Origin of the sequence: Neorhizobium huautlense, assembly GCF_030811685.1 — a bacterium.
GTDB lineage: Bacteria > Pseudomonadota > Alphaproteobacteria > Rhizobiales > Rhizobiaceae > Neorhizobium > Neorhizobium huautlense_A.
In genome coordinates, this window is record NZ_JAUSRF010000005.1 from 171,804 (window position 1) to 287,146 (window position 115,343).

Here is a 115,343-nt window from a genome sequence, read left to right on the forward strand (position 1 = left end):
CTCGCGCCGGAATATGGTGAGTTCTTTTTCTATCTCGCGGTGATCGTCATCGTCACCCTGTTCCCACGCGGTCTGGGAGGGCGGTTCAAGTCATGACGGTTTTGATGAATAGCACTCTTCCCACACGCCGCCGGTCCCTCGGAACGCTGATCGGCATCGCCGTCATCATCGCGGCTAGCGTCATCGGTTATTTCCTGTTCCCCAACAATCTGGCGCTGCTCACCCGCATCGTCGCCACCATGCTGCTCGTGCTCTCGATCGATCTCGTTACCGGTTATTGCGGCGTCGCCACGCTCGGCCATGCGGCGCTGTTTGGGGCAGGGGCCTATGGTGCCGGCATCGTCTCGGCCCATTTCGGTATCACCGAACCGCTGACCATGACGCTGATCGGCGCTGTCGCCGGTGCCTTGGCCGGTCTCGTCTCCGGCCTCGTGATTTTGCGCGCGCACGGCCTGCCGCAACTGGTTCTCTCCATCGCTGTCGTCCATCTCTTTCACGAGGTCGCCAACAAGGCATCGAGCTGGACCGGCGGCAGTGATGGTCTCTCCGGCATCACCACGGATGCGCTGCTCGGCCTGTTCGAATTCGATCTCTGGGGCCGCACGGCCTATGTCTACGGCATCGTCCTGCTGCTGATCGTTTTCGTTCTCCTGCGCATCCTCGTGCAGTCACCCTTCGGCATGCTGGCGCGTGGCGTGCGGGAAGATCCGGTGCGTGTCGCCGCCATGGGCGCGTCGGTGCATTCGGTAATGTTGCGCATGTATGTCATATCAGGCGCGGTGGCCGGCATCGGCGGCGCACTCAATGCCATCTCCACGCAAGTCGTCGGTCTCGACAGCCTGTCGTTTACGCTCTCGGCGGAGGCCCTTGTCATGCTGGTGCTCGGCGGCACCGGTTCGCTTTATGGTGCCATGGTCGGCACCGTCTCGTTCATGTGGTTCGAGGATGTCGTCTCCGCCGCCAATCCGTTCCACTGGCTCACCATCGTAGGCGCGCTTTTGATCGTCGTCGTGCTGTTTGCGCCGAAGGGGCTTTACGGATCAGCCGCCGCCTTCCTGTCGCGTCGTCGCGGAGGTGGGAAATGAGCCTGTTCGAAGTCAAAAATCTCCGAAAAAATTTTGGTGGTCTCGCCGTCACCAATGACGTGTCGCTGTCGCTCGCTCCCGGTGATCGGCTCGCGCTGATCGGCCCCAATGGCGCTGGAAAAACCACCTTCGTCAATCTCGTCACCGGCCATCTCAAGCCGGATGGCGGGTCGATCACGCTGGCCGGAGAAGACATTACCGGCGTCAAGGCGATGCAGCGTGTGCAACGCGGTCTTGTCCGTTCGTTTCAGGTCACGCGTCTTTTTGCCGACATGACGCCGCAGGAACATGTGGCGCTCGCCATCCTGCAGCGCGATGGAAAATCGACGCGCATGTTTGGCCGTCATGATGCCATGCGCCAGGTCGTTGAAGAGGTCGGCGACATCCTCAACCTGCTGGGCTTGAGTGAACTCGCGCATCTGAAAGTGCGCGAGATCGCCTATGGCCAGCAGCGCCTCCTCGAAATTGCGCTTGCCATGGCACTGCGCCCGAAAGTGCTGCTGCTAGACGAGCCGGCCGCTGGCGTGCCGCAGGCGGAAACCGCCCGCATCGAGCGCGCGCTCGACATGCTGCCGCCCGATCTCGCCGTGCTGATGATCGAACACGACATGGATCTGGTTTTCCGTTTCGCCAAACGGGTCATGGTGCTCGCCGCCGGCACCGTCATTTTCGATGGTTCGCCGCAGGATGTCACACAGGATGTAGCCGTGCGCGAAGCTTATCTGGGGAGTTATGCCAATGCCGGCAGCGCCGCTTGAGGTGACAAAACTGTCGGCCGGTTACGGTCCGACGCGGGTGATCGAGGATATCTCGTTTTCCGTGCCTGCCGGCGAACGCCTCGCCGTGCTTGGCCGAAACGGCATGGGCAAGACCAGCCTGTTCGCCACTATCGCCGGCCAGACGCGGCGGTATGGCGGCGAAATCCGTCTTGGCGGCCAGGATATCGCCGCCCAGCCGAGCGCTACACGTGCTTTGTCCGGTCTTGGATATGTGCCGCAGACGCGCGATGTTTTTCCGAGCCTGACGGTGGAGGAAAACCTTTTTGTCGGCCTGAAAAGCCGGCCGAAATCGGCGATCGAGGAAGCGTACACAATGTTTCCGCGGTTGAAAGAGCGGCGCTCCAATCTCGGCAGCCAGCTGTCGGGTGGCGAACAGCAGATGTTGTCGACTGCCCGTACCATTCTCGGCCAGCCGAGCGTACTTCTGCTCGATGAACCGCTGGAAGGATTGGCGCCTGTTATCTGCGAGGAGTTGATGGCCGCTTTTTCGCTTCTGGCGCAATCGGGCGAAACCACAATCCTGCTGGTTGAACAACGCATACAGAGTGCGCTGGAATTTGCCGATTGGGTGATGATCATGGAGCGCGGCCGCATCGCATGGACCGGCACGCCACAGGCACTTTCGGCCGATCAGGAAACGGTCGATCGGCTGCTCGGTGTTGGCGGCCTGCATTGAACGGTTGATTTCGACCCCAACCAGCGGCTGATTGCCTGCCTGCATCATACATGATAGTCGTGCTCATCTTTTGAGGCGTTTGCCCCGCCGCGTTTATAAACGGGTATCGAGTGAGCTATATCCCATCCATGACTGCCTATACGGAAGGCATCACGCCGACAGCGCCGGTGAAATGGCGCTGCCTTGATGGCGCTGTGGGTGTTTTCTGGCAGGCAAGCTGCAAGGTTGGCGCCAAGGGGTATTACGTTTCGCCCGATCCGAGGGTGATGATTTTCTTCAACGACATTTCCGCGCAGTTCCGCATGTCGAACCACGGAGAAGGCGCGGGCCGGGATTTGCGGCGCATGGCCCGTGCGATCTACGTGCCGGCCGGTGTGCCCATGTGGACATCCGCCTGCGCCGACCATCGTTTTTCGCATGTGGATGTGCATATCCATCGTGATCGTCTTTTGAAATTCCTGGCACCATCACTTGGCACGTCGGCCGCCAAGACGGCATTGACGAGACCTGTCGAGACGCAGGATGTCGGTGCAATCGAAGCATTGGCCAGTCTGCTGGTGGCGGAGGTGGAAAACCCCAGCAAACATCCGGTCTATGCGGAAAGCCTGGTCGGCAGTCTCGTCACGGGGCTTCTGGATATCCCGGTCGATGAAGAGGACGGCTGGAACTACAAGCTTTCGCAGGCGCAGATGGGCAAGCTTGTCGCGCGGGCGCAGATGGAAGGCGGGCTGAAGCTGACGGTTGCGGAAATGGCGACGACGGTCGGCCTGTCCGAAAGCTGGTTCAACAAGGTGTTCAAGAACACGACCGGCCAGACGCCGCTGCAATGGCAGCTCGGCCGCCGCGTCGAACTGGCGCAGCGGATCATGCTGGAAAGCGACATGACGGTCACGGATATCGCGGCAAAACTCGGTTTTACCGATCAGGCCCATCTGACGAAGACGTTTCGGCAGGTCGTTGGCGATACGCCGGCAGCGTGGCGGCGGATGCAGAAGGCGCGGTAGGTCGCTGCGACTTTAATCCGATCTCAAAGAAAACCCCGCCCGGAGATGTCCGGGCGGGGTTTTGTTGTTTTTACCAGCTCTGGCGCAGCGTCGCCATGATGGTGCGGCCGGCATTGTAGAACTTGATGCCGGCAGCGTCGTCACGTTGGGCGATATGCTTTTCGTCAAACAGGTTGCTGACGTTCAGCTGGAATGTCGTGTTCGGCTGAACCTTGTAGGTGAAGGCAGCATCGAACAGGATCGATTCCTCGCCGTAGGTGGTGTTCTCGATGTTGGTGAAATATTCACCCATATAACGCGCGCCGAGGCCGAATGTCATGTCGCCACGTGCGCCATCACCTGGCAGCGTATAGGTGCCCCAGACCGAAGCCACATGCTCAGGCACGCGCATCAGGCGGTTGCCGTCAGTGCTGCCACCGGGCTCGTCGATCTTGGAATCGATGTAGCTGTAGGACGCGATCAGGTTGATGTTATCCGTAACTTCAGCCTTGGCTTCAAGCTCGATACCACGATTGCGTACCTTCTCTACAGTATCAGGCAGGTAGGTGACGTAGTCGTAGGTGCCGACGTTTTTCTTGGTCAGATCGTAGAATGACGCCGTAAACAGCGCGGGCAGGGCATCCGGTTTGTATTTGAAGCCGAATTCGTACTGTTTGCCGGTGGTGGGTTCGGCGCCGGTCGCTGGCGGCGCAACCGATTCACCGTAGCTGGCAAAGGCCGCCAGCTCCGGTGTGATCTTGTAGCTGACGCCGATGCGCTTTGTGAACTCGCTGTAGTCGCCCTGCGCTGACGAGCCTGGCAACGACGGCGCCTGGGACGTGTCGCTCAGATCCAGCCAATCGTTACGCAGGCCAAGGCTCACGGTCAGCCGATCAGAGAATGTCAGTTCCTGCTGAAGGTAGATTGCCTTGGTTTTTTGATCACTTGTCTGAAGTGACTTCAGCAGGGACGGATCAGGGCCACCAGAATAAACCGGGTTGGTCCAATCAATCGGAGGAACGGGATAGAACGGATAGGGATCCCATGGATTTTCCGGAGAAAGGTACAGGGTGTAGTTATCCGACTTGTAGCTATTGTATTCGACGCCTACCAGGGTGCGACTATCGACCGTGTCGAAGTTCGCTTCGTAGGTCAGGTTGGCGTCAACCACGAACTGTTCGACGGACTGGTCGCTGCCGTAAAAATACCGGCTGGCTTCCGTCGAGCCGGGAGTCGTCCGCAGCAGATATGCACTGGCGGCATCGATGAACGACTTGCTGTAACGCGCCTTGGAACCGAAGCTCAGACCGTTGCCGAAGTCATGGTCGAACATCAGGCTGTAGCTGTTGCGGTTGACGTTGTTGTGATAATAATCCGGTTCGCCGAAAAATGAGGATCGGTCGAAATCACCTTCCAGCGGATAACCGCCGCTGCCGGGAACGCCCTTCTTGTCCAGATGGTCGTAGACGAAGGTCAGGCTGGTTGCGTCGGTTGGGCGCCAGGTCAGGCCACCCATGAAGAAGTTTTCATCGTCGCGCGAAAAGTCATATTCCGCATCGGCGCGCTGCAGCTTGCCGGTCAGGCGATAGGAAAGCGTGTCGTCCTGCGTGATGTTGTCGCCGAAATCGAAGCCGACTTCCTTATGGGCGTAGGAGCCGCCAGTTGTATACACTTCGCCGAAACGCTCACTTTTGGGCGTTTTCGTCACATAATTTACCGAGCCGCCCGGTTCAGCCACGCCAAAACCTGCGGAACTGACGCCCTTGAGAACCTCCAGGCGCTCAAATGCGTATGGCTCTTCTTTGATGCCCCCGAATGTCCGGCCAATAGCAAGTCCGTCACGATAGGTGTAGGGCGTGAAGCCGCGAATATCGAAATAGTCGAAGCGGTCGTCTGTTCCGTAAAAATCGGTAATGACGCCGGCCGTATATTGTACGACCTGTTCGACGCTGGTCGCGCCGCGTTCCTGAATTTCCTTGGCGGTCACGACGGACACGGAAGCGGGGGTCGTCAGCACTTCGGTTGCGAGCTTGCCTGCTCCCGTCGTGCGGTTGGCCACGATCGTCTTCGAATCGTCATCGCCGCCATTGCCCTCTACTGTGATGGTCTGGAGAACCGTTGCTGCACCGGACGCCGGCTCCTGGGCCACCACGAGACCGGGCGCCAGTGCGATGATTGCCGTGCAGCTCAGAAGAACCGCGTTCGCTCGACGTGTGAAGGAGCGTTTCTTGGTTCTGCCGGTTCTCTTGCTATCCATTTTCCAGGTTCCACAGGTTAGAAAAATACGAAGGCTGTTGGCGTGGGCGCCGTGTCCTTATGCGGAGGCGTCACTGATAACGCTGATGTGATAGCCCCCGAAAGCCTACTAACCTGACCTCGCTTGTCAGGTATTGTAGCTTTCCGACAATTTGTAGAAAACCGCAGAATTTTGCAGGCGCTTTTGCCGCAAGCACTGGGATTCATTGAAACTGTGGCACAGTTGCACAGGAGGCGAGCGGGGTGCCGACGATTTTGACAGGGTGAACGCGCTGATCGCGACATGCGCGAATTTCACACGTGCATCGGTTCTTCTCACCCGTTATGCCGAAAGCAATGATCAGGAAAAATCGGGAATATGCCATGCCGGATGCGTCCTTGCCCCTTCTTGTCGCCATCGTCCTTCGCAGTGATGTCTCGGCGGAGCCGCTCTTCGATTCCGTCATCGTAATGCTCAAGCGACAGGGCGTGCGGGTGGGTGGTTACATCCAGCGGGAATATCCGGCACCGGCCGGGCATGATGCCGAAGTGGTCGCGGAAAATATCGAAACCGGCGAGACCTTTGCGATCATGCAGCCGCGCGGTGGCGCGGGTTCCGGCTGTCGTCTCGACCCCGGCGTGCTGGCGGATGTGGCCGGGCGTGCACTCGCCCGGCTGGATGGCGATATCGACCTTCTCGTGCTCAACCGTTTCGGCCGCACGGAAACCGAGGGCAGCGGCCTGCGGGTCGTTTACGAAAAGGCCATCGCGCTCGGCCTGCCGGTTCTCACCTCCGTCAAGCCGGAGCATGTCGAAGGCTGGAACGCCTATACCGGCGAGATGTCCACCCTTCTGCCTTTCGATGAGGATGCCGTTCTCGACTGGTGCCGGTCGGTCCTCGGACTTGAGATGAGCGCCTGACCGGTTTCAATCCGGCGCGTCGATAACCGGCGCGAATGTCGTGGCATTGAACACTTCCAGTCGCGGCTCGCTTTTCGGAAACGCAAGAATGGTCAGGCTTGCCGGTCCGACCGGAATGATGCGCGCCGGCGGCAGCCCGAGCGCGCCATCGAGTGCTGCACGAATGACGCCGCCATGGCAGACCATCAGCACCGTTTCGGCTTCAGCGCTGATCGCCTTGTCCAGAGCGCTCGTCACGCGGGCGCGAAAATCGGCCCAGATCTCGCCGTTTTCCGGCGCAAACGTGCCGGCCCGCCAGCCGGCATAGGCACCGGGCGCATCCTCAATCAGCTGTGCGATTTCCATGCCGGTCCAGGCGCCGACATTCTGTTCGCGCAGCAGCGGTTCGCGCACCGCATCCTCGTGTCCGAGAAGAGCAGCGGTATTTGCCGCGCGCTTGAGGTCCGATGTCAGGACGAGACCGGGGTTGAAGCTGGCAACCATGGGCGCTAGCGCCCGCGCCTGTTGCGTGCCGCGCTCCGAAAGCTCGATATCGGCCTGTCCCTGCAGGCGGCGGATGGCGTTCCATTCGCTTTCGCCATGGCGAACCAGAAGAATACGTTTCATGAAATGCGTGTTCCCTGTTTATCAAAAATTGCCGCCGGAGCCGCTGGCAGACGGAAGTGCAGTTTACCCGAAGGACGCGCCACGTGATCGGAGACGGCGGTGATGCGGATACCATTGACGATGCCGGTCACAAGAAACCGCCCGGCCATCGGCACCACTTCGGCCAGAACGGCATCGAAGGTGCGCAGACCTTCCTCGTCGGCCAGCGTGATCTGTTCGGCCCGCACCATGGCGTGGCCGCTGTGATCCCGCAGCAGCGGGTCGGGCATGGTGCCGAACCACATGCCGTTTTCGATCGGGATCAGGTTGGCGGCAGGCGTGCCGACGAAACCGGCGACGAAGGCCGAGGCCGGTTCGGCCAGCAGTCGGTCGGGCGCATCGAACTGTTCGATACGACCGTTGTTCATCACTGCCACATGCGTCGCCATCGTCATCGCCTCCACCTGATCGTGGGTCACGTAGACGGCGGTGGCCCCCGTGGCGGCGTGAACTTTCAGCAGTTCGAAGCGCATTTCCACGCGCAACGTGGCATCGAGGTTGGAGAGGGGCTCGTCGAACAACATCACCTTCGGGCGCGGTGCGATCATGCGGGCCAGCGCCACGCGCTGCTGCTGGCCGCCGGAAATTTCGCCGGGATAACGGTTGGCGAGCCTTTCGATGCCGAGCATTTCCATGGCTTCGAGAACGCGGGCGCGCCGTGCTTCTGTCGGCAGTTTCGCTACCTTCAGCGGCCATTCGATATTGCCGGCCACCGTCATATGCGGCCATAGCGCATAGGACTGGAACACCAGACCGGCATTGCGGTCTGCGGGCGGCAGCGAAAGGCCGACCTCGCCATCGGCGACCAGCGTGTCGCCGAACTGCATTTTGCCGGATGTCGGCTGGTCGAGACCGGCCAGCATGCGCAGCATCGTGCTCTTGCCGCAGCCGGAAGGGCCAAGCAGGACCAGAAACGAACCTTCCGGCACGGAAAAGCTGACATCGGAAACGGCATTGGAATTGCCGAAGGATTTTGTGATCTTGTCGAGGGAAATCACGGGTTTTGCCTCAGGTAAAGGACTGGCGACGGCGGCCGCGCAGAAGCGTGGCGGCACCGGTGGCCAGCATGGAAATGATCAGGATAACCAGTGTCACCGCATTGGCGAATTGATGGAACCCGTCGGATGCATAGGAATAGGACAGCACGGCCAGAAGCGGCGAGGTTGGCGTGTAGAGAAGAATGGTGATCGCCAGATCGCCGATGACATTGACGAAGGTGATCAGCAGACCGGCCGCCAGACCACGCGCCGCCAGCGGCAGCGTGATAGCGCCGAGCCTGCGGAAGAAGCCGGCGCCGGTCATGCGGGCGGCCTCGTCGATATCGCCTGAAATCTGCGAGACTGTGGCGCGGCCCGTCTGCACGGCGAAGGGCAGCATGGCGGCGGTGAGGGCGAGCGCCAGCAGCAGCTTGGTACCGTAAAGGGCAGGCAGCGGGCCGATCGGCGCGCCGTAAAGCGCGATATAGGCGGCGGCAAAGGCGATACCCGGCAGCAGCATCGGCAGAAAGCTGAGTTGCGAAACGAGGTTGCTCATGATCGGCACTTTTTGCCGCGTCAGGGCCACGGCGATCAGGATGCCGATGATGTTGGCGGCGAGCGCTACCGATGCGCCGAGGATCAGCGTTGTCGTCAGCGCCGAAAGCAGCTGCGGGTTGTGAAAGATGCCGGGTTGGCCGCGCGCGAAGGCGGGGTTGCTGTCGCCGATCCAGTAATGCAGCGTCCAATCGGAAAAGAGTGCGAGCGAGGAGGGAGCAAGGCTTGCCGCGACAAGCAGCAGGATAGGCAGGATGGTGGTGAGAATGCAGATCACCCATGCTGCCATGGTCAGTGGCAGGCGTGCATTGCCAAGCGCAAACCGGCGCGGTTTGGCGCCCTTGCCGCCGATCGTCGCAAAGCTGCGACGGCCGGAAAGCATGCGGTTACCGAGGCCGAGAAAAATCGCGGAAATGCCGATCAGCAGAATGGCGAGAACATAACCGCGCTCCGTCTGGCCGATCTCGATCATGCCGAACAGGCGGGTGGAAAGCGTTTGCATCCTGACCGGCAGGCCGAGCAGGGCAGGGGCTGCGAAATTGGAAACGGCACCGGCAAAGGCGAGCGATCCGCCGGCGATGATGGCGGGCGTGACCACGGGTAGCACGATGCCGAACAGGATGCGTTTGCGCGAGGCACCGGTCATTTGTGCGGCTTCGACGAGGTCACCGTTGACGGTGGCAAGGGCTGCGGCAATGACGGTGAAGGCCAGCGCATAATAATGGGCGATCAGCACGACGATGGTCGGCGTCATGCCCCAGGAGAGCCAGTCGGGCACGGCAAAACCAAGGCCTTCCAGCAGGCCACCGCCACCGCCGACGCGACCGTTGCGGAAGACCGTACCCCAGGCAAGTGCTGTGGCAAAACTCGGGATCATGAAGGGTAACGTTGCCATGAAGGCGATGGCCGGTCGGCCGGGGATATCGGTCATCACCACCAGCCAGGCGAGAAAGCCTCCGAGCAGCACGCAGCCGGCAGCCACGCCGAGCCCGATGATCATGGTGTTGATGGTCGGGCGAACGAACAGGTTGTTCGACAGGCGGCTTGCCAGCACATCGCCCCAGGCGGCGGAGGACGGGTAAAGCGTCTGCACGAGAATGGTGGCAAGCGGTGCGGCGACCAGTGCGAAGAGCACCAGCGCCATGGCAAGCGTCAGCCCGCGTTTGTTGAGTGCTGAACCGATCGGCCCGAGCAGGGTGGTCATGTGGTACTCCAAAAAAATGTCGGGGCGGTGTTTGGGGCGGCCCCTCACCCCGCCTCCGCTTCGCTCGGCGCGCCCTCTCCCCGCGAGCGGGGCGAGGGTGAGCGGTGAGCTTGCGGTACATTCCTTCTCCCCGTCTTTACGGGGAGAAGGTGGCGGCAGCCGGATGAGGGGCTGCGCCAAGGCTGGTAGGTGGCTGAACCGAGCTCAACCACCGTTACATTTCTCACTGCAGCGCGAGAATGAAATCCGCCACTTCGGCACGGATCTTGGCCGTTTCTTCCGGTGCCATCTGCCAGCCCTTGAAGTGGCTAAGCGGAATGGCGTCCTTGTGCGGCTTGATGTCGGAACGGGTGGCCCAGTCGCCGGCCACGTAGAAGGGCTTGAAACCGTCGCCGCCGGTTTCCGTCTCGTCACCCATCATGAAATCGACGGCGAGGCGGGCGGCGGCGGGGTTGGCCGGCTTCGGGTTCAGCGCCAGCAGCGCCGGGAAAACGATGCCGTTGGAAGGCGCAACGTCGTTGGCCACCTGCAGTGCCCAGCCTTCATCCTCGTTGTCGCGGCGGTCGGAATAGCTGGTGAAACCGATCGGCGGCTTTTCCTGGCCCTTGGCGCCGATCGCCTTGTTCACGTCGTCGGTCGAGCCGACCAGAACGAGGTCATTGGCGAACAGGTCGGTGATGAACTGCTGGCCGGCGTTGTCATTGCCGTCGGTGAGTTCGATCTTCTTGCCGAACGCGGCTTCGTAAGCCGTGGCCATTTCGTCGGATTGCAAAACGATTTCGGTCATCAGGTCGAGGTAATCGCCGCGCTGCAGCGGATCGACCATGATCACGCGGCCCTTCCATTCCGGCCTGGTCAGGTCCCAGAGGTTCTTGACCGGCGAACCGTTCGGATGCGCCTCCTCGTTATACATCAGCACCTTGGTGGAAAGCCGCTGGGCCAGAAGCGGCGACTTGAACTGATCTGCAAGATCACCGGCAACACGCGGCGGCACATAAGGCGTCACCAGCTTGTTGGCGAAAAGCTCGGTCAAAACCACCGGCGCATCGGAAATGTAGATCACGTCGGCGCCCGGAAGACCTGCCTGCGCCTCGCTCTTGATGCGGGCGATCTGCTCGGTCGAAGAAATGTCGAAAGTGACCATGTCGATACCCGGGTAAGCGGCCTCAAAGGCCTTTTCGACCCGGCCGATACGGCTGGTGAAGGCGTAGACCGTGACCTTGCCTTCCTGCTTGGCCTGCGGCAGCAGGTCGGCGGCAGACTTGGTGTCGAGTGCTTTCGTATCGATGGTTTGCGCGAAGGCGGCGGTGGTCATCAGAAATGCAGCGGTTGCAGTCAGGATGCGGCGCATGGCGTGGCTCCGTTGTTGGGTTCGGAGTGCCGTGTAATGTATTCTTGCTACAGTTTTGTGACGTGCAAGTTTTCTTGCAAATCAGCTTTCGAATTTTGCAATCAGGTCGCCCAGCCGGTCGAGCGTGGCCAGTGCATCCGGGCCTCTGCGTTCCGCAAGCGCGAGAATGATGGCGTTACAGATCGCCATCGGCACGGTCAGCGTCTGAAAGCTGTCCGGCATGCCGGCGCGCGGAGCGGAAAGCAGCACATCGGGGCTCGGCGTCAGCGACGGGCCGATCGTGCCGGAAATCACCACCGTTTTCGCCCTGGTCTCTGCTGCCACCTGCATCAGCCGCTCATAATCCGGCGGCTGGCGACGGAAGGCGAAGAGGAGAAGGGCGTCGTCAGCCGAGAGTGTCAGCATCTGTTCGGCCAGATCGCGCGGGCTGCCGGAAAGCGGATGGCTGTCGATACCCAGCCGCCGCAACCGGCGTTCCATCAACACGGACAGAACCTCGGCATTGCCGTGGCCATAAATGAACACGCGACGGCAATCGAGTTTTTCCGCGGCTTCGAGAATACGGGCATCGGAAATGTGATCGGTCATCGCCGTCAGCGCCGCCATTTCGCTGGCCACCAGAAGCGGCAGAAAGCCTTGCGCGCGGGCATCGTTCAGCGTTGCGGAAATGCGCTCGGCCGGATCGGCCACCTTCAGGAATTCGCGGCGCAATTCGTCGCGAAATTCGCCATAGGATGAAAAACCCAGCTTGCGGGCAAGGCGCGAGGTCGTGGCCTCATGCACGCCCAGCCGCGCGGCAAATTCGCTGGATGTGCCGATCGCCACTTCGCGTGGCGCCCGCATCAGTTCGGAAATCAGCTTCTGCTCGGTCGATGTCAGGCTGCCTGCGACAGCCTGCACGCGCTCGACCAGTGTTTTTTGAACACGCTCTTTCGCCATTTCGCCATGCCCGCCATTGATCCGACGACCGGGCTAGCCCGGCACGCTTGCAAAATCAACGGCAAGCGCGATCGGCAGCTTACTGATGCACGACGATCCGGGCGTGATAGGGCACGCGGGTGTAGAGATCGATGACATCCTGGTTGATCAGGCGAACGCAGCCCGAAGAGGTTGCCTTGCCGATCGACTGCCATTCCGGCGAACCATGCAGGCGGTAGAGCGTGTCCTGATTGTTCTGGAAAATATAAAGCGCGCGGGCGCCGAGCGGGTTCTTGACGCCCGGATCCATGCCGCCGTTTTCGACGGAGAAACGCTTGAGGCTCGGCTGGCGGGCGATCATCTCGTCCGGCACCTTCCAGCGCGGCCAGGGCTGGCGCCAGTGAATGATGCCTTCGCCCTGCCAGGCAAAACCATCTCGGCCGATGCCGACACCATAACGCATGGCGGTGCCACCCGGCTCTACGACGTAGAGAAAACGCTCCGGCGTGTTGACGACGACGGTGCCGGGCTTTTCTCCGGTCGGGTCGATCACGCGCTGGCGATAATACTTTGGATCGATCTGCTGGTAGGGAATGGCCGGGATCAGATGGCCGCCATCGGACACCGCAGCATAACGCTCCTGCAATTCGGCTTCGGTTGCGGGAACGATCGGGCGGCGCACCTGTTCTGGAACGGGAACGTTTTTCGGGCCTGTGTTGGTGGCGCAGCCTGCAAGGGTTGCCGTCATGGCGACAGAGCCGATGACGAAGGCGCGCCGCGACAATTGAAGTTCGCTGGTCATGGAGGGTATGGAATCTCTCGGGCAAATTGATGAACCGTTCTTAACCGGCGCTTTGCTGCGAACAAGCCGGCGGCCATCACATTGGCGGCATTTCCACATCGGTGCTGAAAAGCTCGGCAAATATGCCACGCTCGCGGCAATCGCGACAAAAAGCCTGTGTGAGGCCTGCCTGTATTACGGCCAAGCAGTGGCAACCGGCGTAAAGCCGGTATATCTCAAACATTCCCGGCCTGAAGAGATGAAATCAATGGAAAACGATATGACGAACGAACACGACGAGCCCGAGATGGAACGTTCCGAACTGGCGGGCGAGTTCACCGAGGACGACGTGACCGTTCTCGTGGATATCTATCGTCCGGCCGGCACCCAGAATGACTGGACGATGGAAGTCATCACCGAAGAAGACGACCTCACCACCTGGGAAGAACCTTTTGCCACCGATCGCGAGGCATTCGAGGAGTTTCTGGCCACAGTGGAGCGCGATGGTATTCGTTCCTTTTTCGGCGGCGAGGATCCCGAGCCGGCGGTCCACTGATGAAGAAGCTGGAAGACCTGATCCATTCGGCGAAAACCGTACATGACCGTTATGCCAGCGGCCGTATGGATCGCGAGATCGTTCGCCAATGGGCGATAGGGCTGGGCGGTTATCCCGAGCCGCATGCCGCGGCAGTGGCCGAGGCGATCGCTTGGTTCAAGCCTTTGCGTGAGGGTGCCGATCCGGTAGAGGAAAAAATCGTCGATCTGGCGCGGTTGCAGGCGATCTACAGCGCCTGAATGCGACAAGGCCTCTCCCGGCGGAGAGGCCTTGTTCGTTGGCGCAAGCTCAAGCCGTCTTGATCGCCGCCACGCCATCCAGTTCGGCCATCACCGCGTCCGACAGTTCCACATCGGTCACCGCGAGATTTTCCCGTAGATGCGCCACCGACGATGTGCCGGGGATCAGCAGAATGTTCGGCGAACGCTTCAACAGCCATGCCAGCGCCACCTGCATCGGCGTAAATGCAAGCCGTGCTGCCACGTCCGAGAGTGTCGAAGATTGTAGCGGGCTGAAGCCTCCGAGCGGGAAGAACGGCACATAGGCAATGCCGTCACGGGCGAGGTCGTCGATCAGCGTGTCGTCATCGCGATGCGCCAGATTGTACATGTTCTGCACGCAGACGATGTCGGCGATACGGCGGCCTTCGGCCAACTGCGTCGGCGTGATGTTGCTCAGCCCGATATGGCGCACCAGTCCCTTGCGCTGCAATTCGGCCAGCGCCGTCAGCGGTGCCTCCAGCGAGCCTTCCGCCGGACCATGCACGCCGAACATCAGACGCAGGTTGACGACATCGATGACATCGAGGCCAAGGTTCTTGAGGTTGTCATGCACCGCCTGTTCCAGTTCTGCAGCCGAAAAGGCCGGCAGCCAGGATGCGTCTTCGCCACGGCGTGCGCCGATCTTGGTGACGATGACAAGATCGTCGCTATAGGGATGCAACGCTTCCCTGATCAGCTTGTTGGTCACATGCGGACCATAAAAATCGCTGGTGTCGATATGGTTCACACCACTTTCGATCACTGCCCTCAGCACGGCAATCGCGGCGTCATGATCTTTTGGCGGGCCAAAAACGCCTTTGCCGGCAAGCTGCATCGCACCATAACCGAGGCGCTTGACCGTGCGGTTACCAAGTTTGAACGTGCCTGCCTTGTCGATATTGGCCATGATCAGTCTCCTTCGCTTGTGATGACAACGAAGATAGACCCTGTCGGTTCGCGCGATAACTGGGTATAATCGGCACGAGTTGTGCGGAATTTCGAACAGTGAGCGCGCATGAAAACCGATCTCGGAGACCTCAACGCATTCGTGGCGGTTTTCGCGACGCTGCTCGCAGCAGTGCCTATAGCGCATCGGGTTTGAGCGAGGCGGTACGGCGGCTGGAAGCGCAACTGGGCGTGCGGCTCCTGAACCGAACCACCCGCAGCGTGGTGCCGACCGAAGCGGGCAGGGGGCTGTTGGAGCGCCTCGGCCCGGCGCTATCGGAAGTGGAAGCCGCGCTCGATGTCGTCAACGGTTATCGCGACACGCCGGCCGGGGTGCTGCGCATCAATGTTCCGGTTAGCGCCACAAGACTGGTTCTGCCTTCCATCGTTCCGGGTTTTCTGGCTGCCTATCCCGATATCACGCTTGAAATTGTCAGCGATGACAGTTTTGTCGATATCATCGCGGCCGGCTGTGATGCCGGTATCCGTTACGACGAGCGGCTGGAGCAGGACATGATCGCCGTGCCGATCGGTCCGCGCGTGCAGCGTTTTGTTGCTGCCGCATCCCCCGCCTATCTGGATCATCACGGCCGGCCGCAGCATCCGCGCGATCTGCTCGATCACGCCTGCATGCGCGGGCGTTTTGCCAGCGGGGCGATGATGGGCCCGTGGGAGTTCGAACAGGGCGAGGAGATTGTCCGCGTTGATCCCACTGGTCCGTTGATTGTCCAGCCCGGTGCAGCGATCGAACTGGCAATCGAGGCGGCGATTGCCGGCAGTGGTATCATTTACATATTCGACGGCTGGCTAAAGCCGCATCTCGACAGCGGTGCGCTGGAGGAAGTGCTGGAGCCGTGGAGCCAGCGGTTTCCCGGCCCCTTTCTTTATTATTCGGGCCGACGCCTGGTGCCGGCGCCGCTGCGGGCCTTCATCGATTTCGTCAAGGCGCAGGCGGTTCGGCCTGCGCCCTGAAAACCGTCAGATCGCCTTTGGCATCGCCACACCAAGCCGTTCCGCATGGGGTTCGATCGAGGCGATGATCGTCGGGTAGAGTGCGACGCCATCGGCAAGCGCCGTCCTCTTGCGACCGAGTGCGGCTTCGCCGGGCAGGCGCACGCGGTTGATGCCGGGGCGCGGCGGGTTGGCATGGCAGGCATCGGCCAGCCAGCCGGTCTGGCGCAGAAATGCATCGCGACCGCCAAAGGCTTCCGGATCCCATACCTGCACGGTCACGGCGGCATTGGTGCCTTTCGGCGCATCGGCGCGGCCATAACCGGCGAGCCCCTGCGTGATCGCCTCCACCTGCAGCGCCATGCCATAACCCTTCTGGCCATGGTCCAAGCCGCCGGTCGGCAGCAGTGAGCCGCCTGCATCCAGCACTTTCGGATCCCGCGAGGGATTGCCTTCCGCATCCATCAGCCAGTCGTGTTCGTATTGCCGGCCTTCGCGGATCATCCGCTGCGCCATGTTGACGGTGGTGATCGAGGCGGAAATGTCGATCAGCATCGGTCCTTCCGGCGTCGGGATGCCGTAAGCGACCGGGTTCGGAGTATAAAGCCCCTTCAAGCCGCCGAAAGGCGCGACCTGCCCGCCGGAAGGCGAGGAGGATGCGACCGACACCATCATGCCCTTCGAAGTCGCCAGTTCCAGATAGGCGGCCAGCGCACCGATATGGTGACTGTTGGCGATGACGACGGTGGCGGTGCCGAATTTTGTCGCCCGCTCGGTGGCCAGTTTTACGGCTTCCGAGGTCAGCCATGCGCCGGGCAGGCGGTTGCCCTGCCAGCATACGGCCGGCCCCTTGTCGCTGACCACGTCATAGGTGCCGGTCTTTGTCACCACGCCATCGGCAATGCCCTGCAGATACCAGCCGGCAAGCGCGAGGCCGTGGGTGGAATGCCCCATCAGGTCGGCTTCGACCAGATAGGTGGCAACGGCTTCCGCCTTGTCGGCCTCAAGTCCGGCTTTGGAAAACAGCGCGCGGGCAAGCGCCAAAAGATCGCCGGCGGCGTAACGTGGTTCGGTCATCGCTCATAAACCTCCTTGTTGAGCACGCGGGCAGGACGGTTGCCGGCAATGAAATCCTGGATGTCGCTGATCACCATCAGGCCGACATTTTCAAACGCTTCGAGACTGTCGGCGCCGCTATGCGGGGTGAAAACCACGCTAGGCAGCTTGAACAGCGGATGCGAGACATCTGGCGGCTCGGTGACGAAGGCATCGATGCCGGCGCCCTTCAGCCTGCCGGCATCGATGGCGGCGGCGAGGGCATCATTGTCGACCACTTCGCCGCGCGCGAGATTGAGCAGGCAAGCGGAAGGTTTCATCAGTGCCAGTTTTTCCGCATTGATGAGGGCCGAGTTGCCGGCGCCGCCGAAGACATGCAGCGAAACATAGTCAGAGCGTGCCAGCAATGCGTCGAGATCGAGAAGCTCGATCCCGTGTTCGACCATGAAGGCGCGGTCGGGGTAGAGGTCCGAGGCGACCACGCTCATGCCGAGGCCGATCGCCTTTTTCGCCAAAAGCTTGCCGATATTGCCAAGCCCGACAATGCCGAGAGTCTTGCCGGAGATTTCCACGCCGGGGCGCCGATCCCAGCCGCCGGACACGACGCTCATGTGGCCCTGCGGAATGTTGCGGGCGAGCGAAAACATCAGGCCAACCGCCAGTTCAGCCACTGCATTGGCATTGGCGGCCGGTGTGTTGGTGACCGGCAGGCCACGCGCGGTGCAGGCGGCAATATCGACGCTGTCGGTGCCGACGCCGTGTTTCAGCACGGCCCGCAGTTTTGGCGCGTTGGCGATGCTATCTGATGTCACCGAAATCAGGCCGGCAACGAGAAAATCGGCGCGTTCGATGTGGTTCGAAAGTCCGCCATCCGGCAGGCTCGTGTCTGTGCAGCGGATGATTTCCCAGCCGGTTTCTTCCAGCATTTGCGGCAGGCGACCATGGCGACCGAAGCCCGGCGAGGTGGTGGCGACGACAATGCTCATGCGCCGGCCCGCCGATGGCGAGGCGTGGTCGAAAACGGATTGCTGATAGTCATGTCTCTCCCGATCGTCTGTTCTCCGGGCCGCCTGGATGGGCCCGAATTCACGCCGCGGGAAATGTCATGATAATGAGCATGGCCTGTGCCGGAGGCATTCACTCCAATCTTCTCCCGCGTCGCCATCGCGAGACTCCTCCCCGCAAATGACTGCCCTTAAGACATTGCGCGGGGAGGCTAAGTTGTCAATTATTTAGTGAGAAAAAGTTTCGATCGCTGTGATCGCTCCAGGATATTGCCATGAATAGCCGTGAATATGGCGGATTATGTGGTTTTTGAAGGTTGTTTTCAGTTGTCTTGAATGAACAATTTCGTCTTAGAAAAATTACAACTGTTCGAAATTCACTCCGTCGCCTTCGGTTCATAGAAGGCGCGCGCATCCGCCGCCATCGCCTGCCGCGACGGGATTCGGGTGTAGAACATGTGCCCGCCACGATAGACCTTGAGAGACGCGCGGCCATTGGCCAGTTCCGGCGGCATGTGGTCGATCACGTAGCGACTGACACCATAAGGCGTCAGCGCATCGCTATAACCATGCGCGATCATCAGCCGGAAGGACGGGATGACCGACAGGAGATCGCGCAGGTCGGTGGAAGCGCTGGCCAGCGCCCTCGCATCGCCGCCGCGATTGCCGTTCCATTCCCAGCGACGGTTCACATCGGTGTTCAAAAGCGAATAGGTCATCTCCGTCTTGAAGCCGAGATCGTTGCGGGCGTATGCCGCAAAGGCCGAGCCATAGGCGCGCGTATAACCGTCGAGGATCGGATCGTCGTTCTGGCTATAGGGCGCTTCGGGATAGGCATCCGGTACAGCGTAGGACGCATCATAGGGACTCACCACCTTACCCGCGCCGGCCATCTGCTTGGCATAGATATCGCCGAGAAAACCGCGAGTTCTTGCAATCGCATCCTTTGGCATGCCGGTCATGCCGGCCAGCCGGCTGTAAAGCCCGTCCGCCGCGTTTCCGCCGGGGCGCGGCCCGGCAAGAGAGGTGAGGTAGGTGCCCATGGCAAAACTTTCCGCCTCCTTCATGCCGCCCGGCGTGAACGTGCCGCGTCGTTCCATCTCTGCAGCCGCCAGCGAAGGCAGTTGCAACGCGGCGCTCAGCGGATCATCGGAATTGCCGAGAAAACGGCCTTCCAGAAACGGTGACAGCATGACGATGCCGGAGACCAGCATGCTCTGGCTATCCTTCAGCGCCGCGGCCACTTTCGCCGCGCGAAAACCGCCATAACTTTCGCCCAGCAGATATTTTGGCGCATCCAGACGGTCGTTGCGTTGGGTATAAAGCGCGATTGCCTTGGCAAGGCTTTCGGCATCCTGCCGCACCTTGTAGAAATTGCCGGCCGCCTCGTCGCTTGCCGCCCGGCTCCAGCCGGTGCCGACGGGGTCGATCAGCACGAGATCGCTAAAGGCGAGCCAGCTGTCGGGATTGTCCTTCAGTACCGGGGTTGTGCCATTGTCGCCCGTCTCACCGAATTCCAGCACTTTTGGGCCGACCAGCCCCATATGCAGATAGGCCGAAGCCGCGCCCGGCCCGCCATTAAACGCAAAGGTCAGCGGGCGGCCCGGTTTACGGTCCTTGGCCACATAGGCGGTATAGAAGATTTTTGCCGTGCGGTTGCCATCCTGGCCGATCAGATCCAGCGTGCCGGCCGTTGCCGTATAGGGCAGGTCGGTATCGCCGGTCTTCAGCACATGGTCCGTGCTGCTATCAGCCGGGATCAGGCTGAAAATGCCGGGCGATGCGCGCTCGTTTTCCTGAGCGCTTTCCGCTTCTCCATGGCCCGGCGGTGGTTCCTGAGACCATGCGGGTGTCGAAAACACCAGCAGCATGGCGGTGGCGCAGGCGGACAAACGAAGGGCAAGGCGATCGGACACAGGTATTCTCCAGCTTTTCCTGTCGGGCATCACCAATGTAGGTCGCCAGGCGCTCAGGGAAACTCAACTTGGCTTGATTGCCGCGTCATGAAGCATGGTCAAAAGCGCATTGAAAGCCTGAGGGCGCGGGTATAGTCATCGATAAAAGACGGGCAAATTTGAGAGGCGGACCATGTATCTGACACAAGCGGAATTCGAAGACCTGCGCGACTTTCGCCACCGCCTGCACCGCCAGCCCGAACTTTCCGGCGAGGAAATCGAAACCGCAAAACTGATCGTCGAAGCGCTATCGGCAACAAAGCCGGACGAGATCGTCACCGGCATCGGTGGCCACGGTGTCGCTGCCGTTTATGCCGGTCAGGAAACCGGTCCGACCGTGCTCGTCCGCTGCGAACTCGATGCGCTGCCGATCGAGGAACTGACCGATTTGCCCTACACGTCGGAGATCGTCGGAAAGGGCCATCTCTGCGGCCATGACGGCCATATGACGACGCTTGTCGCCGTCGCTCGCGCCCTTGGACGCCAGCGTCCGCAAAAGGGCCGGGTCGTGCTGATGTTCCAGCCAGCCGAGGAAAACGGCGCCGGTGCCGCCGCTGTCATCGCTGACCCCAAATTCGCTGCGCTCAAGCCGGATTTTTCCTTCTCGCTGCACAACATGCCGGGCCGTCCGCTCGGCCACGTGGCGCTGATGGCCGGTCACGTCAATTGCGCTTCGCGCGGCATGCGCATCGAACTCACCGGCAAGACGGCGCATGCCTCCATGCCGGAAGACGGCACCTCGCCGGCGCCGGCGGCGGCAAGGCTGATCGCTGAACTGCCCGGCCTCGGTGCCAACCGCAGCACCCATGTCGATGCCGATTTTTCGCTGGTCACGCTCACCCACGCCCGTATCGGCGAACCCGCCTTCGGCATCGCGCCGGGTCATGCGGAGATCTGGGTGACTTTGCGCACGCTGCATGACTCGCGCATGGCGGCGCTTGTGGCGCAAGCGGAAGAGTTCGCTGAAAGTGTTGCGCTGCCGGCCGGTCTCCACCTCGGCATCACCTATCACGACGTTTTTCACCACTGCGAAAACGACGAGACGGCAGTGGCCCATCTGAAGGCCGCGATGGATGCCGAAGGTGTGACCTATGACGATGGCGACGGCTTTGTGCCGATGAAGGGGTCGGAGGATTTCGGGTTATTCGGACACGTCTCGAAATCGGCAATGTTTTTTCTCGGCGCCGGCGAAAATCATCCCCGTCTGCACAATCCGGATTACGATTTTCCCGACGAGTTGATCGATACCGGTTCGCGCGTTTTCTTGCGCACCATTCGCGACCTGCTGGGGTGATGTGGAGCAGCGGCATATATAAAATTCCTATATGTTTGCCTCTCCACCCCACTCGATTTCCTATCGGCCCCAGGCCATATATGCTTGTCGAAACAGCATTTTTCACGCGTCCATGAACACAGACGCGTCCCCGGAGACTTTTGATGGCCCTCGATGACGGCGACCGACGCCCGTCCCCGGAAGCGCTGCTGGAACGCGCGGAGAGGCAAGGTCGTGGTCGCCTGAAAATCTTTCTGGGTGCCGCTCCGGGCGTCGGCAAGACCTATGAAATGCTGATGTCCGGCCGCGGCCGACAGGCGGATGGCGTCGATGTGGTGATCGGTGTCGTTGAGACCCATGGCCGGCAGGACACCATGGCGCTGCTCGAAGGTTTTGAAATCATCCCGCGACGGGTCATCGATTATCGCGGCCAGACGCTGGATGAGATGGACCTCGATGCCGTGCTGGCCCGCCGTCCCTCCTTGGTTCTGGTCGATGAACTGGCCCATACCAACGCGCCGGAAAGCCGGCATCCGAAACGGTATCTCGACGTGCTGGAACTTTTGTCGCACGGCATCGATGTTTATACCACGCTGAATGTCCAGCATATCGAAAGCCTCAACGATGTCGTGGCGCAGATCACCCGCATCCGCGTGCGCGAAACCGTGCCGGATTCGGTGATCGACCGTGCCGACGATATCGAGATCATCGACATCACGCCCGACGACCTGATCAAGCGGCTGCATGACGGCAAGGTTTATATGCCGAAGACGGCCAAACGGGCCACGGAGAACTATTTTTCCCCCGGCAATCTGACGGCCCTGCGTGAACTGGCGCTGCGCCGCACCGCTGAACGGGTGGACGACCAGTTGCTCAACCACATGCGGGCGCATGCCATTTCCGGCCCCTGGGCGGCGGGCGAGCGTGTTCTGGTCTGCCTCGATCACGGCGGCGATGGCCCGGGACTGGTGCGGTATGCGCGCCGTCAGGCGGATCGGTTGCGCGCGCCTTGGGCGGCTTTTCATCTGGAGACGCCACGCGATGCCATGCGCAGCGAGGCGGAAAAAAGCCGTTTGGCGACGACGATGCGGCTTGCCGAACAACTGGGCGCCGAAACCATTACGCTGCCGGGTTCGCGGGTGGCTGCGGAAATCATCGCCTATGCCGGCGCCAACAACTTTACCCATATCGTCATCGGCCGTTCGGGAAAATCGCGGCTGATGGAGTTGTGGCAGGGTTCCGTCACGCAGGACCTTGTTCGTTATGCCGGTGATATCAGCCTGCATGTCATTTCCGGGCAGCAGGCTCATGCGACGGCAGCTGGTGTGCGCACCGCCGCGCCGCCAAAACCGTTTCGCTGGTTACCCTATCTCGGTAGCACGGCATTTGTGGCACTGGCGGTGGGTGTCGGTACGCTGCTGGACAAGATACTGGCGGTGCAGAATCTGGCACTGGTCTTCCTGATGGCGGTGCTGGTGGCGGCCGTTCAGGGTGGTTTGACGGCGGGTGTCTATGCTTCGGTTCTCGCGGCGCTTTGCTTCAACTTCTTCTTTCTCGAGCCGCGTTACAATTTCACCGTCCGCGATCCCGAAAGTGTTGTCGCGCTGGTGTTTTTTCTCGGCGTGGCGCTGGTCGCCAGCAATCTCGCGGCTGCCGTGCAACGGCAGGCTCGCGCGGCGCGACAGAGGGCCAAGACGACGGAAGACCTCTATCTGTTTTCCCGAAAACTGGCGGGCACCGGCACGCTGGATGATGTGTTGTGGGCCACCGCTTTCCAGATTGCTTCGATGCTGAAGGTGCGCGTCGTCATCCTCCTGCCGGAAGCGGGAGAGATCGCCGTCAAGGCCGGGTATCCACCGGATGATACGCTGGTGGATGCCGATATCGCCGCTGCTAAATGGGCTTGGGAACACAATCGCCCGGCCGGGCGCGCAGCCGATACCTTGCCGGGGGCAAAACGGCTTTATCTTCCGCTCAGCACCGGCCGAGGTGCGGTTGGCGTGATCGGGCTGGATAATGATCGGCAAGGGCCGCTTCTGACACCGGAACAGCAACGCCTGTTCGATGCATTGGCGGATCAGGCGGCTCTGGCAATCGAGCGCGTGCAGCTTGTCTCGGATGTCGATCGCGCGCGTCTCGCCGCTGAAACCGATCGTTTGCGCGGTGCGCTTCTGAGTTCCATCTCGCATGACCTGAAAACACCACTCGCTTCGATCATGGGCTCGGCCGGCACGCTCAAGGATTTTCACGAAAATCTCGATGACGCGGCGCGGCTGGAGCTGCTGTCGACGGTCATCGATGAATCCGAACGTCTCAGCCGCTTCATTGCCAATCTGCTGGATATGACGCGCCTCGGCTCCGGCACGATGGAGCCGAATTACGCCCTGCATTTTGCCGGAGACATCGTTGGGACGGCACTCAGTCGCGCCACCAAGATCACGGCGGGGCATGTGATGCGGGTGTCCATCCCGCAGGATCTACCGATGGTCAAGGTCGATGCGGTACTGCTCGAACAGGTCCTGTTCAACCTGATCGACAATGCCGCCAAATATGCGCCGGAAAACACTGCCATCGAAATTCGCGGTTGGGCGGATGGCGATAGTATAAGGCTTGCCGTGATCGATGAAGGTTCGGGCATTCCCGCCGACGATCTGGAACGTATCTTCGATAGCTTTTACCGCGTGCGCAAAGGCGATTTTGTGCGGGCCGGCACCGGCCTCGGCTTGTCCATCTGCCGTGGTTTTGTCGAGGCCATGGGCGGTCGCATCAAGGCCGCCAATCGCACGGATCGCACCGGCGCCATCTTTACCGTCAGCCTGCCGATTGCCGTGCAGCAGCCGATTTCACAGGAGATCAAGTGATGCAGTCGACCGTGCGCATCCTCATCGTCGATGACGAGCCGCCGATCCGCAAGTTGTTGCGCGTTGGCCTGTCCACGCAGGATTACGCGATCAGCGAAGCCATGAATGCCAAGGTGGCGATCGAACTCGCCAAAACCGACAAGCCGGACCTGATCCTGCTCGATCTCGGCCTGCCGGATATGTCGGGCCATGATCTGCTGGCAAGATGGCGAGGCGAGGGGCTGGATCTGCCGATCGTCATCCTGTCCAGCCGCACCGATGAGGCCGGCATCGTCAAGGCGCTGGAACTGGGTGCGGATGATTACATCACCAAACCTTTCGGCATGAACGAGCTTGTCGCCCGCATTCGTGTCGCGCTGCGCCACCGGCTGCAGAGCCAAGGCGAAAAGCCGGTTTTCCAGACTGGCGAGTTGATGGTCGATCTGGTCAAGCGCATCGTCAAGGTTGGCGGCAACGAAGTAAAACTGTCACCGAAGGAATACGACATTCTGCGCGTGTTGGTGCAGCATGCGGGCAAGGTACTGACCCATCGTTTCCTGCTGGAACATGTCTGGGGTGAGCCGACCGATGTGCAATATCTGCGCGTTTATGTGCGTCAGTTGCGCCAAAAGATCGAAGAGACGCCGGATCAGCCACGTTACATCCTGACCGAAACCGGTGTCGGTTATCGCCTTCAGGAAGGGCTTTAAAGTCCGGCCTCACGTAGTACGACGGTAACGACCCGCCGCCACACGCTGGCCGCAAAACTTTCGCCTGCCGCATCCAGCACCATCACGCCCTGAAGCGAACGTCCGGGCAGTTCGCTTTCGCCCAGCACGGCGGCCGTCACGCCATATTCGGCGGTCACGGGTGCGAGCGTCTGTCGCCGCCCGCCGCTTGGCGGATGCACGGCAATCGCGCCGCCGAAATGCGAGGTCAGCTGCGGAATATCGATTTCGCGGGCGCCGGATTGCGCCAGTGCCGTCAGCGAAATCGGCATGCGTGGTTCGCTCACGTCGTCGGGCACGAACCAGCCGCCAGCGGCCTGCGCCAGCCGTCGTCCTTCATTGCCGCCCACATAACCACGCACCACCGTGCCGGCGCTGGAGGAGAGAAAGGCCAACTGGTCGGCACGCGATACCCATTGGCCTTCGTGAATATCCGGGTTGAGGTCGTTGATGCGGCCGTCGAAAGGCGCGCGCACGGTCAGTTGTCCCTGCCGTTCGTCCAGTCCCTTGGCGCGGGCGGAAAGTCCGCCGAGTTCGCTTTCGAGCACGCTGCGGGCCGCCAGATCCTCCGCATTGGCGCCCACTCGCGCCAGCCGGCGCTGGGCAAGCTTGATCTCTTCGGCGACGATGCGCATTTCCTGTTTCACCGCCGGCGCGTCGATCACGAACAGGATGTCGCCGGCCTTCACCGACTGGCCCTTGGTGACGGCAATGGTTTCCACCCGGCCCGGCTCCTGCGGATAAAGCCGCACGAATTCACGCGGCAGCACCATGGCAGGCGCGCTCACCTGGCGCGAAAGCGGCAGGAAGGCGAGAAGGATCAGGCAGGCAAAGATGCCGAAACTGACATAGGTTCTCCGGCTGGCGAGGATATCGTTACGCATGGACCACCATTCTTTCATTTCCATCCACACGGGGCGGATGAGAAAAAAGCCGATTTCGACGGCAAACAGCATGATACCCACGATCTTGACCGCGAAATGGTACACGAGCAGGGCAATGCCGAGATAGAGCACGATCCGGTAGATGGCGGTCGCCACCGCATAGACCGTCAGGATCGCATCGAGCCGCCGTGGAAAGGCTTCCGGGGCAGCATAGTTGATGCCGAACAGGAATTCGCGCAGGCGCCAGCGCATGTGGCGGAACGCCCGGGGTTGCAGATTTTCGACGCCCAGAAGGTCGGCGAACATGTAATAACCGTCGAACCGCATGAACGGGTTGAGGTTGACGATCAGGCTCATGATCCAGCCGGTGGCGGCCAGCACGAAAACGGCGCTGCGCAATACGCCATCCGGCAGAAACGCCCACAGCAGCAACGCAAAGGAAGCGACTGCCAGTTCCACCATGATGCCGGCGGAATCGATACGGATGCGGGAACGTCGGGATGTCAGTTTCCAGGCGTCGCTGACATCGGTGTAAAGCAGCGGCACCATGACCATGAAGGCAATGCCGATGGTCGGCACACGGCAGCCATGGCGATGCGCCACATAGGCATGGCCGAGCTCGTGCAGGCATTTGATGAAGACGATCGAGACGAGAGAAACGGCCGCCCCTTCCAGTGAAAAGACGTAGGGGAAAGTGCCGATGAAATCTTCCCATTGCCGCGACACGAGATAGATGCCGATTGCCGCTGCAATCAGCGCCACGATGGCAAAACCGCGGCTGAACAGCACCGACACCCATGGCCATGTGGCGCGGATGAAAGGGTCGGGGCGCACCAGCGGGACCTTGAAGAACAGGTAGTTGTGGATCGCCCGCATGAACAGCGAATGTTTCTTGTTGGCGCGCTCATGCAGGCTGCGCCACGTGCTGGTGGCGGGCTGTGACAGCAGCATGTTCTGTTCCAGCATGCGGATGATGGAAACAATGTCTTCGCCGGTCAGCGTGTTGCCGAAACGGGTATCGACCGCCTTGATCAGGTTGGACACGGTACGCGCCGCATTCCAGAGCGACAGAATCTGGAACATTTCATAGGTGATGCGGAAAAACTTGTTGCGCAGCGGATCGAGCACGACCCATGTCGGCGCGCCGGAATAACTGACGCCGCCCTTGCTGATCTGCAGGTCCTCGCGGATCGGCGGCAGCGGGATCTCTTTCGGCGCGGCAGGGCCGCCCATGCCCTGTCCGCCGGCCAGTTTTTGCACGCCGGCGGGAAGCGACAGGGTTTGCGCCGCCCCCGTCATAACCCGAACTTCTGCCGCATCAGCGCGATCGGCTTGCGGAACAGGTAATAGCCCAGGAACACGCGGTCACCATAGATCTGCGCCGTGCCGCGAATGCCGAGCCGCATGCCCTGTGGCGGCTCTTCAAGCTCGGCATAGATGCGATAGGCCAGCTTGTCGCCCTCGACCATACGCGCCTCGAAGGAGGCGGAAACGACCGTCGCCTTTGCCGGGCGCAATGGATCGGAATCGAGAAAGGCGCGCACGCTTGCACCCGGCGCCACCGCGATTGCATCCGCCACCGGCACATCGATGCGCAACTGCATGCGCGAAGGGTCGGCCACTTCCATGATGCGCTCACCGGTCGTCACGGGCCGGCCGATCCAGTCGCGCTTGTCGGTATAGATCGCCACGCCATCCGCCGGGGAGCGGATATCGGAGCGTTCCAGCATGTCGCGGGCATAATCGCGTTTGGCGGAGGCGACGGCCAGCTCTGAGCGGGTCACGGCCAGTTCGGCGCGCAGGCGCGGGTCGGAAACCGCGCCTTGCGTCACCTGCATCAGCTTGGCTTGCGCCACCCGCACATCCTGCTCGGCAATAGCCAGTTCGTTGCGCAGCACGACGTCGGACATCTGCACCAGCCGCTCGCCCTTCGCCACCCTCTGGTCGGGATTGACGAGAATGGCGTCGATCACGCCGTCCAGCGGTGCGGCAATCACCGCCGGCCCGATGGGAGACACGGCCGCCGGCGCCAGCACGGTCATCGGCACCGGCACGAAGGCCAGCGCAATCGTGGCGATCGCGGCTGCGGCCAGAAGCGGCTTGATCTTCAGCCGGCGTCGCAGTTTTCGCTCGCCCGTCAGCGCTGCCCAGGCATGCGCATAGGTATCGGCCAGACGCCTCGAAATCAGCGTGTCGATCTCGCTCCACGTCGTTTCGCGCGCCAGAAGCATGCCGCCGAACACCTTTCCGTCGCGCAAGGCAAATTGCTGCCAGTTCATGAAGCGGTAGGGAAAACTCTTGTGTTCCGTATCGTCGGGCGGGCAATGCGCCGGCAGGGTGAAGGCGTTGGGGGATTTGAGGCCCTTGTGCTTCTGCAGGTCGGCGATGACCGCTTCCACCCAGCGGATACGCGGTGCATTGCGGTCCACCGCACCGATCGAACTTGCCGCCCGCACCGTGTAGACGTCGGAACGGCCCTGCAGCACAAAGACCTGGCGGCAGCGGGTCAGGCGCATGGTTTCGTTGGCAATCAGGAATGCCAGTTCACCCACCGTTTCCGCCTGCCGTGCTTCCGCCTCGACCTTCAGAAGCAGGTCCATCGCCTTCGCGTTGGCATCTGCTGCCGGCTGTGCCTGTCCCTTCGCATTTGCATTGCCCGCCGGGCGCGGCGGTGGTCCGGCGCGCTGCGGCAGGGGCTGGGCGGCGCCAAGCTGTTGGGGAGGGGGTTGATCAGGATTGGGGGTGATCTTGAATTCCATGGCCGTCACTCGCTCGCCGGCACGTCTTCGAACGTGGTTGCGCCGCTCATGCCGGGCAACACGCCGTCCGCGCCGTTCCAGAAACGTCCGGTCACCTTCACCGTCTGGCTGACGGGATCGACCACGGCGGCAATGCGCACGATTTCCGCGCCAAGGCTTTTTCCCGTCTCATCGATGCGGATGGTGAAGCGGCTGCGGGGTTTCAGCCAGCGCAGCCAGTCGGACGGCAGCAGGATCTCGATTTCGAGATCCGATTGCGAAACGATCTGCATCATCGGCTGGTTCGGTTCGGGGATTTCATGCGCATGCGCGCGCATCACCGCAATACGCCCGTCATAGGGCGCGCGGATCGTGCAGCGCGACATTTTCGAGCGAAACCCTTCAAGCTCGGCGGCGGCCTGATCGGTTTTGGCGCGCGACAGTTCCACCTCGAAATTGCCGACTGCACGCGATTTCGCCAGCCGCTCGTTGTTTTCGAGCGTGATTTTTTCGGCGCGCAACATCGCCTCGGCGGATTTCACCTGTGCGGCCAGATCACCGCATTCGAATTCGACGAGAACATCGCCCTTGGCAAAACTCTGGCCCTCGCGAAACGGCAGCGAGCGGATCGGAAAAGTCATGTCGGAAGCGATCATCGCTTCGTTGACCGGTTTGACGATACCGCGCAGGGTCTCGTTGCCGGCCTGAGCCCACGCACTGCCGGCACTGGTCAGAGAACCGAAAAGGCAAACGGCCAAGGCATGTCGCGCAAAAGTGTGCGGCGGTTTTGCGATAACGACATGCGAAAAAAAAGACCTAAAGCGTGACAAGCGAATCCGAAGGATCGCGGCGCGCTTTAGGATCGCGCCGCAGAAATGCGGGCGCGATCCCTTGTTCGAAAATGTCGTTCGATCGGTCATGATCGACCTCTTCACGCGTTACTGAGCACTCGCCAATTCGGGCTTCACGTAGATCACCGCCGCGCCGCCGGCCTCGTTCCACAGCGCCTTCATGCGCGTGGAAATCTCGGCAACGCTTTCCTTGGTCGTCAGACCGCGCGGAAATGGATCGACGCCGAGCGAGGCATAGACATTGGCATAGGCATTCTGCATGTCGGCATAGGCCATATCGAGCTTGGCGTCGGCCACCAGCGCGTTCATCTCCTCGCGGATAAGGATCTGTTCGCTGGTCTTCTGCGCATTCGTTTCTGCCCGCACCTGGGTGAGAATGCGGTGTGAGACGTTGGAAAGGGCTGCCGCCGTCGAATAGGATTTGTTGAGATGGGCAAATCGGGCGCGGCTGATATGAACCTGCGTCATGACGGCCATGGCGACTGACAAGGCACGTGCATCCAGCACTTCCTTTTCCGCCTCGATCTTCCTGTTCGTCGCCGGCAGGGCAAACAGCTTCATCGCGTTGAAGCTCACCTTCGCGCCCCAGGAGGCCCAGTTGGGATCGGTGATGAAGTCGTTGCTGTCGTAGTTCTTGCCGGCATAAACACTGAAGCCCGGCAGAATATCGAGAAGGGCTGCATTGACCTCCTGGTCGTTGATGCGCATGCGGTAGGCGACTTCGCGCATTTCCGGACGGTTCGATGCGGCGATGCGGTACATTTCCGACAGATCGTTGGGCACGCTCAGTTTCGGCCTGCTGCGTTTGGGCAGCGACAGCGTGAATTCAGTGCCGGGGGTGACGTTCATCAGCGCTGCCAGCTGGCTCTTGGCGACCCTCAGTTCGCCCTCGAGCTGCTCCACTTCGCGCTTCACTTCGATCAATTCGCGCTCATAGGTCAGCGCCACCAGCGGAGATGCTTCGCCGCTACCGGAAAGGCCGCGGGTTTCGCGCAGTGCCCTTGCGACACGTCCTTCGAGCGCGCGCATGCGGCCGACGAGGCGCTGGTAGCTCGCTGCCCGCCAATAAGCGGTGCGCACGTCCTCGATCACCTTGTTGACGATGCGGCGTTTCATCTCTTCCTGGATCAGCGCCTGATCCGCTGCCTGCTTGGCGCGGACATAGGAAAGGCCGAAATCGAGAATGTTCCAGGAGAAGGTCAGGTCGGCGGTGCGCACATTCGGGTCGCGGGTGGACGGTGTCGAAGGATCGCCCTCGTCACGTCCGGCATAACCGGCGCCGGTCACCAGTTTCGGCAGTGCGGCGTAGCTCACGAGGTCGGCTTCACGGAGCTTCAACGAAGCCTCCATGATTTCCACCTTCGTATCCAGGTTGTATTTCAGCGCCCGCGCCATGGCTTCGTAAAGATCGATCGAACCGGTGATGGGTTCCTGATTGGCCGTCGCCCGCACCAGCTTGTCATTGGCGAAGGAAACATTGGCCTCGGCCTTTAGCGGTTCGGTTTTCACCGAGCATCCAACTGCAATCAAACTGACCGGCAGGATCCATAAATAGGGAAATTTCACCGTTACACCTCAATTACGACCCGCAAAAATACCCGTCGCCGAAAGCCGACAGGCGCCGCGGGCGTCATCGCGCATGACAGGTCAACCTAGACGCGGCCATCCGTGAACAGCGAAAACCCAGGGCTGATTTAAGATTTACGAATATGATTAATAAGACGCTAACATATTAGCGCTTATGAACGTGTAGGCATCAAAAAACCTCCCGTGAAGGATGAGGAAGTGTGAATGGTGTTTTTCGTGATGTGCCGGAAAAATACGGGTTTTCCAAAACATCATGTATTGCTAAAATTGATAGTAGCTGTTTGTAATTTGGTAAACAACTGAATCCTAATATTCGGTTCCGGTTAATGCGATCGCTGATGCCAGGCGGGGCGAAAACCCCGCCGGCGCAAAGCCTGGGCGTTATGTCCGGGCCATTCATGCGCGGGAAGGTAAGCCATGAACGAGCATTTCACTCGCCCGAAAAAGCCTCTTTCGAAGAAAAAGGCGAAACCACAGAAGGCGAGAGGACAGGACCGCCTCGGTTCCATGCTGATGGAGCTCGAGCAGCGCATTGCGTTCGATGCCGCCGGTGCAGCAACGGTCGAACATGCTCAGGAAAAGGATCAATCCGCAACGCATGACACCGCCGCTAAGACGGTTTCCGACACGCGCGACAGCGACGCGCTTACGCGCGCGCTGGCGGCCGCGGCCGAAGGCGCGCATGCGGATGTACAACCCACGACTGAAGCCGCCGCCTCCGATGCCGGCCGGCAGGTCGTCGTGGTCGATAGCTCGGTGCCGAACTACGAATCACTTCTGGCGGGCATCGAAGGCGATTTCGACGTCGTCGTTCTGGAAAAGGGACGCGATGGTGTCGAACAGCTGGCCGAAGCGTTGCGCGGCCTCGACAATGTCCAGTCAATCCACATCATTTCCCACGGTGACGAAGGGCGCCTCTATCTCGGCACGGCGACGCTGACGGTCGAATCGATGGCCGACGAATATGCCGACGAGCTGCAGAGCCTGCGCTCCTCGCTGAGGGACGACGCCGATATCCTCATCTACGGCTGCGATTTTGCCCGTGGCGAGCTGGGCGAAAGTGCTGCCCGGATGATGAGCTACCAGACCGGCGCAGATATCGCCGCGTCGGACGATACGACCGGTGCCACGACCAAAGGCGGCGACTGGACGCTGGAATATCGGTATGGCGAGGTGACCACCAAGTCGATCATCTCCGCCGATGCGCAGGAACATTACGCCGAACTGCTCAATGTGCAGGCTTCGGTCGGCAGCGGTGCCGTGCTCGTTTCCTCGGAGCGCACGATCTACAGCGTCGATCTGGCTACCGGCAAGGCGACGGCGATTACGGTCGTACCCGCCACAGTCGGCGGCATAACCATGTCAGACACCATCAATTCGCTCGCCGTCGATCAGGCGAACGGCCTGATTTATTATACCGATTCCGCATCTGTGAACACCAACAGGGCGTTGTTCGCCTACGACTTCATCAACAACAACCATATCCTCATCGACAACGATCTGGGCAGCAACGGCGCCCTCACCAATGTCGTCATCGGCACGCGCGGCGTCGGCAGCGGTGCGGCGGCCTTCAATGCCGGATCGCTCTTCCTCGGGGTCGAGTCAGGTGCCGGCGATGCGCAGATCTGGCGCCTGACATTTTCGGCCGACGGCAGGACGCTGGCCGGGGTTTCGACTTTCGGCTCCAACCTTGCCAGCACCGACTGGGGCGATTTCGCCATCGATACCGCCAACGGCAACCTGCTCAGCATCACCGGCACGGGCATCACGCGTTTCAACCTGACCACCGGCGCTGCGGTCGCCGGCACGTTCACAAACCCGGGCGGTACCCAGGGCGCCACGGATGCGGCCGGCAATTCCTATGTCGTCGGTACACTGACCACCGGCGGCACGCCGATCATCCAGCGTTTCAACCCGACGACGGGCGCAACAATCGGCTCGGCGCTGACGATCACCACCAATGGCACGACGGCGCTGGCAACCGCGGTCAGCGATGCCGCTACCTGGACGCCACCGACCGCGTCCATCGGCGATATCGTGTTCGATGACAACAACGGTAACGGTACGTTTGATGCCGGCGTCGATGGCGGCATCTCCGGTGTCACGGTGCAACTGGTCGATGACGTCAACAACAATGGTGTCGCCGATGCCGGCGAGCGTGTGATCGCGACCGACACGACCAACATCAATGGCGCCTATCTGTTCACCGGTGTCTTGCCGGGCCAGTATGTCGTGCGTGTCACCGATACCAATGGTGCACTCGGCACCGCGCCGGCCACGACCGCAACGACCCGTACCGTGTCGATCGGTGCCATTGGCGCATCGGTGTTGAGCGCCGATTTCGGTTATAACGCCGTTGGCCCTACCATCGACCTCAACTCAGGCACGGTAACGCAGGAAATCGTCGGCAATGGCGCCAATCCCGGCGGAAGCGGCTGGACTGTTTCCGGCACGGGCAGCATCGTGAACGGCGGTTTTGCCTGGACGAATTCCGCGGCAACCGGCACCATCACGCAGACCGGCCTGTCCGGCTGGAACGACGGGCTTGCCCCTTCCGGCGCGACACAGCTGACGTTCGACGTCGGCTGGAGCAACAATGCGACTATCCTTGGCGTATCGACGGATAACACGACACCAGCCACGCTCGAAATTTCCATCGGCGGGGTTGTCTATGCGCGCGTTTCCACGGGCGTCGTGGGTGGCAACCCGAACACTGCGACAATCACCTACCTGAACGGTGCGAGTGGTTCGCCGACGACCGTCGCTGCTTCCGCCGTCAACACCGCCGCCTGGACCCGTACGGCCGTGACGATCAACCTGCCGTCCACGGTCAGCGCCTCGGGCCCGCTGGTGTTCAGCTACAATTCCACCGGTGGCCTTCTGGGCCTTGCGCCGAGCACGGACGACATTTTCGTCGATAATGTCAGCGCGCTGACCAATGTCGATGCTGTTGCCGGCAACAATTACGCGGCCACCTATACCGAAAATGGTGCAGCCGTGAACATCGCGGCTGTTGCCGCCAGCGTGCGCGATCTCGACAGCGCCAACATGCGCTCGGCAACGATCGTTCTGACCAATGCCCAAGCCGGAGACCTGCTGGCGTTGGGCAGTCTGCCCTCCGGCATCACCGGCAGCATCGACAATTCGGTTGCCGGCCAGATCACCATCAACCTGACGGGCAACGCCACCAAGGCCGCTTATGCGACGGCGATCCGCAACATCACCTTCTCCAATTCCGGCGATACGCCGGCGACGACGGACCGGATCATCAACGTTTCGGTCAATGATGGCGCGATTTCGTCGCCGCTTGCAACCGCCACGATCAGCGTCATCGCCGTCAACGACGATCCGGTAAATACCCTGCCGGCCGGCGGCTGGACGACCAATGAAGATACCAATGTCACGCTGACCGGCCTGTCGATCGCCGATCCGGATGCCGGCACCGGTGCGATGACGGTCACGCTCTCGGTCGGCACGGGCACGCTTCTGGCTACCAGTAGCGGCGGGGTTACTGTCACCGGTTCGGGCAGCTCCATCACGCTGACCGGCACGCTCACCGCCATCAACGCCTATCTCGCCGGCTCGTCCGCGCCGGTCTATGTGCCCGTTGCCGATGCGAACGGTGCAGTCACTCTGACCATGGTCACCAATGATGGCGGCAATACCGGCATCGGCGGCGTCAAGACCGATACCGACACCCGCACGATCACCATCAATCCCGTCAACGACGCCCCGATCCTCGATCTCGACAGCACGGTTGCCGGCACGGGTTTTGCCACATCCTACACGGAAAATGCAGCCGGCGTTGCCATCACCTCGGCTGCCGGCACATCGGTCATCGATGTCGACAATACCAACATGGCTTCGGCGACCGTGGTCATTACCAACGGTCAGGCGGGTGACATCCTTGCCATGGCATCGACCTTGCCCGGCAATATCACCGTTTCCTATAACGCCGCCACCTTCACGCTGACGCTGACCGGTTCCGACACCAAGGCCAATTACCAGAGCTATCTGGCGCAGGTGCGTTATTCCAGCACGTCGGACAATCCGACCAATGGCGGCACCGCCACCAGCCGTTCGATCAATGTCACCGTCAGCGACGGCGCGCTCAATTCCAACACGGCCGTCGCCACTGTTGCCGTCACGGCCGTCAACGATGCACCGGTCAACACCATTCCTGTCGGCTGGACCACGAACGAGGATACCAGCGTCGCGCTGACCGGCCTTGCCGTCACCGATCTCGATGCCGCATCCGGCACCATCACCGTGCGCCTGTCGGTCCCGACGGGCGTGCTGACTGCCACGGCCGGCGGCAGCGTCGGGGTCACCGGTTCGGGCACCGGCATCCTCACGCTCACCGGCACGCTTGCCAATATCAACGCCTATCTCGCCAGCGCCTCGGCGCCGGTTTACGTGCCGGTGGCCGATGCGAACGGAGCGGTGACCCTGACCATGACCACCAATGACGGTGGCAATACCGGCGGCGGCGCACTGACCGATACCGACACCGCAACCATCACCATCACCCCCGTCAATGACGCGCCGACGCTTGATCTCAGCGCCGGCGGTTCGGGCACGGGCTATTCCACCAGTTATACGGAAAACGGCACGGGCGTCGCGATTGCCGCCTCTGACGTCGTTATCGCCGATGTCGATAACGGCACCATGGCGTCGCTCCGGGTGCAGATCACCAATGGGCAGGCGGGCGACCTTCTTTCCGTCGCAGGCTCGCTGCCTCCGGGCATCACCATCCAGAGCTACGATTCCGCCACCTTCACGCTGACCCTGTCCGGTTCCGCCAGCATCAGTGCCTATCAGACGGCGCTGCAGCAGATCCGGTATTTGTCCAGCTCGGAAAATCCATCGACGGTTACCCGCAATATCAGCGTGACCGTCAATGACGGCGGGCTGAATTCCAACACTGCGATTGCATCCGTCAACGTCATTGCCGTCAACGACGCGCCGGTCAACACCGTGCCGGGGGCGCAGTCGATCCCCGAAGACACCATGACGGCGATATCAGGCGTGCAGGTCGGCGATGTCGACAGCACCAATGTCACTGTCACGCTCACCGTCAACAACGGTATTCTGTCGCCCACCGTGACCAATTCCGGCACGGTCACCGGCGTCGGTACCTCCACCGTTACTGTTTCCGGCACATTGGCGCAGGTGAATGCCGTTCTCGCCTCGCTGCGGTATCAGGGCAATGCCGATTTCAACGGCTCCGACACGCTGACGATCGTTACCTCGGATGGTGCGCTCACCGATACCGACACGGTGGCGATCACCGTGACACCGGTGGCGGACGCCACCAATGACACGATCGCGGCGACGGAAGATACGCCCGTTTCCTTCAACGTTCTGACCGGCACCGGCGGCGCCACCGCCGATACCTTTGCCAATCCCGGCCGGTTCGTCAGCGCCATTACCCAGCCGCCGGCGGGCCAGGGCACCGTCACCTTCAATGCCGACGGCACGATCACCTATACGCCGACTGCCAATTTCAACGGCCAGACGACCTTCACCTACACGGTCAATTCCGGCGGCGTGCTGGAAACCGCGACCGTCACCATCAACGTCGCTGCCGTCAACGATGCGCCGGTCAATACGTTGCCGGGCGCCGGCTGGACGACCAACGAGGATGTCGCAGTCGCGCTGAGCGGCCTTTCCGTCACCGATGTCGATGCCGGTACCGGCACGATGACGATCACGCTGTCGGTCGGCAGCGGCACGATCACTGCTGCCAATGCGGGTGGTGTCACGGTTGCCAATTCCGGCACCTCCACCATCACGCTCACCGGCACGCTTGCCAGCCTCAATGCCTATCTCGCCTCGGCTTCGGTGCCGCTTTACAATCCTGCCGCCAATGCCAACGGTTCCGTCACCCTGACGATGACCACCAATGATGGCGGCAATACCGGGTCCGGCGGTCCGCTCACCGATATCGATACGCGCACGATCACCATCGCCGCCGTCAACGATGCGCCGGTCAATACCCTGCCGCCGACCTTCACGGTGCCGGAGGATACCGCCCTCAGCCTCGCCGGCCTCGTGATCAGCGATGTGGATGCGGCAAGCGGCACGATGACGGTCGTTCTTTCCGTCAATTCCGGCCTGCTTTCGGCGACTGCAGGCGGCAGTGTCACCGTCAATGGTTCGGGCACCGCCACGCTGACGCTGACCGGCACGCTCACCAATATCAATGCCTATCTCGCGAGCGCCGCGACACGCCCGGTCTTCACGCCTACCGCCGATTTCAACGGCAATGTCACGCTGACCATGACCACCAGCGACGGCGGCAATACCGGCTCCGGTGGTACGCTGACGGATGTCGATACCTCGATCATCACGGTTACCCCGGTCAATGACGCACCGGTTCTCGATCTCGATGCGTCCGGTGCCGGCACCGGTTATTCCACCAGCTATACGGAAAAGGGTGCGGGCGTTTCCGTCGTCGATACCGACGTGTCGATCATCGATATCGACAATGCCAACATGTCCGGTGCGGTGATCACCATCACCAATGCGGTGGCCGGCGACGTCCTTTTCGTTAATGGCACGCTGCCATCCGGCATCACGGCCAGCTACGATCCTGCCAATTCCCGCCTGACCTTGTCCGGTTCCGCCAGCAAGGCGGATTACCAGACGGCATTGCAGCAGGTTCTTTATCGCTCGACTTCCAGCGATCCCGGCTCCACGCCGCGCAGCATTTCCGTGACCGTCAGTGACGGTGCGCTCAATTCCAATATCGCCGTCACCACGGTTACGGTCATCCCCGTCAACGATGCGCCGGTCAACGGCCTGCCTGCGACCTTCAGCGTCAACGAAGACACGCAGCTGACGCTGTCCGGCATCACGCTCGCCGATCCCGATGCCGGCACGGGCACGATGACCGTCACCTTCGCGGTCAATTCCGGCACCTTGTCGGCGACCGGGGCCAATGGCGTCACGGTCTCCGGCACGGGCACGGCCTCGATCACGCTAACCGGCACGCTTGCCAATATCAACGCCTTCCTCGGCTCGGCGGCTGCGCCAAAATACAATCCGGTTGCCGATTTCAACGGTTCCGTCACACTGTCCATGACCAGCAGCGACGGCAGCCTGACGGATGTCGATACCAGCACGATCACCGTCGTGCCGGTCGCCGATATCGTCAACGATACGGCCACGACTGCGGAAGACACGGCGGTCGCCATCAATGTTTCCGCCAACGACACGTTCTCGAACGCCAACCGCACCATCACCGCCGTCAACGGCACAGCCATTGCCGTCAATGGCTCCGTCGCCGTCCCGAACGGTACGGTTCGCCTCAATGCCAACGGCACGCTGACCTTCACGCCGGCCGCCGATTACAATGGCCCCGCGAGCTTCACCTATACGGTCTCCTCCGGTGGCGTTTCGGAAACCGGCACGGTCAATGTCACGGTCACCCCGGTCAATGACGCTCCGGTCAACACCGTGCCAGGCAGCCAGACCACGGCCGAAGATACATCGCTTGCCGTCAGCGGCATTTCTGTCACCGATATCGATGGCGACACCCTGACCACGACGGTCAGCGTCACCCGCGGCACGATCACGGTCACCGGAGCTTCGGGCGCCACGATCGGCAACAACAACAGTGGCACCGTCACGATCAGCGGCAGCGCTAGCGCCGTCAACGCGGTGCTCGCCAGCCTGCGCTACAATCCGAACGCCGATTACAACGGCTCCGACACGATCACCGTCGTCACCACGGATGGCACTGCCAGCGATACCGATACGATCGGCATCACCATCACGCCGGTGGCCGATATCGTTGCCGATACGGTGACGACGCTGGAAGATACGCCGATCACCTTCAACGCCATTACCGGTGTGGGTGGCGGCTCGGCCGACAATTTCGAAGGCACCCCGGTCCTCACCAGCGTCACCCAGCCGCCGGCAGGCCAGGGCACAGTCACCTTCAATGCCAATGGCACGATCACCTACACGCCGGCACAGGATTTCAACGGCCAGACGACTTTCACCTACACCGTCACCTCGGGCGGTGTCACGGAAACCGCAACGATCAACGTGAATGTCACGCCGGTCAACGATGCGCCGGTCAACACCGTGCCGGGCAGCCAGACCATGACGGAAGACGGCACGCTGGTCTTCTCGTCGGGCGCGGGCAATGCCATCACCGTCGGCGATGTTGATGACAGCAACCTGACGGTCACCATCACTGCCGCCAACGGCACGTTCTCGCTGTCCGGTATTGGGGGCCTGACCTTCACCACTGGTAACGGCACATCGAATACCACGATGACCTTCTCCGGCTCGAAGGCGGCGATCAATGCCGCCCTTGCCGGCGCAAGTTATGCGCCGACCGCCGATTATTACGGCACCGCCGGCGGCATCACCATTTCCACCACCGACGGCAAGGTCGGCTCGCCCACCGTTTCCAGTATCGCCGTCACGGTCACCGGCGTCGCCGATATTGTCGATGACACCGCCTCCACGGCCGAAAACACGGCAGTGGCGATTTCCGTCCTCGCCAATGACAGTTTTGAAAATGCCGGCCGTACCATCACCGCTGTTGGCGGCGTGGCCATCACTGCCGGTGGCGCGCCGGTTACCGTTGCCAATGGTCAGGTTCAGCTGACCGCCGGCGGGCAGCTCATCTTCACGCCGAACAATGCCTATGCCGGCGTCACCTCGTTCAGCTATACGGTCACGTCGGGTGGTGCCACCGAAACGGCGAATGTCACGGTCGCGGTTGCTGCCGTCAACAAGCCGCCGGTCAACACGCTGCCGCCAACCTTCACCACGCTGGAAGACAATGCGCTTTCGCTCGTCGGCCTGTCGATCACCGATCCGGATGCCGGTAGCGGCAATGTCACCGTCACGCTTTCGGTCGGTTCCGGCATACTCACCGCGACCACGGCCAACGGCGTCACGGTCGATGGCAGCGCCACCGGCACGATCACGCTGACCGGCAGCCTGTCGGCCATCAATGCCTATCTGAACAGCGCCACCAATCGCCCAAGCTTCACGCCCGCAGCAAACTCGGTTGCCGGCGTGACGCTCACGATGACCACCAATGATAACGGCAATACCGGCGGTCCGGCGCTGACCGATATCGATACCGCGACCATCAGCATCACGCCGGTCAACGACGCACCTTCCGGCGCCGACAAGACCGTGACGATTGCGGAAGACGGCAGCTACACGTTCGCGGTCGCCGATTTCGGATTTTCCGATCCGAACGACAATCCGGCGAATGCGCTTTCCGGCGTGGTCATCACCACCCTTCCTGGCAATGGCACGCTGACGCTGGGCGGCAATGCCGTCACCGCTGGCCAGTTCATCGCCGCCGGCAGTCTCGGCAATCTCGTCTTCACGCCGGCCGCCAATGCCAACGGCACGGCGCTTGCCGCCTTCACCTTCCAGGTGCGCGACAATGGCGGCACTGCAAACGGCGGCATCGATACCGATCAGTCGCCGAACACGATCACCTTCAACGTCACGGCGGTCAATGACGCACCGGTCAACAACCTGCCGGGCAGTTTTGTCACCGATGAGGATACGTCCTTCGCGCTGACCGGCATTTCCGTCACCGATGTCGATGCCGGCGCCAATCCGATCACGGTGACGCTCAGTGTCAATTCGGGTACACTGTCGGCAACGGCTGCGGGCGGCGTTAGCGTGTCCGGCACCGGCACTGCCTCGATCACGCTTACAGGCACGGTCAACCAGATCAACGCCTATCTGGCGTCGGCCAACCGCCCGCTGTTTGCACCGGCGCTCAATGCCAATGGCAGCGTCACGCTGACCATGGTCACCAATGATGGCGGCAATACCGGTGCCGGCGGCGCGCTTTCGGATACGGACACCTCGGTCATCACGGTCAACCCGGTCAATGACGCGCCGGTCGGCGCACCGGGCAGCTACACGATCAACGAGGATACCGTCCTCAACGGCACGTTGCCGGTCGCAACCGATGTCGATGGCGATACGCTGACCTATTCCGCCGGTGGCACCGCACCCGCCCATGGCACGCTCGTTGTCAATTCCAACGGCACCTTCACCTACACGCCGGCCGCCAATTACAACGGTTCCGACACATTCACCTACCGTGTCAGCGACGGCAAGGTTTCGGTCGAATACACGGTCACGGTCGGCATCACGCCGGTCAACGATGCGCCGGTCGCTGCCAATGATGCGGCAAGCATTCTTGCGACCGGTACCGCCTCCATCAACGTTCTCGCCAACGATACCGATGTCGATGGTGATGTGCTGTCCGTCGTGCAGGTCAACGGTTCGGCGGGTGGCGTCGGCCTTGCGGTCGCCGGCAGCGGCGGCGGCACGTTCACGATCGGCGCAAACGGTCAGGCGGTCTTCAATCCGGGTGCTGCCTTTGTCGATCTCGCAGCCGGCCAGACCCGCACCTCCTCGGTCACCTACCAGGTGTCGGACGGCAAGGGCGGCACGTCCTTTGCGACCTTCACCGTCACTGTCACCGGTGTCAACGATGCGCCGGTCTCCACGCCGATCGCCAACCAGTCCGGTGCCGATGCGCAGTCGGTCTACCTCAATGTCGCGGGCAATTTCTCCGATCCCGATAGCGGCGATACGCTGACCTTCAGCCAGACGGGCCTGCCGTTCGGCCTTTCCATCAGCACGGCCGGCGTCATCACCGGCACGATCGATCGTAGCGCCAGCGTCGGAAGTCCCTATTCGGTGACCGTGACCGCCACCGATGGCGGCGGCGCGCAGGTTAGCCGCACCTTCACCTGGACCATCACCAACCCGGCGCCTTCAGCTATCGACGACACGGCGGCGACCACCGAAAACGCCAATGTTTCCGGCAATGTCATCACCAATGACAGCGATCCGGATGGTGATCCGATCGTGGTTTCGGCCGTCGGCGGTTCGGCTGCGGGCATCGGGGCAGCAGTGACCGGCTCGAATGGCGGCACTTTCACCATCGGCGCCAATGGCGCTTATGTCTTCAACCCCGGCACCGCCTTCGATAATCTGGCCGCCGGCCAGACCCGCACCACATCCGTCACTTACACGATCTCGGACGGGCAGGGCGGCACGGCGACGGCGACGCTGACCGTCACGGTCACCGGCACCAATGATGCACCGGTCGCCGTCAACGACACGTTCACCACCAACGAAGACCAGCCGATCACCTTCGACGTTCGCAGCAATGACAGCGATGTCGACGGCGGCACGCTTTCGGTCACGCAGATCAACGGCATCAACATCACGGCCGGCAACAGCGTCACCGTCACCAACGGCTCTGTCACGCTCAATGCCAACGGCACGTTGACCTTCACCCCGAATGCCAATGCCAATGGCGGGGTCAGCTTCACGTACACTCTGTCCGACGGGCAGGGCGCCACGGCTACGGCCACCGTCAACGGCACGATTATTCCGGTTCAGGATCCGCCGGTCGCGGCCGACGACACGTTCACGACGGCGGAGGATACGCCCGCCACCTTCGATGTGCGCCTCAACGACAGCGATCCGGACAACGACCCGCTCACCGTCACGCAGATCAATGGCAGCGCCATCTCGGTCGGTGGCAGTGTCACCGTCACCGGCGGCCGCGTCACGCTGAATGCCAATGGCACGCTCACGTTTACGCCGAGCCTGAACTATAACGGCAACCCGTCCTTCACCTACACGATCTCGGACGGCAACGGGAACACCGCGACGGCCACCGTCAACGGCACGGTCACGCCGGTTCAGGATCCGCCGGTCGCCGTCAACGACACGTTCACGACGGCGGAAGACACCGCCGTCACCTTCGATGTGCGCCTCAACGACAGCGACCCGGACAGTGATCCGCTCACCGTGACGCAGATCAACGGCACCAACATAACGGCCGGCAACAGCATCGCGATAACGGGCGGCACCGTTACCCTCAACGCCAACGGCACGCTGACCTTTACGCCTGCCGCCAACTATTTCGGCAGCCCGTCCTTCAATTACACCCTGTCCGACGGGCAGGGGAACACGGCGACCGCTACCGTCAACGGCACGGTGACGCCGGTCAACGATGCGCCTGTCGCCGGCAATGACACGTTCTCGACGGCGGAAGACAATGCGGTCGATATTTCCGTCCTCACCAATGACAGCGATATCGATGGCGACACGTTGACGATCAGCCAGGTCAATGGCAGCGCTATCGCGGTCGGTTCGTCGGTATTCGTCAGCAATGGCAGCGTTCGCCTCAATGCCAATGGCACGCTGACCTTCACGCCGGCTGCCAACTATAACGGCCCAATTTCGTTCAACTATACGGTTTCGGACGGCAATGGCGGATCGGCAACCGCGACGGTTTCCGGTAACGTTACCCCGGTCAATGATGCGCCCACCGTCGTCAACGACAGCTTCACGACCAATGAAGACACGGCGATCACCTTCGATCCCCGCGCCAATGACAGCGACGTCGATGGTGATGCCATTTCGATCACCGCCATCAATGGCACGGCAATCGCCGTCAACGGTTCGGTCGCTGTCACCGGAGGCAGCGTCACGCTCGATGCCGATGGTCGCCTGACCTTCACGCCGAATGCCAATTTTAACGGTGCCGTGAGCTTTACCTACACGGTCTCCGACGGTCTGCTGAGCACGACTGGCACCATCAACGGCACGATCACGCCGGTCAACGATGCGCCCGTTTCCTCCGATGTCACCGTTGGCGTCAATGAAGATGCCGTGCTGTCCGGCAATCTTCCGGCCGCAACCGATGTCGATACCGGTGATGTCGTTACCTATGCCGTGGGCAGCACGTCACCCGCCCATGGGTCCGTCGTCATCAATGCGGATGGTACCTACACCTATACGCCGTATCCCAATTTCAACGGCCGTGACGCGTTCACCTTCATCGTCAGCGATGGCAAGGGCGGTACCAACGAATATACCGTCACCATCAATGTCGCGCCGGTCAACGATGATCCGACAGCCGGCACATTGCCCAACCGTGCCTCCGCCGACAGCGCCAGCATCAATCTCAATCTCTCCGGCTTCTTCAGCGATGTGGATGGCGATACGCTGACCTATAGCCAGACCGGTCTGCCGTCCGGCCTCTCCATCAGCGCGGCCGGTGTCATCACCGGCACGATCGACCGTCAGGCCAGCATCGGCGGACCGGACGGCAATGGCGTCTACACCGTGACCGTCACCGCAAATGATGGCAATGGCGGCACCGTTACCCGCAGCTTCACCTATACCGTCACCAACCCGGCGCCGATCGCCGTCGGCGACAGCTTTACCACGCCGGAAGACACGCCTTACACGATCAACGTTCTTGCCAATGACAGCGATCCCGATGGCGATCCGCTGGTCGTTACCAGCGCCTCCGCCGTCAACGGCACGGTCACGATCGGCGCGAACGGCCAGATCACCTACCGGCCCAACAGCAATTTCAACGGCACCGACACGATCGTCTACACGATCTCCGACGGCAATGGCGGCACCGCGACCGCAACCGTGGCGGTCACCGTCACGCCGGTAAACGATGATCCGGTCGGTGGCACCATCCCCGACCGCACCCGCAATGACGGCGATGCCGACACGCTCGACGTGCGCGGTTTCTTCAGCGATCCCGATGGCGACACGCTGACCTATACCGTGTCAGGCCTGCCGGATGGTCTCACATTCAATGGAACGAGCATTACGGGAACCATTGCCAGCGGCGCGTCGGGTCCGACCGGGGAAAAGGTCTTCACTGTTACCGTTACCGCCAATGACGGCAAGGGTGGCGTGACACCGGTCACATTCCGCTACACCGTGCTCAATCTGCCGCCCGTGGCTGGCGATGATACCGTCAACACGACAGAAGACACGCCGGTCGATATTCTCGTTCTTGCCAACGATAACGATCCCGATCGCGATACGCTGTCGATCGTCCGTGTCGACAACAGGGACCTGACGCTCAACACGCCTCTCGCCATCGCCCACGGCACGGTCACGCTTCTGGTGGGACAGGACGGTAAGCCCTTCCTGCGCTTCACGCCGAATGCCAATTACAACGGCGCGGAAAGCTTTACCTATACGATCGATGACGGCAATGGCGGGGTGGCCACCGCCACCGTCCGCATCAATATCGCCGCCGTGCCGGATGCGCCGGTCGTGGTCAAGGACCTGCCCGACATCGTCCGCGCCGATGGCCAGACGCTGGCACTTGATACCGGCGATTTCTTCACCGATCCGGATGGCGACGATCTCAACTTCACCGTGACGGGCCTGCCCGCCGGGCTGAATTTCGATGCGGCCACCGGTACCATTCTCGGCGCGATCGACAAGAACGCCAGCAAGTTCAATGGCGGCGTCTATACGATCGTCATCACCGCGCATGACGGCCCGAATGGTACGGGCAACAGCATTTCCCAGGACTTTATCCTGACGGTCACCAATCCGGGTCCGACAGCCGTCAATGATGCGATCACCGTTGCGGAAGATACCACGATCAGCTTCAATCCGGTCAACGGTGACGGTATCACCGGTATTGGTACTACCGCCGGCATCGACATCGACCCGGATGGCGATCCGCTGACGATCACCGCGGTATCGGCCGGGCATGGCACGGTCACCATCGGCCCCGATGGGGTGACCCTGACCTATACGCCGAATGCGAATTACAACGGCGTGGATACGATCGTCTACACGATCGATGACGGCAATGGCGGCGTATCGACCGCCACCGTTCGCGTCACCATCACCGCGGTCAACGATGCGCCGGTGGCGACGCCGATCCCGGATCGTACCGATGGCGATACCCAGCCGGTGGATTTCAGTGTCGCGCCCTATTTCAGCGATATCGATTCACCGACGCTGACCTTCCAGGTCACCAACCTGCCACCCGGCCTCAACCTGGATCCGGCGACGGGCCGCATTACCGGCACCCTGACCAACACGGCTTCCAACGGCGGACCATATCAGGTCACCATCACGGCGCTGGATGGCGCGGGCGGTGTCACCAGCCAGACCATCACCTGGAACGTCACCGACCAGCCACCCTATGCCGTCAATGACGTACTGCCCGGCACTGTGCTCGAAGGTGGTACGGGGAGCGGCAACTGGATCGGCAATGATGTGGATGATGATCCGATCTTCCTGTCGCAGGTCAACGGATCTGCCGCCAATATCGGCGTTGCCGTCGCCGGCTCGCAGGGCGGTTCCTTTACCGTGAATGCGGACGGAACCTATTCCTTCTCAGCCGGCAGTGATTTCACGGATCTCGGCGCGGGCCAGACCCGCACGACGGTCATCCATTACACGATCAGGGATGCCGATGGTTCCTCCAGCACGGCGACGATTGCCGTCACCGTCACCGGCGTCAACACAGCGCCGACGCAGCCGGTCACGCTGCCATCCGTCACCATGGCGGAAAGCCAGACCGTTTCGGGCACCCAGCTGGCCTATGGTTCGTTCTTCATCGACCCCGATCTCGGCGACACGCTGACCTTCTCCGCCACAGGCCTGCCTCCCGGCCTGACAATGCGGCCCGACGGCACCATTGTCGGCACGATCGACAACGATGCGGCCGGCCCCAGCGGCAGCGCGACCTATACCGTTACCGTCGTGGCGAACGACCGCACGAACGGCGGCCTTTCCACCAGCCAGACATTCCAGTTCACCGTCACGAACCCGGCGCCGATTGCCGTCAATGACAGCATCAGCACGCCGGAAGACACGCCGATCGACAGCATCGACGTTCTCGACAACGACAGCGATCCGGATGGCGACACGATCTCGCTCGATCCGGATTTCGACCCGATTGCCGCCAACGGCACGGTCACCGTCAATCCGGACGGAACGCTGCGCTACGTGCCCAACCTCGATTTCAACGGTACCGATACGATCGTCTACCGCATCACCGATGGTCAGGGCGGTTATTCCACCGGCATCGTCACGGTCAATGTCAACGCCAGCAACGATCCGCCGATCACCTCGCCGATCGCCGACATGCAGCGCAACGACTACGAGCTGATCAGCTTCGATACGTCGTCGCATTTTGTCGATCCCGAAGGTGATACGCTGACCTATACGATCGACGGCCTGCCGCCGGGCCTGACCTATGATGCCACGACGGGTGTCATCTCCGGCCGCATCGCCAGCGATGCCTCGGGCCCGATGGGCAGCCGCAGTTATGTGGTGTCGGTCACGGCAACCGATCCCTTCGATCAGGCGAGCACGATCCAGTTCGTCTACATCATCAACAACGTCGCGCCCGATGCGCGCGATGATGTCGCCACGACCAATGAGGACACGCCGGTCGATATCGACATCCTTGCCAATGACGTGGATCTCGACAACGATGCCCGCACCGTCATCTTCGTCAACGGCGTCAATCTCACGCTGAACGGTCCGGCCGTCGGCACGACCAATGGCTCCGTGCAACTTGTGCTGAATGCGGGCGGCGAAGCCGTGTTGCGCTTCACGCCGGCCACGAATTTCCACGGCACGGAATCCTTCACCTATTCGATCAGCGACGGCAATGGCGGCAGCGATACGGCCAGCGTTACCGTCACCGTCAACCCGGTCAATGATGCGCCCACCGCCTCGCCGGTGCCGAACCAGACACAGGCGGACGGTTCAAATTTCAGCCTCGATGTTTCCAGCTATTTCAATGATGTGGATGGCGACGACCTCGACTACGTCGTGTCCAACCTGCCGCCCGGCCTCACCTACGATGCCGAAACCGGCATCATCAGCGGCCGCCTTGCCGCCAACGCGTCGGTAGGCAGCCCCTACACCGTCACGATCACCGCCTATGATCGTCTCGGCCAGCCGGGCGGGCCCGGTCTGCCCGCGTCGACCAGCTTCCGTTTCACGGTCACCAATCCGCCGCCGGTCGCCGTCGATGACAGCTATACGACCGCCGAAGACACGCCGATCACCTTCAATCCGGTGACCGACACTGACGGTGCCGACAGCGACCCGGACGGTGATCCGCTGACGCTGGTTTCGATCGACGGCCAGGCAATCGCGCCGAACGGCAGTGTGACCGTCTCCAACGGCGTGATCGCCATGGATGCGTTGGGCAACCTCACCTTCACGCCCGCCGCCAATTTCTACGGCAATGTCGCGATTTCCTATCGCATCAGCGATGGCAATGGCGGTTTTGACGATGGCCTGATCTCTATCGCCGTTACCCCGGTCAACGATCCGGCCATCATCGATCTCAACGGCGCCGGCGCCGGTGTCGACCGTACCGTCGATTTCGTCGAGGGCGGTCCGGCCGTTGCAATCGCGACGCCGGATGCTTCTGTCTTCGATGTCGAAGGCAGCATCGTCTCCATGGATATCGTTTTCGGTGGCTTCACCGGAAACGGCGTTCTCGAGGTCACCCATCTGAACGGCGTCGTCGATATTGCCTATGGCACGGCTTCGAGCGGTACGCTTGCCTTTGGCGGTACGACTTTCCGCTACACCTATAGCGGCAACAATCTGCATATCGAAAATGCCGCCGGTCCCGATGTCATCGTGCCGGATGCGGATCTCAGCGCCTTCCTGCGCGCCATCAGTTATGAGAACCGAAGTGACAATCCTGCGCCCGGCGTGCGCACGCTGTCCTTCACGGTCACCGATACGCTCGGTGCGGTGTCGGCGGCGGCCGTCACCAGCATCAATGTCATCCCTGTCAACGATGCGCCCATTGCCGTCGATGACACCGGCACGACCACGGAAAACGCCGTGCTCAATGGTGGCTCTGTGCTTGCCAATGACAGCGATCCGGAAGGCCAGTCCTTCACGATCGTTCGTGTCGGTACGGCGGGTGCGGTCGGCGCACCGGTCGCAGGCAGCACCGGCGGCAGCTTCGTCTTCAATGCCGATGGTACCTACACGTTCAATCCGGGAACGTCCTTCGACGATCTGCAGGTCGGCGAAAGCCGTACCACGTCGGTCACCTACACGATCCGTGATCCGGACGGTGCCGAATCCACCGCCACGCTCACCATCACCGTCACCGGTGAAAACGATGCGCCGACCGGAGGCACCTCGACCATCCCGGTCACCGAGGATACGGTGGCGACCGGCACGCTGACCGCCTTCGATGCCGATGGCGATACGCTCAGCTTCGCGGTTGCCACGCAGCCGTCACGCGGCACGGTCACCATCAGCCCGAACGGCGCCTATACCTACACGCCGGCCGCCAATTACAACGGTCCGGACAGCTTTACCTATACGGTCAACGATGGCCGCACGACGGTGACCTTCACCGTGGCCGTCAATGTGGTTGCCGTGCCGGATGCGCCGGTCGCCACACCGATCCCGCCGCAATCCTATAACGATAGCGATCCGGTCTCGATCAATGTCTCCGGTTATTTCTCCGATCCGGATGGCGACACGCTTACCTTTACCGAGAGTGGCCTGCCTGACGGACTTTCCATCAATGCGCAGGGCCTGATTACCGGCACGCTTGCCAGCGACGCATCGGTCACCGGTCCCTACACGATCACCATCACCGCGCGTGATCCGGCCGGCAATACGGTTGCCCAGAACTTTACGCTTGCCGTCGCCAACCCGGCTCCGATCGCGCATGACGATCTGGTGCAGACCGGCGAAAACCAGACCAGTATCGGGTCGGTCTTCGACGATAACGGCGCCGGTGAGGATATCGACCCGGATGGCGATGACTTCACCGTTTCGGCCGTCAACGGCGTTGCAGGTGGTGTAGGTACGGTTGTCACCGGTTCGGCCGGCGGCACGTTCCTCATCGATGCAAACGGCGATTACAGGTTCGAGCCGGGCACGGCCTTCGATGCCCTGCGCGCAGGCGAAACCCGCGCCACATCCGTCACCTACACGATATCGGACGGGCAGGGCGGTTTCTCGACCGCCACGCTCACTGTCATCGTCACCGGCACCAATGACGCGCCGATCGGCTCCAACGGCACCGGCACGGTCGCCGAGGATGGCGTTCTGACTGCGCCGCTGCCGGCCGTCACCGATGCCGAAGGCGATACGCTGAGCTATGCCGTCGGCACGGCCCCGGCAAACGGTGCGGTGGTCATCCGCCAGAACGGCACCTATACCTATACGCCGAACCCGGATTTCAACGGCACCGATACATTCACCTATACGGTCGGCGACGGCACCGACACGGTGACCTATACGATGACGATCACCGTCACGGCGGTCAACGACGCGCCGGTCATGCAGGATGTCTCTGTCTCCACCAATGAGGACACGACCTATAGCGGCCAGATTATCGCCGTCGATGTCGATAATGTCGCCAATACACTGGTTTATGGCCCCTATGCGCCGCCGGCGCATGGCACCGTCACCGTCAATCCGAACGGCACCTATACCTATACGCCGGCGCTGAATTACTACGGCACCGACAGTTTCCAGGTCATCGTCACCGATCCGGGTGGCCTGACCGATATCGCGACCGTCACCATCACCGTCAATCCGGTGAATGACGCACCCGTGGCGGTCAACGACAATGCCAGCACCACGCAGGGCACTGCCATCACCGGCAATGTCATCGTCGGCAGCGACAGCGATCCGGATGGCGATGCCATTCTCGTCACCGCCGTCAATGGTGCGGCCTCGGTCGGCGTGCCGGTGACCGGCAGCAATGGCGGCACCTTCATCATCGGCGCGGATGGCGCCTATTCGTTCGATCCGGGCACGGCCTTCAACGATCTTCAGGCCGGCCAAACCCGCAACACCACCATCACCTACCAGATCTCCGATCCGGGTGGCCTGACCGCGACCGCCGTGCTGACGGTCACCGTTTCCGGCGCCAATGATGCGCCGGTCGGCGGCCCGCTTCCGGACCAGACATGGAGCGACGGCCAGGCGATCACCTATCCGGTGGCGGCAAACTTCTCCGACCCCGATGGCGATACGCTGACCTTCTCCGCGGATGGCCTGCCCAGCGGCCTCGACATCGATCCCGACACCGGCGAGATTTCCGGCACGATCGATCGTTCGGCTTCCGGCGCCACCGGGCGCTTGGACTACACCGTGACCGTCACGGCCAGTGACGGCAATGGCGGCACCGTTTCGCAAAGCTTTGTGCTGACGGTCACCAACCCGGCCCCGACTGCCGTTGCGGACAATTTCACCGTCGCCGAAGGCGGCGTTCTCGGCGGCAATGTGCTGACGGGTGGCGGCAATGGCCCCGATACGGACCCGGACGGCGACGATCTGGCGGTTTCGCTGGTCAGCCAGCCGGCGCACGGCACGCTGACGCTCAATGCCGACGGGACCTTCACCTATGTGCCGACCGCCTTCTTCAATGGCACCGACACATTCGTCTACCAGATCGATGACGGCAATGGCGGCATCTCCTCGGCCACCGTCACGATTACCGTCACGCCGGTCAATGATGCGCCTGTTGCGGCCGATGATACGTTTGCCATCGATGAGGACGGCTCCGTTACCATCAACGTTCTCGCCAATGACAGTGATATCGATCGCGATACGCTTTTCGTCAGCCAGATCAACGGGCAGGCGATTTCGCTCGGCAATCCGGTCACGGTCATCGGCGGTACCGTCTCGCTCAATGCCAATGGCACGATTACCTTCACGGCAGCAGCGAATTACAACGGTTCGCCTTCGTTCACCTATACCGTGTCCGATGGCACGCTGACCGATGAGGCAACCGTCAGCGGCCTTGTCCGTCCGATCAACGATGCACCGGTCAACACGCTGCCGGCCAACTATTCGATGCTGGAAGACGGCACGCTGACGCTGGCCAACATTTCCGTCACCGATGTCGATGCCGGCAATGGTGCGATCCGGGTCACGCTCAATGTCAGCGGCGGCACGCTGTCGGCCTTCTCCGGCGGCAATGTCAATGTCACCGGTGGCGGCACGGGCACGATCGTGCTCACCGGCACGCTCGCCAATATCAATGCCTATCTCGGCAGCGCCGTGGCACCCGTTTTCCGGCCGATCGAAAACAGCAGCGCCGCCGTCACGCTCACCATGACCACCAGCGATGGCGGCAATACGGGTGCGGGCGGCGAATTGACCGCCACCAGCCAGTCGACCATCTTCATCCAGCCGGTCAATGATGTCCCGGTCGCGGAAGATCAGTCGATCACGACGGCAGAGGATACGCCGGTTTCCGGCACCATCGCCGCCAGCGATGCCGATGGCGACCCGCTGACCTTCACTGTCTCCACACAGCCGCAACACGGCACCGTCTCGATCGACAATGCCGGCCGTTACGTCTACACGCCAGCGCTCGATTATAACGGTAGCGACAGTTTCCGGGTAGAGATCAGCGACGGGCAGGGCGGTGTTCGCACCGTTACGGTCTCCGTCGCCATCTCGCCGGTCAACGATGCGCCGACGGCAGCCGATGCCGCCTTCTCGATGGATGAGGATGGCGGTCCGGTGACCGGTTCGCTGCCGATTGCGACAGACCGTGAAGGCACGCCGGTTACCTATGCTGTCGGAAGCCAGCCAGGCAACGGCACCGTGTCGATCACGCCAACGGGCGGTTACACCTATACGCCGCGCGCCGATTTCAACGGCACCGACACCTTCACCTATACGGTCAGCGACGGCCAGGCAAGCTCCAGCTACACGGTCACCGTGACCGTGCGTCCGGTCAATGATGCGCCTGTTGCCGTGGATGTCGAAGTCACGACACCCAGAAACCAGACCGTCGGCGGGCAGCTGACGGCAGTCGATGTCGACAATGATCCGCTCACCTTCGCGCTCGGCGCGCAGGCGTCGAATGGTGTCGCCACCGTCGATGCGGCCGGCAACTATACCTACACGCCGGATGCTGATTATTTCGGTGAGGACACTTTCACCTATACGGTGTTCGATGGAACGGTGACGATCACCCGCACCGTCACCATCGATGTCGGTTCCAACAACGCGCCGCCGGTGGCCGGCAATTATAACTTCACCATCAACGAGGATACGACCCTGACCGGTCAGGTCGAAGCGACCGATCCGGATGCCGGTGACACGCCGCGTTTCTCGGTAGCGACAGGCCCGACACACGGCACCGTCACCATGGATATCGACGGCAATTTCATCTATACGCCGACTGGCAATTATTTCGGAACCGATCAGTTCACCTTCCGCGTCTCCGACGGGCAGACGAGCATCATCCGCACCGTCTCGATCACCATCGATCCTGTCAATGACGCACCGGTCGGCTCCAACGCCACGATCTCCGTCACCGAGGATGTGACGACCACCGGCACGCTGCCGCGCGCCACCGATCCTGAAGGTTCGGCCGTCACCTATGCGCTCGGCTCGATCGTGCCGGACAATGGCCAGGTGACGATTGCGCCGAACGGCACCTATACCTACGTGCCCAACCCGGATTTCTACGGTCAGGACACGTTCACCTATACCGTCAGGGATGCCGACGGTGCGTTCAATACCTACACGGTCACGGTCAATGTACTGGGCGTCAACGACGCGCCGCGTGCCGGAAACTGGGCGGACAGCACGCCGGAAGACACGCCCAAGACCGGGCAACTGCCCGAAGCGGAAGACCCTGATGGTGATGACCCGGATATTACCTATGCCGTTGGAACCGGGCCGGCACATGGTACGGTCACGATCACCTCGACCGGCCAATATACCTACACGCCGGCCGCCAACTTCTACGGCACGGACAGCTTCACCTATACGGTGAGTGACGGTCAGGCGTCGAACACCTACACCGTCACGATGAATGTCACGCCGGTCAATGACGCGCCCGTCGGCTCCGACACCGCCATCACCGTCACGGAAGACACGCCCTATACCAACCGGCTGCCGGTCGCGACCGATCCGGAAGGTTCGGCCGTCTCCTATGGTCTGGGGACTGCTCCCGCCAACGGTACGGTCACGATCAATATCGACGGCACCTATACCTATATTCCGCGCCAGGATTATTTCGGGCAGGACAGTTTTGAGTACACGGTGAGCGATGGTGTCGACACCGCGACCTATACGGTCACGGTCACCGTCACGCCGGTCAACGATGCGCCGCGCGGCAGCGATGTGACCTTGCCGGCCACGGAAGACCAGCCGCTCAACGGCCAGTTCCCCGTTGCCATCGATCCGGAAGGTTCGCCTGTCACCTACGGTCTCGGTTCGCAGCCGGATCACGGTACGGTCACGCTTGGCGGTGGCCGCAACTTCACCTATACGCCGGCGCCTGATTTCTTCGGGCAGGACACGTTCACCTATACGGTCAGCGATGGCACGGCGACCGCCACCTATACGGTCACCATCAATGTCGCCCCGGTCAATGATGCGCCGGTCGGCTTCGATGGTGCGATCACCGTCACCGAGGATACGCCCTATAACGGCATCCTGCCGGTGGCCACCGATATCGACAGCGACACGCTCACCTATGCGCTGGTCGATCAGGCCGGTCACGGCACGGTGACGGTTCTCGGCAATGGCCGCTACACCTATGTTCCAGCCGCTGATTATGTCGGTCCCGACTTCTTTATCTACAGTGTCACCGATGGTGATGCGACGGTGGAATACCGGATCGAAATCACCGTCACCAATGTCAACGATGCCCCGCGCGGCGCCGATCTGACGGTCACCATGCCGGAAGATAGTCTTTCCAGCGGCCGTCTGCCGGTTGCCGTGGATCCGGAAGGCTCCAACGTCACCTACGCGATCGCCGGCGGGCCGGCACACGGCACGGCAACGGTCGATGCGCAGGGCAATTACACCTATCGCCCAAATCCCGATTATTATGGCCAGGACACGTTTACCTACACGGTGAGCGATGGTGTCGCCTTCAACACCTACACGGTCACGGTCAACGTCACTCCGGTCAATGATGCGCCGCGCGCATCCGACATCACGATCACCGCGAACGAAGACCAGACCTTTACCGGCACGCTGCCCGTCGCAGTCGATCCCGAAGGCCAGCCTTTCACCTATGGTCTCGGCTCGCAGCCGGCAAACGGTACCGCCACGGTTTCGGCCAATGGCACCTTCACCTATACGCCGAACCCCGATTACGACGGCCCGGACAGTTTCACCTATACGGTGACCGACGGTTCCGCGACCTCGACCTATACGGTGACTGTCAACGTACAGGGTGAAAACGATCCGCCGCGCGGCAGTGATGTCACCATCAACGCCACGGAAGACCAGGCCTATTCCGGTCGCCTGCCGATAGCCGTCGATCCGGAAGGTCAGCCGCTGCAATACGGTGTCGGCAGCATCCTGCCGCAGCACGGCACGGTGTCGGTCCAGACCAATGGCGATTTCATCTACACGCCGGCTGCGGACTATTATGGTCCTGACAGCTTTACCTATACGGTCACGGACGGCGTCAACACCGTCAGCTACACCGTCACGGTCAATGTCGCCAACGTCAATGATGCGCCGCGTTCGAACAATATCTCGATCAACGCGTCCGAAGATCAGACCTATAACGGCAACCTGCCGCCGGCCATTGATCCGGAAGGCCAGTCCTTCACCTATGGCCTCGGCTCGCAGCCTGCCCACGGCACCGTCGTCATCAATCCCGACGGTACGTTCAGCTACACGCCGGCTGCCGATTACAGCGGTACGGATACGTTCCAGTTCACCGTATCGGACGGTGCCGCCACCAATATCTACACGGTCACGGTCAATGTCGGCGGCGTCAACGATCCGCCGCGTGGCAGCGACGATGCCATCACCGTCACGGAAGATCAGGCCTATTCCGGCCAGTTGCCGACGGCAGTCGATCCTGAAGGCGATGACGTCACCTATGCGGTCGGCGCCCAGCCTTCGCATGGCACGGTGACGATCGGGCCGGATGGCGATTACGTCTATACGCCTTATCCGGATTATTTCGGCGCCGACAGTTTCACCTATACGGTGAGTGACGGCAGCGCGACCGCCACCTACACCGTCTCGATCACCGTCAACGGCGTCAACGATGCGCCACGCGCCAATGATACGGAAATCAGCGTTCTCGAGGATGAGGTCTATACCGGCCGCCTACCGGTGGCGATCGATCCGGAAGGTCAGCCCTTCACCTATGGGCCCGGCCAGCTTGCCCCCGCGCATGGCACGGTCACCATCTCGGCCAATGGCGAATTCGTCTATACGCCGGCCCGCGATTACAATGGCCCCGACAGGTTCGAATACACCGTCACCGATGGCGCGGGCACATCGACCTACATTGTCGAGGTCACGGTCGGTCCGGATAACGATGCGCCTGTCGGCAGCAACATCACCATCACTCCCGTCGAGGATCAGGTCTATAGCGGCCAGTTCCCGGTCGCCTTCGATCCCGATGGCGATCCGGTCACTTATGGCATCGGCGCACAGCCGGTCAACGGTACGGTGACGGTCGGCCCCGGCCGCAACTTCACCTATACGCCTTATCCGGATTATTCCGGCCCCGACACGTTCACCTATACCGTCACCGATGGTGACGCGATGCAGACCTATACGGTCACGGTCAACGTTCAGGGCGTCAACGACGCGCCGCGCGGCAGCGATGCATCGATCGTCGCGGTCGAGGACGAGGCTTACAGCGGCACCCTGCCGCCGGCCATCGATCCGGAAGGTGAACAGGTCTTCTACGGCGCCGGCCCGCAGGGTCCGTTGCACGGCACGGTGACGATCTCCACCAATGGCGATTACGTTTACACGCCGAATGCCGATTATAACGGCCCCGACAGCTTCACCTACACGGTCAGCGATGGAGACAAGACGGCGACCTACACGGTCACCATCTCCGTCACTGCGGTCAATGATGCACCACGTGGTTCCGATCTTTCCATCTCCATCGAGGAAGACGAAACCGCCAGCGGCACGCTGCCGGTAGCGACCGATCCCGACAATGCAAACCTGACCTATGGTCTCGGCGTTGCGCCGCTCAATGGCACGGCAACAGTCGGGCCGAACGGCACCTACACCTATGTTCCGAACCCGGATTACAACGGTCCGGACAGCTTCACCTATACGGTGACGGACGGCACGGCGATCTCCACCTACACGGTGACGATCAACGTTGCTGCACAGAACGATCCGCCGATCGGCTTCGACGGCACCGCGACGGTGACGGAGGATGTGCCCTATGACGGTCGCCTGCCGCTCGCCAGCGATCCGGAAGGCGAACAGCTCACCTATGCGCTTGCCGGCCAGGCCGCGCATGGCACCGTCACGGTTCTGGGCGACGGTACCTATCGTTACACCCCGGCTGCCAACTATTTCGGCTCCGACAGCTTCACCTACAGCGTCACGGATGGCGTCAACACGATCGTCCGCACGATCACCGTCACCGTGTTGCCCGTCAACGATCCGCCGGTCGGTTCGAACCATGCCTTCACTGTTGCGGAAGACGGTTCTGCCAGCGGCACGCTGCCGGTCGCAATAGATCCCGATAATACAAATCTCACTTACGGCCTCGGCACCGCTCCCGCCCATGGCGTTGTGACGGTCCGGCCGAACGGCACCTACACCTATGTGCCGGCCGCCAACTATTTCGGGGCCGACAGCTTCACCTATACGGTCAGCGATGGCAGCCTGACCTCGACCTATACGGTCACGGTCAATGTCACGCCGGTCCCGGATGCGCCGGTCGGCGCCAATGGCAATATCAATGTCATCGAGGACGTGCCGTTCGACGGCCGTCTGCCGGTCGCGACCGATGCCGATGGCGATCCGCTGTCCTATGCGCTGGTCGGTCAGGCCGGTCACGGCACGGTCACAGTCAATGCGGATGGAACGTATCGTTACGTGCCGGCGGCCGACTATTACGGTCGCGACAGCTTTACCTACAGCGTCACCGACGGCGTGTTCACGCGCCAATATACGATCAGCATCAATGTCGTGCCGGTCAATGATGCGCCGCAGGGATCGGATGCAGTCATCGCCGCCCAGGAAGATACCGTCACCAATGGCCGGTTGCCGATCGCGACCGATCCGGATGGCGACAGGCTCACCTACAGCCTTGGTGCCGGCCCGGTTTATGGTCGGGTCACGGTCAATGCGGATGGCACCTTCACCTACACGCCGGGCCGCAATTTCAACGGCACCGATACCTTCACCTATACGGTGAGCGACGGCACCTCGATCTCGACCTATACGGCGACCGTCAATGTCGCCCCGGTCAACGACGCGCCGGAAGGTTCCGACCTGTCCATCACGGTCGGCCCGAATGTAACGTCGACCGGCGCATTGCCGATCGCGCTCGATGCGGATGGCACACCGGTCACCTATGCGCTGGCCGATGGCCCAGCGCATGGCACCGTCACCGTCACGGCGGACGGCCGTTACAGCTATACGCCGGCAGCCGGTTACGGCGGTCCCGACAGCTTCACCTATACGGTGAGCGACGGCACGCTCAGCACCACCTATACGGTGACGATCAACGTGACCGCGCCGAATGCGCCGCCGGTGGCAGCCGATCTTGCCGCCACGACTCCGGAAGACACGGCACTCTCCGGCCAGCTGCCGACGGCGACAGATCCCGAAGGCCAGCCGGTCAGCTATTCTCTCGGTGTCGATGCTGCACATGGCCGCGTCACCATCGATGCGAATGGTGTCTATCGTTACGTGCCGAACCGCAATTACAGCGGCACCGATGTCTTCACCTATGTCGTTAGCGACGGGGTGACGAGCGCGACATATCGCGTCGTCATCGAGGTCACGCCGATCAATGATGCGCCGGTGGGCTCCGATGCCGCCATTTCAGTGCCACAGGATGCGATCTCGACCGGCACCCTGCCGCCCGCCGTCGATCCGGAAGGCGAGCCGCTCACCTATGGTGTCGGCCAGCAGCCGGCCCATGGCACGCTGGTCATCCTGCCGGATGGCACCTATCGCTATCAGCCGGCCCCCGGCTATTACGGTTCGGACAGCTTTGTTTATACGGTCAGCGACGGCGAAAACGTCTCGTCCTACACGGTAACGATCACCGTCGTTTCCGCCAATAACCCTCAGCCGCCGCAACCGCCGGAGCCACCGCCGGGCACCAACGAATATCTGCCCCCGGCGCCCAATCTGGGTGGCGAGGCCCCGACCGTGACGTGGACGCCCGACGACAGCAGCACAGGCGGCACGTTTGCGCCGGCCAGCGGTTCCGTCATGGAAAGCCTCAACGGTATCGCCGGGGATATCGGCGAGAATGGCCCGATCAACAGCGTTACCAACTCGATCCGCTCGCTCAACGGCATCGGCTCGCTGCCGGATGAGGGCGCCGTGCTGCACGCCGCCCGCCAGATCAGCGAATGGATCGAGAGCGGCCGCCGCATCGATGAATTCACGGTCGGTTTCTACAAGGGTGGATCGAATACCCGTCTGTTCGATGGCCGGGATTCGCTGACCTGGTTCAGCGTCGATACGATGATCTATGCCGGCCAGCTCTACATCATGCCGTCACCCGGTTACGGCGATGGCGCGGCCTTCACGGTCACGCTGGCAGACGGTTCGCCATTGCCCGGCTGGCTGCGCGCCACCCGCCAGGGTGTCGTGATCGGCCAGCCACCCGCGGGCCTGCCATCCATCGATATCCGCATCAGCGGCATCTCGCCGGAAGGTGAACCGGTTGCCGATGATGTCCGTATCGACCTGATGAACGGCTCGATCATGAACCACGAAAGCGACCGCGAGGCGCTGCTGATCCCCAGCCTGTTCTCCGACGAGCTGCAATATCAGCTGACCATGGGCGAGGATGCGGCGTCCGATCTGTCGCGGGCACTGGCCCAATGGCGGGAGTAGGGGCGGCGGGAGTAGGGACAAGCGTCGTCTGAACAAGGTGAGGCATGGCTGCTTTCGGTGGCCATGCCTTTTTCTTTTTATCTTCAATGTCATACGTCAGCCTTGAACCTGCGCCTGCTGCTCGGCTCCGCGTCGTGCAGCCGCAAGGCGGCGTCATTGCGGTTTTCCGCAACTCAAAATGGGTGTTTCTACCCTTGAAAGCACTAAAGCGGTGCTTTACATATTTAAGCATGCCACAAAGTACACACAAATCGACTTTGCGCTATGAACTTGCTCCCGACGAGCAGGCGAAGCAGGCTTTCGAGGAAACCTTCGAGGCCTATGCGGCGATGCTTTCCATGCTGGACGATCTCGCCTCCGAGAAAGGCGGCGCCAATCTCGTGACCCTGCATGAGCTCGCTTATGAAACAGTGCGTGAGCGCACGCATCTGCCGGCCCGGCTGGTCACGCTTGGCCTGCGCGATTTCGCCTCCAACCGGAACCATGCGGCAAAACCCGACCGTTTGCCGCTCGATGAAAAACTTTTCGCCATCAAGGGCCCTTCGACGCTGACCATCGCAACCGTGCAGGGGCGCGTGTCCGTGCCCTATGACGTTGCGGGATATTCAGCCGGCGTGTCCGGCATTTTTCCTGCGCAACTCGTTGCGCAGAACGGCAGTTACCAGATCCATATCGGTGTCACCACGCACGCGAACAGAACGGAGAAGACGATCATGACCAATGAAGGCATTCTTTCCCGCATGGGCCGCCTGATCGCCGGAATGGCGAATGCGGCCGTCGACAAGGCCGAAGGCGCCAACAAGGTTGCCGTCGTCGAGCAGGCGCTGCGCGAAATAGATAGCGCCGCCGAAGAGGCACGCGCCGATCTCGGCAAGTCGCGCGCCGAGGAATACCGCATCCTGACGCGCCGCAACGAGATCGGCTCCGACCTCCAGGCGCTGGACGAAAAGATCCGCACGGCGGTGTCTGCCGGCCGCGATGATCTCGCCAAGGCCGGTGTCGCCCGCCAGATCGATCTGGAATCGCAGTTGGCCGCACTCGACAAGGCGCTCGCCGGTGCGCGTGAACAACTGGCCGAAGGCAGCCAGGCATTGCAGGCGGTGCTTGCCACCCGCCGCGAGGGTGAGGAAAAACTGGCCGCGCTGAAGCGCAGCCTTGAACAGTTCCCGGAAGCCGGCGAGGGCGCCGAGGCGCGTAAAAATCCGGCGGATGGCGCTGCCCGTGCCTCTGCCACCGTTTCGCGCCTGACCGGTGTTGCCTCCGCCGATCACAAGGGTTCCGCCGAACTGGACGAACTTGACCGCCTGCACCGCGAACAGGCCATCGAGGCACGTCTGGCCCAGTTCAAATCCGGTCAGAACTGACGCCCATGGACCTTTTTCTCGCCCCTCAGGCGGCGCCGTTTGCAGTGGCCAGCATCATTCTCGTCACCATAACGGTGCTCGAGGTCGGCTGCCTGCTGATCGGCGTCTCGCTCAGCGAACTGGTGGACAAGGCGATGCCGGAGGGCCAAGGCGGCGGGCTTTCCGGCCTGATGTCCTGGGTCAATCGTGGCGGCGTGCCGGTTCTGGTTCTGCTGCTGATCTTTCTCGGCTTTTTCGCCATCAACGGCTTTGTGCTGCAGGCCGTGGCGCGCGCCGTCTTCACGCCGCTGCCGGCATTGATTGCCTCGATTCCCGCCTTCGCGCTCGCCGTTCCGCAGGCGCGCTGGGCGAGTGGCCTTGTTTCGCGCATCGTCCCGCGTGACGAAACCTATGTCATCGATCCGGCCGATTTTGTCGGCCGGATCGCCGAAGTGACCGTCGGCCCGCTCGATCAGGGCCTGCCCGGCCGGGTGCGCATCAAGGATCGTCACGGCAACTGGCACACTTTGCGTGCGCGCGCCGCAGCCGATTCCACCGCCATTCCGATCGGGCGGCAAGTCCTGCTCGTCGATAAAGTTTCAAACGTCTTCATTGCCATCGTTGCACCGTCGGACCTGACCGCGGAGCCGAACCCAACCTCTACGGAGCTTCCATGATATACGATCTGTTGTTGCCCGCCGGCATCGGCCTTGTCGCGATCTTCGGCATCGCCTTCGTCGTCGCCTCGCTTTACACCCGTTCCAGCCGTGACGAAGCCTATGTCCGCACCGGTCTGGGTGGCCAGAAGGTCGTTCTCGACGGCGGTTCCGTCGTGCTGCCGATCTTTCACTCCATCGCCCGCGTCAATCTGAAGACGCTGCGCCTCGAAGTGCGTCGCGGTGAGGGCGATGCGCTGATCACCAAGGACCGTATGCGCGTCGATATCGGCGCCGAGTTCTATGTCCGCGTCAAGCCGGATGCTTCCTCCATCGCGCTCGCCGCCCAGACGCTGGGTGACCGTACCAATGATGCCGAACAGCTGCGTATCCTCATCGAAGCGAAATTCGTCGATGGTCTGCGCTCGGTTGCCGCCACAATGAACCTCGATGCCCTGCAGGAACAGCGCATGGACTTCGTCAAGGCCGTGCAGGAAGCCGTCGGCTCCGATCTGCAATCGAACGGTCTCGAACTGGAATCGGTGTCGCTCACCCGTCTCGACCAGACCGATATCAAACATTTCAACGCCAACAACTTCTTCGATGCGCAGGGCCTTGCCACGCTCACCCGCATCACTGAGGCGCGCAAGAAGGAACGCAACGAGATCGTTCGCGATACCGAAGTGGCGATCGCCCAGAAGGACCTTGAAGCCCGCCAGCAGTCGCTGACCATCGAGCGCACCAAGCGCGAGGCGGAGCTGAACCAGGAACGCGACGTCGCAAACAAGTCGGCTGCCACCCGCGCCGAGACCGCGCAGCAGGAACAGGCCGCCAAGCGCGCCGAAGAAGAGGCCCGTATCGCCTCCGAACAGGCGATTGCCGAACGCGAAGCGGCGGCAAAACAGGCCCGCGAAAGCGCCAATATCGATGCCACCCGTGCCGTTCAGCAGCGTGACACCGAAGCCCGTCGCGACCTGCAGATCGTCTCGCAGGAAAGCGCCATCGCGGTTGCCAACAAGAGCCGCGAAGAGTCGGAATCCAAGGCCCGCGCCGAAGAAGCCCGCGCCCTTGCGATTGCCGCTGAAGAAAAGGTATCGACCGCCAAGGCCGTCGAAATCGCCGAACGTGAACGCCAGATCGCCATCATCGACGCCCGCAAGAAGGCCGAGACCGAAGCGACCGCCGTCACCGTTGGTGCCGAGGCTGAAAAGCAGGCGGCCGTCGATCAGGCCGATGCCATCAAGACGCTCGCCAACGCCGAAGCCGATGCCGCGATCATCCGCGCCAAGGGCGTGCTGGAAACCGGCAAGGCGGAAGCCGAAAGCGAAGCCCTGCTCAACGAGGCGCGCAACCGCCTCAGCGCCGCCATCATCGATTACGAAATCCTGCGCGAACGCATCCGCATCATCCCGCAGGCGCTGGCGGAAGCGGTCAAGCCGATCGAGAAGATTTCCGATATCCGCATCTTCGACACCGGCGGCATGCTGGGCCGTGGCGGCGAAGGCGGCGGTTCCGGCGTCGGCCTCGGCGAAGGTCTCGCCGGCCAGCTCTTGAGCTATCAGGCCAACAAGCCGGTTCTCGACCAGCTCTTGAAGGAAGCAGGCTTTACCGGCGAAAACGCCATCGCCTCTCTGATGGGCGACCTGCAGCCGCCGGCGAAGCCGAAGACGGTTGCCGCTCCTCCGGCAGCACCGAAGCCGGCCGAGAGTGTCGTAAAGGGTCCGCAGCCGGATAACGGCTGATCAGGTATAGAGAAACGGGAGGGCGGAATTTCCGCCCTTTCCGGCCATGGCGACCAAACACCCGACACGAGGAGCAGGTGATGTCCTTCAATCGCATCGGATTTTCGTTTCTTCGCCCAACCGGCATGACGGTTGTTTTGCTGGTTGCCGCCCTGCTTTCCAGTCTGTTCGCCGCGCAAGATACAGGAGCGAAAATGCCAGCCGAAGACTATGCCGACATCATTGCCTTCGCGTCCGATTTTTCGGGAAATGACGCCGCCATTATCGACAAGGTCCGGCAGATGGCGGCCGATCCGCCGACCGACATCGAGACCATCGGATTTTACGGCGCAGAAGACTATCCGCCGCGCCACCGGCTGTTCCTGGCAACGGTCAGCCTGCTCGATAATGCTCAAAAGCTGTATTCGGTCGAAGACAAATATACCGCCGAAATCTTTTCGATCTGGCAGGATGACAATGTCATCAGCGAGAAAACGCTGCCTGATGCCGCGAGGATTGTTTTTGGTCCCCTGATCATCGGCGAGCAACCGCCGGGCGACATAAAGGACTATCACCGTGTTGTCTGGGAGAAATATGCCGAGGCGACAAGAGAGCTGGAAAAAACCATCGCGGATGACGGCCGTGTCCTCCTGTCCGTCGATGCCACGGATGGCGACACGATGTTGTTTGCGCTGGTATCGCCGGAGATTGCCGAGCGCTGGCGCGACAAGGCGCTGAGCGAGCACGAAGGTTATTACGCCGGCGTGCGTTCTCCGATGTGGGGTCGGTTCTGGGACTACCTGAACTATTCCACCCGAGGCATGATGGCGCCGGAGGATCGCAGGGGTATCCCGCCCGGCACACTCGAACGAGCAGATGCACTCCCCTTCGCAAAGTGAAGGTGTTCCCCACCACGAAAAAGCCTCCTGCGGCATGCGCCACGGGAGGCTTTTCATTTTTGCCGAAGAGGCCGCTTAGGCGTCGAGATAACGCTCCGCCAGACGCGCCCACATGGCCGAACCGGTGGTCAGGCTGCCATCGTTGAAATCATATTTCGACGAGTGAAGAATGGCTGAATCCTTGCCGTTGCCGAGGCGCAGAAAACTGCCGGGGCGGTGGTGGAGGAAATAGGCAAAATCCTCGCTGCCCGGCAGCGGCGGGCAGGTGGAGACGTTTTCGTCACCTACCAGTTCACGTGCCACTTCGTTCGCAAACGCGGTTTCGGCTTCCGAGTTCAGCACCACCGGGTAACCGTATTCGTATTCGATCTCGGCTGTCGCGCCATGGCCTTCCGCAACACTGTGAGCGAGCTTGCGGATGCGCTCTTCCAGCAGTTCGGCAATGGCCGGATCGAAGTAGCGCACGCTCATCGAAATCTCGGCGGTGTTCGGAATGACGTTCGACGCCTTGCCCGCATGGATGGTGCTGACGGTCACGACCGCCGTCTGGGTCGGATCGACATTGCGCGACACGATGGACTGCAGAGTGACAACGAGATTGCAGGCGATCAGCACCGGGTCCACCGTCAGGTGCGGACGCGAGGCATGGCCGCCCTTGCCATGAATGGTGATTTTTACCGTATTGCCGCCGGCCATGATCGCGCCCGGACGGGTGAGCAACGCGCCGGCCGGCATGCCCGGATGGTTGTGCAGGCCAAAAATGGCGTCGATCGGGAAGCGATCGAACAGACCGTCAGCGATCATTTTCTGCGCGCCGCTGTCCTTGCCGGCTTCTTCGGCAGGCTGGAAGATCAGCGTCACCGTGCCGTTGAAACGCTTGGTGCGGGCCAGATATTCGGCGGCACCCAGCAGCATGGTCGTGTGGCCGTCATGGCCGCAGGCATGCATCTTGCCGGGCACCGTGCTGGCATAGGCCACACCGGTTTCCTCGGCGATCGGCAGCGCGTCCATGTCGGCGCGGATGCCGATGCTCTTGGTGCCGGTGCCGTTCTTGAGCGTTGCAACGACGCCATGGCCGCCGACATTGCGGGTCACGTCAAAACCCCAGCCTTCCAGCTTGTCGGCCACGTAACGGGCCGTTTCCGCTTCCTCGAAGGAAAGTTCCGGGTTTGCGTGCAGGTGCTGGCGGGTCGCCTTCAGTTCGGCTTCCATCGCGTCGAAATCGGCAACGCGGGCGTACAGATTGTCTTGAATTGGCATGATCTATCCAGACTTCTTGAATTTCAAAGAAAAAGGCCCCGGCCTTTCGGCCGGGGCTAGTCGGGGAGGACATTTTATAGGAAACGCGACAGAAAAGCCTGTGTGCGCGGGTGCTGCGGGTTGCCGATCACATCTTCCGGCTTGCCCTGTTCGACGATGACACCGCCATCCATGAAAACAACCCGGTCGGCAGCTTCCCTGGCGAAACCGATCTCGTGGGTGACGACGATCATGGTCAGGCCTTGGCTTGCCAGATCCTTCATCGTCGCCAGCACTTCGCCGACGAGTTCGGGATCGAGCGCCGAGGTCGGCTCATCGAACAGCATCAGTTTCGGTTTGATCGCAAGCGCACGGGCAATCGCCACGCGCTGCTGCTGGCCGCCGGAAAGCTGGCGCGGATAATTGCCTTCCTTTTCCGACAGGCCGACACGCTTCAGCAACTGGCGGGCGTTTTCGATCGCATCCTTGCGGCTCTGGCCGTGTACGCCGACCGGTGCCTCGATGATGTTCTGCAGCACCGTCATATGCGGGTAGAGATTGAACTGCTGGAACACCATGCCGATCTTGCGGCGCTGCTTGGCAATGCCGTTATCGGTCAGCTTTTCCAGCCGGTCGTTCTTCACCCGGTAGCCGATCTGCTCGCCATCCACCTCGATAAAGCCCTGCTGGATGCTTTCGAGGTGGTTGATACAGCGCAGAAACGTCGATTTGCCCGAGCCGGACGGCCCCAGAATGACGACGACCTCGCCGGGCGCAACATCGAGGTCGATACCCTTCAAGACTTCGAGCTGGTCGAAAGCCTTGTGGACATTGCGGGCCTGAACGAGAGGTTTTGCATCAACGATAGGGGTCAATGGCTTGCCTCCTCTGTGACAGCCGCCGGTTTGGCGGCGGCTGTCGCGTTGCGGCGGTCGCTGCGGCCGTAATAGGCTTCGATATAGCTCTGGCCGATGTTCAGGACGGACGTGATCAGCAGGTACCAGATAACCGCAACCATCAGCATGGGCACGATTTCGAAGGTGCGGTTATAAATCGACTGCACCGAATAGAGCAGATCGGCCATGGCGATGACGCTGACCAGCGAGGTCGCCTTGATCATGCTGATCAGCTGGTTGCCGGTCGGCGGAACGATGGAGCGCATGGCCTGCGGAATGATGATGCGGCGAAGTGCGCGCGCCCTGGTCATGCCGAAGGCCTGTGCGGTTTCCGCCTGTCCGCGTTCGACCGAAAGCAGGCCGCCGCGGATGATTTCCGCCATATAGGCCGCTTCGTTGAGCGCCAGACCCACGATTGCTGCCGTCATCGGCGTGATCACCGAATTGGTGTCCCAGCTGGCAAGCGTCGGGCCAAAAGGGATGGCGATCGACAGGTTCGGGAACAGTGTCGACATGTTGTACCAGAAGATCAGCTGGACGAGCAGCGGTGTGCCGCGGAAGAACCAGATGAACAACGAGGCAAAACCGCTCGCCAGCCTGTCGTCGGACATGCGCATGATGGCGATGATCAGGCCGAGCGCCACGCCGAGGATCATGGCGATCACGGTGAGTCCGAGGCTGACGTAAAGGCCGCTCAGCACCGTCGGGTCGAAGAAATACTGGGCAACGACCGGCCAGCCGAAATTCTCGTTATTGGCGACGATCCAGCCGAAATCGGCGACGACGATCGTCACGATCAGCCAGAGCGCGAGGCGCCCGTAACGGAACGGCGCGTGGGCGGTCGCCACATCGCGGAAATCCGCAGCGCCCGAAGGCGCTGCCTGTGTTGAGGTGTTCGTGCTCATTTCGGCAGCTGTCCACCGAGGTTGATGCCCGGTTCCTTGAGCATGTTGTTCTCAAGGCCCCACTTCTTCATGATGGTCGCATAGGTGCCGTTGTCCATCAGAACCTTGACGGCATCCTTCAAGAGCGGACCGAGCGGCGAACCCTTCGGTACCACGGCGCCCTGATAAAGGTCGTCGAAACCGTTCTTTTCACCCACGCCGGTCAGTTCCAGCTGGCCGTTGGCCTGTGAAACGAAATAGGTCAGCGGTGCCTGCGAGGAGAAGAAGGCGTCGGCGCGCTTGGAGCGGACGGCGAGGATCGAGGCCGGCTGGTCGGTGTATGACTGCACGGCCACGGCTTCCTTGCCGTCGGTCTTGCACTTTTCCGACTGTGCCTGGATGACGCGCTCGGCAGAACCGCCGGCCATGACGGCAATGCGCTGGCCGCAGGCGGTGTCGAGCGAGGTAATGCCCTTCGGGTTGCCCTTCTGCACGGCGAAGACCACGAATTCCTGGACCCAGTTGACGAAATCGTTGGCTTCCTCGCGGCTCTTGAAATCACCGACCGGGCCGAAGGCGAACTGGTAGCGATTGGAATTGACGCCGGCCAGCAGTGCCGGAAGGCCGCCCACGGTCGCATGGTCGATCTTGATTCCGAGAACCTGTCCGAGCGCATCGGTCAGGTCGGCGCTGGCGCCGGTCATTTCCGTGCCGGTGACGATTTCGTAGGGAGGGAAGGAGCCGTTGTTGACCGAAGTCATCTTGCCGGCGGCCTTGATGTCTGCCGCCAGGCGATCGTTCAGTTCCTTGACCATTTCCAGCTTGATGGAAGCGTCCTGTGCTTTCGCGACACCGGCAAGGGCCACGCCGACCAATGCGAGAGCGATAAGTTTCTTATGCGACATGTTCATTCCCCTTTGTTTTACAAAGCTACGTTTCTTGAGAGGCGAAAGTTTCAGATCCGGCTACCGTCGGTATCGTATGCAAAAAGCTCTTCCGGCGTCATGTGACGTTTCATGATACCCTGCGCATGCAGTTCACCGGCGAAGTCGTCGATCATCTTGCGGTTGACGGCAAAGCCGCTGGCATCCCAGCCCTTGGGCAGTTCGCGCGAGTTCTTGAGCACTTCGTCGAACATCCACGGCGTGGTCTCGGCATATTTGCGGCGCTTTTCCGTCCACATTTTTTGCGACTCGTCCACCAGACGGTTGACTTCGGCGATCACCCACGGATTTTCCGCAACGATCTCGGCCTTGATGCCGATCAGGTGCATGCCGGGAACATAACCGACCTCGTTGAAATAGCGCTGTTCCTCGCCACGGAAATCCGAAAGAACCTGGCGGTAAGGTGAGCCCGGCTCGAAATAACCGTTCGGCATGAACGGGGTGAAGATCGCATCCAGTCCACCTTCGCGCAAAAGATCCACCATCGGCTTTTCGCCGGGGCAGGCTTCGATCAGTCCTGGCTGGCCGAAACCGTCCAGACGATCGGTGATCGGATGGGCTTCGGTCAGGCGACCGGCATACCACATGGCGTCCTTGACCTCGACACCTTCGCGGCGAATGGCGGCGCGTGTCCAGGTATTGCCACTGTCGCGCCAGCCGGTCACGCCGATACGCTTGCCTTTCAGCTGGCCGAGCGTGGTGATGTCACTGTCGGCCATGGTCATGATGCAGCGATGGCGAAAACCGCGCATGATGAAGTTGGGGATGCCGACGATCGTGTCATCACCGTCATGGCGAAGCTGGGTATAGCGGCTGAAGGAGATTTCGGCGGCGTCGTGGTCCGGGTCCTTGCCGAGATGGGAAACCAGCGTGCCGATGCGGTCGACCTGAAGGTCGAGCTTGTCGGAGGTGACGTCACCGAGAACCAGCGGCGTCATGTAGTCCCAGTCACGCAGTGCAATTCGAAGGCGCAGTGTCATTTGTGCTACTCATTCAGAAAATGCTGATGGACTGAGATTAAAATGTTCATTTTGAAATGATCAAATGTTATTACGTTATTGAACATTAAATTTGGTGAAAGAATGAACGACGCTTACGATTCGAACTGGTTTGCACAAAAATTGAGCGATCGTACAATTCGCGGAATCGCGTTGGAAACCAGTGCCTTGATCCGTGCCGGTGCGTTGCCGGTAGGGGCAAAGCTGCCTCCAATTCGGGATCTCGCTTTTTCGCTCGGCGTCAGCCCCGCGACGATTTCCGAGGCCTGGAGCGAGCTTCGCAAGCAGAAAATCATCACTGGCCGAGGTCGAAACGGTACCTGGGTAAGCGGCGACCGTTTCATCGCCAAGCCGGAACGATTGGCGAGTTCCGGTCGCTACGGCCCCGATGCGCTCGATCTGACCATGGCCGTGCCGGATCAAAAACTGCTTCCGCCGCTGGAAAAGGCGCTGATCTATGGTGCCTCGGCGGACGATCTCAACAGCTATGAGCGCAGCCGCATCCTCCCGGAACTGGAAATGGAAGTGCGCAGGACATGGCCATACGAGGCGGAGGCATTCCTGACCATGAACGGCGGTTACAACGCCGTCTATACCGCCATCCATGCGCTGGTGACGCCGGGTGCACCCGTCGCCATCGAGGAGCCGACGGCCATGCGCCTTCTCGATATTCTCGAACATCTCGGCGCCCATATCATTCCGGTGAAATGCGATCAGGACGGGCCTATCCCATCGTCACTTCAGGAGGCGATGCGCTACAAGCCGGTGGTCTTCCTGTTTCAACCGCGCCTGCATTCTGTGACGGGTCGCACCGTCACCTCCGGGCGGATGTGGGAACTGGCGGACATCTTGCGCGGCAGCGATACTCTCATCATCGAGGATGACGGTGTCGCCGATATCGCCGAAAGCGGACGGCATTCGCTGGGGCAGGAGTTTCCCGATCGCGTCATCCACATCATGTCGTTTTCGAAAACCCATGGCCCGGATCTGCGTCTGGCCGTTTTGTCCAGCACGAAGGCGATTGTCGAGCAAATCCAGTCCTATCGCAGTTTCAGTGCCGCCTGGACGAGCCGCATCCTGCAGGCGGCCGGCGCCTGGTTGCTGCGTGATGAGGCCACGCAAGCCATCGTCCGTAATGCCCGCGCCATCTACAAGACGCGGCGTGATGGCCTGACGGAACGACTGACGGCCCGCGGCGTCACGGCCACGGTCGGCAGCGGCCTGTGCGCCTGGGTTACGGTTGAAAGTGAACCTTTCGCAATGGTCACGCTTGCCGCCCGCGGCATCGCTGTCCAACCCGGCAACAAGTTCTCGTTTTTACAGAGTCATCACCTGCGCGTGGCGACGAGCACGCTCGAGGATCGCGCAGACGAGGTGGCGGAGGCAATTGCGCTGGCGGCAGCGGGCGGGTGAGGGGACGCTTGTTCCCTTCTCCCCGCCTGCGGGGAGAAGGGAGCCGATCGCTCCGGTCAACTCCGCGGCTTCAGGTTCTCCGGATCGTAGAGCGGCTTGTAACCAACACTCACCACTTCCACCGGATATGTCTCGGCAAAATATTCGACATTCAGCTTGCGGCCGACCTGGGCATGCGACCACGGCAGATAGGCGAGCGCGATGTTCTTGCCCACCGTCGGGCCGTAAGCGATCGAGGTCGTGTAGGAGCGACGGCCCAGTTCATCGACCAGAACCGCACCCGTTTCCGGGTCCATGACCGGCAGGTTGCCGACCGGATAACGTTTGACGCCCGCCGCATCGGTGTTTTCGGTCATGACCAGCGTGCACAGCATGGCGGGCTGGTGTTCGCGCGCCTTGTATTCGAGATGTTTCTGTTTGCCTCGGAAATCCGCTTCTTTGACTTTCGGGCGCGCCAGATCTGCTTCGATCAGGTTGTATTGGGTCAGCAGATCGCCGTTCTGAAGGCGCAGAGACTTTTCCATGCGGCGCGAGTTGGCATAGGTCTCGACGCCGAAAGCCATCACGCCTGTCGCGCGCAAAGCGTCCCAGACAGCGAGTCCGTCCTCGTATTTCATATGCAGTTCCCAGCCCTGCTCACCGACATAGGAAATGCGGAAGGCGGAGACAGATTTGCCGGCGATTTCGATCGGCTTGATGGCCGCGAAGGCGAAGTTTTCAATGTTCAGGCCGTCCGGGTCTGCCACCACCTTTTTCAGCGTTTCGCGGGCATTCGGACCCCAGATGCCTATTGTAATGAACTTTTCCGAAACGTCGGTAATGGTGACATCGAGGCCACGATCCTCGGCCACACGCTTCATGTAATGGTAATCGCGCGGGCCGGCATCGGCACCATTCACGAGGCGACCGCGATCTTCCATGCGGAAAACGGTGAAGTCGGCGCGCACCATGCCCTCGTCATCGAGGAAGTGGGTGTATATGCCCTTGCCGATATTGCCGTCGCCGCCGATCTTTGCCGCGCAGAGCCATTCCAGAAGTTCGACATGATCCGGCCCTCCGATATCGACCATGTGGAAGTGGCTGAGATTGACGATGCCGCAATCCTCGCTCATCGCCAGATGTTCGGCATTCGAGACGCGCCAGAAATGGCGGCTGTCCCATTCGTTTTCGCGCTCCGGCACCTGATTGCCGTATTTTTCGAGAAGATGCTCGTTGGCGGCGTAACCGTGGGCACGCTCCCAGCCGCCAAGCTCCATGAAATAACCGCCGAGTTCCTTTTCGCGCTCGTGGAACGGCGACTTTTTGGCACCGCGACCGGTCGCATAAGGTTCGCGCGGATGCACGGCCGGGAAGTAAATCTTCTGGGCTGCCTCATAGGTGCGACCTTCGATGAACTTTTCTTCCAGCTGGTGCGGATAGAAACGCGCGTAATCGATGGAGTTGTGGTCCACCTCGGTGCGGCCGTCGGTCATCCAGTCGGCGATCAGTTTTCCGTAGGCCGGGCCGTCCTTGACCCAGATGGCCACGCAATACCAGAGCCCGCGCACCTTCTGGCTTTCGCCGCAGGAAGCGCCGCCGCCGGCCGACACCTGCAGCAGACCGTTGAAGGAATGGCCTTCGTTATAACCCAGTTCGCCGAGAATAGGCGTCAGTTCGATCGCCTTTTCCAGCGGCTCGAGGATCTGCTCCATGTCAAGGTCGCGCTGCGAGGGTGACAGGCGTGCCTCGTGTTTTTCGAGGATGTCGCGCGGGTGGCAGAGGCGTGGATTGGTGGTCTCGTAATACCCCCACTCGATCTGGCCGCCCTCGGTCGTTTTCGGGTCGCCGGTATCGCGCATATAGGCCGAATTGCCCTGGTCGCGCAGCAGCGGAAAACCGATCTCCTTGCCGGTGCCTTCGAACTCGTTATAGGGGCCAAAAAAGGTCAGCGGATGATCGACCGGCATGACGGGAAGGTCTTCTCCCACCATTTCGGCGATCAGGCGGCCCCAGATACCGGCACAGACGATGACGTGATCGGCCATGATCGTGCCGCGATGGGTGACGACACCCTTGATGCGGCCGCCTTCGACGATGAGAGATGTCGCCGGCGTATTGCCGAACACTTTTAGCTTGCCCGCCTTTTCACCGGCATCGACCAGCTTGCCGGCAACCGTCTGGCTGCGCGGAATGACGAGGCCTGCGTCGGGATCGAACATGCCGCCCTGAACCTGATCCTCCTCGATCAGCGGGAACATCTCCTTGATCTCGGCAGGAGTGACGAGGCGCACATTGGTGCCAAAGGCCTTGCCCGAGGTGACCTTGCGCTTGATCTCCTCCATCCAGGTGTCGTCGCCGGTGCGCGCCACTTCCAGACCGCCGATACGGGCGTAGTGGCCCATCTTTTCGTAGAAGTCGATCGAATACTGGGTGGTCCAGACCGACAGGTAATCGTGGCTTGTGGTGTAGCAGAAGTCCGAAGCGTGGGCAGTGGAGCCGATATCGGTCGGGATGCCCGACTTGTCGATGCCGACGATGTCGTCCCAGCCGCGCTCGATCAGGTGGTGGGCGATCGAGGCGCCGACGATGCCGCCGAGCCCGATGATGACGACTTTAGCCTTGCCCGGAAATTCTGCCATAACATGCCTCGTGCTTCGAAATGTCGGGCGATCTTATGAGGAGTAACATGCGCCACCTCTTCAGAATACGACATGCACGAACAACGATGCGCCATGGCGATCAGCGCAGGCAATGTCGCAAACGAAAACGGCCGGGTGTTGGCCCGACCGTCCGATGGCTGTGATGATTTGTGCGTAGCGCCTCAGGAGGCGCGTCTCTTTTCGATTTCCGCCTGCTGTTGCACGATGACCGGGTCCTCTGAGCCGGCGATCGGCTTGCCGGCGAGGTCGCGAATGATCGCGGTCACGAAGGGCCAGGAGAAGATGAAATAACGCTTGGCCAGACGCTTTGGCTCGCTCGCCACGCGCCATAAAAATTCCAGCCCGATCTTCGAGACGATTTTGGGCGCACGACGTTTGGTGCCGGCGTAAAACTGCAGCGCCGCGCCAAACGCCAGACCATAGCAATCCGGCATTTCATGGCGATGCTGCGACATCCATTTTTCCGATTTCGGCGCGCCGAGCCCGAGGAAGAGATGGGTCGTCTGCTGTTTGCGGGCAAGCGAGGTCAGCCAGGTGCCGAAGGCCTCGTTCTTTTCAAAGCCCATCGGCGCGGTGATCGACAGATGATCGGTAAAGCCGAGTTCGCGCACGCGCTCGTTCAGCTTGATCGCCGTTTCCTCGTCGGCGCAGACGAAGAGCAGGCGATGCCGGTCAGGTGAAAGCTTGTTCAGCAGTTTCGGAAACAGGTCGGAGCCGGTCAGGCGGCCGGGAATCGGCGCGCCGCGCAGCCGGGCATAGATCAGCACCGGCATGCCATCGACCACGGCCTTCCACGAGGAGCGATAGGCTTCGCGGAATTCCGCATCCTGGGTCAGGCGAACGATATGGTCGACATTGGCGGTGACGAGCAGTTGCAGGCCTTCGCCTCGCGGAGCAGGCGCTGAAAGCGCCGCCAGCATGACCTCCTCGTTCCAGGTGGAAAACTTGAAGCCGAGCAGAGTATGTTCTGCGTATTTGTCGCTGTTATCGTTGCCCCATTGCGATGGGACGCCGCGGGGCGAAAGCTCTGTCATGAACTGTCCCTTGCTCCGTATCTCTGACGATGCTGCAGCGGGCCTGGTAAGCCAAGCCGAACATTGCTGCGGACAACGTGAACCAAAATGGGCCGGATCGCGCCAAGAAGACGCTTTCCAAGCAGGCCAGGAAGATACCGTAGAGCCAAACTCTTAAGAACAGCCGGGAAATATTGTTAGAATTGTTTCGATCGCTTTGAATATTAAAGCTTCTTAGCGGGACGTAAAGTAGACAAAATATCAGAATAAGTAGCCCTGGTAATCCCATGTTAACCATGGCGTCTACATAGGCGTTGTGCGCATCTACTGCTCTTACGGCCCAGGTGAAGGCGCCGAGGTCACTGTTCACCAGCGTGTTAGTACCCCAGAAACTATCAAACCCATATCCGAAAACGGGGTTTTCGCCGATTGCTGCAAGTGCGAGATTCCAGATGTCGGCGCGTGCGGTAAAGGTCGCGTCGATGCCGAGCGAGGTCACGAAATCGCGCACTGCCGGCAGGGCAACCACCCCGACAGTGGAAAAGTTGATGAGGCCCACGCCCCCGAAAACGATGAGGGGACGCGCCCAGCGAAACCGTTCGAAGATGAAGGCAAGAACAAGGATGACCGGCATCAGCGCCGTCGAGGTCTTGGCGCCTGTCTTGAGAAGGAAGAAGGCGCTTGCGGCGAAGATGAGAAGCCCGATCACGCGCGACCATGACCGTGCCAGATAGAGCCCGAAAAAGCAGAACATCGCCATGACGCCGCCCGCTTCGTTCTTCTGGACGTAAAGCCCGCGCCACAGGCCGGCATGTTCCGGCTCCAGAAAATCGTTGGGCTGGTGAACCGAGAGATAGGGCACGAAGATCACGCCGAAATAACAAAGCCCCAGCACGATCAGCACGCTCTTGCCCAGCAGCCGCGCAAATTCCTCCTCGCTTGCCGGCAGGAGAAGCAGAATGCCCGCGCTGAGCGTGACCATGATGGCAATGATCGAACGTTTCAGCGCGCCGGCGGGATCGACGGAGAGAATGGCGGTCAGCAGCAGCCAGAAGAACAGCGTGCCGAACACGATGCGCGGCTGCAGCACCAGTTTGCGCGCCTGCGCATTGGTCGCGGCAAAGGCGACCAGCATCAGCGTCAAAAGCACCATGATGCCCTGCGTCCAGCCCGGCGGCTTTGATGTCGATGGATCGACACTCAGGTCGGTAAACGGCGTCAGCGTCACCCAGTAGAGCAGGAAAACGCCGATGAACAGCAGCCGCGCGGCAAGGCTTGCCCGCGGGGCGGCCGGTCTGCCGGTGGCGATTTCGCTGTCTGTCGGCACTGTGCTGAACTCCGTCTGGTTTTCACCCTCGCCGGGCACCTTTCCGTCAGTCTGATTAGATTAGCGATGTCGCATTAAGAATTTGCCAAGGCTGGTTGGTTGCGGTTTGCGGCGGCTTAACCACGAAGGGGGATGTGTCGGCGCGGGGCGCGGGTTTCATGTATCCTGTGGGCCATATCTGTTGCGCCAGAAGGGTGAGACGCTTGAAGTTTTTGTCGTTTTTCACCGGTTTGGCCACGTGGACGGGTTTTGGCAGTGGGGCTTGCTATAACTTCCCGGAAATCTCATTTTTAAAGGCTTATCAATCTCGTTTGGATTTAGAACGGCACGCCCAGCTGATCTCCCCCCTTGAGGGGGAGATGCCCGGCAGGGCAGAGGGGGGTAGTCCTGGCGCAAATGCCGATTTCGCCCCATCTGCCGCACCGTTGCTTCCCCCCCTCTGTCACCTTTCGGTGACATCTCCCCCTCAAGGGGGGAGATCATCGGGAGCAAGCCGCACCTTCGACATATGTCCATTGAAAGCCACGCTCCTCGCTCTCACTCTTCTCCTCGTCGCTACCCCTGCTGCCGCCCAATCGCCGCGCACAGCCGAAGAGCAGACGGTAGCGCTTGGTCGTGGAGTCAATTTCGGTGGCATTCTGGAAGCGCCCGATGCCGTCGATCGCGCAAAACACCTTGATCGCTCACTCTTCAAGGCCGTCAGGCAAGGCGGGTTTGCCACTGTTCGCTTGCCGGTGCGCTTCAGCAATCACGCGGGCCTGACAGCGCCTTATGCGCTGGACGAAGGTTTTATGCGCCATGTCGATGAGGCCGTGAAATCGGCGCTGGCGGAAGATCTCACCATCATCATCGATTTTCACCATTACCGGCAGATGGATGGCGATCCGCTGGATGCGGGCGAAGGTCGCGCCGACTTGTCCGACGATGGCCTGCGCGAACGCTTCAGGCTGATCTGGCAGCAGATCGCCGAACGTTATCGTTCCGAGCCGGTCGAAAAGGTGCTGTTCGAGATTTACAACGAACCGCACGGAAAGACCGACGGCGATGTCTGGAACCAGCTGGTCGCAGACACGCTCGCCGTGATCCGCAAAAGCAATCCGGATCGTTTTGTCATCGTCGATGCCGGCAACTGGGCCACCGCCTGGGGGCTGGAAACGCTGGAACTGCCGCAAGACGATCGCCGGTTGATCGTGTCCGTCCACAATTATGCGCCGTTCGAATTCACCATGCAGGGCGCAAGCTGGATCGAAAACTCGGCCGGCTGGGTCGGCACACCCTGCTGCTCCAAGGCGCAGATCGCAAAGATCAACGAGCCGCTCGATATCGCACTCGAATGGTCACGTGACTATAATCGTCCGATCTTTCTGGGCGAATTCGGCGCCAATTCGATCGCCGGTTATGAAGACCGCGTGCGTTATGCCCGCATCATGCGTGACGAAGCGGAAAAGCGCGGTTTCAGTTGGGCCTGGTGGGATTTTTCATCCGACGAATTCGGCCCGTGGGATTATCTGGCTAAAAAATGGCGCGTCGAACTGCGCGACGCGCTCACCGGCAAATAATCAGGCGATCCCCAGGCGGTTGATCGTGTCGATCACGGTTTCCACCTTCATGCCGCGCTTGCGAACCTTCTCCACCACTTCGGCAAAGAAGCCCGGCGTGCAGCCGATATTGGTCGGGTCGGGCCGCACGTCATGGGTATAGAAGATCAGCCAGCCCTTGCGGCGCTGGGCATCATCCAGCATGGCGTCGATCGAGCCCGAATCCTGCGAGCAATCATAGAGCTCCTGCGCCTTCAGATGTGCGAGGTCGATAATGCCGTGATTGGTGCCGACCTTGATACCACGCAGTGCCGGATAACGGTTCATCAGCGTCAGTTTCGACATCACCGAGATCATGCCGAACGGATAGGCAAAGGACACCGGCTTCGAATGGCCGACGATCTCGGAAATGATGCGGTCGTTGCGGCGCACGTCTTCCTTGAGGTCGACAAGCGGGGTGCGCTGCACATTGACATGATCATGGGTGTGGCCCCCGATTTCATGTCCCTTGTCGGAGAGATCGCGAACCATGGCTTCGTCGACGATCAGCTGGCCGTTTTCGTATCGGCCCATCAACCCGGTCGCCAGATAGAATGTGCCGCGCATGCCGGCATCTTCCAGAGCCGGTGCCGCGTTCTGGTAGCAGGACACGGGAAAATCGTCGAAAGTAAAAGCGACGACAGCCTCATCCAGTTTCAGACTATAGGGTCTGAAATGCACATGCCTGCCGATCTTGCGGGAAAATCCGTAGAGAATTTCCTGCGGTGAATTCGACCGCATGCCGCGGCCCGCACCATTATCCGTCATACCGCCCCCAGTAGAGTGATGCCGTTTCTCTAATCCAGAACGTCGCATCGGGTAAGTATTTTCCATGTTAATGGTTACTTCTCAAAAATAACCCTTTTGCCGAAAGCACATCTTCGAATGCTTGCGCGGCCCGCTCAACCGAAAACTGCATCGCCCTTTGTCGAAGCGCATTTATATCGGTCTGCCGGTCGAGCACATCGGCCATGGCGCGGGCAAGTGCCGCGGCATCACCCACCGGCACAAGCGGGCCAAGTGCGCCGCCTTGCAGAATTTCGCGCGGCCCATGCGGCGCGTCGGTACAGGCGACCGGAATACCGCAGGCCATCGCCTCGATGATCGCATTGCCCAGCCCCTCATGGCTGGAGGAGGAAACGAACAGCGATGCCTTCGACAGTGCTTCGATCGGGTGCGGATGGTGGCCGGGAAGGTTGATGTCGCCGCCGACACCCAGCTCTGAAATGCGTGCTTCGAGGTTCGACCTCTCTGATCCCTCACCAATAATCGTCAGTTTGACCGGCCTTTGCTTTCGCAGCAGCGCAAAGGCTTCGATCAGCGTCAAAAATCCTTTTTCCGGCGAAAGTCGCCCCACGGAAAAGATGTGACCCGGTTCGGGCGAACGAGCCGCGCCATCGATCTCGGCCCGGATCGCCGGCGTAATCACCGCATTGGTGCCGAGATTGACGATCTTTTGCGCCGGAACGGAAAAATGCTCGATCAGGTCGGTGCGCGCACCCTCCGTCAGCGTCATCACCACATCGGCCATTGGGTAAAGTTTTGGCGCCATCCGGTAGGCCAGCCGGTTCTGCCAATAGGGATCGTTCAGCCGCGCCTGAACCGGGCTTGCCGCCTCGCGCAGGATGATCCACGGGCGCGTTGCTTTCGACACGAAACGCGACGCCATGGCCAGAAGCGCATTGGGTGCTGCCTCGGCGGAGACAACGCCCTTCGGCCGCCCCTTCACCAGCAGTCTGCGAATGGCCGGCCCCGCAAAAGCCAGCCTTATCTTGGCGCCATCACCCAGATCGATCACCGGCACATCCGGGCTGATCAACGCATTCAGAGGCCCTGTGCTCTGCAAGGTGACGATGGCGGTATCGATGCCGTGTCCCTGCAATTCGTTGGCAAGCAGAATGGCATCGCGCTGCGCGCCGCCGCCATCCAGGCCCCGAACCAGAAAACACAGTCGTCCATTAGCATTCTCGATAGCACGAGAGGGATTGGTAACCATTGATCCGCCATTATCAGCTTTGAACTTTCCTCGGAGGAGGATATCCATCCAGGATCGCAGCCTGCGTATTTTAGGCAGCAATCATTAATGCGAGGCGAATGGCCGAGGAAGCGCAAAAAACGCAATCGGGCGAGAGTGATGTTCTCGTCTATCTGCTGTGCCGGGTGGCCGCCGCGATCTTCAATATCGTGGCCGTGGCGCTGTTTACCCGTCTGTCCGATGCGCATCTTTACGGTGAATATCTGATCGGTTTTTCGATCTGCTTCATCGTTTACAGCCTGACCGTGCAATGGGCGGTGTTCGCGCATTTCGGCACTTATACGCATGAGGCTGCAGACCGGTTTGCCGGATCGCTTCTCGTTATCTCGGCGGTGATGACCGTACCGGCGCTTGCCGTGATCGCCGTGCTGGCCGCGACGAACACGCTGGAAATCCACATTGCTTGGGGTTCGGCCTTTCTGGCGATCTGTTTTACCGCCTATTTCGCCTCCACGGAAATCGCCCGTGCCCGGCTGCGGCCCGGTCTCGTCGCCATCGCCACCATCCTGCGCAGCGCGCTTTCCATGTTGCTCGGCTGCGTGGCGCTTTACCTGTTCGACAGCCCGACGGCACTGCTGATCGCGATCGGCATCGGGTATGCGCTCGGCGCCATCCCGATTTTTGTTTTTCTCGCCCGCACCAGCTGGGCCAAGGGGTTTGTCTGGCCGCTGAAAAGCGATGTTTTCGGCATGTTGCGTTACGGCTGGCCGCTGATCTTTGCCTTCGGTGCGTCGGCGGGTGCGTTGAATATCGACCGTATCGTGCTCGAGCACTACACCAATGCGGCTTCGGTCGCGCCTTACGGCGCGGTCATGGACTTGATGAAACAGACCTTTCTGGTTCTCGCCGAAGCGATCAGCGCCGGTTACATCGCCCATGCCAGAAAACACCTGCTGAACGAGAATGAGCACGAGGTCGGGCAGGTGCTGCGCCGCAGTTTTGTCTCGCAACTGTTCATCGTCGTGTTCGGCACGACAGCCTTTATCGTCCTCGGTCGTCTCGTCTTCAGCATCATCCTTGCTCCGAGTTATGTCGATCTGGCGCTCGAGGTCATGCCATATCTGCTGATCGGCAATGCCATCCTGATCATGCGCGCCCATTATTTCGGCCAGATCATCTATCTCGGCGCCTCATCCGTGCTCGAGCTGATCGCCTCGGTCGCAATGGTTGCCGCAGCCGTTGTGGCCGCTTTCATGCTTGTGCCGGATATGGGGCCGAAAGGCGCTGCCTTCTCGTTTGCAATCGGGCAGACGGTGGCGCTCATCATCCTGATCGCCGGTGCGCCAAAACACGCCCGTATGCCGATAGATTGGGTGAGTGCCGGCATGCTTCTGGCCGCCGGTTTCAGTCTCACCGTCATCGGTCTGGAACTGCAGGTGCTGATCGGCCATCTCTGGGCAAACACGATCAGCATCGTGCTGATCGGCATCGTCAGCGCCTTTTTTGCGCTGCGCTGGAATATTTTCAATATCGGCGAGGTGACCGCAAAGCTGATGGGTAAACTGTCGCGGGCCTAAGCCTTCAGCGGTGCCAGCAGATCCCCGTAAAGCGCCAGCATATGCGCGCGTCCATGCCGTTCCACCTGCATGCGACCGTAACTCGTGCGTATCTCGGCAGACGGGTAATGGGCCATCATGTCCTGCACGGCCAAGGCCAGTTCGTCGGCATTACGCACGTCATGAAACCGCGTCATCGCCTGCACACCGACCGGGTCGCCGGTGGAGAGCACTTCCCGCAGCACCGGCAGGTCAGCGGCCACCACCGGCAGCCCGGCCATCGTCGCTTCCACGCCGGCCAGACCAAATGTCTCCCAGATCGACGGGAACACGTAGATATTGCCGGCAGCAAGTACGTCACCGAGATCGGCGCGGTCGACAGCGCCGATCAGATGCAGCCGGTCGAACACGCCGAGCTGCTGCGCCTGATTTTCCAGTGCCGCCTGATCCGGCCCGTCGCCGGCGATGATCAGGTGCACGCCGGACAGCAGCGCCAATGCGCCGATTGCCGTGGTGTGGTTCTTCTGCCCGACAAGCCGGCCCGTCGCGACCAGAACCGTTGCATCGGCCGGAATTTTGCGTTTTTCCCGCCAGTCGATCTTTCCCGGCGCTTCAGGCAGCGGATCGACGCCGTGGATGATGTCGATGAAATGTTTCTTGTAGGCTTTCGGCCAGCTGCCGAAGGCATCACGCGTGGCATGCGAGTTCATCACCATATGCGTATAGACGCCGATCGTGCCGAACACCTTGTCGATCGCCCGCCAATGCGGCCGCAGACCCTCGGGCGAAGCGGTATGATGTGAGATGCGCATCGGCACGCGTGCCAAAAAGCCGAAAAAATTGCCATAGATAGAGGCGGCGATCTGGTAGGTGAGGATGGCCTGATAACGACCTTTAAGAATGTCGCGCGCCAGCGAGCCCATGTTCTTGATGGTGTCGACCGCGCCGCCATGCCGCAGGCCTCGGCTTTCCACGATAAAACCGCGCTCTTCGAGGCCGGCCGTCACCATGTCCACCAATGTGCGCACGCCGCCCATCTTGTCATGGGTCACCAGTTGCAGCACGCGCGGTTTGTCTTTGTGGTCGGTCATGTCTTTCAAGCCCGGCAAATCATTCCATTCGCCGAGCATGAAGAGCATTTTTGTGCAGTGCTCACAAATGCAAGCCGCAGCAAGGCTCGCGATCAAAGCAAGAACAAGGGTGAGATGCGGCTTTTAGATCACAATCGTCTTATATGGGCCTCTTATGCGGACCACTCAAAGCGGTTTCGTTGCGCAGATGGCATAACGATGCTGCAGGCCGCGTGCCGTCGCCTTGAAGAAGCTCAGGTGTCTGGCCTGCGCGCGGTGAATTTTCTTGAGGTCGTGATCGATCATCACGGCTTCGAAACCCGCGTGCCGCAAAAGCGCTGCCACATCATCTGCCCGTGCGCCGCGCGAAAAATGCACCTGAGAGAGAATTTCCTCATGCTTGCCGGCCATTTCCGGCGGTGCATGTGACGGTTCCTTCTTCAGCACCCCGATCTTTTCCAGCCAGGCAGCGAGTTTCTTCACCAGCTTTTCGGAGAACCCGACATTGACGAAATCGCCATCGACGACCAGCAGTTTGCCGCCCGGTTTCAGTACGCGCATCCACTCGGTGAACGCGGCAGTCGGGTCCACCAGCGTCCAGACCAAATGCCGGGTCACGATCACGTCGTAGCTCGCATCCGGCTCCATCGTGTTCTCCGCATCCGCCACGCGAAAACTGATGTCGCGTCCGCGCTGTTTCGCCTTGGCCCTGGCAAGCGCCAGCATGGTTTCCGACCAGTCCAGCCCCGTCACCTTGAAACCGGCATCGTCCATCAGATGCGAAATGACCGCCGTGCCCGAAGCGAGGTCGAGAGCCGCGCGCCCATTGCCCTTGCCCAGATGTTTTTCGATGAGCGCCAGCCATGCCTGCCGCTCGTCCTCGGAAAAAATTTCATGCCCCGGCGAAAGGTCGAATTTTTCCGCACGGGCCGACCAATAGGCCTTTATCTCATCCCGCAGATTGTAGTTCTTGCCGTGGTTTTCGCGCATTGCAGTCATTGGTTGTCCGCTGCTTACATAGTCGAGAATTGCTCTAAAAGATAAAACTTGACTGATCCAGTCATAAAAGAATAGAGCGCCTTCGGTTTCCACGGGAGAGAGCATTCATGCCCCGCAATATCAAGGTCGCCGCGCTGTCGGCAGCACTTCTTTTTTCAGCCGTCTTCCCGGCTCTGGCCGACAAGGTCACGGTCAAGGACGTTACCGGCCGCGACGTCGAGGTCGAGGCGCCAGTCAAGCATGTGATCCTCGGCGAAGGCCGCCAGATCTATTTCCTCGCGGCACTCGACAAGGAAAACCCTTTCCAGCACGTCGTCGGCTGGCGCGATGACCTGCCGAAGGCCGACCCGGAAACCTATGATGCCTATCTGGCAAAATATCCGGATATCGCCAAAATCCCGACATTCGGCGGCATGAAGGACGGCACGTTCAACATCGAACAGGCTGTGGCGCTGAAGCCCGACGTCATCCTGATGAATGTCGATGCCAAGACCGCAACGGAAGAAGCCGGTTACATCGAGAAGCTCGCCAAGGTCGGCATTCCGCTGGTCTATGTCGACTTCCGCGAAAAGCCGATGGAAAACACCGAGCCGAGCATGCGCATCATGGGCAAGCTGATGGGCAAGGAAGATGTCGCGGAAGACTTCATCAAGTTCCGCGCCGACAGCATCAAGGTCGTCACCGACAAGCTTGCCGCTGAAAAGCCGAAGGCACCGGTGGTCTTCGTCGAGCGTGCCGGCGGTTATTCCGATGATTGCTGCATGTCCTTCGGCAATGAGAACTTTGGCAAGATGGTCGAGATCGCCGGCGGCAAGAATATGGCCAACGGCATCATCCCGGGCACGTTCGGCACGGTCAACCCGGAGCAGATCATCGCCTCCAACCCTGACCAGATCATCGTTACCGGCGGCATGTGGGAAGCGTTTGTTCCCGGCGGCGCCTGGGTCGGCGTCGGTTACGGTGCGGATCTGAAGGAAGCCAAGGTCAAGCTCGAAGCGCTGACCAAGCGCCCGGCCTTTACCGGCGTCAAGGCTGTCGAGGACAAACAGGTCCACGCCATCTGGCACCAGTTCTACAACAACCCGTACCAGTTCGTCGCCATCCAGGAGATCGCCAAGTGGCTGCACCCGGACCTCTTCAAGGATCTCGATCCGGAAGCGACGTTCAAGGAACTGCATGCGCGTTTCCTGCCGCTTCCTTACAAGCAGGGCTTCTTCGTGTCCCTGAAGGACGAGTGATCGGATGGCCAACATGGCTCTGGAGCAATCCACAGTCGCCGGTTCCAGCACAGCAGGGCGGGAGCGCTATCGCGCTCTCGCCTTCCGGCGCATTCTCATCCTCTGTGTGTTGACGGCCGCACTCGCCTTCAGCATCGCTGCCGACATGGCGCTCGGACCGGCAAACTATAGGATCTCGGAAGTGCTGCAGGCGATCTTTTCGCCGTCCACCGCCAGCAACCAGTTGCGTGTCGTCATCTGGGATATCCGCATGCCGATCGCCCTGATGGCGGTCACGGTCGGGGCAGCACTGTCTGTCGCCGGCGCGCAGATGCAGACCATTTTGGCCAATCCGCTGGCGAGCCCCTTTACATTGGGCATTTCCGCTGCCGCCAGTTTTGGCGCAGCGCTTGCGCTTGTCGCAGGCGTCGCCATCTTCCCGGCCGCCGTGCAGTACATGGTGCCGATCAACGCCTTCCTGATGGCGATGGCTGCATCGCTGTTCATCTATTTCGCCTCCACCATGCGCGGCGTCAGCGTCGAAACCATCGTGCTGCTCGGCATCGCACTGGTCTTCACCTTCAATGCGGCGCTGTCGCTGCTCGAATATCTGGCTTCCGAACAGGCGCTCGCCGCCGTCGTCTTCTGGACGATGGGCAGCCTCACCAAGGCGACATGGGCAAAAGTTTATGTCACCGCCGCCGTGCTGGTCGTCACCGTGCCACTGTTCATGCGCAAGGCATGGGCGCTGACGGCGCTGCGTCTGGGCGATGACAAGGCCGCCAGCATGGGCGTCAATGTCCGCAGGCTGCGGCTCGAAACCATGCTGATCGTCAGCCTGCTTGCCGCCATCCCGGTGTCCTTCGTCGGAACGATCGGTTTTGTCGGCCTCGTCGGCCCGCATATCGCCCGCATGGTCGTCGGTGAAGACCAGCGTTTCTTCCTGCCCGGTTCGGTCATCTGCGGCGCACTGCTGCTCTCGGTTACATCAGTGGTCAGCAAGGTCATCATCCCCGGCGCCATCCTGCCCATCGGTGTGATCACCGCACTGGTCGGTGTGCCCTTCTTCTTCGCGCTGATTTTCGGCAACAGGAGGCGCTCATGGTAAGCCTTGCACTGAAGGATGTCGGCGCCAGCTACGGCCGCGTCACCGTGCTCTCGAAGATCGGTATCGATACGCTGGAAAGCGGCAGCCTGACGGCCGTCATCGGCCCCAATGCCGCCGGCAAGTCGACGCTGTTCAAGCGCATCGCCTCGCTGATATCAGGCCCCGGCCTCGTGCAGCTGTCGGATAGCGAACGTGGCGACCGTTCCATCTGCTACATGCCGCAGGATACCGGCGCCAATGCCGTTCTGACCGTCTACGAATCCGTTCTCTTGTCCGCAAAACAGGGCGGCGGCTGGCGGGTGCAGGATGATGAGCTGAACGAAATCGACGAGATCCTGAAGGCGTTGCGCATCGAGGACCTCGCCTTTCGTGGCCTTGGTGAACTGTCGGGCGGCCAACGTCAGCTGGTCTCGCTGGCGCAGGCGCTGGTGCGCAAGCCGGAAGTGCTGCTGATGGATGAACCCACCTCGGCGCTTGACCTCCATCGCCAGATCGAGGTTCTGGCCTTTGTCAGCCAGCTTGCGGCAAGAAACGGCATGATCGTGCTGATCGCGCTGCATGACCTCAATCACGCGCTGCGTTATTGCCACAACACGATCGTGATTGCCGGCGGTACCATGATCGTCAGCGGCACGACCGCCGAGGTCATCACGCCTTCCATGTTGCGGGATGTGTACAAGGTCGAGTCTCGTATCGAGACGTGTTCGCGCGGCGAGCCCTATCTCTTGGTGGATGGGGTGGCGTGATTGCCAGGCGTGGTGTCGTCACTATGCGTCGCCCGCCTTCTTTCCCCATGCGCCGACATCTCCTTTGATCCTCTCCTGCGTCATCCGCCCTCAGGGTTAACCCGAGGGTTGGCCGGAATAGAGCGACGCCGCGCCTACGGCGCCTCAGGCTTGCTAACAGCCACCGCGAGAAAGCGTTCTCTCACCCGGCAGACGCGCGGTGGCCGGATTCCAACAGAAAGGGCGAGGATGACGGAGAAAAAAGAGTACGTCGCCGTGCAAAGCCTCCGACACGTGAGCCGATCGCTGGACGCGCTTGGTAAGTTGCCCCCCACATCCTCTGCCTACCCACAAAAAGCGACACCCATGTCGCAAACAAGACATTTTCGTAAGAAAATCCGCTCTTCCTGACAATATCTTCAAACCAAATCAATCACTTGTAAAATAGTTGGCAATGGCTTCGTCCACCCTCCCAAAAACCATGCCTACAATTCTCCCGTTCCATCGTGGATACACCGGGAGGCGTCCCGGCGAGTTGGAGCCGGCGCAGGGCATGAGGGTGAGACGCAAAACCTCATGCACTGGGTTCGCGGAAAATGGTTCTCCTCCGGCGACACGGGGGAGGTGTTGCGGGCATCAAACCTCGCAATGCCTCTGAGGCCCGAAAGAAGCGCGCCGGGCGTGCCTGTGCGGCACACATGATCGCCGGTTCGTGAGAAATCACGGGCACGGCTTTCGCAGAGGAACCGAAGTCGCGGGCAAAAACCGTCGAACGGGGCACTGAGAGGTGTCAATTACTAACTAAATTACGAGGCAGCTTTCAGTGCCCCGACCGCATGCCCCGCAAATGGCGGGTGCTTTTTGAAAATCTCAAGATCGCCAAGGGGTGAGTCTGCCCATAATGTTATGGGCCCATATCCGCCGCCTCTCGCGTCAATAGGACGCACAGTCGCTTGCCCGCGAGGCGCAGACGCCGCATGATCTCGACTGTAAAGAGGAAATGATGCGTTAACGACACGCATTCGCCGCGAGACGCGCCATTCTGGGGCTCAGGTGACCTTGTCGTGACGCCGTAGAGATGGAAATACCGCCGACCACTGAGAGAAATACCGGGGAAGGGAAGACAGGGACGATGAAGATTGGAGCGTTGAAGGAACGCGCAGAGAACGAGGCGCGCGTTGCGATGACGCCGGATTCTGCGCTGGCATTGCAGAAGCTCGGTTATGAATGTTTGATCGAAGCGGGTGCAGGCAAAGCTGCCGGTTTTTCGGATGATGCCTATCGCGCCGCCGGCGTGACGGTTGCCGAGAATGCCGCAGCGCTGTCGTCCGAGGCCGATGTGATCGCAAAGGTTCGTCCGCCGGAAAGCGCCGAGCTTACCAATCTCGGCCCGGGCAAGACGCTGATCTCGTTCTTCTACCCGGCGCAGAATTCGGCGCTGCTCGAAGAAGCCAAGGTGAAGGGTGTCAACGTCATCGCCATGGACATGGTGCCGCGCATTTCGCGTGCCCAGAAGATGGATGCGCTCTCGTCGATGGCCAACATCGCCGGTTACCGCGCCGTCATCGAGGCCGGCAACAATTTCGGTCGCTTCTTCACCGGTCAGGTCACCGCCGCCGGCAAGGTTCCGCCTGCCAAGGTTCTGGTCATCGGCGCCGGTGTCGCCGGTCTTGCCGCCATCGGCACAGCCACTTCGCTGGGCGCCATCACCTATGCCTTCGACGTTCGCCCGGAAGTGGCTGAGCAGATCGAATCCATGGGGGCTGAATTCGTTTTCCTCGATTTCAAGGGCGACAGCCAAGATGGCGCTGCCACCGGTGGTTATGCCGCGCCTTCTTCGCCGGAATTCCGCGAAAAGCAGCTGGAAAAGTTCCGCGAACTCGCGCCGCAGATCGACATCGTCATCACCACGGCGCTCATTCCGGGTCGTGATGCACCAAAGCTGTGGCTGGCCGATATGGTCGCCGCCATGAAGCCCGGTTCGGTCATCATCGATCTGGCGGCGGAGCGTGGCGGCAATTGCGATCTCACCGTCGCCGACCAGAAGGTCGTGTCTGAAAACGGCGTCACCGTCATCGGTTACACCGATTTCCCGAGCCGCATGGCCGCCCAGTCCTCGACGCTTTATTCGACCAATATCCGCCACATGATGACGGACCTGACACCGGCCAAGGACGGTATCGTCGTCCACAACATGGAAGACGACGTTATCCGTGGCGCGACCGTCACCAAGGAAGGCGAGATCACCTTCCCGCCGCCACCGCCGAAAATCAAGGCAATCGCCGCGCAGAAGCCGAAGGAAAAGGTCAAGGAACTGACCGCTGAAGAAAAGCGCGCCAAGGAAAGTGCTGCCTTCAAGGCTCAGGCCAAGAACCAGGCCATTCTGCTCGCCGTCGGTACTGCCCTTCTGCTGCTCGTTGGTGCTTACGCTCCCGCCAGCTTCATGAGCCACTTTGTCGTGTTCGTACTCGCCTGCTTCATCGGTTTCCAGGTCATCTGGAACGTGTCGCATTCGCTGCACACGCCGCTGATGGCCGTCACCAACGCCATTTCCGGCATCGTCATCCTCGGCGCCCTGTTGCAGGTCGGCTCCGGCAACTGGCTCGTGGTCATTCTGGCCGCGCTCTCGGTTCTGGTCGCCACCATCAACATCGTCGGCGGGTTCCTCGTCACACGGCGCATGCTCGCCATGTTCCAGAAGTCGTGATCAGGTAGGGGTTTTAACATTATGACGATCGGTATCGTTTCCGCCGCCTACATTTCCGCGGCTGTTCTTTTCATTCTTTCGCTCGGCGGCCTTTCCGGTCAGGAAAGCGCCAAGCGCGCCGTCTGGTACGGCATTGTCGGCATGGCGCTCGCCGTTGTCGCCACCATCCTCGGCCCGCAGGTTCCGGGCGGTTTCGGCAACTGGCTCATCATTCTTCTGATGATCGCCGGTGGCTCCGTCATGGGCTATTACGTCGCTGCCCGCGTGCAGATGACGGAAATGCCGCAGCTTGTGGCAGCCCTTCACTCCTTCGTCGGCCTCGCCGCCGTCTTCATCGGGTACAACGCCCATATCGAAGCATGGCGTGTCGGCGGTATGGATGAAGCGACCCGCGCAACGCTGGAAGGCTTTTCCGCCATTCTCGCCCACAAAACCCCGGTCGAACTCGCCATCATGAATGTCGAAGTTTTCCTCGGCGTCTTCATCGGTGCGGTCACCTTCACCGGTTCGGTCGTTGCCTTCGGCAAGCTCGCCGGCAAGGTCGACGGCAAGGCGAAGAAACTGCCCGGCGGTCATTTCCTGAACGCGGGCGCGGCTATCCTGTCGCTCATCCTGCTGATCATGTACGCCAATGGTTCGGGCGTCTGGACGCTGATCCTGATGACGCTCTTGGCCTTCTTCATCGGTTACCACCTGATCATGGGCATCGGCGGCGCCGACATGCCGGTCGTGGTATCGATGCTGAACAGCTATTCCGGCTGGGCAGCGGCTGCCATCGGCTTCACGCTCGGCAACGATCTGCTGATCGTCACCGGCGCGCTGGTCGGTTCGTCCGGTGCCATCCTGTCCTACATCATGTGCAAGGCGATGAACCGCTCCTTTGTCTCGGTCATCCTCGGCGGTTTCGGTGGCACAACCGGTCCGGCCATGGAAATCGAAGGCGAACAGATCGCCATCGATGCCGAAGGTGTGGCCAATGCGCTGAACGACGCTGACTCGGTCGTCATCGTTCCGGGCTACGGCATGGCTGTCGCGCAGGCACAACAGGCCGTTTCAGAACTGACCCGCAAGCTGCGCGCGAGTGGCAAGGAAGTGCGTTTCGCCATCCATCCGGTCGCCGGCCGTCTGCCGGGCCACATGAACGTACTCTTGGCTGAAGCCAAGGTGCCTTACGACATCGTGCTCGAGATGGACGAGATCAACGACGATTTCCCGAACACGGACGTCGTTATCGTCATCGGCTCCAACGACATCGTCAATCCGGCCGCCGAAGAAGACCCGAATTCGCCGATCGCCGGCATGCCGGTTCTACAGGTGTGGAGGGCCAAGCAGGTGTTCGTCTCGAAGCGCGGCCAGGGCACCGGTTATTCCGGCATCGAGAACCCGCTCTTCTACAAGGAGAATACGCGGATGTTCTATGGCGATGCCAAGAAGTCGGTCTCCGAACTTCTGCCAATGATCAAGTGATCAGGAAATAATCCCGCAAAAACAAAGGGCCGGAGCAGTGATGCTCCGGCCCTTTTGCCTGTGTGAATGATGGTCGTCTCAGGCTGCTGCTTCAGCGCAGAACCGCCGCAGCTGTGGGTCGACACGGTGATGTCGCTCGGACTTTTCGGACGATGCGTATTCGACAAGTACCCGGCGCCCGGCCCGCGTCTCGCGCTGCACCCATTCGCTGATCGTCTCGGCGCAGGTATGGTCGAGATAGTGCAGGTCCGGCGCAGTCAGCCGCACCGGCTGGCTGGCCGGCAGCTTTTCGAGCAGGTTCAGCAGCGCCGGAATGCTCTTGGCAGTCGCCGCACCCGTCAGGTTGAGATAGATCTCGTCTTCGCTCTCTTCCGTCTCGATATGCAGGCGACGGCGAAGGTAAGGCACGATTTCCGCAATCGACAGGGCAAGGCCGACACCGACGCCGATCAGCAGGTCCTGCGTTACGACAAGCGAGACCGTTGCAAACCAGATACCGACCGGTACCCAGCCATGATGGTCGAACAGGTGGCGCACATGATGCAGGCTCACCAGACGCCAGCCGGTCACCAGCAACACGGCGGCCAGCGCGGTCAACGGCACAACGCCGAGAAGCTGAGGCAGCAGCGCCACCAGAGCCAGAACCCAGACGCCATGCATGACTGCCGAAAGACGGGTTTTCGCACCGGCCTGGATATTGGCCGAGGAACGCACGATCACACCGGTGATCGGCAAGGCACCGAGCATGCCGCAGATGCCATTGCCGATCCCTTGCGCAAACAGTTCCTTGTTGTACTTGGTGCGCTCACCATCATGCATGCGATCCACGGCGGCGGCCGACAGCAGCGTCTCGGCGCTGGCGATCACGGCGATAACCAGAACGGTGATGAGGATGCCCGGCTCTGCAAGGCGCATGAAATCACCCGCGCCGGGGATGGAAATGCCATCCAGCAGCGACGCCGGCAGGTCGACACGGGCGATCGGCAAGGCGAAACCAACGGCCAACAGGGTGCCGAAAGCAACGCCGATCAGCGCGCCCGGAACTAGCTTCAGTTTGGCCGGGCGAAACTTTTCCCAGCCGATCATTGCCAGCAGCGAGGCCACACCCACCATCAACGCCAGTGTCTGGTTGGTGATGCCGTCATGCCAGAGCTTTTCGACACTGCCTTCGATGGCGACGACATTCTGGATGCCGCCGGCCGCCGGCTTGGAATCCATCAGGACGTGGATCTGGCCGAGGATGATCAGAATGCCGATGCCCGCCAGCATGCCATGGACGACAGCCGGAGAGATGGCACGGAACCACGAACCGATGCGCAGAAAACCGGCCAAAATCTGGATCGCGCCGGCGGCGACGAGAACCGGACCAAGAGCCGCCACGCCATATTGCTCGACAAAACCGAAAACGATGACGGCGAGACCCGCCGCAGGTCCGGAGACCTGCAATGGCGAACCGGCAATGGCACCGACCACAAGGCCGCCGACAATGCCGGAAATGAGGCCCATGGCCACTGGAACACCTGACGCCACTGCAATGCCGAGGCAGAGCGGAATGGCGACAAGGAAGACCACGACCGAGGATGCGAAATCAGCCGCGAAGGTGGATGAAGATCGCCCGGATGCGGGCGGTGCGTTCTGGATGGTGTTGTCACTCGCCATCTGTCTTACTCCGCCGCTATCTGCGCCGTCGCCGGGATCACATGCGGCACGCCGCGACCCTTAACGGCAACCGGCAGGGCCTGATGATCACTGATCTCGGTGAAGCGGGCGGCGACACCGTCATAGACCAGCACGTCACCCGTCTCGATGTCGAAGAACCAGCCGTGCAGTGTCACTTCGCTTTTGGCGAGTTTTGCCGCAACGGACGGATGGGTGCGCAGGTGGTCGAGCTGGACCACGACGTTTTCCATGGCGACGGCGCGGATCTTTTCCTTCTCGTCCATGGTCGGCGGATAGGCCTCGCAGACGATCGAATGCGCCGCATGGCTATGTTTCAACCAGCCGGCGACATTCGGCATCTTTTCCAGGAGGTCGGGATGGCAAAGGCCCTTCATGGCGCCACAATCCGAATGACCACAGATGATGATATCACGCACGCCTAACGCCACGACCGCATATTCGATAGCCGAAGACACGCCGCCATTCATGGTCTGGAACGGAGGCACGATGTTGCCGGCATTGCGGCAGACGAACAGTTCGCCGGGGCCGGACTGGGTAATGGTTTCCGGCATGACGCGGCTGTCGGCGCAGGAAATCATCAGCGCCTGCGGCGATTGTCCCTCATGCGCAAGCTTGCGGTATAGCGCCGAGTGATCCGGAAAAACGGCGCCGCGAAAACTGGAGATACCTTTCAGAAGGTCGCCCATGGTCGTATCCTCATTGGCCGGACAGGATGGCGCGGAGGCCACTCCTGTTGTCCGGCGGGTTTGGTGGAGCGATCATTTCGCAGTGCAAAATTAGCGGGACGAAAATGACAGCTGGCTGACATGCGTGGGATAAAATTGTGAGGGATAATCGCGATAAATCGATTTTACCGTAAAAATACCTTTTTGAGTGACTGTCAGAAAATTGTTGTTTGTCAAAAGGCTAGCGGTTGAGAGTCGCTAAATAGGAAATGGCGCGATCACAAAATCGTGATCGCTCGGGAAAAATCACACGGCTGAAATCGTGTGTTGCGCCGCGATATTCGCGCCAATTCTGGGTGGTGCAAAGCTGTCTGCAAGACATGTTTTGGAGAGGGGCGGGGGGTCGGAATATTGAAGCCTGCCAGCCTGGAGGGGCATCAGTAACTGACGCGAAAGGGCGCTTTGTGTATCGGCCGGCTGATGCCCGGACTGTTTCCGGGGCGCGGGCAGGTGGGGAGCGGCGGCGCCGTCGAGATCGGTGATCCCGGATATAGCGCCGCGGCCGGTGTCAGTTCGTCTTGTCGAAAGCGGACTGCATGCGATCAAGGCCTTCCTCAAGCAGGCAACGCGGGCAGCCGAAGTTGACCCGGATATATTGTCCGTAATCCTCTCCGAATTCCGCTCCGGCGCTGAAGCCGACCTGGCCATGCTCCAGAAAGAACGCCTGCGGATCGGGTTTCAGGCCAAGGGCGCTGCAATCGAGCCAGGCAAGGAAGGTTGCATCCGCCTTGATCAGCTTGATGGCCGGAAAACGCCTTGCCACTTCCGTCGAAAGATAATCGCGATTGGCCGCGATATAGGCCAGCATCTCCGTCTTCCAGCGATCAGCACTGGTAAAGGCAGCTAGTGTCGCTTCAAGGCCGAGAATATTGACGCTGTCGACCATGCCGAGCCGGGATGCAGCGAATTTTTCGCGGATCGTCTTGTTTCTGATGATTGCAAATGCCGTCTTGAGGCCGGCGATGTTGTAGGTCTTGCTGGCTGCCATCAGCGTGATGGTGCGATCGGCGACTGCGTCGGAAAGCGTGGCTATCGGGATATGGCGGCGGCCGTCGAACAGAAGGTCGCAATGAATCTCGTCAGAGATGATCAGTGCATCGTTCTTTTCGCAAAGGCTCGCAATCGTCCGCAATTCGTCGGCTGAAAACACCTTGCCGGTCGGGTTTTGCGGATTGCAGAGCAAAAGCGCCTTCGATTTCGAGAGCGCCGATGCCAGAATGTCTTCGTCCATCACCCAGCCCGCATCCGTCGGACGCAGTGCCGCGTCATGGCGAACGAGGCCCCAATGTCCGGCAGCGTTGAGGATCGGTCGGTAGACAGGCGTCTGCACGGTCAGGCCATCGCCTGGCTGGAGCATAGCCTTGAGCGCCATGTTGAAGCCGGGTTCGACGCCGGGCAGGAAGACGATCTCCTCAGCAGAAATCGTCCAGCCATATTTGGCCTGCATGTCGGCAACGATTTTTTCGCGCAGCTCCTCTTTGGCGACGCCGTAACCGAGCAGCGGATGCTGCAGCCGGTTGCTGATCGCCGCAACGATTTCCGGGGCTGCCGGAAAATCCATGTCGGCCACCCACATGGGCAAAATGTTGTCCGGATATTTGCTCCATTTGGAACTGCCGGTGCCCCGGCGGTCATGTACGGCGTCGAAATCGGTCATGCCTGTCAAAGCCCCTTGATCATCCCGCCATCAACGCGGATGGACGAGCCCGTAACGTAACTGGCCTGGCTGCTAGCGAGGAATGTTGCAACAGCTGCAAACTCTTCGGGGCGTCCGTAACGACCGGTCGGAATGTCGTTGCGCGAGGCTTCCTGCACGGCTTCGACGCTGGCGCCGCTGTTCTTGGCTTTGATGCCATCCAGTTCGCGCACGCGATCGGTATCGATGCGGCCGGGCAGGATCATGTTGACCGTGATGCCGTGTGTGGCCACTTCCGATGCCAGCGTCTTCGACCAGCCGGCAACGGCAGCACGCACGCCATTCGACAGCGCCAGATTGGCGATCGGCTGTTCCACGCCGGACGAACCGATGGTGATGATGCGGCCCCATTTTTTGGCGATCATGCCTTCCAGCATGGCGTTGGTAACGGCAAAGATCGATGTCGCCATCATTTCGAAGGCGGCCGTCCAGCTTTCCGAGGTCTGGCCGACAGCCGGGCCGGCCTTCGGGCCACCGGAATTGTTGACGAGAATATCGACGCCGCCCTGTTGCTTCAGCGTCTCAATCAACGCGGCGACCGAGGCCTTGTCGGACAAATCGACGGCGATGGGGGTGATGCTGGCGGATGCCTCGATCTTGTCGGCGCTGCGGGCTGCTGCAAAAACCTTGACGCCTTCGGCGGCGAGGCTTTTGGCGATTGCGGCGCCAAGGCCGCGGCTGGCACCGAGAACGAGTGCGGTCTTACCGGAAATCTGGAAATCCATTAGTTGAGGGCCTCAAGCTTTGCTGTCTGTCTTGCGATGAGTTTTTCGACTTCCTTGATCGCGAGCGCATTGAGCGCCGCCCCTGGACGTCGCTGGGCAGCACTTGCAATGGCGCCGCGCTTGGCCAGCACGTATTTGCGCACCGCAAGACCGAGGCCCGGCTGCTGCTCGTAACGCACCAGCGGCAGGTAGGCGTCAAAGATATCCTGCGCTTCGTCGAACTTGCCTTCGCCGCTGAGGCGCACGACATCCACCATCATTTCGGGATAGGCAAAACCGGTCATGGCGCCGTCTGCACCGCGCTGCATTTCTTCCGTGATGAACGCTCCGGCATTGCCGCAGAGAATGGACGTGCGGCGGCGGCCCTTGGCTTCGGCATCGCGCAGGTCGGAAATCTTTTGCAGGCCCGGCCAGTCCTCGTGCTTGAGCATGACGATCGAAGGATGTTCTTCAAAGATGGTGCCGAGAACCTTTGTCGAGATCTGCACGCCGGTGACCAGCGGAAAATCCTGCAAAACGACGGGCACGTCCTTGCCGACGGTTTCAACGACGTTGCGATAATAGGCGATGATCTGGTCATCGGTGCGCAGCGAAGATGGCGGCGCGACCATGACGCCGGCGGCGCCCAGATCCATGACCGCCTTGGTCAGTTCGCCGATGGCGGCAAGACCGGGAGCGGAGACGCCGACCACGACAGGCTTGTCGCCGGAACGTGTCAGGGTCAGTTTCGTGACCTCGATGGATTCCGCCTGGGTCAGCTTGGGTGCTTCACCCATCATGCCCAGAATGGTCAGGCCGTCCGCACCCTTTTCGTAATAGAAATCGACCATGCTATCGACGCTGGCGGTGTCGAGCGCGCCATTATCCGTGAACGGCGTGCAGGCGATGACAAAAACGCCCTTCGTTTCGGAAGTGATGAGAGCCATGAGCAAAAATCCTTATTCGAACCAGTGGGAAGAGCCGCGCGGCACATATTGGCCGGAACCGGGCTGATTGGTGACTTGCGCGCCGTCAAAGGCCAGCTTGCCGGCGAGATAGGTACGGGCAACGGTGATCGAGAATTTTCGACCGTCGAACGGGCTCCAGTTGAGTTCGTCATGGGCTTTCGACGAATCCCAGACCTGCGCCTTTTGCGACAGGATAGCGAGGTCGGCATCTGCACCGACGCGGATCGCGCCTTTTTCAGGCCAGAGGCCGAAGAATTTCGCAGGACGTTCGCAAAGTTGTTCCACGGTGAGTTCTGCTGCGTCGAGGCCGCGTTTATCGGCGGCCGTGTAAAAGGCCGGCAGCAGCGTTTCGAGACCCGGCACACCGGCACCGGCCTCAAAAATCGACGGCGTGAACTTGTTGTCGATCGGCCAGGAAGAATGGTCGGACGAGACGAAAGCGACACGGCCGGCAAGAATTTCTTCCCACAAAGCATCGATCTGGCCGGGGCGGATCGGCGGGTTGACCTTCATTTTTGCGCCGAGTTCGGCGCCGTCCTTGTCCGGATCGAACCACAGGTAATGGACGCAAAGCTCGCCGGTGGCGCGAAAACCGTCGGCGAGATAGTTGTCGACCAACTGGAAACCGCGTGCCGTCGTCAGATGGACGATATGGGCATGCGCTTCGGCGGCGGCACCGAGTTCGAGAAACTGCGCGGTTGCTGCCAGTTCGGCGGCCGGCGGGCGGCTGGACGAATGCGCCTCGATACCGTCGCGACCCGCTGCCTTGGCAGCAGCGATATAGGCGCGCACGATTTCCTGATCCTCATTGTGCACGCCGAGCGGAATGACGCTGTCGGCAAGTGCGTTGAAAGTCGCAAGGATCTGTTCGGATGCGATGCGCGGAAAGCGGGTCGGGCTGCTTTCGAAGGTGGAAATCTTGAAGGCAACGACTCCGGCCTCGATCAGCGGCTCGATATCCGCGGTCGTCTGGCCCGGCATGATCGTGCCGTAAAGCGCGACGTTGGAATGCGCATGTTCGCGGATGGCGGCGACCTTGTCGTCCAGGCGGGCGACGGTGTTGAGCGGATCGGGATTGTCGTAAGGCATGTCGACAATCGTGGTGATGCCGCCGGCGATGGCGGAACGCGTGGTCGAACGGATGCCCGGCAGTCCGCCATAGGAGCAGGCATGTGTCTGACCGTCGATGACGCCCGGAATGATCAGGTCGTCGCCGGCATCGAAGGTTTCTGTGGCTTGCGGCGCGTCACCGCTGCCGATGGCCGCGATTTTTCCACCTTTGACGGCGATCCAGGCATTTTCAAGCGGGCCTTCCGGCAGGACGGCGGTGCCGCGGATGATGAGGTCGAATGTCATTGTGACGTCCTTCAATGGGCCGTGCCGAGGCGGCGGGCAGTGCCATAAGCGAGGTCGAGTTGCGAGCAGGCAAGCGATACGCCGGCCTGAACAGGATCGATGACGGGGATGCCGAGGTTTTGCTGCAGCGCCTGCCGATAGGAGCCAAGGCCGGCGCAGCCGAGAATGACGACATCGGCGCCATCCTCGTCCCGCAGCAGGCGGGCCGTGCGGGAAACGGTTTCTACGACATCGGTGGCCATCAGTTCGACGACCGTCTTGTTGATTGAACGATCGCCGGCGAGGCGACCGTCGAGTTTCAATGTCTGCAGATAACGCAGGTGTCGATCGATGGAGGACTGGCCAAGCGAAACGATGCCGAAGCGTGTACCAAGGCCGAGTGCTGCCAGATAGGCGGATTCGGCAATGCCGAGAACCGGGCGGTCGACCAGTTGTCGCACGCTGGCAATGCCGGGATCGGAGAAACAGGAGAGGACGAAGGCATCCGCATTGGAGGCCGCGACGGCTTCCAGAATGTTCGGAATGACCTGTTCCACATGCGCATCGGTCTCGATGCCGGGAGGTGACTTAGCAAGCTCGACACATTCGATCAGATGGTCGGTCGCTTCGATGACCGGATCGAGGCACGCCTCCATGGAGCGGGTGACGGAGGCGGAGCTATTGGGGTTTATGACGAGAATATGGGACAAGAAAGCACCTGCGCGCGCTTCCGCGCGATCCTGAAGACATTGCGCAAAATAGATATACCACGTAGTATATTACGCATCAGGGGCTGTCAAAGTCGTTTGTCGCAATCTTGTGCGGGAGTGGTCGGGTCGCCTCTTTGCCGGTAGAATTCCACTCGCGCCATGCGATAGACTGGTGCAATGATACAGCCCCGTGCGGGTGAAGGGGATGAGATTTGAGCAAGGCGGAAGAGACTGCGGCGGTGGGTGCCCGACGCGGAAAATCGTTGACGGAACAGGCCTATTTCTACCTGCGTGACAAGGTCATCATCGGTGAACTGGCGCCGGGCATGGAAGTGTCGGAGCCCGAATTGGCCGAGCAGTTGCAGATGAGCAAGACGCCGGTGCGAGAGGCGCTGGCGCGCCTGTGTGTCGAAGGTTTCATGGAAGCCTATCCACGCCGTGGTTATCGGGTTACGCCGGTTACGCTGAAGGATATGAACGATCTTTTTGCGGTGCGTGGCGTGCTGGAAGGCACGGCGGCGGCATTGGCCGCGAAAAACCTCACGGCAGAGGATCTCGATCAACTCGACCAACTGGCCAACGCCAGCTATGTCGTTGGCGAGGATGTCAGCACCAAAACATTCATCAATGCCAATGGCGAATTCCATCTGGCGATTGCGCGCGGATCACGCAATCCACGCCTGCACACGCTGGTGGCAAGCCATCTGGAAGAATGTGCGCGCCTTTTCTACATGGGCACCCAGTTTCGTGACATCAATCCGGAAACCAATGATGATCACCATCGCATTCTCGGGTTTCTCCGCGCGCGTGATAGCGAAAAGGCCAGTCAGGCGATGATCGAGCACAATGAGAATACCCGCAAGGGTCTGATTGCGTCTCTGGTCGCCAATGCCCATTCCGGCTTGACCATCTAGACATAGGTTGGACGTGCGTCTCACGCGTCGTCTCCGTGTGTTCTAAAATTGTGATATACTACGTAAGATATTATTGTTGCCAATCGCTCGTGTGTGGATCAGGATGCGTGTCCGGTTTCCCACTTTGAGAGTCCGTGCCGATGCCCGCTGCAATCCGCAGGAATACACTTCTGACCCCGGTTGAACTGGACGAGATGCGCCGTACCGGTGCTGATGTGACTGTCCTTGCCGTCCATTCGATCAATCCCTACACCGGGCAGCCGACGTTTACCGGGCGTCGAATCGAAGGCGCGATCGACACCCAAGCCTATACCGATTTCCAGTCGCCCGCGACGTTTGAGGGTGGTCAGCGGCCCCTGCCGAAAATCGCGGATTTGCAGGAGAGTGCCCGCCGCTGGGGGCTGCGCTCCGAAAGCACGATCGTCGTCTATGATGGCGATCGGAGCATGACGGCGGCAAGGGCATGGTGGGTTCTGAAATGGGCGGGCCTGCCGGATGTTCGTGTTCTTGATGGCGGTTTCCCGGCATGGGTCGCGGCTGGTCTGCCGACGACCGACAAGGTGTCTGAGGTTTCGCCGAGCGAAATCGATCTGTCGCCCGGACATATGCCGGAACTCGACGCTGATAGCGCTCTCGCTCTGGGCAAGAAGGGGGTGCTGCTGGATGCGCGCATTCGCCCGAATTATATCGGCGGACCGCATAAGCCGGATCAGCCGCCGCGCGGCCACATTCCCTATGCGATCAGTGCGCCCGCGCCGGATAATGTCACTGATTACGGCAACTTTACCGATGCCGCGACCTTGAAGGAAATGTATCGCGCTCACGGCGTGGATGGCAAAACGGCTGTTGGCGTTTACTGCGGTGCGGGCATGTCTGCCGCTCACACGGTGCTGGCGCTGGCATCCATCGGTGTCGATGCTGCCATGTATCCCGGCTCTTGGTCTGCCTGGGTCAGCGATCCTTCGCGACCTGTCATTACCGGTGCCGATCCCGTATAGTTGAGCGATGGCCTATATGTTGCGCTGCGGCGCAACAAAGCAGCACAAATTTCCGCATTCTGCACAAAATTTATACGAATATTCCGCCTGTTCAAACGCAGATCAGGATAGCTTTACAGCGTCTTCATGCGTTGATATATTTCGTAGTATATCAGGCGAAAAGACCTGGGGAATGCTGATAATCGGGAACGGGCCGCAGGCCTGCCAGACGACGAAAGGGTCGTGGAATGAATTTCTGGAAGGGTTTTGCAGCGGCAATGGTTGCCTTGCCGTTCGTGGCGGGCGGGGCGCTTGCTCAGAACGCGGATCAGCAGAAGACGCTGGTTGTCGCGGTTCCATCGGATCCGGTCAGTCTCGAGCCGGGCACAAACAAGGCCGAGCCGATCGGCAGCGAAATCATTCTCAATGTCTTCGATACGCTGGTTGCCTGGACCGCGCCCGATTTCACCAAGCTTGAAGGTCGTCTTGCCAATAACTGGAAGGTTTCGGATGACGGCAAGGAATTCACCTTTCAATTGCGCGAAGGCGTAAAATTCCAGGACGGCACGGCATTTGATGCGGCTGCTGTGAAATTTTCGCTGGAGCGCACCAAGGCCAGCAACTCCTACGTCAAGGCGACTTTCGACCTGATAAAGGATATCACGGTCGTTTCCCCGACCGAGGTCAAGATCACGCTGACGGCGGCTTATCCTGCCTTCCTGTCCATCCTCGCGCAGCCGCAATCGGCCATCGTCAGCCCGACGGCCGTCGAAAAATACGGTGACAAGTTCGCCGCCAATCCCGTCGGTACCGGTCCGTTCGTGTTCAAGAGTGCACAGGCCGATACCAATGTCGTGCTCGAAGCCAACCCGGATTATTTCCGTGGTGCGCCAAAACTGTCGACCATCATCTACCGCGTCATTCCGGATGCCTCGACCCGCCGTCTGGAGCTTGAAAGCGGTGGCGTGGACATCGTCCAGCAGCAGGGCCAGCTTTCGGCGATCGCTGCAGAAGACATCGGCGCGCTGAAGGAAAACAAGGACGTCAAGGTTCTCGAAACCTCAAGCCAGATCATCCGCCAGCTGGAATTCAACAACAGCAAGACGGATGGCCCCTTTGCCGACGTGAAGGTGCGCCAGGCGGTTGCCCATGCCATCGATTACGACGGTCTGCTGGAAGGCGTGTTCGGCGGTACGGCCGAACGAGTCTACGGCCCATTGACCAGCAACAGCTGGGCCTTCAATCCGAAAATGAAGGAACTGGCGCCAAAATATGATGTCGAGCTGGCCAAGAAACTGCTCGAGGAAGCCAAGGTCGATCCGTCCAGCCTGAACCTGAAGCTCTACAGCTTTCAGGGGCCGCTCTGGGGCGCTGTCGCCACCTTCGTGCAGGCGAACCTTGCTGATATCGGCGTCAATGCCACGATCGAACAGACGGAATTCCCGGCACTGCGCGCGTTGCAGACTTCCGGTCAGTTCGATGTCGCGCTCGATGGTCGCCAGCCTTGGTATAATGATCCCGACGCCCACATCACCATCGGTTATCTGTCTTCGCTTGCCAACACGGCGATGACCTTCCGCATGCCGGAAGACAAGGCGCTCGACGACCTGATCCTGAAGGCCCAGCAGACACCGGATATGGAAGCCCGCAAGCAGCTCTATTTCCAGATCCAGGAAGAGATCGCCAAGCGCGTTCCCGGTGCCTATCTGTTCAGCCCGAAGCTGATCGTCTTCGCGCGTGCCAATGTCGAGGGCCTCGTCGTCAACAGCGCGCCGCCGCTCAACGAATACTGGTCCGTCTACAAGAAGTGATGATCCTCCCGGGTCGCGGGCGGCTGGCGTGATACCGGCCGCCCCATCATCGCATCGCCGGCCATGTGGCATGTTAAAGCCGCTGCCGGTTGTTTCGAGTGCTTGAGTAAAGGTTGATTGAGAGGCATGGCGAGTTTCATCCTACGTCGATTGATCGCGCTGATACCCGTCATGGCGATCGTGCTGGTGATCGTCTTTTCGCTGGTGCGGATGATCCCCGGTGATCCGGCCGTAACATTGCTTGGCCCGGGCGCCACGCAAGGTCAGATCGATGCGCTGCGTGCCCAGCTTGATCTCGACCAGCCGGTCGTGCTGCAATTCCTCCATTACGTTCTCGGTCTGCTGCAGGGTGATTTCGGCTTCTCGCTCAAGACCGGCCTGCCGGTGGCTAACGAAATCCTCACGCGTCTGCCGGCCACGATCGAACTGTCCGTCTGCGCCGTCATCGTCGCGATCATTTTCGGCATTCCGCTCGGCGTTCTGTCCGCCGTGCGTCCCAATTCGTTGTTCGACCATGTCACCCGTGTCGGTTCGTTGATCGGCGTCTCCATGCCGGCCTTTCTGCTGGCGCTGATCCTGCAGCTTGTGTTTGGCACGATGCTGGGCTGGTTGCCGGTATCGGGCCGGATGAGTTCCTTCATGACGGTGCAGCCGGTCACCGGTTTTGCCATTCTCGACGGCATCATCACCGGCAATCTTTACGCCGCCTGGAGCGCCGTTCAGCACCTGATCCTGCCGACCGCAGTACTTGCCGCCTTTCTTGCGGCCACGCTCGGCCGTTTCGTGCGCAACACCATGCTCGATGTCATGGGCGAGGATTTTATCCGCACCGCTCGCGCCAAGGGCCTGCACAATTCCGATGTCGTGCTGAACCATGGCCTGCGCAATTCGCTGTTGCCGGCCATCACCGTCATCGGCCTGAAATTTGCGGAAATGCTCGGCGGCGCCATTCTGACCGAGACGATTTTTGCCTGGCCGGGCATCGGCCGTTACATGTTCGAAGCGATCAAGAACCGTGACTATCCGGTGATACAGGGCACGACGCTCGTCTTTGCGCTGATGTTCGTGCTGACCTCGATCATCGTCGATGTCCTTTACGGCGTGCTCGATCCGCGCGTCCGCCACAGGATGAAGTGACCATGCGCGAAATCATCACCTTTCTCCGTCACAATACGCTCGCGGTCGTCGGCCTCGTCATTCTTCTTGTTCTGGTCGGCCTGATCACCATCGGTCCATCGATCTCGCCCTATACGCCGACCAAGCTCGATATCCTGCACAAGCTGGAAGGCCCGAGTTTTGCGCATTGGCTCGGCACGGATGCCTTTGGCCGTGATGTGCTGACCCGCATCATGTATGGCGGTCGTGCCACGCTGACGATCGGTGTCGGCGTCGTTGCCATCGCCTTTGTGGTCGGGGTGTTTTTCGGCATGCTGGCCGGTTTTGCCGGCGGCTGGATCGACAATGTGATCATGCGCATCGTCGATGCCATTCTGGCTTTCCCGGCGCTGGTTCTGGCGATTGCGCTCGCAGCCGCTTTCGGGCCGAGCCTGCAGAATGCCATGCTGGCCGTCGCCATCACACTGGCGCCGCAGTTCGCCCGTGTGGCCCGCAGCCAGGCGCTCAGCATCTCGGTCAAGCCTTATGTCGAAGCGGCGATCTCGCTCGGCCTGCCGACGCATCGCATCCTGCTGCGGTATGTCTTCATCAACGGGCTCGGCCCGCTTCTGGTGCAATCGACGCTGGCGCTCGGCAGCGCCATCCTGCAGACGGCAAGCCTCGGTTTTCTCGGGCTTGGCGCGCAGCCGCCGCTATCGGAATGGGGAGCGGATGTGTCATCCAACCTTCAATATGTCCGCAGTGCCGCCTGGGTGGCGCTTTCTCCGGGCATGGCGATCCTGCTCGCCGTCCTTTCCTTCAACCTGATCGGCGATTCACTGGCGGACTGGATGAACCCGCGCCGCCGCAGCGAATTGCGTTGAGGGGATGGTCATGAGTACACTGACCATCAGCCTCGAAAAGGTGGACTTTCTGCCGCCGACGCGAGTGACGGACGATACCAGCGTACTGACGCTGAAGAACCTCGTGTTCGAACCGCTGCTGAAATGGGAAAACGGTTTCGTGAAACCGGCTTTGTTCGAACGCTGGACCCATTCGCCGGATGGGCGCCAATGGCGGTTCTTCATCCGCGAGGGTGCCACGTTTCATGACGGAAAATCCTGCACGGCGGATGACATCACGGGCTTTATCGAAGGCATTCTCGATGCCGTCGATACGTTTGGCATGAAATGGTCCTATGCGCGTTATCTGAAAAATGCGCGGGTCATCGCCGAAGCTGCCGGCACGGTGCGGGTCGAAAACCCGCAGCCGATTGCCGATATTCTCGATATCTTTTCCGAATTCTACATCTGCCGTCTGGATGCATTCGATCGACCGATCCTCGGCACCGGTCGGTACCGTGTCGCGGAGTTCGAACCGCAAAAACGCGCGGTTCTGGAGCGTGTCGCGGCCATTTCCGGGCCGGAGCGTATCGTGGCACTGGCTGAAAAACAGGCCGATGCGCGTTATATGCAGTTGAAGGCAGGCGAGGTCGATGCGGCGCTCAATCTTGAGCGTGTCGAGAGCCGGCTGTCCTTTGACGAAACGTTTGATTGGGGCAGGGCGGTCAATACGCTGTCCGTCATGTATTACCTCAATTGCAGCGCCGGCATTTTCCGCTCGGCCGATGCGCGGTTGGCGGTCAACCACGCCGTCGATACGGCTGCGATTGCGCAAGACATCTTTCATGGTCTGGCCGTGCCGTCCTCGACCATCGTCAGCCCGTTTCATCTCGGTGCCGCCAAGGCCGGACTTGAGCCGATCGCCTATGATCAGGACCGGGCAAAACGCCTGCTCGACACGGTCGATACCCGCAACACGATAAAGCTGCGCACGCCGACCTTCATGCCGGAGAGGGCACCTGAAGTGAGCCGGTTCGTTGCGGCTTCGCTTGAGGCTGTCGGCCTGAAGGTCGAGGTGGAAACGGAGCTGGACCGGCCGGAATACGCCCGCCAGATCGGTCGCAAGGACATGGGCGACATGGCCATTTTCGACAGTTCGCCGCACAGCACGTACCGCATTCTCAACGACAAGATTTCCAGCGAGACCAAAGCTGTCTGGTGGCAGGGGTATGATGATGCGGAGACCGAGGCACTGATCCGCGCCGCCAATCAGGCCGTGGATGATGCGAGCCGCGAAACCGCCTATGCCCGCTGCCTGACCCGGCTTCACCGCAACCCGCCCTGGCTTTACCTCGTGCATCCGGTCGATGTCTTTGCCGCGGCCAAGGGCACGGTCGGCCTGTCGATCGACCACAAGGGCACGCTCAACATTTTCTGAGGAACCTCCGTCATGGAAAAAGACTACTCGATCACCTTCTTCTATTACGACGACATCCACGCCGTCGTGCCCTTCTATGAGGACGTCCTCGGTTTCGAACTGGTGCTCGACCAGACGATGGCGCGTATCTATCGCATCGCTCCGAACTGCTATTTCGGCATTGTCGATGGCAATCGCGGCCATCTGAAACATCAGGAAAAGAGCGCGGTCCTGCTGACCATCGTCTCGCAGGATGTCGAAGGCTGGCATGCCAAGCTGAAGGCGGCCGGCGTCAAAGGGCAGTCCGAGATGCTCCGCGGAAAATTCTGCGAACATTTCTTCTTTGAAGATCCGGCCGGTTATGCCATCGAGATCCAGCGTTTTCACAACCCGGATGTCGCAAAGCTGTTTCAATGAGTACCGATACCAAGAGCGCCGCCTTTGCGCTGCGCGACACGCTGTTTGCCATAGCCCGCGAATATGGCGCGGCGCCGTTTATGCCTCTGCCCGGCGGCGGAATCGCCGATCTGGCCAGCGGTTATGCGCCGCTGCTGGTGAACTTCAGCTTCGAGGACAAGGCGGCCAAGGCTCTGCGCAAGCTGACCGAACAGGCTGAAGCTGAACCGGCCGAATATTTTTCGGCGCTGGAAATGGTGCGCGATAACGACGCTCTTGTGCTGGTTGGCGAGACCGGCAGCGGCAAGACGAGTTTTGCGAAACATCTGGCATTTTCGCTGGCTGAGGGCGGCCCCGCGGAAAAGCTGTTGGCGCGCAACGATCTCGGATCGGTGCATGCGGAAAACTGGACGCTCGAAAATGTCCTGCCTCTGCATGTGCCGGTAACCGCCGGCAAGGCTTTGGCCGAACTGGTGGAAGACGTGTTGCCGGGAACCGAGGCGGCTTTGGCGACGCCGAGCTGGGCCGAGGCCGATGCGAGCCTGCTTCTGATCCTCGATGGCATCGAGGTTGCCGGTGCCGACGGCCTTGCCCTCATCAATGACGCACTGGCCTTCAAGGCGCGTTACCCGCGTATAAGGCTGCTGATGCTGGGCGAAATCTCCGCAGTCAAAAGCTGGGCGCTTCCGGCGGCGCTTGTGCGCCACGATCTGCTGCCGCTTCTCAAGGTGCAGCGCCGCGAACTGGCCCTGCGTCTTGCGGAGATTGATCTGGAAACGAACGGCATTGCGCTTGGCGATGCGGCGGCCAATCCGGCGCAGTTCGTGATGGCGCTGAATGGTGGCGATGCCGGTCAAATTGCCGAAGCACTGACGGACAGCTGGCTGAAAAAGCTTTCGACGGAAGCCGGGATGGACGGGTTTCTGTGCGGTCTTGCCTTTGATGCGCTGGCCGCCGAGGAAGACGATCCGACGATCCTGCCGGTGACGCGTGTGCGCCAGTTGCTGGCAGCAAGACATCTGGTCGGCAAACCCGCCGACATGGCCGTCGAGCATTTCCGGCTTGACGCCGCTCTCTGGGCCCCGGTGCTGAAAAGCCTGAGCGCCCGGCTCTCCGGCACGGATGCCGCCCGTGACCTGATCGAGGCACTGATTGCCGGTGACGGCGAAGGCATGTTGCGCGGTGCGCTGCTGGCCGCTGATCTGGTCGCGGCGGGTGATCCGCTTCGCGAAAAGATCGGCTCGCATCTGCTGGCGATTGTCACCGATGGCCTCCTGTCGGCGCCGGAGCGTGAAAAGGCGGGGCGCACGTTGTCTGTCTGGGGCGATCCGCGCGATCTTGAGGCGCTGGCCGAGGTGCCGGGTGGCGTGTTCACCTTCGGCTCGAACACGCACCCGAATTCATCGCCGCCGAACGCGGTAGCGGTCGAAGGTTTTCGCATCGGACTTTATCCGGTGACCAACGCCGCTTACGGCGCCTTCATTCGCGAGGCAGACCGCCTCTGGCGCAGCCCGGACGGATTTGCGGCAGACCGGCAAAACGCGCCGGCAACCGATCTGACATGGCATGATGCGCGCGCCTATTGCGAATGGCTGACGACCTGCTGGAGGGGCGAGGGACGCATCGCCGTCGATGAGGTCGTGCGTCTGCCGACCGAACCGGAATGGGAACGCGCCGCACGCGGTGACCAGCCGGATGCCGGCGACGAGGTGATCGTTTATCCATGGGGATCCCAGTGGATCGATGATGCCGCCAATTCGGAAGAGGCGGGTTTCAACAATACCTGCACGGTCGGCCTTTTTCCGAAAGGGCGCTCGCCTTACGGCTGTTACGATATGGCCGGTCAGGTATGGGAATGGGGCACGACCCTCTGGGGCGACGATATGGGGACGCCGAGCTTCACCTATCCCTATGCGGATGATGGGCGCGAGGCACTGGATGCCGCGCCTTCGATCCGTCGGGTTTTGCGCGGCGGCTGTTTTTCCAGCGGCAAGCTCAAGGCCAACTGCACCTATCGCGGCAGCCTTGAGCCCAACGGTTTCTGGCGCGGCAACGGCTTTCGTATCGTCGTTGCGAAGGTACGCGACTGATATGTCGCGCTCTCTACCGACGTAGCGTTTAAAACACCCGTACCTTCGCGCCAACTCCGACGCGCTGGTAGAGATCGATCACATCCGTATTGGTCATGCGAAAACAGCCGGAAGAGGCAGCCGTGCCGACCGTTTCCGGCTCATTGGAGCCGTGGATGCGGTAGAGCGTATCGCCCAGATAAAGCGCGCGGGCGCCGAGCGGGTTGTCCGGACCGCCGACCATATGGCGGGGCAGATCGGGGCGGCGCGCCAGCATGTCGGCCGGCGGGCGCCAGTCCGGCCATTCGCGCTTGGCGCTGATACGTTCGGTTCCGTGCCAGCCATACCCTTCCTTGCCGACGCCGACCTGATAACTCTGGGCAAAACCGTTCGCCTCGATCAGGTAGAGACGGCGCGCAGCCGTATCGATCAGGATCGTGCCGGCGGCCTCGTTGCTGCGGTAGTTGATGCGCTGGCGCGTGCTGCGGTCGGCATTTTCGCGGTGATGTGCCGTTGGGCCGGAGGGCGATGAAGCGCCCGGTCGTGTCGGCGAGAACAGGAAGTCGATATAACCTTCATCGAAAGCGGGACGGGGACCAGATTGCGCAACGGCGGGGGCCGCGGCCAGCAGCATTAGAGCCGTCAGGGTGCGGAAGCGGTTGGAATATGGGTGCGGCATCGCCTGTCGTCCTCACTGTCACAATCAGATCAGCTTGGCGGCGACCAGAAGGTCGGCGACACGCTGGAACATTTTTTCGGGCACCGGTTCGCCGGTGCGTGCGGATTTGGCGATGGCATCCGCCAGCGCCGTTTCGCGGATCACCGGGATATCGGTCAGAAGTGCCTCGGTGATCATGGTGCGTGACTGGCTGGGACTGGCGCGGGCAACAATCATCGGCACCGGCGTTTCTCCGCGCACATAACGGATGCCGACCGTCCAGCCATCCGGTGAACCGACCAGAAGCGAGGCGTTCATCAGGCCGGTCTTGGTGGCATAGGCCTGCATTTCGCGGCGTTCCTTGCGACGCTGCTGGAGGATGGCAGGGTCCCCTTCCGCATCGCGGCGTTCGCGTTTCTGTTCGCTCTTGGTCATTTTGAGATCGCGTTGAAACAGCCAGTGCTGCACCAGAACGTCGATCAGCCCGACCACGATGAAGGCGATGATGGCGGTAATGATCAGCGGCTGCAGCAGCGCCCGAAATGTGTTGTTGATGCAGGGTTCGCCGCAGGTGGATGACAACATCAGCGCCAGCAGGCCCATGCGGAAAACGATGACGAAGGCGGTGGCCAAAACCGCGACCTTGAACAGCGCCTTGAAGAACTCGACGACGCTGCGCATCGAAAAGATGCGCTTGGCGCCGGAGACGGGATTGATGTGCTCGAAATTCGGCGTGATCGGCGTGACCGAAAACACGAAACCGCGCATGACGACCAGATTGGTGAGTACGATGGCCGCCACCGTGACGGCCAGTAGCGGGACCGCGAGACTGGTGATAATGCTGCCGGCGAGCGCCAGAACGACGGGCCACACTTCGGCAAACGGATCGGTGTGAACACGCCGGGCGATGAGGTCCAGCAATGCCTCGATTTTTGTCTGCTCGGCGGTAAACGAAAAGACGAGATAGGTGATGGAGGCAAGCAACATCATGCCCGCCACGAGATCCTGGCTTTTCGACACCTGGCCTTTTTCGCGGGCATCGCGGATCTTCTTGTCGGACGCCGGTTGGCTTTTTTCCTCGCTGGTATCACCGCTCATGAAATGCTCCGTTTCGAAACATTCTGCGGCGGCAAATCAGGGAAAGTCACCCTTCGTCGGTTGTCAGCCGGTGCCGCAGCGGCTAGAAAAACGCCGGACCTAACGGACGGGATGACATGCGGAATCACTCTTTGAACGCTCTGGTTCTCTGCGGGCTCATGCTGGCCGGCTGTACCACCACCAGCGAGACGACCGAGGCCGGGCCGACGAACGAGGAAGCCCGTCTCATCAAGCTGGCGCAGGATATCGAACGGCGCGGCGACAAGACCACGGCGGCTTCTCTCTACGAGCGCGCAGCGCAATCCTCCAAGGACAAGGTCGGTGCTTATACGCGGCTTGGCGATGCCCAGCTTGCCGCCGGTGATCCCGACCAGGCAATCGTTTCCTTCCGCAAGGCGCTCGATGTTTCGCCCAATGACGGGCGCGCGCTTCTCGGCCTCGGGACCGCGCAATTGCAGGCGAGCCAGGTGGAAAGTGCGGCCCGCACGCTGACGGTGGCGGCCCCTCTCGTCAAAAGCTCGTCGGCCTATAACCGCCTCGGCACGGCTCTGATCCTGTCTGGAGACGGACAGGGTGCGGAAAACGCCTTCGGCCAAGCTCGCAGCATCGATCCGGGCAATCTCGACACGCAATCCAATCTCGGTCTGGCGCAGGCGATATCCGGCCGCAATGATGCGGCGGTCTCGACGTTGCGCGGCGTCACGCAGTCGCCGCGTGCCGAGGCACGGCACTTTCGCAATCTGATGCTGGCGCTGACGCTGGGCCAAAAGGACAAGGACGCAGCGGCCGTTTCCGTGCCGGATTATCCGGAAGCCGAAAAGCGCACCTTCCTGGCCGAGGCACGAAAAGTTCGCACGATCAAGGAACCGGCGGCGCGGGCCCGCGCCATCGGCCTTCTGGCGTCCAGCTAAGGCTGGACGGCCACCCATCAGTTCATGGATCCCGTGGTGCTGACATCGCGCTGGTTTTCCGGCGTCTGCGCCGGCTTGACGCCATCAATGCTGTTGCGGGCGGCACGGACGACCGGGGCGGCCATGGCAGGGCCCGTCCTGCGGCCCTGAACAAGATCGCTCTGGCGCTCCACCATCAATTGCAGGTTCATGTTGTTGGCGCAGCCCGGCGGCAGATACATCGGGTCTTCGGTGACATCGGGCGTCACGCAGGCATCCGGCACGAGGCGGCCGCGTGTCTGTTTTTCATAGTCTTTGCTGACGGCACCCGAGCCTTGCGCATAATGATAGTTCGGCGAATAGGGCAGGGGATCGCGTTCCTTGCTGTTCTGGCAGCCCGAAAGGGCAAGAACGGTGAGCGCGAGAGCAAGGCGTGGTCCGGTGATACAAGTCTCAATCGACATAGAAGCCGAACCCCTTGTTGGTTTTCGTGCGTTTGGTGGCGACCGGGCCGGAGAGTGCACCGTTCGGGCTGTCGAGCGGGGTCTTCATGGATCGCGTCTCGACCGGTTCCACCAGATAGGGCGTGATCAGGATGACCAGTTCGGTCTCGTTGCGCTGGTAGCGTTTCGACTTGAAGAGATCACCGAGGATCGGCATGTCGCCCAGCATCGGCACCTTTTCGATGTCCTGCGAGGCGTTGCGCTGGAAAAGACCGGCGATGGCAAAGGTCTGGCCGCTGCCGACCTCGACGGTGGTATCGGCGCGGCGAACCTGCAGGGCAGGCACCTGAAGGTTGGCGATGTTGACCATGCCGCTGGCCGAAAGGCTTGAGACTTCCGGGCGCACCCGCATGTTGATGCGGCCGTTCGGCAGCAGTGCCGGGGTGAAGAGAAGCGACACGCCGTATTGTTTGTATTCGATGCCGACCTGCTGGTTGGTGACCGGCACCGGCACCGGGATTTCACCACCGGCGAGGAAGCTGGCGGTCTCACCAGTGACGGCGGTGATATTGGGTTCGGCGAGAACGGTGAGGATGCCGTTCGATTGCAGCGCTTCCAAGAGTGCATCGACCCGGCTGCCGTTCCAGGCGACACCGGCGCTCAGCGCATTGGAGGCACCGCTGGCGGCATCACGGGCGAGATTGCCGCCGGAGACGAAACCGAAGGAAAAATTGCCGGCGCTGACAAAGGCATCCCAGCTGACGCCGTAGCGCAGCAACTGGTTACGGGACACTTCGGCGAAACGGACGCGGATATTGACCTGATTGGAACCCGACACGGTGGTGTTGTTGACCGGCGGCTGGTTTTGCGGCGCATGGGCTTCCATGACGCTCTGTGTTTCCATCGCTTCCTGCATCGTGTTGGCATGGCCCTTGGCGAAAGGCTGTTCGCCGAACAGCGAAATCTTGATCGTGCTGTTCGGCTGCACGGCGCGCTGCGCTTCCTGCACGGGCCTGGAATCCGGCATGACCCAGAAATCGACGGAGCCGCGCGATTTTTCATCGGGGCTGAGTGCGATCAGGTTCGTGCGGCCGGTCTTCAGTGCGAAAACGTAGACGACGCCGGGGGAAACGACGCGCACATCGGCGATCTTGGCATCGGCCATGAAAACGGATTCGACCGGCTGGTCGAAGCGCAGGATACGGCCCTGACCGAGCGGCAGCGCCACGGCTTCACCGGCCTTGGCATCGATGCTGAAGGATTCTGCGCGGACCTGCGGAGCAAGCAGACAGAAGGCGAGGAAGAGCAGAAGGAAAAAATGTCCTTTTGCCAGGATGGTCGATCTCGTCATTCTTGCGGTCGTCTCCCCACGTGCCGTGTCATTGTGCCGTCTGATGGCGTTCTGTCGTTTCGGGCGGCGGCCCTTTCGACCGCCACACGCGCGGTTTATGGTTAACCAAAAGTTAGCGCAGGCTTTTCCTGCGCCGCGTCGGCCGCGTTACTCTCTGAATTCGTTGAGCGATTCCGGATTTGCGAATTTATTGTGACAGACATCAGAGACTGGACGGAATATTCGGGCGCGATCTCTTGATAGGAAATGACCGGCAGTTCGATATCGTGGCGAATGAGGTAATTGCGCATGACGCGGCGGATATCGAGCGAGGTCAGAAGCACAGCCGTCTGCTGGTCGCCGCCATCGGCCAGTGCCTGGCGCAGTTGCGACAGCATCGCGCGCGATGCGTCCTCCGGCAAAGCAAGCATCTTGCCGACGCCCGTCGCTTTGATGGCGTTGCGGATCGCATCTTCGGCGGCGCGCGACAGCACATAGGCCGAGAGAACGCGGTTGAGCTGCGCATGGCGGTGGCAGATCTGGCGGGCGAGCGCGATGCGAACGCGTTCGGTCAGAAGCAGCGGATCGGTTTCGCGGCCGCCCCATTCGACCAGCGCCTCGAGGACGGCGCGCAGATTGCCGATCGGCACATCCTCTTCCACCAGCCGGCGCAGGATGTCGGAAAGCTTGTTAAGCGGCACGACCCGCGTCGCCTCCTTCACCAGTTCCCCGTATTCGCCTTCCATCAGTGTCAGGAGTTCGCGGGTTTCCTGAATGCCGATGAAATGCGCCGCGTAACGCCGCAGCGAATGCGACAGGCTTTTTGCAAGCGTCGCGGCCGGATCATGAAAACCGATGCCGGCCTCGGAGAGAGACTCCGCCTCGTCCGCGCCGATCCAGATGGCACGTTGGCCGGCCACCTGCGCCGGGCCTTGAAGGCGTGGCACCTGCAGAAGATCGAGATGCATGGGGTCATCGTTCAGCAGCAGCGCGTTTTTCGGTATCTCGCCATCGACGATCGGCACGCCTTCGAGATCGATGCGAAAACGATCCGGCAGAAGCGACGGGTCGGGACGCATTTCGACGGCCGGCATTTCCAGCCCGAGATCGGCCTTCAGCAGGTCGCGTACATGATCCGCCTCCAGCCGGAAACGCTCCGGCCAGACCGTTTCACCGATATGCGCGCCGACATGCGCAACGACACGGTGGCGGGTCGAGCCGCTGGAGATGACTGTATGTTCGATGACCGGACCGTCCTCGATCTCGATCAAATCGGGTTCCGGCTGTTGCACCGGCGGGGCTGCTGTCTTGGGGCGGCGGCGGCCGATCATGAAGGCAAAACCGCCGAAAAGGGCCGCGAGTGCCAGAAAGATCAGCGTCGGAAAACCGGGAACGAAAGCCGCGCCGAGAAGGATGACAGCGGCCAGCCACAATGCCTTGTCGCTCGATCCGAGCTGGCGAAAGATTTCGGTGCCGAGATCGGCTTCCGTGTCCGACGCAACACGGGTGACGACCGTGCCGGCGGCAATCGAGATCAGTAGAGCCGGAATCTGGGCGATCAGGCCGTCGCCGACCGTCAGCAGCGAATAGGTATGCGAGGCATCGGAAAAACTCATGCCGCGGCTGAGCATGCCGATCAGCAGGCCACCGATCAGGTTGACGAAAACGATGATGATGCCGGTGATGGCATCGCCCTTCACGAATTTCATGGCGCCATCCATGGCACCGTAAAGCTGGCTTTCCCGCTCCAGCCGGCCACGGCGGGCGCGGGCTTCGGTCTGGTCGATATCGCCATTGCGCAGATCGTTATCGATCGACATCTGCTTGCCGGGCATGGCATCGAGCGTGAAGCGGGCCGCAACTTCGGCCACACGTTCGGCACCCTTGGTGATGACGATGAACTGGGCGGCGGTGATGATCAGGAAGACAACGAGGCCGACCACGACTTCGCCGCCGATGACGAATTTGCCGAAGGTCGCAACGATATCACCGGCATCCGCATGCAAGAGGATGAGGCGCGTCGTGGTGATCGACAGCGCTAGTCGAAACAGCGTGGCGATCAGGATGATCGGCGGCAGCGAGGAGAAATCGCCGGGCCGGCCGATATAAAAGGCGACGACGAGGACGAGCAGGCTGAGCGACATGTTGACGGCGATCAGCATGTCCACTGCCAGTGTCGGCAACGGGATGACCATCATGATAACGGCCAGCATCATGAAACTCGCGACGATGACGTCGGAACGATAGGACGCCATGCGCGCAAAACGGTTGAGCGTGCCGAGAATGCCCGTCATAACGGCCCCCGCAATTGCAGATAATCACGAAAGCAGCGATAGGCCTGCGGTTTGTCGTCCAGTACCCAGAAGGCGCGGGCCCGCAGAAGATGCGAGGACGGATCGGCATCGACTTCCATCAGCCGGTCCAGCGCGCCCAGCGCACGTTCACCTGCACCGTTTTCGATCAGCGCGGCGGCAAGACTGCGCAGGATGCCCGGATCTTCCGGCTCGATGCGGTTGGCGATCAGCAAGAACACGAGGCCGCGCCCCTTCTGGCCGCTGCGCATATAGATGTAACCCAGCGCATGCATCAGTTCGGCAGCATCGGCATCGGTGCGGTTCATTCCAGACCGCCTTCCTCATCGATGCGCGCCTGCAATTCGCGGCGGCGGTCCATCTCTTCCTCCAGCATCGCCCTGGCGATGGAGGTGACGTCTTCATTGGCATCGAGATTGGGAAGAATGGCGGTAATGATGTGGTCGAGCAGGCTCATGCTCCGCTCATTGCCGAAGATGCCGGAATCGGTGATCTCGGGCATGGTCAGCTGGTCGATTTCGCCGCGCAGCGACGCGCCATGCGCAAGGCTGCCGCGACGGCGAAGGCGCACGGCATTTTCAAACGCTTCGATCTGCGATCGGCTGACGGGATCGGCGCGTTTGGCAGCCTCGGTGAGCGCCCGGTCAAGCCGCTGCCGATCGATGGTAACGGGCCGCAATGGTTCGTTCATTGCCACCCTCCTGAACGTCTCATGCGCGTCATAAGGTCAGCTTGAACTCCTGCCCGCCGCGCACGACGAGGATCTGGCCGTTCTCGATGGATTTCAGCATCCAGCCGTCCTGCAGGGCGGCACCCGGATAACGGCGCTCGCCGCGTGCATCGAGGACATAAGGATTGTCGCCGAAGTACACCGCCTGGAAGATGAACTTTGGCGCATCGGTCAGCGCCGCTGACGCGACCAAGCTGGTCAGCACATAACGGCCACCATGCGACTGGTCGAACCAGCGCTGTACGCCGCGCCATGCGTCCATGCGCGCGGGCGGAACTTCGCCGCTAACATCGACACGGCGACCATCGGCTGTCACGGTCAGATTGCCGAGATCGGCTTCCGCGATCTTCTGCTGCAGCATGCCGACGATTTCGGCATCCGTGGGCGCAAGAGGTGCTGCCGGAACGGTGCCGACGATGAGGTTGTCCTCGGGGAAAGTGGCTTTCTGCGGCAGCAGGCCGGAAATGCCGGCCTGAACGGCGACGATCGGCATCATGACAAGCGCCACGGCCAGGACAGCCAGATAGGGTCCCCAGCGTCGGGTCATCAGGTTCTGCACGCCGTTGCGGGCGATGCGCAGTTTTGCGCCACCCACGACAAGCGTCACGGGAAGATTGGCGCGGCAGCCAAAACCGCGCTGAACGGGCGGACGGCCTTCGATCACGACCGGCCCACCAATGGCGTTGATCGCGACCTGACGGCCATAAAATCTCAATTGAAGATGTTCTTCGGCAATATCGGTATCCGAGAGCACGAGGTCACAGTTTCGCGAGGAGCCGATCGTG

76 protein-coding genes and 1 pseudogene (2 of these 77 cut by a window edge) are annotated in these 115,343 nt (G+C 61.0%); 35 read left to right on the forward strand and 42 right to left on the reverse strand.

Annotated features, from left to right (window positions below; translation table 11 throughout):
- The 5 genes from J2T09_RS09285 to J2T09_RS09305 all read left to right on the forward strand — a co-directional run.
- Positions 1 to 96, forward strand: partial view of a branched-chain amino acid ABC transporter permease gene (locus J2T09_RS09285; RefSeq protein ID WP_306833543.1) — the 3' end only. Its footprint begins 771 nt before the window's first position; the window shows 96 of its 867 coding nt (coding positions 772-867); its start codon lies off the left edge, out of view; it ends in the stop codon at positions 94 to 96.
- Positions 93 to 1,085, forward strand: a complete 993-nt coding sequence (locus J2T09_RS09290) for a branched-chain amino acid ABC transporter permease (RefSeq protein ID WP_373458406.1) — start codon at positions 93 to 95, stop codon at positions 1,083 to 1,085. Before J2T09_RS09285 ends, J2T09_RS09290 begins: the two co-directional genes overlap by 4 nt.
- Positions 1,082 to 1,843 carry an ABC transporter ATP-binding protein gene (locus tag J2T09_RS09295; RefSeq protein ID WP_306833547.1) on the forward strand — a complete coding sequence of 254 codons (762 nt, stop codon included), beginning with the start codon at positions 1,082 to 1,084 and terminating at the stop codon, positions 1,841 to 1,843. The genes J2T09_RS09290 and J2T09_RS09295 overlap by 4 nt, the downstream gene beginning before the upstream one ends.
- Positions 1,824 to 2,540 carry an ABC transporter ATP-binding protein gene (locus J2T09_RS09300; protein ID WP_306833550.1) on the forward strand — a complete coding sequence of 239 codons (717 nt, stop codon included), beginning with the start codon at positions 1,824 to 1,826 and terminating at the stop codon, positions 2,538 to 2,540. Before J2T09_RS09295 ends, J2T09_RS09300 begins: the two co-directional genes overlap by 20 nt.
- A 110-nt stretch (positions 2,541 to 2,650) precedes the next feature.
- Positions 2,651 to 3,544 carry a helix-turn-helix domain-containing protein gene (locus J2T09_RS09305; protein WP_306833552.1) on the forward strand — a complete coding sequence of 298 codons (894 nt, stop codon included), beginning with the start codon at positions 2,651 to 2,653 and terminating at the stop codon, positions 3,542 to 3,544.
- A gap of 70 nt (positions 3,545 to 3,614) precedes the next feature.
- Here the strand turns inward: J2T09_RS09305 and J2T09_RS09310 are convergent, their stop codons facing one another.
- Entirely contained in the window at positions 3,615 to 5,780 is a 2,166-nt protein-coding gene (locus tag J2T09_RS09310) for a TonB-dependent siderophore receptor (protein ID WP_306833554.1), read from the reverse strand.
- 362 nt (positions 5,781 to 6,142) lie between these two features.
- Here J2T09_RS09310 and J2T09_RS09315 point away from each other — a divergent pair, with 362 nt between their 5' ends.
- Complete coding sequence (locus tag J2T09_RS09315) at positions 6,143 to 6,679, forward strand: DUF2478 domain-containing protein (RefSeq protein WP_306833556.1); 537 nt, start codon at positions 6,143 to 6,145, stop codon at positions 6,677 to 6,679.
- Positions 6,680 to 6,685: 6 nt separating this feature from the next.
- On the opposite strand, the gene J2T09_RS09320 is transcribed toward J2T09_RS09315, so the two are convergent.
- From J2T09_RS09320 to J2T09_RS09345, 6 genes are all read right to left on the reverse strand, one after another.
- On the reverse strand, positions 6,686 to 7,285 hold the full coding sequence (locus J2T09_RS09320; RefSeq protein ID WP_306833558.1) for a histidine phosphatase family protein: 600 nt from the start codon (positions 7,283 to 7,285) through the stop codon (positions 6,686 to 6,688).
- Positions 7,282 to 8,322, reverse strand: coding sequence for an ABC transporter ATP-binding protein (locus tag J2T09_RS09325; RefSeq protein WP_306833560.1), 1,041 nt, complete (start codon positions 8,320 to 8,322; stop codon positions 7,282 to 7,284). The genes J2T09_RS09320 and J2T09_RS09325 overlap by 4 nt, the downstream gene beginning before the upstream one ends.
- Positions 8,323 to 8,332: 10 nt before the next feature.
- Positions 8,333 to 10,060 carry an ABC transporter permease gene (locus tag J2T09_RS09330; protein WP_306833563.1) on the reverse strand — a complete coding sequence of 576 codons (1,728 nt, stop codon included), beginning with the start codon at positions 10,058 to 10,060 and terminating at the stop codon, positions 8,333 to 8,335.
- A 223-nt stretch (positions 10,061 to 10,283) separates the two neighbouring features.
- Positions 10,284 to 11,411 (reverse strand): ABC transporter substrate-binding protein, encoded by a 1,128-nt coding sequence (locus J2T09_RS09335; RefSeq protein WP_306833565.1) that lies wholly within the window; start codon positions 11,409 to 11,411, stop codon positions 10,284 to 10,286.
- A gap of 81 nt (positions 11,412 to 11,492) precedes the next feature.
- The gene (locus J2T09_RS09340) at positions 11,493 to 12,350 is read right to left on the reverse strand and encodes a MurR/RpiR family transcriptional regulator (protein ID WP_306833567.1); all 858 of its coding nucleotides are present in this window, start codon (positions 12,348 to 12,350) and stop codon (positions 11,493 to 11,495) included.
- Positions 12,351 to 12,429: 79 nt separating this feature from the next.
- Complete coding sequence (locus J2T09_RS09345) at positions 12,430 to 13,131, reverse strand: L,D-transpeptidase (protein ID WP_306833570.1); 702 nt, start codon at positions 13,129 to 13,131, stop codon at positions 12,430 to 12,432.
- 259 nt (positions 13,132 to 13,390) lie between these two features.
- Between J2T09_RS09345 and J2T09_RS09350 the strand changes: the two genes are divergently transcribed.
- The gene (locus J2T09_RS09350) at positions 13,391 to 13,666 is read left to right on the forward strand and encodes a hypothetical protein (protein WP_306833893.1); all 276 of its coding nucleotides are present in this window, start codon (positions 13,391 to 13,393) and stop codon (positions 13,664 to 13,666) included.
- Positions 13,666 to 13,905 (forward strand): hypothetical protein, encoded by a 240-nt coding sequence (locus tag J2T09_RS09355; RefSeq protein WP_306833572.1) that lies wholly within the window; start codon positions 13,666 to 13,668, stop codon positions 13,903 to 13,905. The genes J2T09_RS09350 and J2T09_RS09355 overlap by 1 nt, the downstream gene beginning before the upstream one ends.
- Positions 13,906 to 13,954: 49 nt before the next feature.
- On the opposite strand, the gene J2T09_RS09360 is transcribed toward J2T09_RS09355, so the two are convergent.
- Complete coding sequence (locus J2T09_RS09360) at positions 13,955 to 14,833, reverse strand: aldo/keto reductase family oxidoreductase (protein ID WP_306833574.1); 879 nt, start codon at positions 14,831 to 14,833, stop codon at positions 13,955 to 13,957.
- A gap of 108 nt (positions 14,834 to 14,941) precedes the next feature.
- Here J2T09_RS09360 and J2T09_RS09365 point away from each other — a divergent pair.
- Positions 14,942 to 15,843 (forward strand): annotated as a pseudogene (locus J2T09_RS09365) (LysR family transcriptional regulator).
- 6 nt (positions 15,844 to 15,849) lie between these two features.
- Here the strand turns inward: J2T09_RS09365 and J2T09_RS09370 are convergent.
- The 3 genes from J2T09_RS09370 to J2T09_RS09380 all read right to left on the reverse strand — a co-directional run bounded on the left by J2T09_RS09370 (position 15,850) and on the right by J2T09_RS09380 (position 19,753).
- Positions 15,850 to 16,899, reverse strand: a complete 1,050-nt coding sequence (locus J2T09_RS09370; protein WP_306833576.1) for an Ldh family oxidoreductase — start codon at positions 16,897 to 16,899, stop codon at positions 15,850 to 15,852.
- Complete coding sequence (locus J2T09_RS09375) at positions 16,896 to 17,864, reverse strand: phosphoglycerate dehydrogenase (protein WP_306833578.1); 969 nt, start codon at positions 17,862 to 17,864, stop codon at positions 16,896 to 16,898. Before J2T09_RS09375 ends, J2T09_RS09370 begins: the two co-directional genes overlap by 4 nt.
- 395 nt (positions 17,865 to 18,259) lie before the next feature.
- Complete coding sequence (locus J2T09_RS09380) at positions 18,260 to 19,753, reverse strand: S10 family peptidase (protein WP_306833894.1); 1,494 nt, start codon at positions 19,751 to 19,753, stop codon at positions 18,260 to 18,262.
- Between the two features lie 217 nt (positions 19,754 to 19,970).
- On the opposite strand from J2T09_RS09380, the gene J2T09_RS09385 reads away from it, so the two are divergent.
- The 3 genes from J2T09_RS09385 to J2T09_RS09395 all read left to right on the forward strand — a co-directional run bounded on the left by J2T09_RS09385 (position 19,971) and on the right by J2T09_RS09395 (position 24,660).
- A complete protein-coding gene (locus J2T09_RS09385) occupies positions 19,971 to 21,131 on the forward strand; it encodes an amidohydrolase (protein WP_306833580.1) in 1,161 nt (386 codons plus the stop codon).
- A 143-nt stretch (positions 21,132 to 21,274) separates the two neighbouring features.
- Positions 21,275 to 23,971, forward strand: coding sequence for a sensor histidine kinase (locus J2T09_RS09390; protein ID WP_306833582.1), 2,697 nt, complete (start codon positions 21,275 to 21,277; stop codon positions 23,969 to 23,971).
- Positions 23,968 to 24,660: a response regulator transcription factor gene (locus tag J2T09_RS09395; protein WP_306833584.1), complete on the forward strand. Its 693-nt coding sequence runs from the start codon at positions 23,968 to 23,970 to the stop codon at positions 24,658 to 24,660. Before J2T09_RS09390 ends, J2T09_RS09395 begins: the two co-directional genes overlap by 4 nt.
- Here J2T09_RS09395 and J2T09_RS09400 read toward each other — a convergent pair.
- From J2T09_RS09400 to J2T09_RS09415, 4 genes are all read right to left on the reverse strand, one after another.
- Positions 24,657 to 26,861 carry a biotin/lipoyl-binding protein gene (locus J2T09_RS09400; protein ID WP_306833587.1) on the reverse strand — a complete coding sequence of 735 codons (2,205 nt, stop codon included), beginning with the start codon at positions 26,859 to 26,861 and terminating at the stop codon, positions 24,657 to 24,659. The two genes, J2T09_RS09395 and J2T09_RS09400, sit on opposite strands and share 4 nt — an antisense overlap.
- The gene (locus J2T09_RS09405) at positions 26,858 to 28,321 is read right to left on the reverse strand and encodes an efflux RND transporter periplasmic adaptor subunit (RefSeq protein ID WP_306833588.1); all 1,464 of its coding nucleotides are present in this window, start codon (positions 28,319 to 28,321) and stop codon (positions 26,858 to 26,860) included. Before J2T09_RS09405 ends, J2T09_RS09400 begins: the two co-directional genes overlap by 4 nt.
- 5 nt (positions 28,322 to 28,326) lie before the next feature.
- Entirely contained in the window at positions 28,327 to 29,058 is a 732-nt protein-coding gene (locus J2T09_RS09410; protein WP_306833590.1) for an efflux RND transporter periplasmic adaptor subunit, read from the reverse strand.
- Between the two features lie 180 nt (positions 29,059 to 29,238).
- Positions 29,239 to 30,660, reverse strand: a complete 1,422-nt coding sequence (locus J2T09_RS09415) for a TolC family protein (RefSeq protein ID WP_306833592.1) — start codon at positions 30,658 to 30,660, stop codon at positions 29,239 to 29,241.
- Positions 30,661 to 31,155: 495 nt separating this feature from the next.
- On the opposite strand from J2T09_RS09415, the gene J2T09_RS09420 reads away from it, so the two are divergent.
- The 5 genes from J2T09_RS09420 to J2T09_RS09440 all read left to right on the forward strand — a co-directional run bounded on the left by J2T09_RS09420 (position 31,156) and on the right by J2T09_RS09440 (position 64,004).
- Entirely contained in the window at positions 31,156 to 59,385 is a 28,230-nt protein-coding gene (locus J2T09_RS09420; protein WP_306833594.1) for an Ig-like domain-containing protein, read from the forward strand.
- Between the two features lie 230 nt (positions 59,386 to 59,615).
- Positions 59,616 to 60,749: a PspA/IM30 family protein gene (locus J2T09_RS09425; protein ID WP_306833595.1), complete on the forward strand. Its 1,134-nt coding sequence runs from the start codon at positions 59,616 to 59,618 to the stop codon at positions 60,747 to 60,749.
- Between the two features lie 5 nt (positions 60,750 to 60,754).
- Entirely contained in the window at positions 60,755 to 61,405 is a 651-nt protein-coding gene (locus J2T09_RS09430; RefSeq protein ID WP_306833598.1) for an OB-fold-containig protein, read from the forward strand.
- Positions 61,402 to 63,126, forward strand: a complete 1,725-nt coding sequence (locus tag J2T09_RS09435) for a flotillin family protein (protein ID WP_306833600.1) — start codon at positions 61,402 to 61,404, stop codon at positions 63,124 to 63,126. The genes J2T09_RS09430 and J2T09_RS09435 overlap by 4 nt, the downstream gene beginning before the upstream one ends.
- Before the next feature lie 194 nt (positions 63,127 to 63,320).
- A complete protein-coding gene (locus J2T09_RS09440; RefSeq protein ID WP_306833602.1) occupies positions 63,321 to 64,004 on the forward strand; it encodes a hypothetical protein in 684 nt (227 codons plus the stop codon).
- Between the two features lie 75 nt (positions 64,005 to 64,079).
- On the opposite strand, the gene J2T09_RS09445 is transcribed toward J2T09_RS09440, so the two are convergent.
- The 5 genes from J2T09_RS09445 to J2T09_RS09465 all read right to left on the reverse strand — a co-directional run bounded on the left by J2T09_RS09445 (position 64,080) and on the right by J2T09_RS09465 (position 68,947).
- Positions 64,080 to 65,264: a M20 aminoacylase family protein gene (locus tag J2T09_RS09445; RefSeq protein WP_306833604.1), complete on the reverse strand. Its 1,185-nt coding sequence runs from the start codon at positions 65,262 to 65,264 to the stop codon at positions 64,080 to 64,082.
- A 74-nt stretch (positions 65,265 to 65,338) separates the two neighbouring features.
- Positions 65,339 to 66,118, reverse strand: a complete 780-nt coding sequence (locus J2T09_RS09450) for an amino acid ABC transporter ATP-binding protein (RefSeq protein ID WP_306833605.1) — start codon at positions 66,116 to 66,118, stop codon at positions 65,339 to 65,341.
- Complete coding sequence (locus J2T09_RS09455; protein WP_306833607.1) at positions 66,115 to 67,044, reverse strand: amino acid ABC transporter permease; 930 nt, start codon at positions 67,042 to 67,044, stop codon at positions 66,115 to 66,117. The genes J2T09_RS09450 and J2T09_RS09455 overlap by 4 nt, the downstream gene beginning before the upstream one ends.
- The gene (locus tag J2T09_RS09460) at positions 67,041 to 67,928 is read right to left on the reverse strand and encodes an ABC transporter substrate-binding protein (RefSeq protein ID WP_306833609.1); all 888 of its coding nucleotides are present in this window, start codon (positions 67,926 to 67,928) and stop codon (positions 67,041 to 67,043) included. Before J2T09_RS09460 ends, J2T09_RS09455 begins: the two co-directional genes overlap by 4 nt.
- A 50-nt stretch (positions 67,929 to 67,978) precedes the next feature.
- Positions 67,979 to 68,947, reverse strand: coding sequence for a nitrate ABC transporter substrate-binding protein (locus J2T09_RS09465; protein WP_306833611.1), 969 nt, complete (start codon positions 68,945 to 68,947; stop codon positions 67,979 to 67,981).
- A 102-nt stretch (positions 68,948 to 69,049) separates the two neighbouring features.
- On the opposite strand from J2T09_RS09465, the gene J2T09_RS09470 reads away from it, so the two are divergent.
- On the forward strand, positions 69,050 to 70,378 hold the full coding sequence (locus J2T09_RS09470; RefSeq protein ID WP_306833613.1) for an aminotransferase-like domain-containing protein: 1,329 nt from the start codon (positions 69,050 to 69,052) through the stop codon (positions 70,376 to 70,378).
- 56 nt (positions 70,379 to 70,434) lie between these two features.
- On the opposite strand, the gene J2T09_RS09475 is transcribed toward J2T09_RS09470, so the two are convergent.
- The 3 genes from J2T09_RS09475 to J2T09_RS09485 form a co-directional block, all read right to left on the reverse strand.
- Entirely contained in the window at positions 70,435 to 72,996 is a 2,562-nt protein-coding gene (locus J2T09_RS09475; RefSeq protein WP_306833615.1) for a GcvT family protein, read from the reverse strand.
- A gap of 182 nt (positions 72,997 to 73,178) precedes the next feature.
- A complete protein-coding gene (locus J2T09_RS09480) occupies positions 73,179 to 74,051 on the reverse strand; it encodes a WecB/TagA/CpsF family glycosyltransferase (protein WP_306833618.1) in 873 nt (290 codons plus the stop codon).
- The gene (locus J2T09_RS09485; protein WP_306833620.1) at positions 74,002 to 75,258 is read right to left on the reverse strand and encodes an O-antigen ligase family protein; all 1,257 of its coding nucleotides are present in this window, start codon (positions 75,256 to 75,258) and stop codon (positions 74,002 to 74,004) included. Before J2T09_RS09485 ends, J2T09_RS09480 begins: the two co-directional genes overlap by 50 nt.
- A gap of 22 nt (positions 75,259 to 75,280) precedes the next feature.
- On the opposite strand from J2T09_RS09485, the gene J2T09_RS09490 reads away from it, so the two are divergent.
- Positions 75,281 to 75,412, forward strand: a complete 132-nt coding sequence (locus J2T09_RS09490; RefSeq protein WP_306833622.1) for a hypothetical protein — start codon at positions 75,281 to 75,283, stop codon at positions 75,410 to 75,412.
- Between the two features lie 460 nt (positions 75,413 to 75,872).
- Entirely contained in the window at positions 75,873 to 76,916 is a 1,044-nt protein-coding gene (locus J2T09_RS09495; RefSeq protein WP_306833624.1) for a glycoside hydrolase family 5 protein, read from the forward strand.
- On the opposite strand, the gene J2T09_RS09500 is transcribed toward J2T09_RS09495, so the two are convergent.
- Both J2T09_RS09500 and J2T09_RS09505 read right to left on the reverse strand, forming a co-directional pair.
- Positions 76,917 to 77,702, reverse strand: coding sequence for a polysaccharide deacetylase family protein (locus tag J2T09_RS09500; RefSeq protein WP_306833626.1), 786 nt, complete (start codon positions 77,700 to 77,702; stop codon positions 76,917 to 76,919).
- Between the two features lie 67 nt (positions 77,703 to 77,769).
- Positions 77,770 to 78,930 carry a glycosyltransferase gene (locus J2T09_RS09505; protein WP_306833628.1) on the reverse strand — a complete coding sequence of 387 codons (1,161 nt, stop codon included), beginning with the start codon at positions 78,928 to 78,930 and terminating at the stop codon, positions 77,770 to 77,772.
- Between the two features lie 98 nt (positions 78,931 to 79,028).
- Between J2T09_RS09505 and J2T09_RS09510 the strand changes: the two genes are divergently transcribed.
- Positions 79,029 to 80,486 carry a lipopolysaccharide biosynthesis protein gene (locus J2T09_RS09510; protein ID WP_306833630.1) on the forward strand — a complete coding sequence of 486 codons (1,458 nt, stop codon included), beginning with the start codon at positions 79,029 to 79,031 and terminating at the stop codon, positions 80,484 to 80,486.
- Here J2T09_RS09510 and J2T09_RS09515 read toward each other — a convergent pair.
- Positions 80,483 to 81,556, reverse strand: a complete 1,074-nt coding sequence (locus J2T09_RS09515) for a glycosyltransferase family 4 protein (protein ID WP_306833632.1) — start codon at positions 81,554 to 81,556, stop codon at positions 80,483 to 80,485. The genes J2T09_RS09510 and J2T09_RS09515 overlap by 4 nt on opposite strands.
- Before the next feature lie 165 nt (positions 81,557 to 81,721).
- A complete protein-coding gene (locus J2T09_RS09520; protein WP_373458408.1) occupies positions 81,722 to 82,534 on the reverse strand; it encodes a class I SAM-dependent methyltransferase in 813 nt (270 codons plus the stop codon).
- A 107-nt stretch (positions 82,535 to 82,641) separates the two neighbouring features.
- Here J2T09_RS09520 and J2T09_RS09525 point away from each other — a divergent pair, with 107 nt between their 5' ends.
- The 5 genes from J2T09_RS09525 (at position 82,642) to J2T09_RS09545 (ending at position 89,758) form a co-directional block, all read left to right on the forward strand.
- Positions 82,642 to 83,772: an ABC transporter substrate-binding protein gene (locus J2T09_RS09525; protein ID WP_306833634.1), complete on the forward strand. Its 1,131-nt coding sequence runs from the start codon at positions 82,642 to 82,644 to the stop codon at positions 83,770 to 83,772.
- Between the two features lie 13 nt (positions 83,773 to 83,785).
- Positions 83,786 to 84,859, forward strand: a complete 1,074-nt coding sequence (locus tag J2T09_RS09530) for a FecCD family ABC transporter permease (RefSeq protein WP_306833898.1) — start codon at positions 83,786 to 83,788, stop codon at positions 84,857 to 84,859.
- Positions 84,853 to 85,605 (forward strand): ABC transporter ATP-binding protein, encoded by a 753-nt coding sequence (locus J2T09_RS09535; protein WP_306833637.1) that lies wholly within the window; start codon positions 84,853 to 84,855, stop codon positions 85,603 to 85,605. Before J2T09_RS09530 ends, J2T09_RS09535 begins: the two co-directional genes overlap by 7 nt.
- 1,111 nt (positions 85,606 to 86,716) lie before the next feature.
- Entirely contained in the window at positions 86,717 to 88,291 is a 1,575-nt protein-coding gene (locus J2T09_RS09540; RefSeq protein WP_306833639.1) for a Re/Si-specific NAD(P)(+) transhydrogenase subunit alpha, read from the forward strand.
- 21 nt (positions 88,292 to 88,312) lie between these two features.
- Positions 88,313 to 89,758: an NAD(P)(+) transhydrogenase (Re/Si-specific) subunit beta gene (locus tag J2T09_RS09545; protein WP_306833641.1), complete on the forward strand. Its 1,446-nt coding sequence runs from the start codon at positions 88,313 to 88,315 to the stop codon at positions 89,756 to 89,758.
- 78 nt (positions 89,759 to 89,836) lie between these two features.
- On the opposite strand, the gene J2T09_RS09550 is transcribed toward J2T09_RS09545, so the two are convergent.
- The 7 genes from J2T09_RS09550 to J2T09_RS09580 all read right to left on the reverse strand — a co-directional run bounded on the left by J2T09_RS09550 (position 89,837) and on the right by J2T09_RS09580 (position 97,576).
- Positions 89,837 to 91,417 (reverse strand): SulP family inorganic anion transporter, encoded by a 1,581-nt coding sequence (locus J2T09_RS09550; RefSeq protein WP_306833642.1) that lies wholly within the window; start codon positions 91,415 to 91,417, stop codon positions 89,837 to 89,839.
- A gap of 5 nt (positions 91,418 to 91,422) precedes the next feature.
- On the reverse strand, positions 91,423 to 92,124 hold the full coding sequence (locus J2T09_RS09555; protein WP_306833644.1) for a carbonic anhydrase: 702 nt from the start codon (positions 92,122 to 92,124) through the stop codon (positions 91,423 to 91,425).
- A gap of 547 nt (positions 92,125 to 92,671) precedes the next feature.
- Entirely contained in the window at positions 92,672 to 93,820 is a 1,149-nt protein-coding gene (locus J2T09_RS09560) for a MalY/PatB family protein (RefSeq protein WP_306833646.1), read from the reverse strand.
- Positions 93,821 to 93,825: 5 nt separating this feature from the next.
- Positions 93,826 to 94,584, reverse strand: a complete 759-nt coding sequence (locus tag J2T09_RS09565) for an SDR family oxidoreductase (protein ID WP_306833648.1) — start codon at positions 94,582 to 94,584, stop codon at positions 93,826 to 93,828.
- A complete protein-coding gene (locus J2T09_RS09570; protein WP_306833650.1) occupies positions 94,584 to 95,510 on the reverse strand; it encodes a dihydrodipicolinate synthase family protein in 927 nt (308 codons plus the stop codon). Before J2T09_RS09570 ends, J2T09_RS09565 begins: the two co-directional genes overlap by 1 nt.
- Positions 95,511 to 95,522: 12 nt before the next feature.
- Complete coding sequence (locus J2T09_RS09575; RefSeq protein ID WP_306833653.1) at positions 95,523 to 96,887, reverse strand: dihydroorotase; 1,365 nt, start codon at positions 96,885 to 96,887, stop codon at positions 95,523 to 95,525.
- 11 nt (positions 96,888 to 96,898) lie between these two features.
- Positions 96,899 to 97,576, reverse strand: coding sequence for an aspartate/glutamate racemase family protein (locus J2T09_RS09580; RefSeq protein ID WP_306833655.1), 678 nt, complete (start codon positions 97,574 to 97,576; stop codon positions 96,899 to 96,901).
- Positions 97,577 to 97,788: 212 nt separating this feature from the next.
- On the opposite strand from J2T09_RS09580, the gene J2T09_RS09585 reads away from it, so the two are divergent.
- The 8 genes from J2T09_RS09585 (at position 97,789) to J2T09_RS09620 (ending at position 107,118) form a co-directional block, all read left to right on the forward strand.
- Positions 97,789 to 98,490, forward strand: a complete 702-nt coding sequence (locus tag J2T09_RS09585; RefSeq protein WP_306833657.1) for a GntR family transcriptional regulator — start codon at positions 97,789 to 97,791, stop codon at positions 98,488 to 98,490.
- 140 nt (positions 98,491 to 98,630) lie between these two features.
- Complete coding sequence (locus J2T09_RS09590; protein ID WP_306833659.1) at positions 98,631 to 99,488, forward strand: sulfurtransferase; 858 nt, start codon at positions 98,631 to 98,633, stop codon at positions 99,486 to 99,488.
- A 227-nt stretch (positions 99,489 to 99,715) separates the two neighbouring features.
- A complete protein-coding gene (locus J2T09_RS09595) occupies positions 99,716 to 101,278 on the forward strand; it encodes an ABC transporter substrate-binding protein (RefSeq protein ID WP_306833661.1) in 1,563 nt (520 codons plus the stop codon).
- 126 nt (positions 101,279 to 101,404) lie between these two features.
- Positions 101,405 to 102,415 (forward strand): ABC transporter permease, encoded by a 1,011-nt coding sequence (locus J2T09_RS09600; protein ID WP_306833663.1) that lies wholly within the window; start codon positions 101,405 to 101,407, stop codon positions 102,413 to 102,415.
- A gap of 2 nt (positions 102,416 to 102,417) precedes the next feature.
- Positions 102,418 to 103,257 carry an ABC transporter permease gene (locus J2T09_RS09605; RefSeq protein ID WP_306833665.1) on the forward strand — a complete coding sequence of 280 codons (840 nt, stop codon included), beginning with the start codon at positions 102,418 to 102,420 and terminating at the stop codon, positions 103,255 to 103,257.
- A 10-nt stretch (positions 103,258 to 103,267) separates the two neighbouring features.
- Complete coding sequence (locus J2T09_RS09610; RefSeq protein WP_306833667.1) at positions 103,268 to 104,653, forward strand: ABC transporter substrate-binding protein; 1,386 nt, start codon at positions 103,268 to 103,270, stop codon at positions 104,651 to 104,653.
- 12 nt (positions 104,654 to 104,665) lie between these two features.
- Positions 104,666 to 105,049 carry a VOC family protein gene (locus tag J2T09_RS09615; RefSeq protein WP_306833669.1) on the forward strand — a complete coding sequence of 128 codons (384 nt, stop codon included), beginning with the start codon at positions 104,666 to 104,668 and terminating at the stop codon, positions 105,047 to 105,049.
- The gene (locus J2T09_RS09620; RefSeq protein WP_306833670.1) at positions 105,046 to 107,118 is read left to right on the forward strand and encodes an SUMF1/EgtB/PvdO family nonheme iron enzyme; all 2,073 of its coding nucleotides are present in this window, start codon (positions 105,046 to 105,048) and stop codon (positions 107,116 to 107,118) included. Before J2T09_RS09615 ends, J2T09_RS09620 begins: the two co-directional genes overlap by 4 nt.
- A gap of 28 nt (positions 107,119 to 107,146) precedes the next feature.
- Here the strand turns inward: J2T09_RS09620 and J2T09_RS09625 are convergent, their stop codons facing one another.
- Both J2T09_RS09625 and J2T09_RS09630 read right to left on the reverse strand, forming a co-directional pair.
- A complete protein-coding gene (locus J2T09_RS09625) occupies positions 107,147 to 107,776 on the reverse strand; it encodes a L,D-transpeptidase (protein ID WP_306833672.1) in 630 nt (209 codons plus the stop codon).
- A gap of 24 nt (positions 107,777 to 107,800) precedes the next feature.
- Positions 107,801 to 108,853 carry an EscU/YscU/HrcU family type III secretion system export apparatus switch protein gene (locus J2T09_RS09630; RefSeq protein ID WP_306833674.1) on the reverse strand — a complete coding sequence of 351 codons (1,053 nt, stop codon included), beginning with the start codon at positions 108,851 to 108,853 and terminating at the stop codon, positions 107,801 to 107,803.
- Between the two features lie 116 nt (positions 108,854 to 108,969).
- Between J2T09_RS09630 and J2T09_RS09635 the strand changes: the two genes are divergently transcribed.
- Positions 108,970 to 109,764, forward strand: a complete 795-nt coding sequence (locus J2T09_RS09635) for a tetratricopeptide repeat protein (RefSeq protein ID WP_306833676.1) — start codon at positions 108,970 to 108,972, stop codon at positions 109,762 to 109,764.
- 17 nt (positions 109,765 to 109,781) lie between these two features.
- Here the strand turns inward: J2T09_RS09635 and J2T09_RS09640 are convergent, their stop codons facing one another.
- From J2T09_RS09640 to J2T09_RS09665, 6 genes are all read right to left on the reverse strand, one after another.
- The gene (locus J2T09_RS09640) at positions 109,782 to 110,207 is read right to left on the reverse strand and encodes a hypothetical protein (RefSeq protein WP_306833678.1); all 426 of its coding nucleotides are present in this window, start codon (positions 110,205 to 110,207) and stop codon (positions 109,782 to 109,784) included.
- On the reverse strand, positions 110,197 to 111,537 hold the full coding sequence (locus J2T09_RS09645) for a type II and III secretion system protein family protein (protein WP_306833680.1): 1,341 nt from the start codon (positions 111,535 to 111,537) through the stop codon (positions 110,197 to 110,199). The genes J2T09_RS09640 and J2T09_RS09645 overlap by 11 nt, the downstream gene beginning before the upstream one ends.
- 101 nt (positions 111,538 to 111,638) lie before the next feature.
- Positions 111,639 to 113,810 (reverse strand): type III secretion system export apparatus subunit SctV, encoded by a 2,172-nt coding sequence (gene sctV / locus J2T09_RS09650; RefSeq protein WP_306833682.1) that lies wholly within the window; start codon positions 113,808 to 113,810, stop codon positions 111,639 to 111,641.
- A complete protein-coding gene (locus J2T09_RS09655; protein WP_306833684.1) occupies positions 113,807 to 114,136 on the reverse strand; it encodes a tetratricopeptide repeat protein in 330 nt (109 codons plus the stop codon). Before J2T09_RS09655 ends, sctV begins: the two co-directional genes overlap by 4 nt.
- Entirely contained in the window at positions 114,133 to 114,519 is a 387-nt protein-coding gene (locus J2T09_RS09660) for a hypothetical protein (RefSeq protein WP_306833686.1), read from the reverse strand. The genes J2T09_RS09655 and J2T09_RS09660 overlap by 4 nt, the downstream gene beginning before the upstream one ends.
- A 28-nt stretch (positions 114,520 to 114,547) precedes the next feature.
- Positions 114,548 to 115,343: the 3' portion of a SctD/MshK family protein gene (locus J2T09_RS09665; protein ID WP_306833688.1), read on the reverse strand. It continues 140 nt past the right edge of the window; 796 of the gene's 936 nt are visible here — the last part of the coding sequence; the start codon falls outside the window, past its right edge; its stop codon occupies positions 114,548 to 114,550.

What these genes read in the sequence shown, in the direction of transcription:
- J2T09_RS09290 (WP_373458406.1), top strand. Translation starts at nt 93, where the DNA reads ATGACGGTTTTGATGAATAGCACTCTTCCCACACGCCGCCGGTCCCTC.
- J2T09_RS09295 (WP_306833547.1), top strand. Translation starts at nt 1,082, where the DNA reads ATGAGCCTGTTCGAAGTCAAAAATCTCCGAAAAAATTTTGGTGGTCTC.
- J2T09_RS09300 (WP_306833550.1), top strand. Translation starts at nt 1,824, where the DNA reads ATGCCGGCAGCGCCGCTTGAGGTGACAAAACTGTCGGCCGGTTACGGT.
- J2T09_RS09310 (WP_306833554.1), bottom strand. Translation starts at nt 5,780, where the DNA reads ATGGATAGCAAGAGAACCGGCAGAACCAAGAAACGCTCCTTCACACGT.
- J2T09_RS09315 (WP_306833556.1), top strand. Translation starts at nt 6,143, where the DNA reads ATGCCGGATGCGTCCTTGCCCCTTCTTGTCGCCATCGTCCTTCGCAGT.
- J2T09_RS09320 (WP_306833558.1), bottom strand. Translation starts at nt 7,285, where the DNA reads ATGAAACGTATTCTTCTGGTTCGCCATGGCGAAAGCGAATGGAACGCC.
- J2T09_RS09330 (WP_306833563.1), bottom strand. Translation starts at nt 10,060, where the DNA reads ATGACCACCCTGCTCGGGCCGATCGGTTCAGCACTCAACAAACGCGGG.
- J2T09_RS09335 (WP_306833565.1), bottom strand. Translation starts at nt 11,411, where the DNA reads ATGCGCCGCATCCTGACTGCAACCGCTGCATTTCTGATGACCACCGCC.
- J2T09_RS09340 (WP_306833567.1), bottom strand. Translation starts at nt 12,350, where the DNA reads ATGGCGAAAGAGCGTGTTCAAAAAACACTGGTCGAGCGCGTGCAGGCT.
- J2T09_RS09345 (WP_306833570.1), bottom strand. Translation starts at nt 13,131, where the DNA reads ATGACCAGCGAACTTCAATTGTCGCGGCGCGCCTTCGTCATCGGCTCT.
- J2T09_RS09350 (WP_306833893.1), top strand. Translation starts at nt 13,391, where the DNA reads ATGACGAACGAACACGACGAGCCCGAGATGGAACGTTCCGAACTGGCG.
- J2T09_RS09355 (WP_306833572.1), top strand. Translation starts at nt 13,666, where the DNA reads ATGAAGAAGCTGGAAGACCTGATCCATTCGGCGAAAACCGTACATGAC.
- J2T09_RS09360 (WP_306833574.1), bottom strand. Translation starts at nt 14,833, where the DNA reads ATGGCCAATATCGACAAGGCAGGCACGTTCAAACTTGGTAACCGCACG.
- J2T09_RS09370 (WP_306833576.1), bottom strand. Translation starts at nt 16,899, where the DNA reads ATGACCGAACCACGTTACGCCGCCGGCGATCTTTTGGCGCTTGCCCGC.
- J2T09_RS09375 (WP_306833578.1), bottom strand. Translation starts at nt 17,864, where the DNA reads ATGAGCATTGTCGTCGCCACCACCTCGCCGGGCTTCGGTCGCCATGGT.
- J2T09_RS09380 (WP_306833894.1), bottom strand. Translation starts at nt 19,753, where the DNA reads ATGCTGCTGGTGTTTTCGACACCCGCATGGTCTCAGGAACCACCGCCG.
- J2T09_RS09385 (WP_306833580.1), top strand. Translation starts at nt 19,971, where the DNA reads ATGTATCTGACACAAGCGGAATTCGAAGACCTGCGCGACTTTCGCCAC.
- J2T09_RS09390 (WP_306833582.1), top strand. Translation starts at nt 21,275, where the DNA reads ATGGCCCTCGATGACGGCGACCGACGCCCGTCCCCGGAAGCGCTGCTG.
- J2T09_RS09400 (WP_306833587.1), bottom strand. Translation starts at nt 26,861, where the DNA reads ATGACGGGGGCGGCGCAAACCCTGTCGCTTCCCGCCGGCGTGCAAAAA.
- J2T09_RS09405 (WP_306833588.1), bottom strand. Translation starts at nt 28,321, where the DNA reads ATGGAATTCAAGATCACCCCCAATCCTGATCAACCCCCTCCCCAACAG.
- J2T09_RS09420 (WP_306833594.1), top strand. Translation starts at nt 31,156, where the DNA reads ATGAACGAGCATTTCACTCGCCCGAAAAAGCCTCTTTCGAAGAAAAAG.
- J2T09_RS09425 (WP_306833595.1), top strand. Translation starts at nt 59,616, where the DNA reads ATGCCACAAAGTACACACAAATCGACTTTGCGCTATGAACTTGCTCCC.
- J2T09_RS09430 (WP_306833598.1), top strand. Translation starts at nt 60,755, where the DNA reads ATGGACCTTTTTCTCGCCCCTCAGGCGGCGCCGTTTGCAGTGGCCAGC.
- J2T09_RS09435 (WP_306833600.1), top strand. Translation starts at nt 61,402, where the DNA reads ATGATATACGATCTGTTGTTGCCCGCCGGCATCGGCCTTGTCGCGATC.
- J2T09_RS09440 (WP_306833602.1), top strand. Translation starts at nt 63,321, where the DNA reads ATGCCAGCCGAAGACTATGCCGACATCATTGCCTTCGCGTCCGATTTT.
- J2T09_RS09445 (WP_306833604.1), bottom strand. Translation starts at nt 65,264, where the DNA reads ATGCCAATTCAAGACAATCTGTACGCCCGCGTTGCCGATTTCGACGCG.
- J2T09_RS09455 (WP_306833607.1), bottom strand. Translation starts at nt 67,044, where the DNA reads ATGAGCACGAACACCTCAACACAGGCAGCGCCTTCGGGCGCTGCGGAT.
- J2T09_RS09460 (WP_306833609.1), bottom strand. Translation starts at nt 67,928, where the DNA reads ATGTCGCATAAGAAACTTATCGCTCTCGCATTGGTCGGCGTGGCCCTT.
- J2T09_RS09465 (WP_306833611.1), bottom strand. Translation starts at nt 68,947, where the DNA reads ATGACACTGCGCCTTCGAATTGCACTGCGTGACTGGGACTACATGACG.
- J2T09_RS09470 (WP_306833613.1), top strand. Translation starts at nt 69,050, where the DNA reads ATGAACGACGCTTACGATTCGAACTGGTTTGCACAAAAATTGAGCGAT.
- J2T09_RS09475 (WP_306833615.1), bottom strand. Translation starts at nt 72,996, where the DNA reads ATGGCAGAATTTCCGGGCAAGGCTAAAGTCGTCATCATCGGGCTCGGC.
- J2T09_RS09480 (WP_306833618.1), bottom strand. Translation starts at nt 74,051, where the DNA reads ATGACAGAGCTTTCGCCCCGCGGCGTCCCATCGCAATGGGGCAACGAT.
- J2T09_RS09490 (WP_306833622.1), top strand. Translation starts at nt 75,281, where the DNA reads ATGAACAGCAGCCGCGCGGCAAGGCTTGCCCGCGGGGCGGCCGGTCTG.
- J2T09_RS09500 (WP_306833626.1), bottom strand. Translation starts at nt 77,702, where the DNA reads ATGACGGATAATGGTGCGGGCCGCGGCATGCGGTCGAATTCACCGCAG.
- J2T09_RS09505 (WP_306833628.1), bottom strand. Translation starts at nt 78,930, where the DNA reads ATGGTTACCAATCCCTCTCGTGCTATCGAGAATGCTAATGGACGACTG.
- J2T09_RS09510 (WP_306833630.1), top strand. Translation starts at nt 79,029, where the DNA reads ATGGCCGAGGAAGCGCAAAAAACGCAATCGGGCGAGAGTGATGTTCTC.
- J2T09_RS09515 (WP_306833632.1), bottom strand. Translation starts at nt 81,556, where the DNA reads ATGACCGACCACAAAGACAAACCGCGCGTGCTGCAACTGGTGACCCAT.
- J2T09_RS09520 (WP_373458408.1), bottom strand. Translation starts at nt 82,534, where the DNA reads ATGACTGCAATGCGCGAAAACCACGGCAAGAACTACAATCTGCGGGAT.
- J2T09_RS09525 (WP_306833634.1), top strand. Translation starts at nt 82,642, where the DNA reads ATGCCCCGCAATATCAAGGTCGCCGCGCTGTCGGCAGCACTTCTTTTT.
- J2T09_RS09530 (WP_306833898.1), top strand. Translation starts at nt 83,786, where the DNA reads ATGGCTCTGGAGCAATCCACAGTCGCCGGTTCCAGCACAGCAGGGCGG.
- J2T09_RS09535 (WP_306833637.1), top strand. Translation starts at nt 84,853, where the DNA reads ATGGTAAGCCTTGCACTGAAGGATGTCGGCGCCAGCTACGGCCGCGTC.
- J2T09_RS09540 (WP_306833639.1), top strand. Translation starts at nt 86,717, where the DNA reads ATGAAGATTGGAGCGTTGAAGGAACGCGCAGAGAACGAGGCGCGCGTT.
- J2T09_RS09545 (WP_306833641.1), top strand. Translation starts at nt 88,313, where the DNA reads ATGACGATCGGTATCGTTTCCGCCGCCTACATTTCCGCGGCTGTTCTT.
- J2T09_RS09550 (WP_306833642.1), bottom strand. Translation starts at nt 91,417, where the DNA reads ATGGCGAGTGACAACACCATCCAGAACGCACCGCCCGCATCCGGGCGA.
- J2T09_RS09555 (WP_306833644.1), bottom strand. Translation starts at nt 92,124, where the DNA reads ATGGGCGACCTTCTGAAAGGTATCTCCAGTTTTCGCGGCGCCGTTTTT.
- J2T09_RS09560 (WP_306833646.1), bottom strand. Translation starts at nt 93,820, where the DNA reads ATGACCGATTTCGACGCCGTACATGACCGCCGGGGCACCGGCAGTTCC.
- J2T09_RS09565 (WP_306833648.1), bottom strand. Translation starts at nt 94,584, where the DNA reads ATGGATTTCCAGATTTCCGGTAAGACCGCACTCGTTCTCGGTGCCAGC.
- J2T09_RS09570 (WP_306833650.1), bottom strand. Translation starts at nt 95,510, where the DNA reads ATGGCTCTCATCACTTCCGAAACGAAGGGCGTTTTTGTCATCGCCTGC.
- J2T09_RS09575 (WP_306833653.1), bottom strand. Translation starts at nt 96,887, where the DNA reads ATGACATTCGACCTCATCATCCGCGGCACCGCCGTCCTGCCGGAAGGC.
- J2T09_RS09590 (WP_306833659.1), top strand. Translation starts at nt 98,631, where the DNA reads ATGCCCGCTGCAATCCGCAGGAATACACTTCTGACCCCGGTTGAACTG.
- J2T09_RS09595 (WP_306833661.1), top strand. Translation starts at nt 99,716, where the DNA reads ATGAATTTCTGGAAGGGTTTTGCAGCGGCAATGGTTGCCTTGCCGTTC.
- J2T09_RS09600 (WP_306833663.1), top strand. Translation starts at nt 101,405, where the DNA reads ATGGCGAGTTTCATCCTACGTCGATTGATCGCGCTGATACCCGTCATG.
- J2T09_RS09605 (WP_306833665.1), top strand. Translation starts at nt 102,418, where the DNA reads ATGCGCGAAATCATCACCTTTCTCCGTCACAATACGCTCGCGGTCGTC.
- J2T09_RS09610 (WP_306833667.1), top strand. Translation starts at nt 103,268, where the DNA reads ATGAGTACACTGACCATCAGCCTCGAAAAGGTGGACTTTCTGCCGCCG.
- J2T09_RS09615 (WP_306833669.1), top strand. Translation starts at nt 104,666, where the DNA reads ATGGAAAAAGACTACTCGATCACCTTCTTCTATTACGACGACATCCAC.
- J2T09_RS09620 (WP_306833670.1), top strand. Translation starts at nt 105,046, where the DNA reads ATGAGTACCGATACCAAGAGCGCCGCCTTTGCGCTGCGCGACACGCTG.
- J2T09_RS09625 (WP_306833672.1), bottom strand. Translation starts at nt 107,776, where the DNA reads ATGCCGCACCCATATTCCAACCGCTTCCGCACCCTGACGGCTCTAATG.
- J2T09_RS09630 (WP_306833674.1), bottom strand. Translation starts at nt 108,853, where the DNA reads ATGAGCGGTGATACCAGCGAGGAAAAAAGCCAACCGGCGTCCGACAAG.
- J2T09_RS09635 (WP_306833676.1), top strand. Translation starts at nt 108,970, where the DNA reads ATGCGGAATCACTCTTTGAACGCTCTGGTTCTCTGCGGGCTCATGCTG.
- J2T09_RS09640 (WP_306833678.1), bottom strand. Translation starts at nt 110,207, where the DNA reads ATGTCGATTGAGACTTGTATCACCGGACCACGCCTTGCTCTCGCGCTC.
- J2T09_RS09645 (WP_306833680.1), bottom strand. Translation starts at nt 111,537, where the DNA reads ATGACGAGATCGACCATCCTGGCAAAAGGACATTTTTTCCTTCTGCTC.
- sctV (WP_306833682.1), bottom strand. Translation starts at nt 113,810, where the DNA reads ATGACGGGCATTCTCGGCACGCTCAACCGTTTTGCGCGCATGGCGTCC.
- J2T09_RS09655 (WP_306833684.1), bottom strand. Translation starts at nt 114,136, where the DNA reads ATGAACCGCACCGATGCCGATGCTGCCGAACTGATGCATGCGCTGGGT.
- J2T09_RS09660 (WP_306833686.1), bottom strand. Translation starts at nt 114,519, where the DNA reads ATGAACGAACCATTGCGGCCCGTTACCATCGATCGGCAGCGGCTTGAC.